At 73.3% G+C, this 115,343-nt stretch carries 97 protein-coding genes, 4 tRNA genes and 2 pseudogenes (1 of these 103 running past the window's edge); 50 read left to right on the forward strand and 53 right to left on the reverse strand.

All coding sequences use genetic code 11. The features are described 5' to 3' along the window. Positions 1 to 55: 55 nt before the first annotated feature. Entirely contained in the window at positions 56 to 778 is a 723-nt protein-coding gene (locus tag ACFVVL_RS19115) for a DedA family protein (protein WP_380298395.1), read from the reverse strand. 365 nt (positions 779 to 1,143) lie between these two features. Here ACFVVL_RS19115 and fbaA point away from each other — a divergent pair, with 365 nt between their 5' ends. From fbaA to ACFVVL_RS19130, 3 genes are all read left to right on the forward strand, one after another. Then, positions 1,144 to 2,166 (forward strand): class II fructose-bisphosphate aldolase, encoded by a 1,023-nt coding sequence (gene fbaA / locus ACFVVL_RS19120; protein WP_380298393.1) that lies wholly within the window; start codon positions 1,144 to 1,146, stop codon positions 2,164 to 2,166. Positions 2,167 to 2,223: 57 nt separating this feature from the next. After that, complete coding sequence (locus ACFVVL_RS19125) at positions 2,224 to 2,637, forward strand: DUF3151 domain-containing protein (RefSeq protein WP_350559147.1); 414 nt, start codon at positions 2,224 to 2,226, stop codon at positions 2,635 to 2,637. Between the two features lie 186 nt (positions 2,638 to 2,823). Then, positions 2,824 to 3,795, forward strand: coding sequence for a DUF3152 domain-containing protein (locus ACFVVL_RS19130; RefSeq protein ID WP_387676682.1), 972 nt, complete (start codon positions 2,824 to 2,826; stop codon positions 3,793 to 3,795). A gap of 51 nt (positions 3,796 to 3,846) precedes the next feature. Here ACFVVL_RS19130 and ACFVVL_RS19135 read toward each other — a convergent pair whose 3' ends face one another. From ACFVVL_RS19135 to purS, 4 genes are read right to left on the reverse strand one after another with little or no spacing between them, the layout of a single operon-like run. Then, positions 3,847 to 4,659: a sterol carrier family protein gene (locus tag ACFVVL_RS19135; RefSeq protein ID WP_387676685.1), complete on the reverse strand. Its 813-nt coding sequence runs from the start codon at positions 4,657 to 4,659 to the stop codon at positions 3,847 to 3,849. A gap of 38 nt (positions 4,660 to 4,697) precedes the next feature. Then, on the reverse strand, positions 4,698 to 6,953 hold the full coding sequence (gene purL / locus ACFVVL_RS19140) for a phosphoribosylformylglycinamidine synthase subunit PurL (protein WP_380295043.1): 2,256 nt from the start codon (positions 6,951 to 6,953) through the stop codon (positions 4,698 to 4,700). Then, a complete protein-coding gene (purQ, locus tag ACFVVL_RS19145) occupies positions 6,953 to 7,630 on the reverse strand; it encodes a phosphoribosylformylglycinamidine synthase subunit PurQ (RefSeq protein ID WP_380295045.1) in 678 nt (225 codons plus the stop codon). Before purQ ends, purL begins: the two co-directional genes overlap by 1 nt. Continuing rightward, complete coding sequence (gene purS / locus ACFVVL_RS19150) at positions 7,627 to 7,881, reverse strand: phosphoribosylformylglycinamidine synthase subunit PurS (protein ID WP_030304493.1); 255 nt, start codon at positions 7,879 to 7,881, stop codon at positions 7,627 to 7,629. The genes purQ and purS overlap by 4 nt, the downstream gene beginning before the upstream one ends. A gap of 468 nt (positions 7,882 to 8,349) precedes the next feature. On the opposite strand from purS, the gene ACFVVL_RS19155 reads away from it, so the two are divergent. The 7 genes from ACFVVL_RS19155 to ACFVVL_RS19185 all read left to right on the forward strand — a co-directional run bounded on the left by ACFVVL_RS19155 (position 8,350) and on the right by ACFVVL_RS19185 (position 12,965). Next, the gene (locus ACFVVL_RS19155) at positions 8,350 to 8,667 is read left to right on the forward strand and encodes an Lsr2 family protein (RefSeq protein ID WP_030304494.1); all 318 of its coding nucleotides are present in this window, start codon (positions 8,350 to 8,352) and stop codon (positions 8,665 to 8,667) included. 132 nt (positions 8,668 to 8,799) lie between these two features. Next, positions 8,800 to 8,872 (forward strand) — tRNA-Gly (locus ACFVVL_RS19160). 40 nt (positions 8,873 to 8,912) lie between these two features. Continuing rightward, positions 8,913 to 8,988 (forward strand) — tRNA-Gly (locus ACFVVL_RS19165). Positions 8,989 to 9,136: 148 nt separating this feature from the next. Beyond that, a complete protein-coding gene (locus ACFVVL_RS19170) occupies positions 9,137 to 10,141 on the forward strand; it encodes an ABC transporter ATP-binding protein (RefSeq protein ID WP_387676690.1) in 1,005 nt (334 codons plus the stop codon). After that, positions 10,138 to 10,971, forward strand: coding sequence for an ABC transporter permease (locus ACFVVL_RS19175; protein ID WP_387676693.1), 834 nt, complete (start codon positions 10,138 to 10,140; stop codon positions 10,969 to 10,971). The genes ACFVVL_RS19170 and ACFVVL_RS19175 overlap by 4 nt, the downstream gene beginning before the upstream one ends. 120 nt (positions 10,972 to 11,091) lie before the next feature. Further along, positions 11,092 to 12,318, forward strand: a complete 1,227-nt coding sequence (locus ACFVVL_RS19180) for a sensor histidine kinase (protein WP_387676696.1) — start codon at positions 11,092 to 11,094, stop codon at positions 12,316 to 12,318. Between the two features lie 26 nt (positions 12,319 to 12,344). Beyond that, complete coding sequence (locus ACFVVL_RS19185) at positions 12,345 to 12,965, forward strand: response regulator (RefSeq protein WP_380295053.1); 621 nt, start codon at positions 12,345 to 12,347, stop codon at positions 12,963 to 12,965. 31 nt (positions 12,966 to 12,996) lie between these two features. On the opposite strand, the gene ACFVVL_RS19190 is transcribed toward ACFVVL_RS19185, so the two are convergent. From ACFVVL_RS19190 to purD, 4 genes are all read right to left on the reverse strand, one after another. After that, complete coding sequence (locus ACFVVL_RS19190) at positions 12,997 to 13,896, reverse strand: phosphoribosylaminoimidazolesuccinocarboxamide synthase (protein ID WP_380295056.1); 900 nt, start codon at positions 13,894 to 13,896, stop codon at positions 12,997 to 12,999. Positions 13,897 to 14,003: 107 nt separating this feature from the next. Further along, positions 14,004 to 15,542: a N,N-dimethylformamidase beta subunit family domain-containing protein gene (locus ACFVVL_RS19195; RefSeq protein WP_380295058.1), complete on the reverse strand. Its 1,539-nt coding sequence runs from the start codon at positions 15,540 to 15,542 to the stop codon at positions 14,004 to 14,006. Between the two features lie 228 nt (positions 15,543 to 15,770). Continuing rightward, a complete protein-coding gene (locus ACFVVL_RS19200) occupies positions 15,771 to 17,345 on the reverse strand; it encodes a hypothetical protein (RefSeq protein ID WP_387676702.1) in 1,575 nt (524 codons plus the stop codon). A gap of 625 nt (positions 17,346 to 17,970) precedes the next feature. Beyond that, on the reverse strand, positions 17,971 to 19,218 hold the full coding sequence (gene purD / locus ACFVVL_RS19205; protein WP_380295061.1) for a phosphoribosylamine--glycine ligase: 1,248 nt from the start codon (positions 19,216 to 19,218) through the stop codon (positions 17,971 to 17,973). Positions 19,219 to 19,688: 470 nt separating this feature from the next. On the opposite strand from purD, the gene ACFVVL_RS19210 reads away from it, so the two are divergent. After that, positions 19,689 to 20,474: an SLATT domain-containing protein gene (locus tag ACFVVL_RS19210; protein ID WP_380295063.1), complete on the forward strand. Its 786-nt coding sequence runs from the start codon at positions 19,689 to 19,691 to the stop codon at positions 20,472 to 20,474. 68 nt (positions 20,475 to 20,542) lie between these two features. Here the strand turns inward: ACFVVL_RS19210 and ACFVVL_RS19215 are convergent, their stop codons facing one another. The 3 genes from ACFVVL_RS19215 to ACFVVL_RS19225 form a co-directional block, all read right to left on the reverse strand. Beyond that, positions 20,543 to 21,190, reverse strand: a complete 648-nt coding sequence (locus ACFVVL_RS19215; RefSeq protein ID WP_380295065.1) for a hypothetical protein — start codon at positions 21,188 to 21,190, stop codon at positions 20,543 to 20,545. 117 nt (positions 21,191 to 21,307) lie between these two features. Further along, positions 21,308 to 22,381 (reverse strand): GntR family transcriptional regulator, encoded by a 1,074-nt coding sequence (locus tag ACFVVL_RS19220; RefSeq protein ID WP_387676706.1) that lies wholly within the window; start codon positions 22,379 to 22,381, stop codon positions 21,308 to 21,310. Between the two features lie 202 nt (positions 22,382 to 22,583). Beyond that, positions 22,584 to 23,381, reverse strand: coding sequence for a carbon-nitrogen family hydrolase (locus ACFVVL_RS19225; protein ID WP_380295069.1), 798 nt, complete (start codon positions 23,379 to 23,381; stop codon positions 22,584 to 22,586). A 173-nt stretch (positions 23,382 to 23,554) separates the two neighbouring features. On the opposite strand from ACFVVL_RS19225, the gene ACFVVL_RS19230 reads away from it, so the two are divergent. Next, the gene (locus tag ACFVVL_RS19230; RefSeq protein WP_380295070.1) at positions 23,555 to 24,376 is read left to right on the forward strand and encodes a maleylpyruvate isomerase family mycothiol-dependent enzyme; all 822 of its coding nucleotides are present in this window, start codon (positions 23,555 to 23,557) and stop codon (positions 24,374 to 24,376) included. Positions 24,377 to 24,427: 51 nt separating this feature from the next. Here ACFVVL_RS19230 and ACFVVL_RS19235 read toward each other — a convergent pair whose 3' ends face one another. From ACFVVL_RS19235 to pdhA, 5 genes are all read right to left on the reverse strand, one after another. Further along, positions 24,428 to 25,804, reverse strand: a complete 1,377-nt coding sequence (locus ACFVVL_RS19235; protein WP_387676711.1) for a nitrate/nitrite transporter — start codon at positions 25,802 to 25,804, stop codon at positions 24,428 to 24,430. Between the two features lie 129 nt (positions 25,805 to 25,933). Beyond that, complete coding sequence (locus ACFVVL_RS19240; protein ID WP_387676714.1) at positions 25,934 to 27,121, reverse strand: M64 family metallopeptidase; 1,188 nt, start codon at positions 27,119 to 27,121, stop codon at positions 25,934 to 25,936. Between the two features lie 286 nt (positions 27,122 to 27,407). After that, positions 27,408 to 28,844: a dihydrolipoamide acetyltransferase family protein gene (locus tag ACFVVL_RS19245; RefSeq protein WP_387676717.1), complete on the reverse strand. Its 1,437-nt coding sequence runs from the start codon at positions 28,842 to 28,844 to the stop codon at positions 27,408 to 27,410. Positions 28,845 to 28,859: 15 nt separating this feature from the next. Next, positions 28,860 to 29,834: an alpha-ketoacid dehydrogenase subunit beta gene (locus ACFVVL_RS19250; protein WP_387676720.1), complete on the reverse strand. Its 975-nt coding sequence runs from the start codon at positions 29,832 to 29,834 to the stop codon at positions 28,860 to 28,862. After that, positions 29,834 to 30,988 (reverse strand): pyruvate dehydrogenase (acetyl-transferring) E1 component subunit alpha, encoded by a 1,155-nt coding sequence (gene pdhA / locus ACFVVL_RS19255; RefSeq protein ID WP_380294418.1) that lies wholly within the window; start codon positions 30,986 to 30,988, stop codon positions 29,834 to 29,836. Before pdhA ends, ACFVVL_RS19250 begins: the two co-directional genes overlap by 1 nt. A gap of 380 nt (positions 30,989 to 31,368) precedes the next feature. Here pdhA and ACFVVL_RS19260 point away from each other — a divergent pair, with 380 nt between their 5' ends. Both ACFVVL_RS19260 and ACFVVL_RS19265 read left to right on the forward strand, forming a co-directional pair. Next, positions 31,369 to 32,031, forward strand: coding sequence for a response regulator (locus tag ACFVVL_RS19260; protein WP_380294417.1), 663 nt, complete (start codon positions 31,369 to 31,371; stop codon positions 32,029 to 32,031). Positions 32,032 to 32,093: 62 nt separating this feature from the next. Continuing rightward, the gene (locus tag ACFVVL_RS19265) at positions 32,094 to 33,182 is read left to right on the forward strand and encodes a phosphotransferase enzyme family protein (RefSeq protein WP_380294416.1); all 1,089 of its coding nucleotides are present in this window, start codon (positions 32,094 to 32,096) and stop codon (positions 33,180 to 33,182) included. Positions 33,183 to 33,191: 9 nt separating this feature from the next. Here the strand turns inward: ACFVVL_RS19265 and ACFVVL_RS19270 are convergent, their stop codons facing one another. The 12 genes and pseudogenes from ACFVVL_RS19270 to ACFVVL_RS19325 all read right to left on the reverse strand — a co-directional run bounded on the left by ACFVVL_RS19270 (position 33,192) and on the right by ACFVVL_RS19325 (position 45,538). After that, positions 33,192 to 35,018, reverse strand: a complete 1,827-nt coding sequence (locus ACFVVL_RS19270) for a protein kinase (RefSeq protein ID WP_380294415.1) — start codon at positions 35,016 to 35,018, stop codon at positions 33,192 to 33,194. 110 nt (positions 35,019 to 35,128) lie between these two features. After that, on the reverse strand, positions 35,129 to 36,529 hold the full coding sequence (locus ACFVVL_RS19275; protein WP_380294414.1) for a protein kinase: 1,401 nt from the start codon (positions 36,527 to 36,529) through the stop codon (positions 35,129 to 35,131). A gap of 288 nt (positions 36,530 to 36,817) precedes the next feature. Next, on the reverse strand, positions 36,818 to 37,378 hold the full coding sequence (locus ACFVVL_RS19280; protein ID WP_380294424.1) for a bacterial proteasome activator family protein: 561 nt from the start codon (positions 37,376 to 37,378) through the stop codon (positions 36,818 to 36,820). 198 nt (positions 37,379 to 37,576) lie between these two features. After that, complete coding sequence (locus ACFVVL_RS19285; protein WP_387676725.1) at positions 37,577 to 38,617, reverse strand: hypothetical protein; 1,041 nt, start codon at positions 38,615 to 38,617, stop codon at positions 37,577 to 37,579. Between the two features lie 161 nt (positions 38,618 to 38,778). Next, positions 38,779 to 39,756: an NAD(P)H-quinone oxidoreductase gene (locus tag ACFVVL_RS19290; protein ID WP_380294412.1), complete on the reverse strand. Its 978-nt coding sequence runs from the start codon at positions 39,754 to 39,756 to the stop codon at positions 38,779 to 38,781. 51 nt (positions 39,757 to 39,807) lie between these two features. Further along, on the reverse strand, positions 39,808 to 40,371 hold the full coding sequence (locus tag ACFVVL_RS19295; RefSeq protein ID WP_387676728.1) for a YbaK/EbsC family protein: 564 nt from the start codon (positions 40,369 to 40,371) through the stop codon (positions 39,808 to 39,810). Positions 40,372 to 40,381: 10 nt separating this feature from the next. Then, the gene (locus tag ACFVVL_RS19300; protein WP_380294423.1) at positions 40,382 to 41,425 is read right to left on the reverse strand and encodes a potassium channel family protein; all 1,044 of its coding nucleotides are present in this window, start codon (positions 41,423 to 41,425) and stop codon (positions 40,382 to 40,384) included. A gap of 23 nt (positions 41,426 to 41,448) precedes the next feature. Beyond that, positions 41,449 to 42,639, reverse strand: a complete 1,191-nt coding sequence (locus ACFVVL_RS19305; RefSeq protein WP_387676942.1) for a molybdopterin molybdotransferase MoeA — start codon at positions 42,637 to 42,639, stop codon at positions 41,449 to 41,451. A gap of 5 nt (positions 42,640 to 42,644) precedes the next feature. Then, positions 42,645 to 42,902 (reverse strand): annotated as a pseudogene (locus ACFVVL_RS19310) (DUF6457 domain-containing protein); the annotation flags it as partial. A 127-nt stretch (positions 42,903 to 43,029) separates the two neighbouring features. Further along, on the reverse strand, positions 43,030 to 43,617 hold the full coding sequence (locus tag ACFVVL_RS19315; RefSeq protein WP_387676731.1) for a molybdenum cofactor guanylyltransferase: 588 nt from the start codon (positions 43,615 to 43,617) through the stop codon (positions 43,030 to 43,032). Positions 43,618 to 43,640: 23 nt separating this feature from the next. Then, positions 43,641 to 44,645, reverse strand: coding sequence for an MBL fold metallo-hydrolase (locus ACFVVL_RS19320; RefSeq protein ID WP_387676734.1), 1,005 nt, complete (start codon positions 44,643 to 44,645; stop codon positions 43,641 to 43,643). Between the two features lie 134 nt (positions 44,646 to 44,779). Beyond that, positions 44,780 to 45,538, reverse strand: a complete 759-nt coding sequence (locus ACFVVL_RS19325) for a polyprenol monophosphomannose synthase (protein ID WP_380294408.1) — start codon at positions 45,536 to 45,538, stop codon at positions 44,780 to 44,782. 324 nt (positions 45,539 to 45,862) lie between these two features. On the opposite strand from ACFVVL_RS19325, the gene manA reads away from it, so the two are divergent. Continuing rightward, positions 45,863 to 47,062, forward strand: coding sequence for a mannose-6-phosphate isomerase, class I (gene manA / locus ACFVVL_RS19330; RefSeq protein ID WP_380294407.1), 1,200 nt, complete (start codon positions 45,863 to 45,865; stop codon positions 47,060 to 47,062). Between the two features lie 41 nt (positions 47,063 to 47,103). On the opposite strand, the gene dnaB is transcribed toward manA, so the two are convergent. Then, positions 47,104 to 48,585, reverse strand: coding sequence for a replicative DNA helicase (dnaB, locus tag ACFVVL_RS19335; RefSeq protein ID WP_380294421.1), 1,482 nt, complete (start codon positions 48,583 to 48,585; stop codon positions 47,104 to 47,106). A 591-nt stretch (positions 48,586 to 49,176) separates the two neighbouring features. On the opposite strand from dnaB, the gene ACFVVL_RS19340 reads away from it, so the two are divergent. After that, the gene (locus tag ACFVVL_RS19340; RefSeq protein ID WP_380294406.1) at positions 49,177 to 50,502 is read left to right on the forward strand and encodes an MATE family efflux transporter; all 1,326 of its coding nucleotides are present in this window, start codon (positions 49,177 to 49,179) and stop codon (positions 50,500 to 50,502) included. A 130-nt stretch (positions 50,503 to 50,632) separates the two neighbouring features. Here ACFVVL_RS19340 and rplI read toward each other — a convergent pair whose 3' ends face one another. From rplI to rpsF, 4 genes are all read right to left on the reverse strand, one after another. Next, a complete protein-coding gene (gene rplI, locus ACFVVL_RS19345) occupies positions 50,633 to 51,079 on the reverse strand; it encodes a 50S ribosomal protein L9 (protein WP_380294405.1) in 447 nt (148 codons plus the stop codon). 17 nt (positions 51,080 to 51,096) lie between these two features. Further along, positions 51,097 to 51,333, reverse strand: coding sequence for a 30S ribosomal protein S18 (gene rpsR, locus ACFVVL_RS19350; RefSeq protein ID WP_030304537.1), 237 nt, complete (start codon positions 51,331 to 51,333; stop codon positions 51,097 to 51,099). A 73-nt stretch (positions 51,334 to 51,406) separates the two neighbouring features. Further along, positions 51,407 to 52,015: a single-stranded DNA-binding protein gene (locus tag ACFVVL_RS19355; protein WP_380294404.1), complete on the reverse strand. Its 609-nt coding sequence runs from the start codon at positions 52,013 to 52,015 to the stop codon at positions 51,407 to 51,409. Positions 52,016 to 52,111: 96 nt separating this feature from the next. Continuing rightward, complete coding sequence (rpsF, locus tag ACFVVL_RS19360; RefSeq protein ID WP_350570360.1) at positions 52,112 to 52,402, reverse strand: 30S ribosomal protein S6; 291 nt, start codon at positions 52,400 to 52,402, stop codon at positions 52,112 to 52,114. A 297-nt stretch (positions 52,403 to 52,699) separates the two neighbouring features. On the opposite strand from rpsF, the gene ACFVVL_RS19365 reads away from it, so the two are divergent. The 3 genes from ACFVVL_RS19365 (at position 52,700) to ACFVVL_RS19375 (ending at position 55,377) form a co-directional block, all read left to right on the forward strand. After that, on the forward strand, positions 52,700 to 52,999 hold the full coding sequence (locus ACFVVL_RS19365; protein WP_350543136.1) for a hypothetical protein: 300 nt from the start codon (positions 52,700 to 52,702) through the stop codon (positions 52,997 to 52,999). 167 nt (positions 53,000 to 53,166) lie between these two features. Then, positions 53,167 to 54,285: a peptidoglycan bridge formation glycyltransferase FemA/FemB family protein gene (locus ACFVVL_RS19370; RefSeq protein WP_344329973.1), complete on the forward strand. Its 1,119-nt coding sequence runs from the start codon at positions 53,167 to 53,169 to the stop codon at positions 54,283 to 54,285. Between the two features lie 57 nt (positions 54,286 to 54,342). After that, a complete protein-coding gene (locus ACFVVL_RS19375) occupies positions 54,343 to 55,377 on the forward strand; it encodes an alanine racemase (RefSeq protein WP_380294403.1) in 1,035 nt (344 codons plus the stop codon). 19 nt (positions 55,378 to 55,396) lie between these two features. Here ACFVVL_RS19375 and ACFVVL_RS19380 read toward each other — a convergent pair whose 3' ends face one another. Together ACFVVL_RS19380 and ACFVVL_RS19385 are read right to left on the reverse strand one after the other, a co-directional pair. Further along, positions 55,397 to 57,025, reverse strand: a complete 1,629-nt coding sequence (locus ACFVVL_RS19380) for a glycosyltransferase family 87 protein (protein WP_387676742.1) — start codon at positions 57,023 to 57,025, stop codon at positions 55,397 to 55,399. 180 nt (positions 57,026 to 57,205) lie between these two features. Further along, positions 57,206 to 59,815, reverse strand: a complete 2,610-nt coding sequence (locus tag ACFVVL_RS19385) for a transglycosylase domain-containing protein (RefSeq protein ID WP_387676745.1) — start codon at positions 59,813 to 59,815, stop codon at positions 57,206 to 57,208. A gap of 508 nt (positions 59,816 to 60,323) precedes the next feature. On the opposite strand from ACFVVL_RS19385, the gene ACFVVL_RS19390 reads away from it, so the two are divergent. The 5 genes from ACFVVL_RS19390 to ACFVVL_RS19410 all read left to right on the forward strand — a co-directional run bounded on the left by ACFVVL_RS19390 (position 60,324) and on the right by ACFVVL_RS19410 (position 65,537). Beyond that, complete coding sequence (locus tag ACFVVL_RS19390) at positions 60,324 to 61,022, forward strand: helix-turn-helix transcriptional regulator (RefSeq protein WP_380295973.1); 699 nt, start codon at positions 60,324 to 60,326, stop codon at positions 61,020 to 61,022. Positions 61,023 to 61,149: 127 nt separating this feature from the next. Next, positions 61,150 to 62,232, forward strand: a complete 1,083-nt coding sequence (locus ACFVVL_RS19395) for an inositol-3-phosphate synthase (RefSeq protein ID WP_380295975.1) — start codon at positions 61,150 to 61,152, stop codon at positions 62,230 to 62,232. A 174-nt stretch (positions 62,233 to 62,406) separates the two neighbouring features. After that, complete coding sequence (locus ACFVVL_RS19400) at positions 62,407 to 63,750, forward strand: MFS transporter (RefSeq protein WP_380295977.1); 1,344 nt, start codon at positions 62,407 to 62,409, stop codon at positions 63,748 to 63,750. A 51-nt stretch (positions 63,751 to 63,801) separates the two neighbouring features. Continuing rightward, on the forward strand, positions 63,802 to 64,443 hold the full coding sequence (locus ACFVVL_RS19405; protein WP_387676750.1) for a hypothetical protein: 642 nt from the start codon (positions 63,802 to 63,804) through the stop codon (positions 64,441 to 64,443). 35 nt (positions 64,444 to 64,478) lie between these two features. Further along, positions 64,479 to 65,537 (forward strand): hypothetical protein, encoded by a 1,059-nt coding sequence (locus ACFVVL_RS19410; RefSeq protein WP_380295981.1) that lies wholly within the window; start codon positions 64,479 to 64,481, stop codon positions 65,535 to 65,537. Positions 65,538 to 65,615: 78 nt separating this feature from the next. Here the strand turns inward: ACFVVL_RS19410 and ACFVVL_RS19415 are convergent, their stop codons facing one another. Then, a complete protein-coding gene (locus tag ACFVVL_RS19415) occupies positions 65,616 to 67,037 on the reverse strand; it encodes a CCA tRNA nucleotidyltransferase (RefSeq protein WP_387676945.1) in 1,422 nt (473 codons plus the stop codon). 382 nt (positions 67,038 to 67,419) lie between these two features. On the opposite strand from ACFVVL_RS19415, the gene ACFVVL_RS19420 reads away from it, so the two are divergent. The 7 genes from ACFVVL_RS19420 (at position 67,420) to trxA (ending at position 78,097) form a co-directional block, all read left to right on the forward strand. Next, on the forward strand, positions 67,420 to 69,882 hold the full coding sequence (locus tag ACFVVL_RS19420; RefSeq protein ID WP_387676753.1) for a DUF6049 family protein: 2,463 nt from the start codon (positions 67,420 to 67,422) through the stop codon (positions 69,880 to 69,882). Between the two features lie 57 nt (positions 69,883 to 69,939). Then, positions 69,940 to 72,474: a murein biosynthesis integral membrane protein MurJ gene (gene murJ, locus ACFVVL_RS19425; RefSeq protein WP_387676756.1), complete on the forward strand. Its 2,535-nt coding sequence runs from the start codon at positions 69,940 to 69,942 to the stop codon at positions 72,472 to 72,474. Positions 72,475 to 72,705: 231 nt separating this feature from the next. Continuing rightward, complete coding sequence (locus ACFVVL_RS19430) at positions 72,706 to 74,733, forward strand: serine/threonine protein kinase (protein WP_387676759.1); 2,028 nt, start codon at positions 72,706 to 72,708, stop codon at positions 74,731 to 74,733. A 43-nt stretch (positions 74,734 to 74,776) separates the two neighbouring features. Next, entirely contained in the window at positions 74,777 to 75,505 is a 729-nt protein-coding gene (gene sigM / locus ACFVVL_RS19435) for an RNA polymerase sigma factor SigM (RefSeq protein ID WP_387676762.1), read from the forward strand. Next, positions 75,502 to 76,494 carry a zf-HC2 domain-containing protein gene (locus ACFVVL_RS19440; RefSeq protein WP_387676765.1) on the forward strand — a complete coding sequence of 331 codons (993 nt, stop codon included), beginning with the start codon at positions 75,502 to 75,504 and terminating at the stop codon, positions 76,492 to 76,494. The genes sigM and ACFVVL_RS19440 overlap by 4 nt, the downstream gene beginning before the upstream one ends. 173 nt (positions 76,495 to 76,667) lie before the next feature. Then, a complete protein-coding gene (gene trxB / locus ACFVVL_RS19445; RefSeq protein WP_380287927.1) occupies positions 76,668 to 77,633 on the forward strand; it encodes a thioredoxin-disulfide reductase in 966 nt (321 codons plus the stop codon). 137 nt (positions 77,634 to 77,770) lie between these two features. Further along, on the forward strand, positions 77,771 to 78,097 hold the full coding sequence (gene trxA, locus ACFVVL_RS19450) for a thioredoxin (RefSeq protein WP_376086399.1): 327 nt from the start codon (positions 77,771 to 77,773) through the stop codon (positions 78,095 to 78,097). Positions 78,098 to 78,172: 75 nt separating this feature from the next. On the opposite strand, the gene ACFVVL_RS19455 is transcribed toward trxA, so the two are convergent. The 9 genes from ACFVVL_RS19455 to rpmH all read right to left on the reverse strand — a co-directional run bounded on the left by ACFVVL_RS19455 (position 78,173) and on the right by rpmH (position 85,053). Next, positions 78,173 to 78,790, reverse strand: coding sequence for a GNAT family N-acetyltransferase (locus ACFVVL_RS19455; protein ID WP_380287930.1), 618 nt, complete (start codon positions 78,788 to 78,790; stop codon positions 78,173 to 78,175). Between the two features lie 124 nt (positions 78,791 to 78,914). Then, positions 78,915 to 79,994 (reverse strand): ParB/RepB/Spo0J family partition protein, encoded by a 1,080-nt coding sequence (locus ACFVVL_RS19460; RefSeq protein WP_380287932.1) that lies wholly within the window; start codon positions 79,992 to 79,994, stop codon positions 78,915 to 78,917. Continuing rightward, on the reverse strand, positions 79,991 to 80,965 hold the full coding sequence (locus ACFVVL_RS19465; protein ID WP_380287934.1) for a ParA family protein: 975 nt from the start codon (positions 80,963 to 80,965) through the stop codon (positions 79,991 to 79,993). Before ACFVVL_RS19465 ends, ACFVVL_RS19460 begins: the two co-directional genes overlap by 4 nt. 291 nt (positions 80,966 to 81,256) lie before the next feature. Beyond that, a complete protein-coding gene (gene rsmG, locus ACFVVL_RS19470) occupies positions 81,257 to 82,099 on the reverse strand; it encodes a 16S rRNA (guanine(527)-N(7))-methyltransferase RsmG (RefSeq protein WP_380287936.1) in 843 nt (280 codons plus the stop codon). A 174-nt stretch (positions 82,100 to 82,273) separates the two neighbouring features. Continuing rightward, complete coding sequence (locus ACFVVL_RS19475; RefSeq protein WP_380287938.1) at positions 82,274 to 82,804, reverse strand: protein jag; 531 nt, start codon at positions 82,802 to 82,804, stop codon at positions 82,274 to 82,276. An 85-nt stretch (positions 82,805 to 82,889) separates the two neighbouring features. Next, positions 82,890 to 84,104 (reverse strand): membrane protein insertase YidC, encoded by a 1,215-nt coding sequence (gene yidC / locus ACFVVL_RS19480; protein ID WP_380287940.1) that lies wholly within the window; start codon positions 84,102 to 84,104, stop codon positions 82,890 to 82,892. Continuing rightward, positions 84,101 to 84,472, reverse strand: a complete 372-nt coding sequence (gene yidD / locus ACFVVL_RS19485; RefSeq protein ID WP_387676772.1) for a membrane protein insertion efficiency factor YidD — start codon at positions 84,470 to 84,472, stop codon at positions 84,101 to 84,103. The genes yidC and yidD overlap by 4 nt, the downstream gene beginning before the upstream one ends. After that, entirely contained in the window at positions 84,469 to 84,897 is a 429-nt protein-coding gene (gene rnpA, locus ACFVVL_RS19490) for a ribonuclease P protein component (RefSeq protein ID WP_380287944.1), read from the reverse strand. The genes yidD and rnpA overlap by 4 nt, the downstream gene beginning before the upstream one ends. 18 nt (positions 84,898 to 84,915) lie before the next feature. Further along, a complete protein-coding gene (gene rpmH, locus ACFVVL_RS19495) occupies positions 84,916 to 85,053 on the reverse strand; it encodes a 50S ribosomal protein L34 (protein ID WP_030059672.1) in 138 nt (45 codons plus the stop codon). A gap of 354 nt (positions 85,054 to 85,407) precedes the next feature. On the opposite strand from rpmH, the gene dnaA reads away from it, so the two are divergent. The 13 genes and pseudogenes from dnaA (at position 85,408) to ACFVVL_RS19560 (ending at position 101,011) form a co-directional block, all read left to right on the forward strand. After that, positions 85,408 to 87,234, forward strand: coding sequence for a chromosomal replication initiator protein DnaA (gene dnaA / locus ACFVVL_RS19500; RefSeq protein ID WP_380287946.1), 1,827 nt, complete (start codon positions 85,408 to 85,410; stop codon positions 87,232 to 87,234). Positions 87,235 to 88,185: 951 nt separating this feature from the next. Continuing rightward, the gene (dnaN, locus tag ACFVVL_RS19505) at positions 88,186 to 89,316 is read left to right on the forward strand and encodes a DNA polymerase III subunit beta (protein WP_380287948.1); all 1,131 of its coding nucleotides are present in this window, start codon (positions 88,186 to 88,188) and stop codon (positions 89,314 to 89,316) included. Between the two features lie 188 nt (positions 89,317 to 89,504). Beyond that, a pseudogene (gene gnd, locus ACFVVL_RS19510) lies at positions 89,505 to 90,401 on the forward strand (phosphogluconate dehydrogenase (NAD(+)-dependent, decarboxylating)); the annotation flags it as partial. 43 nt (positions 90,402 to 90,444) lie between these two features. Continuing rightward, entirely contained in the window at positions 90,445 to 91,578 is a 1,134-nt protein-coding gene (recF, locus tag ACFVVL_RS19515; protein ID WP_380287950.1) for a DNA replication/repair protein RecF, read from the forward strand. A 154-nt stretch (positions 91,579 to 91,732) separates the two neighbouring features. Further along, positions 91,733 to 92,254, forward strand: coding sequence for a DciA family protein (locus ACFVVL_RS19520; RefSeq protein WP_350543082.1), 522 nt, complete (start codon positions 91,733 to 91,735; stop codon positions 92,252 to 92,254). Between the two features lie 283 nt (positions 92,255 to 92,537). Next, entirely contained in the window at positions 92,538 to 94,568 is a 2,031-nt protein-coding gene (gene gyrB / locus ACFVVL_RS19525; RefSeq protein WP_380287953.1) for a DNA topoisomerase (ATP-hydrolyzing) subunit B, read from the forward strand. 121 nt (positions 94,569 to 94,689) lie between these two features. After that, on the forward strand, positions 94,690 to 97,230 hold the full coding sequence (gene gyrA, locus ACFVVL_RS19530) for a DNA gyrase subunit A (RefSeq protein ID WP_387676948.1): 2,541 nt from the start codon (positions 94,690 to 94,692) through the stop codon (positions 97,228 to 97,230). A gap of 235 nt (positions 97,231 to 97,465) precedes the next feature. Further along, complete coding sequence (locus ACFVVL_RS19535) at positions 97,466 to 98,122, forward strand: DUF3566 domain-containing protein (RefSeq protein ID WP_387676779.1); 657 nt, start codon at positions 97,466 to 97,468, stop codon at positions 98,120 to 98,122. A 275-nt stretch (positions 98,123 to 98,397) separates the two neighbouring features. Then, positions 98,398 to 99,792: a class I SAM-dependent methyltransferase gene (locus ACFVVL_RS19540; protein ID WP_387676782.1), complete on the forward strand. Its 1,395-nt coding sequence runs from the start codon at positions 98,398 to 98,400 to the stop codon at positions 99,790 to 99,792. 16 nt (positions 99,793 to 99,808) lie between these two features. Continuing rightward, positions 99,809 to 99,885: transfer RNA gene (locus ACFVVL_RS19545), tRNA-Ile, on the forward strand. Between the two features lie 140 nt (positions 99,886 to 100,025). Beyond that, positions 100,026 to 100,361: a DUF6191 domain-containing protein gene (locus tag ACFVVL_RS19550; protein ID WP_380287959.1), complete on the forward strand. Its 336-nt coding sequence runs from the start codon at positions 100,026 to 100,028 to the stop codon at positions 100,359 to 100,361. 257 nt (positions 100,362 to 100,618) lie between these two features. Then, positions 100,619 to 100,747 (forward strand): DLW-39 family protein, encoded by a 129-nt coding sequence (locus ACFVVL_RS19555; RefSeq protein ID WP_014137031.1) that lies wholly within the window; start codon positions 100,619 to 100,621, stop codon positions 100,745 to 100,747. A 191-nt stretch (positions 100,748 to 100,938) separates the two neighbouring features. Beyond that, positions 100,939 to 101,011: transfer RNA gene (locus tag ACFVVL_RS19560), tRNA-Ala, on the forward strand. A gap of 71 nt (positions 101,012 to 101,082) precedes the next feature. Here the strand turns inward: ACFVVL_RS19560 and ACFVVL_RS19565 are convergent. Next, complete coding sequence (locus ACFVVL_RS19565; RefSeq protein WP_387676785.1) at positions 101,083 to 101,850, reverse strand: DUF5324 family protein; 768 nt, start codon at positions 101,848 to 101,850, stop codon at positions 101,083 to 101,085. Positions 101,851 to 102,062: 212 nt separating this feature from the next. On the opposite strand from ACFVVL_RS19565, the gene ACFVVL_RS19570 reads away from it, so the two are divergent. Beyond that, positions 102,063 to 102,986, forward strand: coding sequence for a rhomboid family intramembrane serine protease (locus tag ACFVVL_RS19570; protein ID WP_387676788.1), 924 nt, complete (start codon positions 102,063 to 102,065; stop codon positions 102,984 to 102,986). A gap of 355 nt (positions 102,987 to 103,341) precedes the next feature. Here the strand turns inward: ACFVVL_RS19570 and crgA are convergent, their stop codons facing one another. Beyond that, the gene (gene crgA / locus ACFVVL_RS19575; protein ID WP_350560558.1) at positions 103,342 to 103,590 is read right to left on the reverse strand and encodes a cell division protein CrgA; all 249 of its coding nucleotides are present in this window, start codon (positions 103,588 to 103,590) and stop codon (positions 103,342 to 103,344) included. A 114-nt stretch (positions 103,591 to 103,704) separates the two neighbouring features. On the opposite strand from crgA, the gene ACFVVL_RS19580 reads away from it, so the two are divergent. The 5 genes from ACFVVL_RS19580 (at position 103,705) to ACFVVL_RS19600 (ending at position 107,775) form a co-directional block, all read left to right on the forward strand. After that, positions 103,705 to 104,466, forward strand: coding sequence for a DUF881 domain-containing protein (locus ACFVVL_RS19580; protein WP_380288064.1), 762 nt, complete (start codon positions 103,705 to 103,707; stop codon positions 104,464 to 104,466). 74 nt (positions 104,467 to 104,540) lie between these two features. Continuing rightward, positions 104,541 to 104,723 carry a hypothetical protein gene (locus ACFVVL_RS19585; protein ID WP_350560556.1) on the forward strand — a complete coding sequence of 61 codons (183 nt, stop codon included), beginning with the start codon at positions 104,541 to 104,543 and terminating at the stop codon, positions 104,721 to 104,723. A 55-nt stretch (positions 104,724 to 104,778) separates the two neighbouring features. Then, positions 104,779 to 105,441, forward strand: coding sequence for an aminodeoxychorismate/anthranilate synthase component II (locus ACFVVL_RS19590; protein ID WP_380288066.1), 663 nt, complete (start codon positions 104,779 to 104,781; stop codon positions 105,439 to 105,441). 5 nt (positions 105,442 to 105,446) lie between these two features. After that, positions 105,447 to 106,838: a class E sortase gene (locus ACFVVL_RS19595; protein ID WP_387676794.1), complete on the forward strand. Its 1,392-nt coding sequence runs from the start codon at positions 105,447 to 105,449 to the stop codon at positions 106,836 to 106,838. 52 nt (positions 106,839 to 106,890) lie between these two features. Beyond that, a complete protein-coding gene (locus tag ACFVVL_RS19600; protein ID WP_380288089.1) occupies positions 106,891 to 107,775 on the forward strand; it encodes a class E sortase in 885 nt (294 codons plus the stop codon). A 232-nt stretch (positions 107,776 to 108,007) separates the two neighbouring features. Here ACFVVL_RS19600 and pknB read toward each other — a convergent pair whose 3' ends face one another. The 5 genes from pknB to ACFVVL_RS19625 form a co-directional block, all read right to left on the reverse strand. After that, entirely contained in the window at positions 108,008 to 110,179 is a 2,172-nt protein-coding gene (gene pknB, locus ACFVVL_RS19605) for a Stk1 family PASTA domain-containing Ser/Thr kinase (protein WP_380288070.1), read from the reverse strand. A 263-nt stretch (positions 110,180 to 110,442) separates the two neighbouring features. Continuing rightward, positions 110,443 to 111,900, reverse strand: a complete 1,458-nt coding sequence (locus ACFVVL_RS19610; protein WP_387676797.1) for a peptidoglycan D,D-transpeptidase FtsI family protein — start codon at positions 111,898 to 111,900, stop codon at positions 110,443 to 110,445. Then, on the reverse strand, positions 111,897 to 113,318 hold the full coding sequence (locus tag ACFVVL_RS19615) for an FtsW/RodA/SpoVE family cell cycle protein (RefSeq protein WP_380288091.1): 1,422 nt from the start codon (positions 113,316 to 113,318) through the stop codon (positions 111,897 to 111,899). The genes ACFVVL_RS19610 and ACFVVL_RS19615 overlap by 4 nt, the downstream gene beginning before the upstream one ends. A 112-nt stretch (positions 113,319 to 113,430) precedes the next feature. Further along, positions 113,431 to 115,107, reverse strand: coding sequence for a PP2C family protein-serine/threonine phosphatase (locus tag ACFVVL_RS19620; protein WP_387676800.1), 1,677 nt, complete (start codon positions 115,105 to 115,107; stop codon positions 113,431 to 113,433). Positions 115,108 to 115,160: 53 nt separating this feature from the next. Next, positions 115,161 to 115,343 carry the 3' portion of an FHA domain-containing protein gene (locus ACFVVL_RS19625; protein ID WP_387676803.1) on the reverse strand. It continues 348 nt past the right edge of the window, so the window shows 183 of its 531 coding nt (coding positions 349-531); its start codon lies off the right edge, out of view; its stop codon occupies positions 115,161 to 115,163.

A 115,343-nucleotide genomic window follows, 5' to 3' on the forward strand; every position in this document is an offset into this window, starting at 1 on the left:
GCCCGGTGTGTTTCACGTGAAACACACCGGGCCCCGGCCGTTCGCGGGAGCGGGCTCAGTCGCGCCGGTGCCGGCCACCGCCGGCCTGGACGGCCTCGCCGCCTTCGGCGGCCTGGGCGCCGCCGGCCTTCTTCTTCTTGCGCTCGCGCAGCACCTCGAAGATCATCGGCGAGATCGAGAGCAGCACGATCAGCAGCACCGCCGGGATCAGGTACTTGTCGATCACCGGGGCGAGCGCGTCGCCGAAGAAGTAGCCGATCAGCAGCATCGACTCGGTCCACAGCACGCCGCCGACCACGTTCCAGAGGAAGAAGGTCTTGGCCGGCATCTCCAGGGTGCCCGCGACCGGGTTCAGGAAGGTCCGGACGATCGGCATGAAGCGGGCGAGCACGACGGCCTTGCCGGGGCCGAAGCGGTTGAAGTACTCCTCGGCCTTCAGCACGTACTCGCGCTTGAAGATCTTCGACTCCGGCTTGTCGAACATCCTCGGTCCGACCTTCACACCGATCTGGTGCCCGAGCTGGGCGCCGGCGATCGCCGCGATCGGGGCCCCGATCAGCAGGGCCGCGATCGGCAGCCGCGCGTTGTCGCCGAGCACCGACGAGGCGGCGCTGGAGGAGGCCACGCCCGCGATGATGAGCAGCGAGTCACCCGGGAAGAAGAACCCGACCAGGAGGCCGGTCTCCGCGAAGATGATCGCGATCAGCCCGATGGCACCGAGGGACGAGATCAGTGATTTGGCGTCGAGCAGATTGACGGCCAGCTGGTTGTAGTCCACACGGCGCAGGATAGCGGGCCCGTCTTCACGAGGGCTTCGCCCCCGGGGCCGAGCGGGCGCTCATCCTTTCGTCGCACCCCTTCGTCCCACCCCGCTCCCACCTCCGCGGAGCGCCGTGCGCCCGCCGTCCCGACAGGCGGGCCGCATGGTGGAGCCGGTGGGCATTCTGGGAAGATGGCACCGGCGTCCGGCCCGCAGTGGCGAACACCCTCATCGCCGCACCGCGGCCGCTGCCTCGAACCTTGGTACCGGTCCGCCGCACCGCAGAGCCGCGCACCGGCCCCGGTACCCCGGAGTCGTCACAAGGCGTACACAGCGTCGGACAGCACCGTCCGTACGCCGCAACCCGACAGGAGCGGATTCGCATGCCCATCGCAACTCCCGAGGTCTACAACGAGATGCTGGACCGGGCCAAGGCGGGCAAGTTCGCCTACCCGGCGATCAACGTGACCTCGTCGCAGACCCTGCACGCCGCGCTCCGCGGCTTCGCCGAGGCCGAGAGTGACGGCATCATCCAGATCTCGACCGGCGGCGCGGAGTTCCTGGGCGGCCAGCACAACAAGGACATGGTGACCGGCGCCGTCGCGCTCGCCGAGTTCGCGCACATCGTCGCCGCCAAGTACGACGTCACCGTCGCGCTGCACACCGACCACTGCCCCAAGGACAAGCTGGACGGCTACGTCCGCCCGCTGCTGGCGGTCTCCGCCGAGCGCGTGGCCAAGGGCCGGAACCCGCTCTTCCAGTCGCACATGTGGGACGGCTCCGCCGAGACCCTGAGCGACAACCTGGCGATCGCCCAGGAGCTGCTCGCCCAGGCCGCCGCCGCCAAGATCATCCTTGAGGTCGAGATCACCCCGACCGGCGGCGAGGAGGACGGTGTCACGCACGAGATCAACGACGAGCTGTACACCACCGTCAACGACGCCGTCCGCACCGCCGAGGCGCTGGGCCTGGGCGAGAAGGGCCGCTACCTGCTGGCCGCCTCCTTCGGCAACGTGCACGGCGTGTACAAGCCCGGCAACGTCGTGCTGAAGCCGGAGCTGCTGCGCGAGCTGCAGGACGCGATCGGCAAGCAGTACGGCAAGACCGACCCGTTCGACTTCGTCTTCCACGGCGGCTCCGGCTCCACCACCGAGGAGATCGCCACCGCGCTGGAGAACGGCGTCGTGAAGATGAACCTGGACACCGACACCCAGTACGCGTTCACCCGCCCGGTCGCCGGCCACATGTTCGCCAACTACGACGGCGTGCTGAAGGTCGACGGCGAGGTCGGCAAGAAGAACACCTACGACCCCCGCACCTGGGGCAAGCTGGCCGAGGCCGGCATGGCCACCCGCGTGGCCGAGGCCGCGCAGCAGCTGCGCTCGGCCGGCAACCGCCTGAAGTAAGGCCCGCGCCCCGCGCGAGGTCCTGGGTCCGTGCCCCCCGGTGGTTCACTGGGGGGCATGACCATTCACGAGAACCTCCTCGGGGGTCCGCCCCCGACGCACCTGCCCGCCGAGCCCGCTCCGCTGGAGCTGCTGGCCGGCGGCGCCTCCCCGGCCGAGGTCGCGGCGAAGTTCCCGACCTCCTCGCTGGCCTGGGCCCAGCTCGCCGACGACGCCTTCGCGGCCGGCCGCGTCGTGGAGTCCTACGCCTACGCGCGCACCGGCTACCACCGCGGTCTGGACGCGCTGCGGCGCAGCGGCTGGAAGGGCCACGGCCCGGTGCCGTGGGAGCACGAGCCGAACCGCGGCTTCCTGCGGGCGCTGCACGCGCTCGGCCGGGCCGCCGCCGCGATCGAGGAGAAGGAGGAGGCGGAGCGCTGCACGCAGTTCCTGCGCGACAGCTCGCCGACCGCCGCCGCCACTCTGGGCTGACCCCCGGACCACCCGCTGACACCGCCCCCGGGGCCCGAACACGGGCATCGGGGGCGGTTTCTGTGCGTTCCGTGCATACCGGGTACGTGGACATTCACCACTCCGCCATGTCAGGGTGGGCCCGCGAGGGGGAGCGCACGTCAGTTCGAGGGTTCGCGGCCCCACCGGTCGACAGAGAGCCCCAGCGTGCCCGCACCCAGCCCCGCCCGCAGATCCCGCACCGCCGCCGGCCCCGCACGCCGGGCGACGGCCGCGACGCGCCCCCGGGCGGCGGCCTCCCGCCGCCGGCGTCCGCCGCGCCGCCGGATCGGGCCCGGCATGCTCGCCGCCCTGGTCACCTCGGTGGCGATCCTCGGCGGCACCGTCTTCGTGCTGAACCGCCCCGACGCGCTGCCCGGCGGCGACCGGACCGCCCAAGCCCGGGTCGCCCAGCCCGGGGGCGCCACCACGCCGCCGCCCGCCACCGCGACGCCGTCCGCGACCCCGCCGCCCCCGCCGCCGGCGGCGCCCGCCCCGGCCCCGACCCCGGCCTCCGCCGCCCCGACGTCCGCGCCCCCCTCCGCCACCCCGTCGCCGGGCGGCGCGGAGGGCGCCCCCGTCAAGGGGGCCGGCACCTTCACCGTCGCCCCGGGCTCCGCCGACCCGGTCGGCAAGGGCCGGATCCGGCGCTACCGGGTCGAGGTCGAGGACGGCATCGGCATCGACCCGGCGGCCTCCGCCCAGCAGATCCAGGGCATCCTGGCCGACCGGCGCGGCTGGACCAACGACCGGAAGAACGGCTTCCAGCGGGTCGCCGACGGCGCTTACGACTTCACCGTGAAGATCGCCTCCCCCGCCACCGTGGACCGGATCTGCGGCGCCGCCGGGCTCGACACCCACGGCGAGGTGAACTGCAACGTCGGCAGCCAGGTGCTGGTCAACGTCAAGCGCTGGACCACCGGCTCACCCCAGTTCGACGGCCCGATCGACGAGTACCGGGCCCTGGTGATCAACCACGAGGTCGGCCACCGGATCGGCCACGGCCACGAGACCTGCCCCGGCCCCGGCAAGCCCGCGCCCGCGATGATGCAGCAGATCTACGGGCTCAAGGGCTGCGCGCCCAACGCCTGGCCGTACGGCACCGACGGCGGCTACCTCAGCGGCCCCGCGGTCCCCTGAGCCGTCCCGCGCCGGGCCGGTGACCGGAACACACCCGCGACGCCTCCCCGGTCAGCCGAGCAGCGGCAGGTACGCCCGCAGGTCGCTGCGCTCGCCGCTCGCGGACACCGTCACGGCCTCGACCGCCGCCTCCCAGCCGGCCCGCCCGGTGGCCAGCCGGATCCAGGTCAGCGGGTCGGTCTCGACCACGTTCGGCGGGGTGCCCCGGGTGTGCCGGGGCCCCTCGACGGCCTGCACCACCGCGTACGGCGGCACCCGCAGCTCGACCGCGCCGCCGGGCACCCGCTCCGCGAAGGCGTCGGCGAGCATCCTGGTGACGGCGGCCACCGCCTGCCGGTCGTGCGGGAACGGCTCCGGGCCGAGCGCGTCGGCCAGGTCGTCGGCGTGCACCACCGTCTCGACCAGCCGGGTCACCAGGAACTCGGTGAGCGGCATCGGGCCGAAGCGCATCGCCACCGGCCGCACCGGGGCGGCGTCCGCCACGGCGGCCAGGGCGGCCAGGGCGGCGGCCACCGCGCGCTCGAAGCGGGCGGCCACCTGCCCGGGCGGGCCGGTGAACTCCTGTGCGGCGTACCCGGTCACATCGGTGTCGACCGCCTCGGCGACCGTCCCGGTCAGCTCGGTGAACCGGGACAGGGTGATCGGCGGCGCCGGCGGCACCGGGGCGTCCAGGTGCCCGGGCAGCCGCTCCAGCAGCAGGCCCAGATGGGCCACCAGCTCCCGCACCCGCCACTGCCCCAGCCGGGTCGGCCGTTCCAGTTCGGCGGCGGTCAGCCGGTGGACGGCCGCGCGCAGGGCCTCGATCTGCGCCACCAGCGCGGCGTGCACCGTGGCGGGCCGGTAGGTACGGGACTTGGCAGGCATGGCCCCCAACATACGCCCGGGGGCCGTCGGACGGCGGATCAGCCGAGCAGGGCCTCGATGACGCCGGTGTGGGCGTCCTTCAGCTCCGCCAGCGAGACGGTGAACTGGCCCTGGACGTCCAGGGCGTCACCGTCGACCACACCGATCCGGGTGGCCGGCAGGCCCCGCGCGGTGCACATGTCGTTGAACCGGAGCTCCTCGCTGCGCGGCACGGCCACCACGGCGCGGCCGGCCGACTCGGAGAACAGGAACACGAAGGGGTCCATGCCCTCGGGCACGACGATCCGCGCGCCCCGGCCGCCCTTGAGGCAGCTCTCCACCAGGGCCTGGCCCAGGCCGCCGTCGGACAGGTCGTGCGCGGCGTCGATCATGCCGTCGCGCGAACCGGAGATCAGGATCTCGCCGAGCAGCCGCTCGCGCTCCAGGTCGACCTCGGGCGGCAGGCCGCCCAGGTGCTCGTGGACCGCCTGCGACCAGGCCGAGCCGCCCAGCTCGTCCGCGGTGTCGCCGAGCAGGTAGAGCAGCTGCCCCTCCTCGGCGAAGGCCACCGGGGTGCGGCGGGTGACGTCGTCGATGACGCCGAGCACCGCGACCACCGGGGTCGGGTGGATGGCGACCTCGCCGGTCTGGTTGTACAGCGAGACGTTTCCGCCGGTCACCGGGGTGCCCAGGGTCAGGCAGGCGTCGGCCAGACCGCGGGTCGCCTCGGCGAACTGCCACATCACGTCCGGGTCCTCGGGGGAGCCGAAGTTGAGGCAGTCCGAGACGGCGAGCGGCTTGGCACCGCCGGCCGCGACGTTGCGGTACGCCTCGGCGAGGGCCAGCTGGGCACCGGTGTACGGGTCCAGCTTGGTGTAGCGGCCATTGCCGTCGGTGGCGACCGAGACGCCGAGGTTGGTCTCGTCGTCGATCCGGATCATGCCCGAGTCCTCGCCGTGCGAGAGCACGGTGTTGCCGAGCACGTACCGGTCGTACTGGTCGGTGATCCAGGACTTGGAGGCCTGGTTCGGGTGCGAGGCGACCTTCAGCAGGTCGGCCTTCAGGCCCTCACCGGTGGCCGGGCGGGCCAGCCGCTCGGCGGTCGGGGCGTCGGCCTGCAGCGCGTCCTGCCAGCTCGGGCGGGCGAACGGGCGCTGGTAGGTCGGGCCCTCGTGGGCGACGGTGCGCGGCGGCACGTCCACGACGAGGTCGCCGTGCCAGTAGATCTCCAGCCGCTCGCCGTCGGTGACCTCACCGATGACGTTCGCGATGACGTCCCACTTCTCGCAGATCTCCAGGAAGCGGGCGACCTTCTCCGGCTCGACGATGGCGCACATGCGCTCCTGCGACTCGCTCATGAGGATCTCCTCCGGCGAGAGCGTGTGGTCGCGCAGGTGCACGGTGTCGAGGTCGATCCGCATGCCGCCGGAGCCGGCCGAGGCCAGCTCGGAGGTGGCGCAGGAGAGCCCGGCGCCGCCGAGGTCCTGGATGCCCTTGACGAGCTTCTCGCGGAAGATCTCCAGGGTGCACTCGATGAGGAGCTTCTCCTGGAACGGGTCGCCGACCTGGACCGCCGGGCGCTTGGCCGGCTTGCTGTCGTCGAAGGTCTCGGAGGCGAGCACCGAGACGCCGCCGATGCCGTCGCCGCCGGTGCGGGCACCGTAGAGGATGACCTTGTTGCCGGCGCCGGAGGCCTGCGCGAGGTGGATGTCCTCATGCTTCATGACGCCCACGCACAGCGCGTTGACCAGCGGGTTGCCCTGGTAGCAGGAGTCGAAGACGACCTCGCCGCCGATGTTCGGCAGGCCCAGGCAGTTGCCGTAGCCGCCGATGCCCGCGACGATCCCGGGCAGCACGCGCCGGGTGTCGGGGTGGTCGGCCGCCCCGAACCGCAGCGGGTCCATCACGGCGACCGGGCGGGCGCCCATCGCCAGGATGTCGCGGACGATGCCGCCGATGCCGGTGGCCGCGCCCTGGTAGGGCTCGATGTACGACGGGTGGTTGTGCGACTCGACCTTGAAGGTGACCGCGTAACCCTGGCCGACGTCGACCACACCGGCGTTCTCGCCGATGCCGACGAGCATCGCGTCCGTCTCGGGCTTCTTCTCGCCGAACTGCTTCAGGTGGACCTTGGAGCTCTTGTACGAACAGTGCTCCGACCACATGACCGAGTACATCGCGAGTTCCGCGCCGGTCGGGCGGCGGCCGAGAATCTCCCGGATGCGCGCGTACTCGTCCTGCTTGAGGCCGAGTTCGGCCCACGGCTGGGCGGCGTCCGGGGTCTGCTCGGCGTTCTTGACGGTGTCGAGGCTCATCAGGCGTTCACCAGCTGCTTCAGGACGGACGTGAAGAAGCCCAGGCCCTCGGTGGTGGGACCGGTGAGCGGCTCCACGGCGTGCTCGGGGTGCGGCATCAGGCCGACGACATTGCCGGCGGCGTTGGTGATGCCGGCGATGTCGCGGTACGAACCGTTGGGGTTGACGTCGAGGTAACGGGCGACCACCCGGCCCTCGGCCTCCAGCTCGTCGAGGACGTGCTCGTCGGCGACGAAGCGGCCCTCACCGTTCTTCAGCGGGACGACGATTTCCTGGCCGGCCGCGTAATCGCGGGTCCAGGCGGTGCCACTGTTCTCGATCCGCAGCTTCTGGTCGCGGCAGACGAAGTGCAGCGAGTCGTTGCGGGTGAGCGCGCCGGGCAGCAGGTGCGATTCGCACAGCACCTGGAAGCCGTTGCAGATACCGAGAACCGGCATTCCCGCCCTGGCCTGCTCGATGACGGTCTCCATCACCGGCGAGAAGCGGGAGATCGCGCCGCAGCGCAGATAGTCGCCGTAACTGAATCCGCCCGGCAGGACGACCGCGTCGACCTGGTGGAGATCCTTGTCACGGTGCCACAGCGCGACCGGCTCGGCGCCGGCGAGGCGGACCGCGCGCTGGGCGTCGCGGTCGTCGAGGGAGCCGGGGAAAGTGACGACGCCGACGCGGGTGGTCACTTGCCCTCCTCCTCGACGCGGACCGTGAAGTCCTCGATCACGGTGTTGGCGAGAAAGGTCTCGGCGGCTTCGCGGATACGGGCGAGCGCGGCGTCATCGACCGGGCCCTCCAGCTCCAGCTCGAAACGCTTGCCCTGGCGGACGTCGGCGATCCCGGTGAATCCGAGACGGGGCAGTGCGCGCTGCACCGCCTGTCCCTGGGGGTCGAGGATCTCCGGCTTGAGCATGACGTCGACTACGACGCGTGCCACTGGCACTCCCGGTGGTGTCTTCGTGAGGCGGGGGAACTCCAGACTACCGGGGGTTTCGGGCAGGATTGCTGGCCGGGCGTAGTGACGCGCGTAGACCCACGACCCTTACGCCGCAAGGCCCGCGTCCCCCCGGGACCCCCCGCCGTACGCCCCTTTTCGCCGGATTCCGCGGCCCCCGCGGGAACGGCCGAAGAGCACCCGAATACCGGCACTCCGGACAGATCGGCCAGCCGGGTGCACCCGGTATCCGGCGCCCCGGCGAAGACACGTGAATATCCGGAAAAGAAAGCCGGACTCTTCGATTTCTCCCCGCTTCGGGTGCAGAATAGGGCCACCTGCCGCGGCGAGTGCTGCGTATCCGGCACGGCCATCCGGCCTGCCCGTATGCACCCGCGCGATAGGTGCACATCAGGCCCGGGGGCGCGCCCGCGTCCTTGTCGGCCGAATTGCCCGAGAGGATTGACACCCATGGCTCAGCGTGTAGTTGTCACGCTCTCCGACGACCTGGACGGCGGCGCCGCCGCGGAAACGGTCCACTTCGGCGTGGACGGGAAGTCGTACGAGATCGATTTGTCCGTGGACAACGCGGAAAAGCTGCGGGAGGCCCTCGCCCCGTTCGTCGCCGCCGGCCGCCGCCAGAGCCGCACCGGGAAGTCCTTCCGGCGCACCGCCCTCACCCCGGACCCGGCCGCCGTGCGCGCCTGGGCCCAGTCCCGCGGCATGGAGCTGCCGGCCCGCGGCCGGATCCCGAAGCACGTGTACGAGGCGTTCGCCGAGGCGAACTGAACACCCGCGGGCACCGGTCGTCCCGCCCGCGCCCGAGCGGCGGGACGACCACCCCTTCGGATGCTGTAGAGTATTCCTCGTCGCCGCAACGGAGAGATCCGGGAAGGCGGCCGGTGCCCCACCAGGCACCGTGCGGACGTGGCTCAGTTGGTAGAGCATCACCTTGCCAAGGTGAGGGTCGCGAGTTCGAATCTCGTCGTCCGCTCGCAGTGCGCGAGCACAGCACAATTGCATAGTTCCACCCTGCGGACGTGGCTCAGTTGGTAGAGCATCACCTTGCCAAGGTGAGGGTCGCGAGTTCGAATCTCGTCGTCCGCTCCAGTACGAAGGGCCCTCTCGATCGAGAGGGCCCTTCGGCGTTTTCCCCTCCCGCCCCATGACATTTGTCATCGCGGACCCGTGGATCCGCACCGGGTTCTCATGAGGCCGCGCACTGCCCCCGGCCGCCCGGCGACGGGAGGCTTGAGGCATGGAAACGAGCCAGCCCCACCGCACCGGCGACGACGTGATCGAGGTCACCGGCCTGCACCGCCACTACGGCACCGGCAGCAGCCGCTACCACGCCGTCCGCGGCGTCGACCTGACCGTCGGCCGCGGTGAGCTCTTCGCCCTGCTGGGCACCAACGGGGCCGGCAAGACCTCCACCATGGAGCTGATCGAGGGCCTCGCCGCCCCGACCGACGGCCGGGTCCGGGTGCTCGGCCGCGACCCGTACCGCGAGCGCGCCGCCGTCCGCTCCCGGATCGGCATCATGCTCCAGGAGGGCGGCTTCCCCGGCGACCTCACCGTCGCCGAGACCGGCCGGGCCTGGGCCGGCGCCACCAGCCACGCCCGCCCGCTGGACGAGGCCCTGGAGCTGGTCGACCTCGGCCACCGCCGCGACGTCCGGGTCAAGCAGCTCTCCGGCGGCGAGCGCCGCCGCCTCGACCTCGCGATGGCCCTGCTCGGCCGGCCCGAGGTGCTGTTCCTGGACGAGCCGAGCACCGGCCTCGACCCGGAGGCCCGCGCCGCCGTCTGGCGGCTGGTCCGCGAGCTGCGCGCCCAGGGCACCACGGTGCTGCTCACCACGCACTACCTGGAGGAGGCCGAGGAGCTCGCCGACCGGCTGGCGATCATGCACGGCGGCCGGATCGTCGCCGCCGGCACGGTGGCCGAGGTGATCGCCGGGCGGCCGTCGCAGATCTCCTTCGAGCTGCCCGAGTTCACCGGCGTCTCGATCCCGCCGCTGGCCGGGGCCACCGTCACCGCCGACGGCCGCAAGGTCACCGTCCGCACGCCGCACCTCCAGGCGACGCTGACCGACCTGCTCGGCTGGGCCGGCCACCACGGCATCGCCCTCGGCGCCCTCGACGCCCGCAGCGCCTCGCTGGAGCAGGCCTTCCTGGCCATCGCCGCCGAGGCCGCCCACCAGCCCCCGGCCGACTCCCCCGCCGCTCCCCCCGCCCGCCGCAAGCTGATCGGACTCGCCCGATGACCACCGCCACCGCCACCGCCACCACCACCGGGCCGAAGAGCACCACCGTCCGCCGGCTGCTCGCCCTGGGCCGGGCCGAGGGCATCCTGCTGCTGCGCAACCGGACCGCCCTGTTCACCGCCGTGCTGCTGCCGCTCCTCCTGATCTTCGGCCTGCAGAACGTGCTCACCCAGCAGGCCGAGGGCAACCCCGGCCTCGACGTCGACTCGCTGCTGGTCAACGGCGCGGTCGGGATGGTGCTGGCGTTCGTCGTCTACTACAACCTCACCGCCGCCTACGTGGCCCGCCGCGGCGAGCTGGTGCTCAAGCGGCTGCGCACCGGCGAGGCCCGGGACCTGGAGATCCTGGCCGGCACCGCCGTCCCCTCGGTCGGCCTGGCCCTGGTGATGTGCACCGTGATCGGCGTCGTCGGCGCCACCGCCCTGGACCTCACCGCCCCGGCCAACCCGGTCCTGCTGGCCGTCGGCCTGGCCCTGGTCGTCGCGACCCTGATGGCGCTGGCCGCCGTCTCCAGCGCCTTCACCCGCACCGTGGAGAGCTCCGGCATCACCACCATGCCGGTCCTGCTGCTCACCCAGTTCGGCTCCGGCCTGTTCATCCCGCTGGAGGTCATGCCCGACCGGCTCGCCGACATCTGCCGGCTGCTGCCCACCACCCCGGCCTTCCAGCTGGTCCGGGTCGGCTGGTTCGGCACCGACGGTTCCGCCGCCCCGACCGGCTTCGCCGGCACCTGGGCCACCGCCGCCCCGCACCTGGTCACCGGCTCCATCTGGCTCGCCCTCGCGGTCTGGGGCGCCGTCCGCTACTTCCGCTGGGAGCCGCGCCGCTGACCCGGCCCCGGGCCGCCCGCACGGGCGGCCCGGTTCTTTTCGAACCTAAGGTCCACACCCCTGCTCCACCTCTGATAGGAAGGCAGCAGCACGATCATGATCGAACGGGGAGCAGGACAGATGGGCGTCGCGAATCCGGTGCGCGCGTGGAAGAGCTCCTCCAAGCCCCAGCGCTCGGAGCTCTACCTCCGCTGGTCGCTCTACCTGATGGCGCTCGCCCCGCTGCCGATCGGACTGCTGATCAACCTGTCCGACCCGGACTACCGGACCCACCCGGCCGCCCGGGTCGCCCTGCTGCTCGGATTCGCGCAGACCCTGGTCACCCTGCGGGCCTACCGCACCTCGCTGGACCACTACCTGAAGCGGCCCACCGACCACCTGCGCTGGCTCGCCCTCGCCGGCGGCGTCGCGGTGGCCGGCAGCTGGGCGGTGCTGCTGCTCGGCCCCCGGGTCGGCGCGGCCTCCGGCACGGAGTCCGTGGTCTTCACCCTCCCGGTCACCACCACCATCCTGTTCTCCGCCTTCGGTCCGGCCTCGGTCGGGCTGCCCCCGCGCCGGGCCGCCCTCGCCGGGGCCGCCGGCCTGCTGGCCGTCCTCCCCGCGATGCTGCTGACCGGCGCCACCCCGGGGACGTGCCTGGGGCTCCTGACCGGCTGCGCGCTGGTGATGTTCTTCATCGGGTGCAGCTGCCGCAGCTTCGCCTGGCTCCAGTCGGTGGTCTGGGAGCTGGACGCCGCCCGCGAGGCGCAGTCCCGGCTGGCCGTCGCCGAGGAGCGGCTGCGGTTCTCCCGCGACCTGCACGACGTGATGGGCCGCAACCTCACCACCATCGCCCTGAAGAGCGAGCTGGCCGTCCAGCTGGCCCGGCGCGGCCGTCCGGAGGCCGCCGACCAGATGGCCGAGGTGCAGCAGATCGCCCAGGAGTCCCAGCGCGAGGTCCGCGACGTGGTCCGCGGCTACCGCACGGCGGACCTCCACGCGGAGGCGATCGGCGCCCGCGCGGTGCTCCGCTCCGCGGACGTGGCCTGCGAGATCGACCTCGGCGAGGACGCCGACCGGCTGCCGGCGCAGGTCCAGTCGGTGCTCGGCTGGGTGATCCGCGAGGCCACCACCAACGTCCTGCGGCACAGCGAGGCGGCCCGCTGCGCGATCCGGCTGCGCAAGGAGGACGGCCGGGCGGTGCTGGAGCTGGAGAATGACGGGGTGCCGGCCGTGCCGCTGCCCTCCCAGGGCAGCGGCACCGGCCTGCGCGGACTGCGCGAGCGGCTCGCCGCCCACGACGGCGAGCTGACCCTCCCGCAGGCCGCACCCGGCAGCTTCCGGCTGCTCGCCAGCGTCCCGCTCTGAGAACCGCCGTACGGAAGGCCCCGCCGATGACCGACACCGCGCCCGTCCGCGTCCTGCTCGCCGACGACGAGCACCTGATCCGCGGCGCGCTGGCCGCGCTGCTCGCGCTGGAGGAGGACATCGCGGTGGTCGCCCAGGCCGCCTCCGGCCCGGAGGCGGTGGCGATGGCCCAGGCGCACCGGCCGGACATCGCGGTGCTCGACCTGCAGATGCCCGGCCTGGACGGCATCGAGGTGGCCACCAGCCTGCGCGCGCTGCTGCCGGACTGCCGCTGCATGATCGTCACCGGCCACGGCCGCCCGGGGTACCTGAAGCGGGCGCTGGAGGTGGGCGTCCGGGGCTTCCTGCCGAAGACCGTCTCGGCGGCCGACCTCGCCGGGATCATCCGGACCGTGCGGGCCGGCGGCCGGTACGTGGACCCGGAGCTGGCGGCGGACGCGATCGCCGCCGGGGAGAGCCCGCTGACCCCGCGTGAGACGGACGTGCTGGAGCTCGCCGCGGACGGCACCTCGGTCGCCGAGATCGCCGAGCGGGCCGCGCTCTCCCAGGGCACCGTCCGCAACTACCTGTCCGCGGCCGCGGCCAAGCTGGGCGCGGAGAACCGGCACGCGGCGGTGCGGATCGCCCGCGAACACGGCTGGATCTGACCGCCGGGTCCGCGGGCGCTCCGCCGGGGCCTCAGGCCCAGCTGAGGCCGGTCAGCCGCTCGTAGGCCTCGACGTACTTGGCGCGGACCCGCTCGGTCACCTCGGCGGGCAGCTGCGGCGGCGGCTGCTCGCTGCGGCGGTCCCAGCCGGAGGCCGGGGAGGTCAGCCAGTCGCGGACGATCTGCTTGTCGAAGGACGGCTGCGGACGGCCCGGCTCCCAGGCGTCGGCCGGCCAGAAGCGCGAGGAGTCCGGGGTCAGCACCTCGTCGCCGATCACCAGCTCGCCGTCCAGCAGACCGAACTCGAACTTGGTGTCGGCCAGGATGATGCCGCGCTCGCGGGCGATGTCCCGGGCCCGGGAGTAGACGGCCAGGGTGGTCTGGCGCAGCTGGGCGGCCAGCTCCGCGCCGATCCGGCGGGCGGTCTCCTCGTAGGGGACGTTCTCGTCGTGCTCGCCGACCTCGGCCTTGAGCGCCGGGGTGTAGATCGGGGCGGGCAGCTCGGAGCCGTCGTCCAGGCCCTCGGGCAGGGCGATCCCGCAGACGGTGCGGGAGGCGCGGTACTCCTCCAGGCCGGAGCCGGCGAGGTAACCGCGGGCCACGCACTCCACCGGGACCATGTCCAGGCTGCGGCAGACCAGGGTGCGGCCCTTCCAGTCGGCCGGGGCGCCGGCCGGGACCTCGGTGGAGATCACGTGGTTGGGCACGATGTCCGCGATCCGCTCGAACCACCACAGCGAGAGCTGGGTGAGGATCCGGCCCTTGTCCGGGATCTCGTTGGGCAGCACCCAGTCGTAGGCGGAGGTGCGGTCGCTGGCGACCATCACGAGGTCACCCGACTCGGTGCGGTACAGGTCGCGCACCTTGCCGGTGTGCAGGTGGACCAGGCCGGGCACCTGGACCGGCTCGGGCTTGGTGACAAATCCGCTCAAGGTCGTCTCAGTCCTCAGGGGTCGTTCGCGGGCGGTGCGGCGCGAAAGGGGAGGTCACTGGGGTCGAGTCTGTCATGACCACCCGCGCGCGCCGGTCCGAGGGCCGTTCAGCCGTTCTTGCAGAGGCGGTCCAGCAGGTTGGCGGTGGCGCGCTGGATCCGCTCGTCGGTGTGGCCGGGGCGGTCCAGCGCGGGCGACCAGGCGAAGGTGCCGGCGGCGAACACGTGGGCGCCGCTGGGCGCCCGGTAGAGCGAGGTCTCCTGGTAGCGGGTGCGCCCGGCCGGGTCCTGGTACGGGGAGTGGGCGAGCAGCACCCGCTCGGTGTGCCCGGGCAGGGCGACCTTGGGGAAGTAGCGGTCCGCCTCGCCGGCCACCAGTCCGGGCAGGCCGTCGCCCTCCTGGAGGCCGGTGCCGGCCCAGAACCAGTGCGCGGTGTGCCGGGCGACCAGCGGGACGGCGGTGGCGACCCGGCCGGAGTACTGGAGGCCGAGCAGGTGCTGCTCCGGCTCGCCCGCGTCGCGCCACAGCGCGCTGGCGGCGCCGGGCGCCCCGGCGGCCGGGTTGTCGGGACGGACCTTCTGGCGCTTGCGGCAGTTGAGCATCCGGTTGGGCTCGCCGGACGGTCCCGGGCTCAGTTCGACCCGCCAGTACATGGTGTTGGCGGAGAGGAAGACCAGCGAGGTGCCGCCGTCCCTGGCCCCCTCGACGGCGCGGCGCATCGGCTCGGACCAGTACTCGTCGTGGCCGGGGAAGACCAGTGCCCGGTGCCGGGAGGCGTCGACCAGTCCGGCGTGCAGGTCGGTGGCGGTGGCGTAGGAGAGGTCGTAGCCGTAGCGCTCGGCCCAGCGGATGAAGTCGTAGGCGTGGCCGACGTGCAGCGGGAGCCCGGCGGTGGCGTGCGGGCGGTCGAAGGAGACGGTGACGGCCGCCTCGGTCTCGCCGACCAGCAGGCCGCCGTCCCAGGCGTGGTAGAGGCTGGCGCCGCTGCGGCCGTCCTCGGGGAAGAGGTTGTACGCCTGCCAGGTGACGTCGGGGACCACCAGCAGCAGTTCGGCGGCGCGGGCGTGGTCGTCGAGGTCGCGGACGGTGAAGGGGATGTGGCTGCGGTGCAGCATGTCGGCGGTGGTGAGCACGGCGACGTACGCGCCGGGCCGCCAGTGCCGGGGGATCTGCAGCCGCCAGGTGTGCCACCAGTGGTGGCAGGAGACGGTCCGGCCGGCCACCATCGGGGCGGGCTGGACCATGCCGGCGATCAGCGGGCTCGACGTCATGTGGTGGGCGCCGTCACCCGCGTAGTGGCCGATCCGGTAGACGTCGACGGTGAACTCGCGGGGCGGGTTGACGGTGACCCGCAGGTCCACCGAGCCGCCGGGGCGCACCACGCCGGCCGAGGCGAAGCCCTTGATCTGCTGTTCCTCGTCGTTGGCGCTCAGCGGGGTGCCGACCGGGGGCTTGCCGCGCACCCCGGCGGCGAGCGGGCGCTGCCCGGGGGCGTCCACCGAGACGTACCAGGGGACGTCGCCCTCGGTACCGGCGAGGTACTGGTCCGGGCTGCGCAGCCAGGGCAGCGGGCCCTGGCCGAAGGGGTCGGAGACGCTGTGCGCGTGCGTCCCGGACTCCCAGCGGCGGTTGACTTCGGTCCCCACGCGCGCCCCTCCCAGGTGCACCTCCGCCGGGCCGGCATGTGCCTCCCGCATGTGCGTGCGGACAAATACACCACACCGTGCTGGCGCTGCGTCACCCTACGGTAGCAACTAGTGGCGGGAATCTTGCGGCCCGCCGGGGGGAGGGCCTCCGGCCTGCGAAGACCCGGGGCGGCCGGTCCGGCCGGGGGCGCTCGCGGAGGGGGTTCGCGCCCCTCCCGGGGGCGCCGGTCAGAGCCGGACGGGCTTCTCCAGCCGGACGTCGGCGGCGTCCAGCCACGCCCGCAGCGGCCCGTCCTGGCCCTGCTCCACGGCCTGGGCGACCGGTTCGGCGAGGTCGGTGCGGCGGACCCCGCCGAGCAGCAGCACCGGTCCGTCCAGCCAGTCCAGCCCGGGGACGGCGCCCGCGGTGTCCACGGCGGCGCAGCAGACCATCGCGGTGACGTGCTCGACCAGCACGTCCCGCCCGGTGCGGACCGGTTCGAGCAGCGGGGCGGGCGCGGCGGTGCGGGCCGGCCGGGCGGCGAGCGCGGCGGCCAGCCGCTCGCCGTCGCCGTCGGCGAGCCGGCCCAGCAGCCGGGTCAGCGTCGGGGCGCCGGGGCGGGACTGCGGGGCGAGCAGGTCCAGGGCGGACTGCAGGGCGGCGGCGCGGGCCCGCCAGCCGGCGTCCACCACCTCGGCCGGGTAGTCGGTCCACTCCAGCTCGCGCCAGCCGCCGGAGGCGGGCGCGCCGAAGAAGAGCTCGGCGGCGAGCCGGGAGACCGCGGCGTCCACCGCGCCGGGCTCCTCCAGCAGGTCGCAGGCCGGGCGGTCGCCGAGCCGGCTGCCGTAGCCGTCGGCCAGCCGGTCGCGCCGGGAGAGTTCGGTGAGCGCGGCGGCCACGCCCGCGTTGAGGTGCGCGGGGTGCCGGCCGAGCCGCCAGGCGGGCAGCGCGACCCGGGTGAGCAGCCGGTCCCAGCCCGCGTAGGCGAGGCCGACCTGCTCCTGGGCGGCGATCCGCAGGCCGTAGTCGACGCCGCGGGCCTGTTCGGAGGCCCAGCCTGCGACGGACCGCTCCAGCTCGGCGGCGTGCTCGCGGCAGACGCCGAGCAGCCGGCGGGTGATCCGGTCGGTGATCCGGTCCGTCAGCGCGGCCGGGCCGCGCCGGGACGGGCGCGGGCCGCCGGGGGCACCGGCCGGGGCGGGGACCGGGCCGTCGTCCAGGCTGGCGTCCAGGGCCCGCAGGAAGCGGCGGGCGGCGGCGATGTCGGGGTCGGCGGCGGGCGCGGTCCCGGCCACCACCGGGGCGAGCAGGGCGCGCAGCTCGCCGGCCCGCATCCACCACAGGAAGGGCGAGCCGATCACCAGGACCGGCGCGGGCGGCTCCCCGCCGTCGCCGCGGGCCCGGCGGCGGGGCCGGGGCGCGGGGACGTCCTCCAGCCAGCTGTCGCAGTCCGGGGTGAGCGCCACGGCGGACGGCGCGGGGACCTCCAGCCGGTCGGCCAGGTCGTCGATCAGCCGGTACAGCTCGGGGGCCTGGGTGCGGCCGAGCGGGACGGCCGGGGTCTGCGGCGGGACGGCCCGGCGGTACCGGCGGGCGGCCGCTCCGGCCACCAGCAGGGTGAGCGCGGCCACCGCGCAGACCGTCCAGCGGGCGGCGTCCCAGCCGGCGGCGTCGGGGGAGCCGGGGGCGCCGAGCCGGCCGGTGAACCGGCCGGCGAGCAGCACCACCGCGGCGGCGGCGGGCAGTGCGGCGGCGGCCAGGGCGAGTCCCCGGATGCGCAGGACCGCCTGGGCGTGAGCGCGCGCGGTGTCGACAGCGGCCATACGGTGCGGCACCCCCTTCGGAGCCCTCGGGCGCCCGGCGACGGGCCCCTGAGCCGATTCGAAACGATCAGTTCCGACCGGGAAACGGCGGCGGCCGAGCCCCGGTCGTCCATGCTGCGTGGCGCTTCTGACATTTTCGACGCCCGTGTCCGGGTGGGTGTTCCGGATCGCCCCGGTACCACTCGTCCCGGTGACGCCGCCCGGATTCCGGACGACCCCCCGGGGCGGTGTCGGACGGCCCGGGCGTGTCCGGTCCGGCCGGACGCCGTCCAGCATCCCCCCGCGCGACCGCCGCTACCCGGCGGCGGGCGGTAGCGGCCCGACCTGTGGTGCCGTGGTCCAGCGCACCATAAGGCCGGGCACCCGGTTACGTCAGCCGGATGCGGCCGCTGTCACTCGATGGGCTGGATTCCGGCCGCCGAACGGTGTGCCTGCGCCCTGAGCTGCTCCGGCCCGCCCGGCCCCCGAAACGCCGGGCGGGGCTGCGTCCATGGGGGTTGTCCGCGGCGCTCGCGGGGGTGCGCGGGGTGCGCCGGGGGTCGCACCCGGGCCGGGAACGCCCGGGCCCCCGGCGCGCGGATCGCTCGCCGGGGGCCCGGAGGGGGATGAGGGGGGTGCGCGGCCGCTACTGCGCGGCCTTCAGCGCGATGTCGCCGCGGTGCTGGCCGCCCGGCAGCGAGATCCGCTCGACCGCCCGGTAGGCCCGCTCGCGCGCCTCGGCGAGCCCGGCACCGGTCGCGGTGACCGACAGCACCCGGCCGCCCGCGCTGAGCACCCGGCCGTCCTCGGCCGCCCTGGTCCCGGCGTGCAGCACGTAGGCGGTGCCGTCGGCGGCCTCCGCCTCGGCCAGGCCCTCGATCGGGTCGCCGGTGCGCGGCGCCGCCGGGTAGCCCTCGGCGGCGATCACCACGGTGACCGCGGCGCCCTCGTCCCAGCGCAGCGGCTCCAGCTGGTCCAGCGTGCCGGTCGCCGAGGCGTGCAGGACGCCGGCCAGCGGGGTGCGCAGCCGGGCCAGCACGACCTGGGTCTCCGGGTCGCCGAAGCGGGCGTTGAACTCGATGACCCGGGTGCCGCGCGAGGTCAGCGCCAGGCCCGCGTAGAGCAGGCCGGAGAACGGGGTGCCGCGGCGGCGCAGCTCGTCCACGGTCGGCTGCAGGACGGTCTCCAGGACCTCCTCGACCAGGCCCTCGGGCGCCCAAGGCAGCGGCGAGTAGGCACCCATGCCGCCGGTGTTGGGGCCCTGGTCGCCGTCCAGGGCGCGCTTGAAGTCCTGGGCCGGCTGGAGCGGCAGGACGGTGGTGCCGTCGGTGATCGCGAACAGCGAGACCTCGGGGCCGTCCAGGTACTCCTCGATCACCACCTGGCCGCAGGCGGCGGCGTGGGCCAGCGCCTCGTCGCGGTCGGAGGTGACCACGACGCCCTTGCCGGCGGCCAGGCCGTCGTCCTTGACCACGTACGGGGCGCCGAAGGCGTCCAGCGCCTCGGCGGCCTCGGCGGGCGTGGTGCAGACGTAGGAGCGGGCGGTGGGCACCCCGGCGGCGGCCATGACGTCCTTGGCGAACGCCTTGGAGCCCTCCAGCCGGGCGGCCTCGGCGGACGGGCCGAACACCGCGACGCCGGCCGCGCGCAGGGCGTCGGCGACGCCCGCGACCAGCGGGGCCTCCGGGCCGACCACGACCAGTTCGGCGCCGAGCCCGCCGGCGAGCGCGGTGACCTGCGCGCCGTCCAGCTGGTCGACCGGGTGGACCGTCGCCACCTGTGCGATCCCGGCGTTGCCCGGGGCACAGTGCAGCTCGGTCACGGCGGGATCTTGGGACAGAGAGCGGCACAGGGCGTGTTCGCGGGCGCCGCCGCCGATGACGAGGACCTTCACGCTGGGCAAGGGTAGCCGGTGGCCGGTTCCGGCCGCTCTCCGGTCCCGTAGGAAGAGACAGCCGCGGGGGTCCGGTACACGCACGGCCTCGGAGGAACCTCCAGCTCCGGGAGCCGATGATCGCCGTGCGGTGTCCGGGTCAGGACAGCGGGTCACCGAACCCTCGCTCGGACGGGTGAAATCCCGCCGACCGCCGCAACCCTCCCACCTCGGGATCCATTGGCCGAATCCGGTAACGATCATTGGCGAAGCGCCCACACGGTAAGCCATTTGGCGGTAAGAAGTGCTGTTGGACCACCACCGGCAGCCGTCGGTGACGCCGCCCCGGGCACCCGCGGAACGCCCCGGAACGGCGGTGTGGCCGCCGCGTTGTCCGTCGTTCCACGAGCCGTCAGGCCGTGGACACGTCGGTCCGCGCAGAGTCGGAACCAGCCAGACCAGCAGTCCGCCCGCCACAGGGAGCCCCACAGGTGAGCCAGCCGGAAATGCAGCCCGAGGAGAGTGCCTGGGGCAAGGAGATCGGCGAGGAGGACCAGCCCGCCACGACCGTGGCGCGCCGGGCCTCCACCCGTCGCCGGTCCGATCTGAGCACCAGACAGTTCCCCCTGGGGGACTGGGGCGAGCCCGCCGAGCGGCTGGAGGAGCTGTACCGCTGGTCCGAGGAGCGGGCGGTCGAGGCCATCGAGTGGTACCGCAGGGACCGGGTCTGGAAGCGCCGCTGGGCCCGGCTGCTGCGGTTCGGTTCGGCCGGCTTCGCGGCCGGCGGGGTCACCGCGCCGCTGGTCGGCCTCACCGGGACCGTCTCCCACGCCACCGACTGGGGCTTCGTGGGGCTGGCGCTGGCCGCCGGCTGCTACGGCGCGGACCGGGTGTTCGGGCTGACCTCCGGCTGGATGCGCGACGTCTCCACCGGGCAGGCGCTGCAGCGCCGGCTGGAGGCCTTCCAGTTCGACTGGGCCTCGGAGTGCGTCCGGGAGGTGCTCGGCCCCACCGAGGGCACCGCGGGCGAGGCCGCCGAGCGGTGCCTCGGGGTGCTGCGGCGGTTCTGCGAGGACGTCTCGGACATGGTCCGCACCGAGACCTCGGAGTGGATGCTGGAGTTCCGGGCCGGGATGACCCGGCTGCCCACCCAGGCCGCCGGCAGCTGGGGCGGGCGCAGCGAGCCGGGCGTCGGTGCCCAGGTGCGGGTGCTGCCGCCGCCGGGGACCAGGCCCACCATGCCGCGCCAGCGGCCGCCGGAGGGCCCGCTGCGGTAGGGAGGGGCGCGGCGGGCCCGGGAACGGGCGGCCCGGGGGCTCCGGAGGGCCACGGGGGCCCGGGAGGCTCAGGCGAAGACGATCATGGAGCCCTGGTGCAGGCTCCGGGTCGCCGCCGCGTACAGGCCCGCCCAGGCGTGCCGCTCCCGGGCGAACGGGTGCAGGTCGTCCAGCGGCGGGCCGAACGGCTGCTCCAGGCCGGTCGGGCCGAGCGGCCTGGTCGGCGCCGGCGGGGCGAGCGGGTCGATGCCCAGCGCCGGGGCGACGGCCTGCAGCTCGCGCAGCAGCCCGTGGCTGGAGCCGAGCGGGCCGCCCGCGGCGAGCAGCGACTCCTCCACCAGCGGGGCGGCGAACTCGATCGGCACGTAGGCGCCGGCGTGGTCGAAGTGCCAGACCAGGTGCGACTGCTCGGCGCTGCTCTCGAACATCTCCAGCAGCTGCTCGTAGTCGCCGCCGAGCGCGTCCACCGGCGTGATGTCCAGGCCGGTCAGGCCCAGCAGGTAGGCCCGGCGCAGGAAGTGCAGCGAGTCGTAGTCGAACGCGGCTATCGGCTCGACCGCCCCGCTGAGCCCCGGCACGTACCGGTACACCGGCATCTCGGGCAGCCCGCGGGAGGCCAGCACCTGGTTGTAGAGCGCGAGGTCGTCCCGGAAGGGGTTGTCGGGGCTGTGGCTCAGAACGTCCACCAGCGGGACGAGCCAGAGGTCGCAGGCCATGGCCGGCTCTTCCTCTCCGGACGCGGGGGACCGGCCGCGCGGCGGCGGACGGCGGATGGGCGGGTCGGTGCCCGGACGGCCGGTACGACGGGCGGCCGGGACGGACGACCGCCCACCCTACCGGCCCGGCGAGCGATGCGGATCGGGCCGTCCCCCGGGCAGTTGGTCCGGCGGCGAGCCGGCCGGCCGGCGGCCGAACCGCCCGTACGGCACCGCGCGCGGCTGCGGCACCAGGCCGAGCCCCAGGCCCAGTTCGCGGCCCAGCTCGCGGCCGATCTCGCGGTCCCGCCCCCGGGCGCCGCCGCCCGCGCGGCCCGGTTCCGCCGGTCGGGCGGGCTCCCCCGGACCGGGCGCCTCGGCGGCGCCGGGACCGGTGCCCGCCCCGGTCTTCCCCGGCGCGGCGTCCCCCGGGGCGTCGGGCGGCGCGGCCGCGGCGTCCTGGCCGCCCGGCGCGGCGGACGCGTGCCCGGTCAGCAGCGGCAGCACCCCCACCGACTCGACCGGCTGGCCGGCCAGCTCGGCCAGCAGCCCGGCGGTGAAGAGGTCGTACTCGCAGATGATCCGGTGGGCGCGCGGCACGTCGCGCGCCTCGATCGCGTCCACCAGGTCGAGGTGGCCGTCCCAGCAGACCCCGGCCAGCTCGGGCAGCGTCCGCAGGTAGCGCGCGGCGAACATCCACGACTGCACCCGCAGCCAGTCCAGGTACTCGGCGATCCGGCGGTTGCCGAGCAGCCCGCCGACCTCCTGCCAGAACCGGCGGTCGCAGCCCACCATGACGTCCAGGTTCCCCGCCCGGGACGCCCGCAGCGCCGCGTCCGCCCGGCGGCGCAGCGAGCTCATCCGGCTGTCGTCGTGCCGGCCGGCCTCGACGGCCAGCCGCCGGAAGTAGCTGTCGGTGATCAGCACCCGGGACTCGAAGATCTCCCGGAAGTCGTCCCAGCCGAACTCGGGAACGGTGAAGCCGCGGTGGTGCTCGGCCCGGAGCAGCCCCTGCGCCGAGAGGTCGACCAGGGCCTCCCGGGCCGGGGTCGCCGAGACGCCGTACAGCTCGGCGATCTCCTTGACGGTGAAGTTCCGCCCGGCCGCCAGCCGGCCGGCCATCATCTCCTCGCGCAGCGCGCCGGCTATCTGCTCGCGCAGGCTGTTGCGCTGGATGACGGGGCGGGGGTCGCCCGCGTCGGTGCCGAACATGCGCGCGACCTCCTCGGGCGGGCTGGACGGCCTGACGGGGACAGACCGGCGACGTACGGGCTGGTAACACGACGGGGGCTCATCTTCTCAAAAAGGACACCGACGTGTACAAGCCCCCCATACGTCCCGGCGCGCCCCCTCGTCCCGCCCCCTCGTCCCGGCCCTCCCGACCGCCCTCCCGACCGCTCTCCGAACCGCCCCGTCAGCGCTGGACCGGCGCCGGGATCCCCAGCAGGCGGTCCCGGTGCACCGGGAACTCGGCACGCGCCTTCGCGACCTCCGCCGGGTCGAACTCCACGGTCAGCACCTCCTCCCCCGCCCCCGCCTCGGCCAGCACCCGGCCCCACGGGTCCACCGCGATGCTGTGGCCGGCCTGCTCGACCCCGCCGTGCGTCCCCGCCGTGTTGCAGGCCAGCACGTAGGCCTGCTCCTCCACCGCGCGCGCCCGGTTCAGCAGCGTCCAGTGCTCCCGCCGCCGCTCCGGCCAGGCCGCCGGCACCACCAGCACCTGCGCGCCCGCGTCCAGCAGCGCCCGGAACAGCTCCGGGAACCGCAGGTCGTAGCAGGTCGCCAGGCCCAGCGTGCCGACGTCGGTGGCCGCGGTGACGATCTCCTGCCCGGCGCCCATCACCACCGCCTCGCCGCTGTCGAAGCCGAAGCGGTGGATCTTGCGGTAGGTGTGCACCAGCTCGCCGTCCGGGGCGAACAGCAGCGAGGTGTTGTAGATCGGCCCGTCCGGATCGCGCTCGACGATCGAACCGGCGTGCAGCCAGACCCCCGCCGCGCGGGCGGCCGCCGCCATCGCGTCCGAGGTCGGCCCGTCCAGGGCCTCCGCACCGTCCGACCAGAGGTCGTGGGCGAACCCCCCGAGCGGCCACAGCTCCGGGAGGACGACCAGGTCGGCCCCCCGCTGCGCCCGCACCAGGGCGGCCGCACGGGCCCGCCGCTCGGCCGGGGGCTCGGCGTCGGAGACCACGAGTTGGATCAATGAAGCGCGCACAGTACCACCGTCCACGGCAAGAGTCCTACGATCGTCACCCGAAAGCGCTGCCCTGCTCTCTCCCGGCAGCGTAACGTGCGGTTAGCGTGTGCGCCGGGAAGCCGGACAACCCGGCCGCCCAGGAACCCGCGGGCACGCGTGGCAAGGCAGCTGACGGAGGGCCGGAGATTCCCGTGACGGACAACCAGACCGTGCAGGCTTACACCGAGGCGTGGACCCGGTCCATCGAGGCGATATCCGAACTGGTGACCCCGCTGCCCGAGGGTTCCTGGAACCGGGCCACCGAGTGCCCCGGCTGGTCCGTCCGCGACATCGTCTCGCACGTGATCGCCGTCGAGTCCGAGCTCCTCGGCGACCCGCGCCCGATCCACTCCCTCCCCCGCGACCTGCGCCACGTCACCACCGAGGCCGCCCGCTACCTCGAACTGCCCGTCGACAAGCGCCGCTGCCACACCGCGCTGGAGATGACCAGCGAGCTGGAGTACACGATCATCCGCCGCTCCCGCGCGCTGCGGAACGCCAAGCAGATGCCCAACGAGCCGGTCCGCCGGCCGGGCGGCCCGCAGGGCGGCGAGATCAAGTACTACGAACTGCTGCGCCAGCGCGCCTTCGACGTCTGGGTGCACGAGCAGGACCTCCGCCGCGCCCTGGGCGCCCCCGGCAACCTCGACTCCCCCGGGGCCCTGGTCGCCCGCGACGTCCTGCTGCAGGCCCTGCCGAAGGCCGTCGCCCACCAGGCCGGCGCCCCGGCGGGCACCGCGCTGGTCGTCGACGTCACCGGCCCCGTCGAGTTCCTGCGCACCGTGCGGGTGGACTCCGCCGGGCGCGGCACCGTCGACGAATCCGTCAGCATCGCGCCCGACGTCCAGCTCACCCTCGACTGGGAGACCTACGTCCGCCTCGCCTGCGGCCGCGGCCGCCCGGGCCCGGTGACCGTCGAGGGGGACCGGGAGCTGGCCGACCGCGTCCTGGCCAACTTCTCCGTCACCCCGTGACGGACCCGGCCGGCGCCGACGGCGCGCGGTGACCACCGGCCTCACCGGTGGTCACCGCGCGTCCGCGGGCCGGCAGCCCCGTGCCGGGGCCGCCGCGAGCTTCTTCCGGAGCCGGAGGATCATCAGGGTGCCCACCACCAGCGGGACGTACTGCCAGCAGAACGCCCAGCGGAAGGCGCTCGCCGCGTAGCTGCCGGTGCCGTCCGGGGTGAGGGCGTCCAGGAGGACGCCGATGCCGAAGAGGGTGATCATCGTGCCGATGAAGCCGCCCATGTTGACGATGCCGGAGGCGGTGCCGAGGCGTTCGACGGGGTTGCGGGCGCGGGCGTAGTCGAGGCCGACGAGCGAGGCGGGGCCGTTGCTGCCCATCACCAGGACGACCGCGACCAGCAGCCACAGCGGCGGGTGGCCGCCGGGCCAGGCGAGCGCCACCGCCCACAGCAGCGCGGTGGCGCCGATGACGGTGAGCACGATGGGCATCCGGGCCCGGGCGGTGCGGGACAGGACGCGGCCGAAGAGGAAGCCGAAGCTCATGTTGGAGAGCACCAGCAGGGTCAGCAGCCCGCCGGCCGCGGCGCGGGTCATGCCCTGGGCCTCGACGAGGTAGGGCAGGCCCCAGAGCAGGCCGAAGGCGTTGCCCGGGAACTGGGTGGTGAAGTGGATCCACAGGCCCAGCCGGGTGCCCGGCTCCCGCCAGGTCTCCCGGACCTGCCGGCCGATGCCGGGCCGGGGCCGCCCGGCGGGTGCCACCGCCTCGGCCGGCCCGTCCGGCGCCTCCCGCAGGAAGAGCGCGACGAGGGCGAACACCGCGACGCCCAGCAGGGCGATGGCGGTGAAGGTGGGCGTCCAGCCCTCGCTGTGCAGGGCCTGGGCGAGGACGACGGTGGTGACCAGGTTGCCGCTCATCCCGGCGAGGCCGGTCAGCTGGGCGACCAGCGGGTTCTTGGCGGCGGGGAACCAGCGGGCGGCGATCCGCAGCACGCTGATGAAGGTCATCGCGTCACCGCAGCCGAGCACGGCCCGGGAGGCGAGCGCGGGGCCGAAGGAGCCGGAGAAGGCGAAGGCGAGCTGGCCGGCGCTGAGCAGGACGACGCCGAGCAGCAGCACCCGGCGCGGTCCGAACCGGTCGACCAGCAGGCCGACGGGTATCTGCATGGCCGCGTAGACGAGGACCTGGAGGATCGAGAAGGTGGAGAGCGCGGAGGCGCCGATGCCGAAGCGGTCGGCGGCGTCCAGCCCGGCGACGCCGAGGCTGGTGCGGTGGATGACGGCCAGGACGTAGACACTGACGCCGATGGACCAGGCGAGCCAGGCGGCCCGGCCACCCGGTGGGTGGTGGGCGGCGGAGGGGCCGGTGGCGGGGCCGGCGCCGGCACGGGGAGCGGGGGCGGACAGGGGGCGGACTGAACTGGCGGGCTCCACGGTCATAGTGGCCCCAGATTAGTCATCCCATCATTGGACGGACAGGGCAGGGTCAGGGGGACGGGTACGAACCATCCGGTCCGCCCGGGGGCCCGGAACGGACCCGGGGCGGACCGGAGCGCCGCCGTGCGGGGTTCAGCCGGTCACCGTCCAGGACACCGAACGCGTCATGTAGCGGTCCCGGAAGGCCTCGTCGCGGACCCAGTCCGTGGTGTCCCGGACGGTGGCCGTGACGGTCGCGCCGTGCCCGGGCCGCAGCGTCAGCGCCGCGGTGTCCAGCCGGTTGCGGTCCCCGCCCTGCGGCTCGACCGGGACGCCGTCCACCGTCCAGTCCACCCGCAGCTGCCGGGCACCGGCCAGCGGGAGCGGCCGGACCTCCAGCCGGGGCCGGCCGGTGACCTCGCCGGGCGCCGGCACCGGGTCGTCGGCGGGCCTGACCCGCCGGTAGATCTCCTCGATGATGGCCTCCCGGGAGGGCAGGTTGTAGGCCCCGCCGAGGGTGCGCATCACCGAGTCCCGGGTGGGCCGGTAGATGCCGTTGGCGCTGCGGTAGGCGCCGATCGTCCCGGCGCCGTCCGGGGACTCCGCGCCCAGCCAGCGCCACCACTTGGTCTGCTTGCGGCGCATCTCCTCGGCGTTGTCGGTGGCGAGGTTGGGGTAGTCGGCGTCGTCCGGCGCGCTGTCGTACTCGTCGCCGAGGTCCCCCACGGTGTGCCCTATCTCGTGCTGGATGATCCGCCCGGCGTCCGGGCTGCCGCCGGCCAGGGTGGTCACCCCGGTGCCGCCGGCGCCGCCGTACTCGGTGGAGTTGGCCAGCGCGATGAGGTACTGCGGGCCGTCGCCGTGGCCGGCGTAGCGGGCGGCCGCCTCCTCGTCGGCGCAGAGCAGCCGGGCGGTGCCCTCGCACCAGAAGTGCATGCCGAGCGGGGTGGCGGGCCGCCGGCCGCGGTTCTCGGTCTCGGCGATGCCGGAGACCGCGGAGGCCACCTCGACCCGCCTTATGTTGAAGAAGCCCTGGTAGCTGCGGAACGGCTCGATGTCCATCAGCGCGCGCCAGGCCCGGTCCGCCTGCGCCCGGAACAGGTCCTGCTCCCCGGCCGTGTAGCCGTCGCCGAGCAGGACGAGGGTGATCCGGTTGGCCGGGTCCCCGGTGCGCCGTATGTCGACGGTCGGGGCCTCTCCGGCGGTCTGCAGGTCGGCGTGCTGCACCGCGGTGTGCGGCGGCACCGCGCGGTCGGCGGGGGCGCCGGGTCCGATCGCCCCGAACGGCGGGGGCCCGGCCAGTTCGAGCGCGGCCGGGAGCACGGCGGTGGATACCAGCACGAGCGCGGCCAGACTCCGGACGATCCGGCCAGGGTTGCCAGGCGGCATACGGGTGCGTCCTCGACGTTCCGGTCACCCGGCGTCGCCCGGGTGGTGGACGCGAAGACGTACCCGGACCGGCGTGTCGTCCTCACCGAACGGCGAAAAAGTCACCGATCTGGACGAACCACAAGAATCTCACCAGTCATACCGACGATCTGATCGGATGCCCGGACGGCGGCACGAAGGGGCCCCGCCCCCGCACCTCGGTGCGCGGACGGGGCCCCTTCCTCGTGGCCGGGGCGGCTCAGCCCCAGGTGATCAGGCGCTTCGGCTGCTCCAGGATGCCCGCGATGTCCGCCAGCACCTTGGAGCCCAGCTCCCCGTCGACCAGCCGGTGGTCGAAGGACAGCGCCAGCGTGGTGACCTGGCGCGGGACGACCTTGCCCTTGTGCACCCACGGCAGCTCCCGGACCGCCCCGAAGGCGAGGATGGCCGCCTCGCCGGGGTTGAGGATCGGGGTGCCGCTGTCGACGCCGAAGACGCCGACGTTGGTGATCGTGATCGTGCCGCCCTGCATGTCGCCGGGCGCCGTCTTCCCCTGCCGGGCGGTGTCGATCAGCTCGCCGAGCGAGACCGCCAGTCCGGAGAGGTTCCTCGCGCCCGCGTCCTTGATGTTGGGGACGATCAGGCCGCGCGGGGTGGCCGCGGCGATGCCGAGGTTCACCTGGCCCTTGATGACGATCTCCTGGGCCGCCTCGTCCCACTGGGCGTTGATCCCGGGGTTGCGCTTGATCGCGGTGAGCAGCGCCTTGGCGACCAGCAGCAGCGGGCTGACCCGGACGTCCCGGCCCAGCTCGCCGCTCTCCTTGAGGCGGCGGACGAACTTCATCGTCCGGGTGACGTCGACCTGGACGAACTCGGTGACGTGCGGGGCGGTGAAGGCCGAGGCCACCATCGCCTGCGCGGTCGCCTTGCGGACGCCCTTGATCGGCACCCGGACGTCGCCCGCGCCGGGGACGGCCACCGGCTGCGCGGCCGGCTCGGCGGCCTGCTCGGCGGCCGGGGACGGGGCCGCGGCCGGGGCGGCGGCGGCCGCCGCGTGGGCGTGCAGGTCCTCGCGGGTGATCACGCCCTCCGGACCGGTCGGGGTGACGGCCCGCAGGTCGATCCCGAGGTCCTTGGCCAGCTTGCGCACCGGCGGCTTGGCGAGCGGCCGGTCGCCGCCCACCGCGACGGCCGGCGCGGGGGCCGGGGCCGGAACCGCGACCGGCGCGGGGGCCGGGGCGGGCACCGCGGCCGGAGCCGCGACCGGGGCGGCGACGGGCGCCGGCGCGGCCGCCGTGGTGCGGCGGGCCCGGCGCTGGCTGCCGCCGGTCCGCGGGCCGTAGCCGACCAGCACCTCGCGCCGCTCGGGCTCGGCGGCCTCCTCGGCGGCCGCGGCGGGCGCCGGGGCGGCCGGCGCGGCCGCGGGCGTCCCCGCCCCGCCGGCCACCGCGACCGAGATGATCACGGTGCCGACGTCGACCGTCGCACCCTCCGGGAAGAACAGCTGCTCGACGACCCCGGTGAACGGGATCGGCAGCTCCACGGCGGCCTTGGCGGTCTCCACCTCGCAGACGACCTGCCCGTCGGTGACGGTGTCACCGGGCTTGACGTACCAGCTGAGGATCTCGGCCTCGGTGAGGCCCTCGCCCACGTCGGGCATCTTGAACTCGCGGAGCGAGCGAACTTCGGTGGTCATCATCGCTCCCCTGGATCAGTACGCGAAGGCGCGGTCGACGGCGTCGAGCACGCGGTCCAGGTCGGGGAGGAAGGCCTCCTCGACCCGGGACGGCGGGTACGGCGCGTAGTAGCCGCCGACCCGCAGGATCGGCGCCTCCAGGTGGTAGAAGCAGCGTTCGGTGAGCCGGGCGGCCAGCTCGGCCCCCATGCCCAGGAACACCGGCGCCTCGTGCACGACGATGCCGCGTCCGGTCCGCTTCACCGACTCCTCCAGGGCGGCGAAGTCGACCGGGGTGAGCGAGCGCAGGTCGACGACCTCCAGCCGGCGGCCGTCCTCCTCGGCGGCCGCGGCGGCCTCCAGGCAGACCTTCACCATCGGGCCGTAGGCGATCAGCGTGGCATCGGCGCCGGAGCGCACGATCCGGGCGTCGTGCAGGCCGAGGTCGGCCGCGTCGCCGACCTCGCCCTTGTCCCAGTAGCGCCGCTTGGGCTCCAGGAAGATCACCGGGTCGTCCGACTCGATGGCCTGGCGCAGCATCCAGTGCGCGTCGTGCGCGTTGGACGGGCTGACCACCCGCAGACCGGCGGTGTGCGCGAAGTACGCCTCGTGCGACTCGCTGTGGTGCTCCACCGCGCCGATGCCGCCGGCGTAGGGGATGCGGACGGTGACCGGCATCTTGACGTGGCCGAGCGCCCGGGCGTGCATCTTGGCCAGCTGGGAGACGATCTGGTCGAAGGCCGGGTAGACGAAGCCGTCGAACTGGATCTCCACCACCGGGCGGTAGCCGCGCAGCGCGAGGCCGATCGCGGTGCCGACGATGCCGGACTCGGCGAGCGGGGTGTCGATCACCCGGCCCTCGCCGAAGTCCTTCTGCAGGCCGTCGGTGATCCGGAAGACGCCGCCGAGCTTGCCGATGTCCTCGCCCATCAGGACGGTCTTCGGGTCGCTCTCCAGCGACTTGCGCAGCGCCTCGTTGAGCGCCTTGGCGATGCTGAGCTGACCGGCCATCAGAGGTTCTCCCCCGCCTCGAAGGAGGCCGCGTACTCGACGTACCCGGCCCGTTCCTCATCGACCAGCGCGTGCGGCTCGGCGTAGACGTGGTCGAAGATCAGGGTGGGGTCCGGGTCCGGCATGCCGCGCACGCCCTCGCGCACCCGCAGGCCGAGCTGCTCGCTCTCGGCGTCGACCGAGGCGAAGAACGCCTCGTCGGCCAGCCCCTGCTTCTCCAGCAGGGCGCGCAGCCGGGTGATCGGGTCCTTGGCCTTCCAGGCCTCGGTCTCCTCGGCGAGCCGGTAGCGGGTGGGGTCGTCGGAGGTGGTGTGCGCGCCCATCCGGTAGGTGAACGCCTCGATCAGCACCGGGCCGTTGCCGCTGCGGGCGTGCTCCAGGGCCCAGCGGGTCACCGCGAGGCAGGCCAGCACGTCGTTGCCGTCGACCCGCACGCCCGGGAAGCCGAAGCCGGAGGCGCGGCGGTACAGCGGGATCCGGGTCTGGGTGGTGGTGGGCTCGGAGATCGCCCACTGGTTGTTCTGGCAGAAGAACACCACCGGGGCGTTGTAGACCGAGGCGAAGGTGAAGGCCTCGTTGACGTCGCCCTGGCTGGAGGCGCCGTCGCCGAAGTACGCGATCACCGCGTCGTCGGCGCCGTCCTTGGTGATGCCCATCGCGTAGCCGGTGGCGTGCAGGGTCTGCGCGCCGATCACGATGGTGTAGAGGTGGAAGTTCTTCTCGTTCGGGTCCCAGCCGCCGTGGTTCACGCCGCGGAACATGCCGAGCAGGTTCAGCGGGTCGACGTCGCGGCACCAGGCGACGCCGTGCTCGCGGTAGGTGGGGAAGGCGTAGTCGCCGGGCCGCAGCGCGCGGCCGGAGCCGACCTGCGCCGCCTCCTGGCCGAGCAGCGAGGCCCACAGGCCCAGCTCGCCCTGGCGCTGCAGGGAGGTGGCCTCCGCGTCGAACCGGCGCACCAGCACCAGGTCACGGTAGAGGGCTCGAAGCTCGTCCGGCTCCACGGTGAGCGGGAAGTCCGGGTGCTCGACCCGCTCGCCTTCCGGGGTGAGCAGCTGCACGAGCTCCGGCTGGGCGTCCTTACCCGTGGCGCGGAGGGTGTCAGGGACGCCGGGGGCCGCCTTCTTGCGGGCCCTCGCCGTGCTTTTGACGGTCACGTTCACTCCTCGGTCTGTCCGGCCGCCCGGGGTCGCCGGTGACCGGTCCGGTCACCGCCTCGCGGGGCGCGCGTGGGTGTGCGCTCCCAACTGCGGGGCAGGTGGTGATCCTGTTCCGACGGCGTCCCTCACGAGAACGTTACCCAGCGTCCGCCCTCGGCGCGTCTGCGCTAGGACGTCCTACTTGTTCGGGGTCTACAAACGCGCGTGTGGCGCAGCTCTCAATTCGGTCGCCTTCAGGACACCTGCGCACGTTATCCGGGCGGAGGCTCCTGCGTAAGGGGGTTACCGGCATCGGTTTCGACCGCTCTGGCCGGATCGTGACCCCGGTCCGGTGCGGGCGAGAGGTCTCTCGTAGGGTGATATGGGAGGCTTTGCGCGTGACTGATAAGGGACAGATCAGGGTATTCCTCCTCGACGACCACGAGGTGGTCCGCAGGGGGGTCCACGAACTCCTCTCGGTCGAGGACGACATCGAGGTGGTCGGCGAGGCCGGCACCGCCGCCGAGGCGCTGACCAGGATCCCGGCGGTCCACCCCGACGTCGCGGTCCTGGACGTCCGGCTGCCGGACGGCAACGGGGTCGAGGTCTGCCGGGAGATCCGCTCCCGGCTGCCGGAGATCAAGTGCCTGATGCTGACCTCGTTCTCCGACGACGAGGCGCTGTTCGACTCGATCATGGCGGGGGCCTCCGGCTACGTGCTGAAGGCGATCCGCGGCACCGACCTGATCACCGCCGTCCGGGACGTCGCGGCCGGCCGCTCGCTGCTCGACCCGGTCGCCACCAGCCGGGTGCTCGCCCGGCTGCGCGACGGCGGCGAGAAGGAGGACGAGCGGCTCTCCCAGCTCACCAAGCAGGAGCGCCGCATCCTGGACCTGATCGGCGAAGGGATGACCAATCGTCAGATCGGCAACGAGCTGCACCTCGCCGAAAAGACGGTGAAGAACTACGTCTCCAGTCTGCTCGCGAAGATGGGGATGGAGCGCCGGACCCAGGCGGCCGCCTTCGTGGCCCGGCACCAGGCGGACCACCAGCACGGATAGGGCAGATGCACAGAACTGACGAGCTGTCAAGGACCCCCGCCGAGAGGTCCTAACCTCTGGCTGTGACTTTCAGCCAGACCCTTGCCCTCGCACCAGCCCGTCCCGACCTCACCGCGCCCCCGATAGGAACCCTCAGCCCGCCCGTCCCCCGCGCCGCGCTCGCCGAGGTCCTGCGCCGCTACCGGGTGGGCCGCCTGCTCACCGCCGAACCCGTCGCCGAAGGCCTGCTGAACCGCGGCTACCGGGTCAGCACCGAGGCCGGCGACTACTTCCTGAAGTGCTACGTCGACGCCGCGACCGCCGGCCGGGAGGCCGTCGCCGCCCACCACCGCGCGATGGACGCGCTGGCCGCCCTCGGGCTGCCCGTCGCTCCCCCGCTGGCCCTCTCCGGCCGGACCGCCACGATCGCCGCGTTCGGCGGGCGGCTGTTCGCCCTCTTCCCCTGGGTGGACGGCGGGCACCGGCACGGCACCGAGCTGGCAGTTCCGCAGTGCGCCGAGCTGGGCGCGCTGCTCGGCCGGCTGCACGGCGCGCTCGACGAGGTCTGCGCTCCCCTCGCACAACCCTCCGGCTACCGCAGCGCGGACCCGCGCGACAGCTCCGGGCTCGCCCGCGAGCTGCGCCGCCGGGCCCGCGAGCACCAGCCGCACGGCGAGCTGGACGCCCTGGTGGAGCGCCGGCTGACCGAACGGCTGGAGCTGCTCACCGAGCACGCCCACCGCCGTCCGCTCCCGCAGGCCGCCCCGCCCACCGGCTGGACCCACGGCGACTTCCACGGGCTCAACCTGCTGCACAGCGGCGGGCGGATCGCCGCCGTCCTGGACTGGGACAAGCTCGGCCCGCAGCCGCGCGCCGAGGAGGCCGTCCGGGCGGCCACCCTGCTGTTCAACGACCGCGTCAGCGGGGTGCTGGACCTCGTCCGGGTCCGGCACTGGTCGCAGTCCTACCGGGCCACCGGCGCCGCCACCGCGGAGCACCTGGCGGCCGCGGCGCACCGGGTCTGGTGGGAGCGGCTGAACGACTTCTGGATGCTCCAGTGGCGCTACCAGCGGGCCGACCACCGGGCCGACCCGCTGTACCCCGCCTCCGCGGGCCAGTTGGCGTGGTGGTGCCAGGAGTACGAGCAGGTCCTGGACGCCTTCGCCAACTGACCCGACGGGTCAGCCGGTGGTGGCCGGCGGCTGGGTCGGGGGCTGCACCGGCGGCTTGGTGCTGCCGGCCCCGCCACTGCCGCCGCCCGCCGGCGGGGTCGTGCCGCCGCTGCCCCCGGTCGGGGGCGGGTTGGTCGCCGAAGGCGTGGCCGGAGCCGTCGCCCCGCCGCCCGTCCCGGTGGTCGGGGCGTTGGTCGGCGGGGCGGTGGCCGCGCCGGTCGGCGTCGTGGGCTCGGTCGTCGGCTTGGTGCCGGCCGTGGTCGGCGGCGCCGTCGGACTCGGCGTGTTGTGCTTGCCGGTCTGCTGGCTCGGCTGCTGCTGGTTCTGGTTGCCGCCGTTGTTGTTGCCGTTGTCGGTCGGCTGCTGCGGCTGTTGCGGACGCTTGGTGCTCTGGTTGGTCGGGCTGGAGGTCGCCGTCCCGCCGGAGCTGGGCGTGGTGGCCTCCGGCGCCGTCGACACCACCCCGGCGGACGGGCTGGTGCCGCCCGGCTTCCCGTCCGCGCCGTCGTCGCCGCCGCTGAGCGCCAGGGCGATGCCGGCACTGGCCGCGACCAGCACCGCCGCGATGCCGGCCACCCAGCGCCACGGTCCGCGCCGGCCGGAGCCGTGCCCGTGCCCGCCGCCGGAGTCGCCGCCGTCCCCGTACGAGCCGCCGGCCGCCGGGTAGGGCGAGGCCGGCGTGTGCGGGCCGCCCGGCACCTGGTAGGGCAGCACCGTCGTCGGGTCGCCCGGGACACCGGTCCCGAGCACCGCCGTCTCGTCCGCCGCCGGCAGCCCGCCGCGGCCCGGCACGCCGGCCGCCCCGGCCGCGGCGCCGACGGCCCAGCCGCCGGTGCCGCCGGTCAGCTCGCGCAGCGCGTGCTCGATGTGCGCGCGGAACTCGTCGGCGTCCTGGAACCGGTCGTCCGGGTCCTTGGCCAGCGAGCGCAGCACCAGCGGGTCGAGGCCGGGCGGCACCCGCGGATTGGCCTGCGAGGGCGGCACCGGCTGGTCCTGGACGTGCTGGTAGACCACCGACAGCGGGGTGTCGCCGGTGAACGGCGGGCGCAGCGTCAGCAGTTCGTAGAGCATGCAGCCGGCCGCGTACAGGTCGGAGCGGTGGTCGACCTGCTTGCCCAGCGCCTGTTCCGGCGAGAGGTACTGCGGGGTGCCCATGACCATGCCGGTCTGGGTCATCGTCGAGGCCGTGCCGGTGAGCGCCCGGGCGATGCCGAAGTCCATCACCTTGACCGCGCCGTTGGTCGTGATGATCACGTTGGCCGGCTTGATGTCACGATGCACGATGCCGTGCCGGTGGCTGTAGGACAGCGCCTCCAGCACCCCGGCGATGATGATCAGCGCCTGGTCGACCGGCGGCTCCGCCTCGTCCACCAGCAGTTCGCGGACGGTCCGGCCCTCGACCAGCTCCATCACGATGTAGGGCGTCGACTCCTCGCCGACGTACTCCTCGCCGGTGTCGTACACCGAGACGATCGCGTGGTGGTTGAGCGCCGCGACGGCGTGCGCCTCCCTGGTGAAGCGCAGCCGGGCGATCTCGTCCTGCGCCAGTTCGCCGCGGAGCAGCTTCACCGCGACGGTCCGGCCGAGCCGGACGTCCTGGGCGGCCAGCACCTCGGCCATGCCGCCCCGGCCGAGCCGGTGGGTCAGCCGGTAGCGGCCGTCGCCGACCGTGCCCAGCGGGGCCGCGGTGCCCCGGCCGGGGGTCTGCGGGCCGCCGCCGTACGGCGGGAGCGCGGTCGTGGCGGCGTCGCTACCGGGCCCGGGCCCCGGGGCCCCGCCGGCCGGACCGGTCGCCCAGGCCCCGTCGTCGTCGTCCGGATGCTGCGTCTGTGCCATCGCTCCTCGCCCCGGGCCTTCGCTCGGATCGCGGTGCCCTGTCGCTCGTATCCCCGAACGCTACCGCCTCCGGCCGACCCCTGTGGCACCCGGATTCCGGACGGAACGCGTCAGAGCAGGCCATTCCGGTCGGCCGGACCGTCCAGGTGCAGCACCGAGGCGGTGGGCCCCGAGACCCGCGAGCTGGGACCGGACTTCGTGTCCCGCTCGGCCCGGTTCACCACGATCGCGATGATGATGACCGCCAGCACGATCACGCCGACGATGATGCCGATGATCACCAGCGCGGTCGAGCAGCCGCCGCTGTTCGAGGCCGGGGCCGGCTGGAACGGCGGCGCCGGCATCGGGTGCGGCGGCGGGGTGTGCGCCTGCGGGGCCTGCGGGTGGAGGAACTGCGGCTGCGGGGTGTGCGGGGCCTGGAAGGCGGGCGGCGGCGTCTGGAACGGCTGCGGCTGCGGGAACGGCGTCGGCGTCTGCGGCGCCTGGTAGGCCGGCGGCGGGGTCTGGAACGGCTGCTGCGGCTGCGCGAACGGCTGCGGGGTGCTCGGGGCCTGCGGCGCCGCGTGCACCGAGCGCGGCCCGTCGGTGATCACCAGCGGGTTGCTGGCCGCCAGCGGGCTGCCGCCGCCCTTGGCCGCGCCCATCAGCCGCTCCGCCTCGTCGCGCATCGCCGCCGCGCTCGGGAACCGGTGCGCCGGGTCCTTGCGCAGCGCCCTGGCCACGAACTCGTCGACCGCCGGGCTGAGCCGCGGGTTGAGCGTGGACGGCGCCGGCGGCTCCTCCTGGACGTGCTTGTACGCGATGGAGAAGGCCGAGTCGCCGTCGAAGACCAGCTGGCCGGTGAGCATCTCGAAGAGCATCACGCCGACCGAGTAGAGGTCGGAGCGGGCGTCCACCGGCTTGCCCAGCGCCTGCTCGGGCGAGAGGTACTGCGGGGTGCCGACCACCATGCCGGTCTGGGTCATCGAGGTGACCCCGCTCTCCAGCGCGCGGGCGATGCCGAAGTCCATGACCTTGACGTTGCCCTTGCGGTCGAACATGACGTTGCCGGGCTTGATGTCACGATGCACCAGGCCCATGTCGTGCGAGGCCTCCAGCGCGTTCAGCACGCCGACGGTGACCCGCAGCGCCTCCTCGACCGCGATCGCGCCCTGCTGGGCGACCGCCTCGTTGATGGCGTCCCGCAGGCCCTTGCCGTCGATCAGCTGCATGACGATGTACGGGGTGCTGGAGCCGTCCGGGGCGATGTCCTCGCCGCTGTCGTACACCGTGACGATGTTGGGGTGTTCCAGCCGGGCCACCGCCTGCGCCTCGCGGCGGAAGCGCTCCTTGAACGAGTCGTCCCGGCCCAGCTCGGCGTGCATGCTCTTCAGCGCCACCGACCGGTCCAGCACGCTGTCGTACGCGAGGTGGACCGAGGCCATGCCGCCCTCGCCCAGCACCCGCTGCAGCACGTACCGCCCGTTTCCCAGGGAGTAGCCCTCGACCGCCGCGTTGCCGTGCTCGCTCATGGTCCTCTGCTCCCCCTCGGTGCGGCCCTGCCGCCGCGACCGTGACGTTCGGTCTCGTCCGTGCGTGTGCGGGCCCGGCCCGCTGGCCTGCCCTGCCCCTGTCGCGGCGCTCGCCCGGCCTGCGACAGGGGCCCAGGGTATCGGCTCGCGCCGACGCCGACCGGTCCAGGGCCGACACTGTGTCCAGGTCGCGACCGGGCACCGGCCGGTGGTCCTCCCGGCACCGGGGCGCCCTGCCGCGCCCGGTGCCGCACGGCCCCGGCGGGACCGTGGCGGTACGGATACGGCCTACAGGTACGGGCCGGAGCGGATGCCGCGGCCCTCGCCCGGCTCGTCGCCCTCCGGCTCCGCGCCGTGCAGACCGGGCGGCAGCGCCCGGCGCATCTGCTCCAGCTGCGCGCGCGCCGCCATCTGCTGGGCGAACAGCGCGGTCTGGATGCCGTGGAACAGCCCCTCCAGCCAGCCCACCAGCTGCGCCTGCGCGATCCGCAGCTCGGCCTCGGTCGGGATCGAGTCCTCGGTGAACGGCAGCGAGAGCCGCTCCAGCTCGGCGACCAGCTCGGGGGCCAGACCGAGCTCCAGCTCCTTGATCGAGCTGGCGTGGATGTCCTTCAGCCGGGCCCGGCTGGCCTCGTCGAGGGGAGCCGCCCGGACCTCCTCCAACAGCTGCTTGATCATGCTGCCGATCCGCATGACCTTCGCGGGCTGCTCGACCATCTCGGTCACCGGCAGCTCGCGCGGGCCGTCCCCCTCGTCGTCCCCGGTCATGCCCATCGCCCCCTGGCCCACCGGCATCCCGTCCGGTCCGACGATCAGCACCTTCTGGCCGTCCTGCGACTGCCCGCCCATGGCCTGGTGGAACTCGTGCGACGAGCGCTCGTTCATCGGATTCGTCATGAACCACATTCTCCCTCACTGGGATTGCCGGGGTGGAGGCCCCCGGCCACCCGGGCACGACGCTACGCCCCGGGCGCGGGGGGCGGTATCCGTACGGATACTCAGTCCGCCCGGGTACCCGGGCGCCCCGCGTCCGCCCCGGGGGTGCGGTCAGCCGCGCCGCAGCCGCAGGCCGATCAGCCCCAGTCCGCAGCCGATCAGGCCGAGACCGGCGCCGAGCGGGAGCTGGCGGGTGGAGGCGTCGTCCCACCGGGTCGGCAGCACGACCGGGCCGGCCACCGCGGTCCGCGGCCCGGGTCGGCCGAGCGCCAGCGTCCCGCTCCCGGTGTCCTCGGCGGGCCCGGCCGGGGCCGGGGAGTCCGCGCCGGGGTCCGCGGCGGGGCCGGCGGGCTGCTCCGGCTGCTGCTCCACCTGCTGTTCCACCGGGCGTTCCGCCGGCTTCTCCGGGCTCTGCCCGACGGCCCGCCCGGGCGCCCGGTCCGGTGCCTGCCCGGGCGCCTGCTCAGGTGCCTGCTCCGGTGCCTGCTCCGGTGCCTGCTCGGGCACCTGCTGGACGCGTTCGGGCGCCGAGGCGGGGCGGTGCCGCTGCCGGCGCTGCTCCCACGCGGCCCGGGGAAGACCGGGGCGCAGGCGCCCGGCCTGCACGACCGGGGTCGCGGCCGCGCCGACGGCGGTGCTCGCGGTGCTGGTCGCGGTGGTGCCGGCGGTCACGGACGCCTCGGCGGCCTCGGACGCCCCGGCCGCGACCGAGGAGGGCTCGGAGGCTGCGGTGGACTCCGCGACGGCGGACGGCTCCGGGGCGGACGGGGGCCCGGGCGGGGCGGACGCCTCCGCGGCGGGCAGCGCCTGCGTGGACGGCGGGGCGGACGGCAGGTCGGACGGCGGGGCGGACGGCCCGGGCGCCGGAACCGGGGGGATGGCCGGCGCCGGGGAGACCACCGGGACGGGAACGACGCCGGCCGGGCCGGCCGGCAGGGCCACCGCCACCGGGCCGACGGCCAGCGGAACGGCGAGACCGAGCACCGCCACCACCAGCAGCCGTCGCGCACGGCGCTCGGCACGGCGGGTGCCCGGACGCACCCGGAGGCGGACGCCCACCCGGACCAGGGCACGCCCGGCGGCACGGCGGGAGGCGGACGGCGGCGGTGCTGCGGGCAGCGGCCCGAGGAACGCGGACGAAGGTGCGTGCACGGTCGAGGTCCTTCCGCGACGGCCGACCGCGCGGGGCGGGGTCGGCGGCGGGACAGCTCCCGACCAGGGTCACACAGTCCGACATTCCGGGCATGTCGGACGGACCGGACCGGCGGAACGCGGGCCCCGGGGGTCCGGCGTCCCGCCGCCCACCACCGGGATCAGGCCCGCAGCACCACCTTGCCGACCTGCGCACCGGCCTCCAGCACCCGGTGCGCCTCGGCGGCCTCGGTCAGCGGCAGCACCCGGTCGACCACCGGCTTCACCACCCCGGAGGCGACCAGCGGCCAGACGTGCTCGCGCACCGCCGCCACGATCGCCGCCTTCTCCGCCAGCGGCCGCCCGCGCAGATTGGTCGCGATCACCGCGCCGCGCTTGCGCAGCAGGGTGCCGAGGTTCAGCTCGCCGGTCACCCCGCCCTGCAGCCCGATGATCACCAGCCGCCCGTTGACGGCCAGCGCGTCCACGTTCCGCTGCAGGTACTTGGCGCCCATGATGTCCAGGATCACGTCCGCCCCGGCGCCGCCGGTGGCCTCCCGGAGCACCTCGACGAAGTCCTGCGTGCGGTAGTCGATCAGCACGTCGGCGCCCAGCTCCGCGCAGCGGGCCAGCTTCTCCGGGCCGCCCGCCGTCACCACCACCCGGGCGCCGACCGCCTTGGCCAGCTGGATCGCCATCGTCCCGATGCCGCTGGCGCCGCCGTGCACCAGCACCGTCTCGCCCGGCCGCAGGTGCGCGGTGAGGAAGACGTTGGACCAGACCGTGCAGACCACCTCCGGCAGCGCGGCGGCCTGCTCCGGGCTCAGCCCCGGCGGCACCGGCAGCAGTTGGCCGACCGGCACCGCCACCCGCTCCGCGTAGCCGCCGCCGACCAGCAGCGCGCAGACCTCGTCGCCGACCGCCCAGCCGGACACCCCGGGGCCCAGCGCGGCGATCCGGCCCGCGCACTCCAGGCCGGGGTGGCGCGGGCTGCCGGGCGGCGGGTCGTAGAGGCCCTGCCGCTGGAGCAGGTCGGCGCGGTTGACCGCGGTGGCCGCCACCTCGACCAGGACCTCGCCCTCCCCGGGCACCGGGTCGGGCACCTCGGCCCAGACCAGTGCCTCGGGACCGCCGGGTTCAGGAATCGTCATCGCATGCATGGCCCGACGCTACTGCGCGCCGGCACCCCGGCGGGCGGGCGACCCGCGCCGTCAGCCGGCCAGCTCGGGGAGCAGCACGGCGCCGGGCAGCGCGGCCGCCACCCGGCCCGGGAGGATCAGCTTGCCCCGCCGCCGCCCGCTGCCGACCAGCACGAACGGGGCCGCCGCCACCGCGGCGTCGACCAGCAGCGGCCAGCCGGCCGGCAGCCCGACCGGGGTGATGCCGCCGTACTCCATGCCGGTCGCCTCGACGGCGGTGTCCATCGGCGCGAACGAGGCCTTGCGGGCCTCCAGGTGCTTGCGGACCGTACGGTTGACGTCGACCCGGGTGGTCGCCAGCGCCAGGCAGGCGGCCAGGGTGGTCTCCCCGCCGCGCTTGGCGGCGACCACCACGCAGTTCGCCGAGGCCTCCAGCGGCACGCCGTAGGTCTCGCAGAAGACCGCGGTGTCGGCCTTCTCCGGATCGGTCTCGACGTACAGCACGGAGCGGGCGGCCTCCCGGTCGTCCCAGTTCTTCAGCGCGTCGGCCACCGGGGCGACCAGCCGGTCGGCCACCTCCAGCGCGGGGGCGGAGAAGTCGAACGTACCGAACGGGAGCTGCGGTTGACCGGTCATGGTGCCGACCCTACGCCCCCTCGGCCGACTTGATGACGATCACCCGGTCGGTCAGCTGCAGCGTGCGCGCCTCCGCCTCGGTGTAGTTGATCACCCGCCGGCCGCGCACCACCGCCACCACCAGGTCGTCGAGCTCGCGCGGGTCGTGCCCGGCCTCGGCCCGGGTGACCGGGCGCTCGACCACGTCCAGGCCGTTGCCGTAGGTGAGCAGGTCCTCCATCACCGCGCCGGCGTGCGGGCTGAGCATCGACATGCCGAGCAGCCGGCCCGCCGAACTGGAGCTGGTGACCACCACGTCGGCGCCGCTCTGCCGCAGCAGCGGGGCGTTCTCGTCCTCCCGCACCGCCGCGACGATGGTCGCCGCGCGGGTCAGCTGGCGGGCGGTCAGGGTGATCAGCGCGGCGGTGTCGTCCCGCTCCGGCGCGACCACCACCCGGGCGGCGGTGGGCAGTCCGGCGCGCAGCAGGGTGTCGGTGCGGGTGGCGTCGCCGACCACGCCCACCAGGCCCTGCTGGGCGGCCTGGTCGACCGCCTTGCGCTGCGGGTCGACCACCACGATCTCGTCCTTGCGCACCCCCTGCCCGAGCAGGGTGTCGATGGCGCTGCGGCCCTTGGTGCCGAAGCCGATCACGACGGTGTGCTCGCGCACGGTGGACCTCCAGCGGTTCAACCGCCACTGCTGACGGGTGCGTTCGGTGAGCACTTCGAGGGTGGTGCCGACCAGGATGATCAGGAAGATCACCCGCAGCGGGGTGACCACGAAGATGTTGGTGAGCCGGGCGCTGTCGCTGAACGGGGTGATGTCGCCGTACCCGGTGGTGGAGAGCGTCACGGTGGCGTAGTACGCCGAGTCCAGGAAGCTCAGGCCCCCGCCGGCGTTGTCGTTGTAGCCGTCCCGGTCCAGCCAGACGATCACGGTGGTGGCGAGCAGGACGCCCAGCGCCAGCAGCAGCCGGGAGCCGACCTGCCGCACCGCCGGGGCGGTGCGCCGGGCGGGCAGCACGATGCCGGAGTCGGCCCAGGGCTCGGTGCCGGGAGCGGACGGCCCGGCCAGCCGCTCGCGGACACGTCGGACACTCACGGGGCCTCCAGCAGTTCGATCTCGTCGCCCGCCGCCGCGCCGCCCGGCGGGACCACCGCGAGCGCCTCGGCCCGGGCCAGGCCGCGGAGCATCGCCGGGCCGTCGTAGGGAAGGTGGACCACCCCGCGGGCGGTCCGGCGGACCGGCAGCAGCCGGGTGTCCGCCGGGTGGCCGGGCAGCGGCTGGTCGGCCGTGGCCAGGACCGGCGCGGCGGCGCCCCGGCCGGCCAGCGCGCGCAGCAGCGGCAGGGCGAGCGTCACCATGCCGGCCACCGCGGCCAGCGGGTTGCCGGGCAGCCCCACCAGGTGCCGCCCACCGGGGAGTTCGGCCAGCAGCATCGGGTGGCCGGGGCGGACGGCGACCCCGTCCACCAGCAGCCGGGCGCCGGAGCCGGCGAGCGCCCGGTGCAGGAAGTCCACCGGGCCGGCGGCCGTCCCGCCGGTGGTGACGACCACATCGGCGGTGGAGTGCCGCAGGGCGTCCCGGAGCAGGCCGAAGTCGTCCCGGACGGCGCGCGGTCCGCCGGTCTCGGCGCCGGCCGCGCGCAGCCAGGGCGGCAGCAGCGGGCCGAGCGCGTCGCGGACCAGGCCGGGCCGGGGCAGGCCGGAGCCGAGCAGTTCGTCGCCGAGCACCAGCAGCTCCACCACCGGGGCGCGGCGGACCGCCAGCCGGTCGTGGCCGCAGGCGGCGGCCAGGCCGAGCACCGCCGGGCCGACCGCGGTGCCGGCCGGCAGCAGCACCTCGCCGCGCCGGCACTCCTGGCCGCGCGGCCGGACGTCCTGGCCGGTGGTCAGCGCACCGGGGGTGCGCTCGGACAGCAGCGCCCCGCCCGGCTCGCCGTGCTCGCGGCGGAGCACGGCGGTCGCGCCGGGCGGCAGTTGGGCACCGGTGGCGATCTCGACGGCGGCGCCGTCGGCCAGCGGGCCGTCGGCGGGGCGTCCGGCGAGCAGCCGGCCGGTCACCCGCCAGGGGCCGGGACCGGCGACGGCCCAGCCGTCCATCGCCGCGGTGTCGAAGGCCGGCAGGTCGGTGAGCGCGGTGAGCGGCTCGGCGAGGGTGCGGCCGAGCGCACCGTCCAGCGGCAGGCTGAGCGGCGGCAGCGCGGTGCGGCCGGCCCGGCGGGCGGTCTCCCGGGCCGCCGCCCAGCGGACCGGGCGGACCGGGGCGGGGGCGGCGCGTTCCTCCATCACGCTCACGGCTGCCCCGGGTCGTCGGCCCGGGCCGCCGCCCAGCGCTCGGCGAGCGCGGCGGTGCGCCGGGACGCCTCGGCGACCGCCTCCGGGCCGCCGCCGCGGCGGGCGGCCGCGTAGCCGATCAGGAAGGCGGTCAGCGGGGCGGCGGGCCGGTCCACCCCGTGCGCGACCACCCGGGCCAGGTCGAGCAGGCCGCGGACGTCGACGTCCAGGTCGATGTCCAGCTCGGCACGGACCTCGGCGATCCAGTCATCCAGCGTGCGCTCCATGCGAACATGCTGCCCGATCGGCGGTTTCCCCGGGATGTTTGTCCGGTGAGCGGCGCGCGTCGTTTCGCTCACGTCCCGGCGCCGGCCCGGCGGGCCGGCCGCTGCGGCGGGGCGCTCAGCCGCCGGCGCCGTCGCGTTCGCGGGCCTGTTCCAGGGCCTCCCAGGTGTCGCAGTCGTAGGTGACGTCGTCGGTGTCGGCCAGCCGCAGGGTGGGCAGGGCGCCGGTCAGCCGGCGCAGCGGGAGCCCGGCGGGATCGCCGGCGGCGGCCAGGGCGGCGCGCAGGGCGGCGGTGCGGTAGGCGGCGGCGAGCGGCTGGTCGCGCCCGGCGGCGTCGACCAGGACGGCCGCCGCGGTGTCCGGACCGGCCGCGTCGAGCGCGGTGACCAGCCGTTCCACGGTCCGCCGGTCCAGGAAGGGCAGGTCGGCGGCGAACAGCAGCACCAGGTCGGCGGTCACCTCGGCGAGACCGGCGGCGACGGCGGCGACCGGGCCGCCGCCGGGCGGGTGCTCGCGGGTCCACCGGATCCCGGGGCGGGTGGTGGGCCGGACCGGGCCGACGACCACGGTGGTCCGGGCGTCCGTGCAGGCGGCGAGCACCCGGTCCAGCAGGGTGGCCGCGCCGACGGTCAGGGCGGGCTTGTCGGCCCCGCCGAGCCTCCGGGCGGCGCCCCCGGCCGGGACGATCACGTCGTACGGCGTCATGCCGCCAGTATCCGCCGGAGGGCTCAGACGGTGTCCCGGCCGGCCCCGGGCCCGCCGTCGGCGTCCGGCCCGTCGGTCGCGTCCGGCTCCTCGTGCTCCTCCGGCTCCCCGGGCCCGTCCGTCTCGTCCGCCTCGTCGGCGGTGGCGGCGGTGTCGGCAACGGCGGTGTTGGCCGCGGCGCTCAGCTCCAGCAGTGCCGGCAGGGTCAGCTCCCCGTACCGCTCGTTCACCGCCGCCACCAGCGCCTCCGCGTCGTGCGGGTGCGCGGCCAGCAGCCGGTCGAAGTCCTGGAGGTACTCCCCGGTGAACGCCAGCACCCGCTCCGCGTCGTCGCCCTGGTCGGGAGCCCGGTGCCCGGCGATCACCCGCTCCGCGCCGAGCTCGGCGATCCGCCCCAGGTTGCGGACCCACTCGGTGCGCTGCTCCGGCGTGGTGTCGGCGGTCCAGACGTGGGTGCCGTTGTACGCGAAGTCGCCCGCCACCACGGTACGGACGCTCGGCACGTGCACCACCGTGGAGCCGCCGCAGTCGCCCTGCCCGAGCAGCAGGACCGGGATCACCTGCCGGTCGATCATCAGCGGCTGGGGCAGCAGCGGCGCCGGGACCAGCGGGTGGTCCGGGATGTCGTCGCCGAACACCGGCTTCCACTGGGCGACCTTCGCGGCGGCGGTGCGCAGGATGCCGTCCACGACCGACGGCGAGGCCAGCAGCTGCGCCTCGGGGAAGAGCCGCAGCACCTCCTCGGCGCCGAAGTAGTGGTCGGGGTGCTGGTGGGTGATCACGATGGCGAGCAGTCGGCGGCCCTTGCCCGCCACCCACTCGGCCAGCTCGCGGCCGGCACTGCGGGTGAGCTGGGCGTCGACCAGAATCGCCGTGTGCTCGCCGAGGACCAGCGTGGAGGTGGCGAAGAAGGCCGACTCCGGGCCGGTGAAGACCTCGACCTCCAGCGGCCGGACCGGCGCCCCGGCGGCGGGCGTCGCGTCGACCGGGTCCGCGCCGGCGTTCTCCTCGGACGGGGACGACGTCACTGGGTGCTCCCTCTGGTTGGGCGGTTCGCGCCCTACAGCATGGGAGCACGGCGCGCGGAAAACGCGGAAGGCGCGCCCGGCGGGGGCGCGCCTTCCCGATCACGTGTCCGGGCGGTGACCCTTCGCCGCCGGGGTCAGCCCCTGGGGCCGGTCAGCTTGGCGACGCGGTCGGTGACACCCCAGGAGGTGACCCGCCAGAGCGCCTCGGCGACGATGTTCTTGCTCATCTTGGACGCGCCCAGCTCCCGCTCGACGAAGGTGATCGGCACCTCGGCGACCTTGAAGCCGGCCTTCACCGTCCGCCAGGCCAGGTCGACCTGGAAGCAGTACCCGGCCGAGGCGACCTGGTCCATGCCGAGGCCGAGCAGGGTCTCCTTGCGGAACGCCCGGTAGCCGCCGGTGACGTCCCGGATCGGCACGCCCAGCATCAGCCGCGAGTAGGTCGAGCCGGCGCGCGAGAGCAGCAGCCGGGACTTCGGCCAGTTCACCACCCGGCCGCCGGGGACCCACCGGGAGCCCAGCACCAGGTCGGCGCCGCGCAGCGCGGTGAGCAGCCGGTGCAGTTCCTCGGGGCGGTGGGAGCCGTCGGCGTCCATCTCGACGAGCACGTCGTAGCCCTCGTCGATGCCCCAGCGGAAGCCCGCCAGGTAGGCGGCGCCGAGCCCCTCCTTGCCCCGGCGGTGCATGACGTGCACCTGGGAGTCCTCGGCGGCCAGCTTGTCGGCCAGCTCGCCGGTTCCGTCCGGGCTGTTGTCGTCGGCGACGAGGACGTGCACCTCGGGAACGGCGGCGCGCACCCGGCCGACGATGAGCTCGACGTTCTCGGCCTCGTTGTAGGTGGGGATGATCACCAGCACCCGGCCGAGATCGGCAAAACCCTGCTGGACGGTCACGTACTAACCTCTCGGCCGGTGGCGGGACGTGCCGGTCACCATTGCCCGCACTCATCGGAAGACACAGTCCCGGCCGGCACCCCGCCGGCCCGGACGACACCGTGGAAAACACTGGGTCCTGGCATCCTACTACCGAGCCCTCGGACGGACCTTCCCGCCGAGGCACTCCCGGCCGGCGCCCGCCGTTTCCCCGGCGGGGGTACGGGTCGGCTAGGGTCGATGCCCGGCCTTTGCCCGGATGCCCGAACCCGTCCGCCCCCGCCTGCGGCCGCCTGACGGCGGCGAGGCCCACCAGCCACTGCAGCAAGGAGCAGGACCACGCCCATGGACAAGCTCGTCAACACCGTCCGCCCCTACGCCTGGGGCTCGGTCACCGCGCTCCCCGGGCTGCTCGGGCAGGAGCCGACCGGCGAACCGCAGGCCGAGCTGTGGATGGGCGCCCACCCCGGGGACCCCTCGCGGGCGGACCGGGGCGAGGGTCCGCGCCGGCTGGACGAGCTGATCGCCGCGGACCCGCAGGGCGAGCTGGGCGCCGCCTCGGTGGCCCGGTTCGGCCCCACCCTGCCGTTCCTGCTGAAGGTCCTCGCCCCGGGCATCCCGATCTCCATCCAGGCCCACCCCTCGCTCGACCAGGCCCGGGCCGGCTACGCCGCCGAGAACGCCCTGGGGATCCCGCTGGACGCCCCGCACCGGAACTACCGGGACGCCAACCACAAGCCCGAACTCATCTGCGCGCTCGGCGACTTCGACGGCCTCTGCGGCTTCCGCCGGCCCGCCGACGCGGCCGCGCTGCTGGCCGCCCTCGACGTGCCCGCGCTGGAGCCGGTGATCGCCCTGCTGGGCGCCGGGGACGAGTCCGAGGCGCTCAGCCGCGCGCTGGCCGCCGCCCTCACGCTCTCCGGCCCCGAGGCCGCGGCGGCCGTCCGGGACACCGCCGAGGCGGTCGGCAAGGCCGCCGCCGACGAGCCGGACGGGCCGTACGCGCCGTACACCCGGATCGCCCGGGACTTCCCGGGGGACGTCGGGCTGATCGCGGGTCTGCTGCTCAACCACGTCCGGCTGCGCGCCGGCGAGGCGCTGTACCTGGGCGCCGGCGTCCCGCACGCGTACCTGCACGGCCTCTGCGTCGAGCTCCAGGCCAACTCGGACAACGTGCTGCGGGCCGGGCTCACCCCCAAGCACATCGACGTGCCGGAGCTGCTCCGGGTGGTCGAGTTCGCCTCCTGCGCGCCGGAGCCGCTGCGGCCGGTCGCGGTCGACGGGACGCCCGGCGAGGAGCTGTACCCCGTGCCGATCGACGAGTTCCGGCTCTCCCGGTTCGTCCTGGACGGCCGGGAGCGGACGGTCGGCGGCGAGGCGCCGCAGATCCTGCTCTGCACCGCCGGCGGTGTCCGGCTGACCGCGGCGGACGGCGCCGTGCTGGAGCTGGCCCGCGGCGAGTCCGCCTTCCTGCCCGCCACCGGGACGGCGACCCGCCTGGACGGCGCCGCCGCCACCGTCTTCCGCGCGACCGTCACCCTCTGACCGCCGCCGGGCCCGGCCGCCCCGGCCCGGGCCGCCGCGGGCTAGTCCCGGGTCATGTCGACGAAGCGCGAGTAGTGGCCCTGGAAGGCCACCGTGATGGTGGCGGTCGGGCCGTTACGGTGCTTGGCGACGATGAGGTCGGCCTCGCCCGCGCGGGGCGACTCCTTCTCGTAGGCGTCCTCGCGGTGCAGCAGGATGACCATGTCGGCGTCCTGCTCGATCGAGCCGGACTCACGCAGGTCGGAGACCATCGGACGCTTGTCGGTGCGCTGTTCGGGACCACGGTTCAGCTGGGAGAGCGCGATCACCGGCACCTCCAGCTCCTTGGCCAGCAGCTTCAGGTTCCGCGACATGTCGGAGACCTCCTGCTGGCGGTTCTCGGCCCGGCGGGAGCCGCCGGACTGCATCAGCTGGAGGTAGTCGATGACGATCAGCTTGATGTCGTTGCGCTGCTTGAGCCGGCGGCACTTGGCGCGGATCTCCATCATCGACAGGTTCGGCGAGTCGTCGATGAACAGCGGCGCCTCGCTGACGTCCGGCATCCGGCGGGCGACCCGGGTCCAGTCGTCGTCCGTCATGGAGCCGGAGCGCATGTGGTGCAGCGCCACCCGGGCCTCGGCGGAGAGCAGGCGCATGGCGATCTCGTTGCGGCCCATTTCGAGCGAGAAGATCACGCTCGGCAGCTTGTTGTGGATCGAGCAGGCCCGGGCGAAGTCCAGCGCCAGGGTGGACTTGCCCATCGCGGGCCGGGCCGCGATGACGATCATCTGGCCGGGGTGGAGCCCGTTGGTGAGCGCGTCGAAGTCGGCGAAGCCGGTCGGGACGCCGGACATCTGGCCGTTGCGGGAGCCGATCGACTCGATCTCGTCGAGCGCGCCCTCCATGATGTCGGCGAGCGGCGCGTAGTCCTCGTTGGTGCGCTGCTCGGTGACGGCGTAGATCTCCGCCTGGGCGGCGTTGACGATCTCGTCGACGTCGCCCTCGGCGGCGTAGCCCATGCCGGCGATCCGGGTGCCGGCCTCGACCAGCCGGCGCAGCACCGCGCGCTCGTGCACGATCTGCGCGTAGTACTCGGCGTTGGCGGCGGTCGGGACGGAGTTGACCAGGGTGTGCAGGTAGCCGGGGCCGCCGACCCGCTGGAGCTCGCCGCGCTTGGTCAGCTCGCCGGCCACCGTGATCGGGTCGGCCGGCTCGCCGCGCGCGTAGAGGTCGAGAATCGCGCCGTGCACCAGCTCGTGGGCGGGCCGGTAGTAGTCGGCCGGCTTGAGCACCTCGACCACGTCGGCGATGGCGTCCTTGGAGAGCAGCATGCCGCCGAGGACGGACTGCTCGGCCGCGAGGTCCTGCGGGGGGACGCGCTCGAAGCCGTCCAGGCCGCCGCCCTCGCCGCCCTCGTCCTCGCCGCCCTTGCGGCGCTTGCCGCCGTCGCGCTGGAAGCCGCCGGAACCGCCGGGGCCGCCCTTGCCGCCCTTCTGGAAGCCGCCGCCCTGGCCCTGGCCGCCGCGGCCGCGCGAGACCGGCAGCCGGTCGCCGGGACCGTCCGGGAAGGGGGCGTCGGCGAAGGCGCCGACCGGGAAGGGGTCGTCGCCGCCCTGCCAGTCGTCCTCCGGCGGCGGGGCGTCGTGGTCGTCGTACTGGGGGCCGGTCACGCGTGTTCCCCGATCAGCGAGTGGTGCGAGTTGGAGCGGGTCTTGCCGGTGGCTGGGATGGTGCGGAACCCGACTCCGCGCCACCGCATTTTCTACGCCACCGCTCCGACAAATCGGACGCCGGGGCGGATGGGAGTGTCGGGCGGAGGGCCCACGCTAAGGCGCCGGACGGCCTTCAGCCAAGACGGTTATCCACAGGGGGTGTGGACGAGCGGCCCTCTGCTGTGGAGAAGTGCCGCAAACCTGTGGACGCCCCTGTGGAAAGCCCTGTGGATAACCAGACCATCGATCCACCGTCAACCCGCTGACCTGCGCTTCCCCCGTCCCGGGCCTGTGCATGAGAAATTCTTCACACGGAGTCGGGTGGCGGTGGACACACACACGGACGGCCCGCTCGTTCGCTCGTACGAGTAAGTGACGCAAGCGCATGGCGTCACTTACCTGTGGATGAGTAGCCTGGTTCCCATGACCCTCACCACCGACCGCCGCCGGCACGACCGGGAGATCCTCGCCCTCGCCGTCCCCGCCTTCGGCGCCCTGGTCGCCGAGCCGCTCTTCCTGATGGCCGACTCGGCGATCGTCGGCCACCTCGGCACCGCCCAGCTGGCCGGCGTCGGCGTGGCCTCGGCCGCGCTCACCACCGCCACCGGGGTCTTCGTCTTCCTGGCCTACGCCACCACCGCCGCGGTCGCCCGCCGGATCGGCGCCGGGGACCGCCGGGCCGCGATCCAGCAGGGCATCGACGGCATCTGGCTGGCGCTGGCGCTCTCCGCCGGCGTGGTCGCGCTGACCCTGCTGCTCGCCCCGCAGGTGGCCGACGCGCTCGGCGCCTCCCCGACGGCCGCCCCGTACGCCGTGACGTACCTGCGGATCAGCGCGCTGGGCATCCCGGCGATCCTCATGGTGATGGCCTCCACCGGCGTGCTGCGCGGCCTCCAGGACACCCGGACGCCGCTGTACGTGGCCGTCGCGGGGTTCGCCGCCAACCTCGGGCTGAACGCCGGCCTGGTGTACGGCGCCGGGCTCGGGGTGGCCGGCTCGGCCTGGGGCACGGTGATCGCCCAGACCGGCATGGCCGCCGTCTACGTGGTCGTGGTGGTCCGCGGCGCCCGCCGGGAACGGGCCTCGCTGCGGCCGGACGCGGCCGGGATACGGGCGAGCGCCCGGGCCGGCGGACCGCTGATGGTCCGCACCCTGAGCCTGCGCGCCATCCTCATGATCGCCACCGCGGTGGCCGCCGGGCTCGGCGACGACGAGATCGCCGCGCACCAGATCGCCATGACGGTCTTCCTGTTCATCGCCTTCGCGCTGGACGCCATCGCGATCGCCGGCCAGGCCATCATCGGCCGCTACCTGGGCGCCGGGGACGTCCCGGGCACCAGGGCCGCCACCCGCCGGATGATCGAGTGGGGCATCGGCTCCGGCGTGGTGCTGGGCCTGCTGGTGGTGGTCGCCCGGCCGCTGTACGTCCCGCTGTTCACCCCGGACCCGGCGGTGCAGCACCAGCTGAACACCGTCCTGCTGCTGCTCGCGCTCTGCCAGCCGGTCTCCGGCCTGGTCTACGTCCTGGACGGCGTGCTGATGGGCGCCGGGGACGGCCCGTTCCTGGCCTGGGCGATGCTCGCCACGCTGGCGGTCTTCGCACCCGCCGCGCTGGCGGTGCCGGCCAGCGGCACCGGGCTCGCCGGGCTCTGGTGGGCGATGAACCTCTTCATGCTGGTCCGCGGCGGCTTCCTGGCCTGGCGGGCCCGGGGCGGCCGGTGGCTGGTCACCGGCGCCGTGCGGAGCTGAGCCGCCCCGGCGGCGCCGGGCGGCCCCGCCGGGGCGGCCCGGGAACGACCGAGGGCCGGTCCCCCCGCGAAGGGGGACCGGCCCTCGGACCACTGCCGCGGAGCTGACGCTACCGGCGTGTGGTCGTGGCTCAGGCGGCGACGACGGCGACGTCCAGGTTGGCCTGGACGTCCGAGTGCAGCTTGACCGAGACCTTGTGGGTGCCCACGGTCTTGATCGGCGAGGCGATCGCGACGGCGCGCTTGTCGACCGCCGGGCCGCCGGCGGCCTTGATGGCCTCGACGACGTCGGCCTGGGTCACCGAGCCGAACAGACGGCCGGCCTCGCCGGAACGAACGGCCAGCTTGACCTGGACGCCCTCCAGCTTGCCCTTGACCTCGTTGGCGGCCTCAAGGGTCTGGATCTCGTGGATCTTCCGGGCGCGACGGATGGCGTCGACGTCCTTCTGACCGCCCTTGGTCCAGCGGATGGCGTAGCCGCGCGGGACCAGGTAGTTGCGGGCGTAGCCGTCCTTGACCTCGACGACCTCGCCGGCCGAGCCCAGGCCCGGCACCTCGTGGGTGAGGATGATCTTCATTGTTCGGTCACCCTCTCTTAGCGCGCGGTGCTGGTGTAGGGCAGCAGCGCCATCTCACGGCTGTTCTTCACGGCCGTGGCGACGTCACGCTGGTGCTGGGTGCAGTTGCCGGTGACCCGGCGGGCACGGATCTTGCCGCGGTCGGAGATGAACTTCCGCAGCAGGTTCGTGTCCTTGTAGTCAACGTAGTTGACCTTGTCCTTGCAGAAGACGCAAACCTTCTTCTTCGGCTTGCGAGCAGGCGGCTTCGCCATTGTGTGCTCCATTGGGGTTCACGGCCGGGCGGGCGTCTCGCGACGCCCGCGGCCGCACGAAATCTGTCAGCTCTTAGAACGGGGGCTCTTCCGAGAAGCCGCCACCGGACGGGGCACCCCAGCCGCCGCCACCCTGGTTGCCACCAGAGGGAGCGCTGGACGCCCAGGGGTCGTCGGAGGGGCCGGACTGGCCGCCGGAGTTTCCACCCCAGCCGCCGCCCTGCTGGCCGCCACCGCCCTGGCCGCCGCCCCAGCCACCGCCCTGGCCGCCGCCCTGCGGGCCGCCGCCGAAGCCGCCGCCCTGGGGGCCGCCGGACCGGTTGGCCCGGGTGACCTTCGCGGTCGCCGAGCGCAGGCTCGGACCGACCTCGTCGACCTCGACCTCGAAGACCGTCCGCTTCTCGCCTTCCTTGGTCTCGTAAGACCGCTGGCGCAGTCGGCCCTGCACGATGACGCGCATGCCGCGCTGGAGCGATTCGGCCACGTTCTCCGCAGGCTGCCGCCAGACGTTGCACGTGAGGAAGAGGCTCTCGCCGTCCTTCCACTCGTTGGTCTGACGGTCGAAGGTGCGGGGAGTGGACGCGATGCGGAACTTCGCGACCGCCGCACCCGACGGGGTGAAGCGCAGCTCGGGGTCGTCGACGAGATTGCCGACGAGGGTGATGACGGTCTCGCCTGCCATGGTGGTGATGACCTCTCGGGAAGATGTCCGTTCACCGCTGTTTCACGTGAAACAGCGGTCGCGAGCTACCCGAGACCCGAAGGCCTCAGAGGTGGCTCAGTGGGTGTCCGGGCGCAGGACCTTGGTCCGCAGAACCGACTCGCTCAGGCCCAGCTGGCGGTCGAGCTCCTTGACGACCTCAGGCGTGGCCTGGAGGTCGATGACCGAGTAGATGCCCTCGGACTGCTTGTTGATCTCGTAGGCCAGACGGCGGCGACCCCAGGTGTCGATCTTCTCGACCTTGCCACCCGCGTTGCGGACGACAGCCATGAAGCTCTCGATCAGGGGGGAAACGGCGCGCTCCTCGACCGAGGGGTCGAGGATCACCATCACCTCGTAGTGACGCATGAGTAACCCACCTCCTTTGGACTCAGCGGCCACGGTCTCTCCGTGGCAGGAGGGTTGTGCAGCGTCGGCACCGGAGCAGTGACGACACGGCCACCGTAGCGGCCGGGTCCGACAGTGCCTCCTCGTTCACCCGGAAGAGGGCAGAGGAGGGCACAACTACACCAGTGCAGACGACACACCCTACCCGCACCCGGACGGACGAACAAAACGCATAGGGGTTGTGAGACCCGCCCAACCGCCGCAATCTGGACGGAACGGGTTTCCCGCCCGTTCGTCTCCACGCAGGAGGTGGGACTCATGGCCCAGACCGTCCACCGCATGCCCGCCCTGACCCTGAACACCGACGGACACCCGCACCCGCGGGAGAACACCCTGGTCGGCCTCACCGCCGTGCTGGGCGCGATCTCCTTCATCACGTCGTTCTTCCACAACCTGCACCTGCTGACCTCGTGGACCGGCCTGTTCGGGATCGTCACCGGTCTGCTGGGGATGTACGTCTCCGTCACCACGGCCGAGCGCTTCGTGCTGATGATCACACTCGGCGCCTCGGCGATCGGCTTCTACCTCGGCATCGCACGCGGCGGTCTGTGGGGTTAGTCCCGCTCCCCCGAGGAACCCCGGGCGCCCCCGTGGCGTACTTGTCTTCAGACGGACGGGTACGCGGCGGGGGCGCCGCCGTGCCCGCGGCCGACGGGACCCCGGACGATAGGGTCACCCCGAGAAGACGGGGCCCACCGCAGCCCGACCGACGAGGAGCACCGAGCATGAGCCTGCGCCTGAGGACGATCACCCGCGAGGAGCACCTCGCCTTCATCAGGAGCCGCGCCTCGGCGAGCCACATGCAGGTGCCGTCCTGGGGCGATGTGAAGGCCGAGTGGCGCTCGGAGTCGATCGGCTGGTTCGACGAGGCCAACCAGCTCGTCGGCGCCGGCCTGGTGCTCTACCGGCAGCTGCCCAAGCTCAAGCGCTACCTCGCCTACCTGCCCGAGGGCCCGGTCATCGACTGGTTCGACCGCGACCTCGACCGCTGGCTGCAGCCGATGCTGGCGCACCTGAAGTCCCAGGGCGCCTTCTCGGTGAAGATGGGCCCGCCGGTGGTCATCCGCCGCTGGAACGCCCCGACCATCAAGGAGGCCATCGCCGCCAAGCAGGCCAAGCGCCTGCGCGACGTCGAGGCCGACTGGTACGAGCCGCGCGCCTTCGAGGTGGCCGACCGGCTGCGCAAGGCCGGCTGGCTCCAGGGCGAGGACGGCGGCGCCGGCTTCGGCGACGTCCAGCCGCGCTACGTCTTCCAGGTGCCGCTGGCCAACCGCTCGCTGGACGACATCCAGAAGGGCTTCAACCAGCTCTGGCGCCGCAACATCAAGAAGGCCGAGAAGAGCGGCGTCGAGGTCGTCCAGGGCGGCTACGACGAGCTGCCGGTCTTCCACCAGCTCTACCTGGTGACCGCCGAGCGCGACAAGTTCACCCCGCGCCCGCTGGCCTACTTCCAGCGCATGTGGAAGGCCCTCACCGCCGAGGACCCGAACCGGATGCGGCTGTACATCGCCTACCACGAGGGCGAGCCGCTGGCCGCGACCACGATGCTGGTCGTCGGCGAGCACGTCTGGTACTCCTACGGCGCCTCGGCCAACCACAAGCGCGAGGTCAAGCCGTCGAACGCGATCCAGTGGCGGATGATGCGCGACTCCTACGCCCTGGGCGGCGGGGTGTACGACCTGCGCGGCATCTCCGACACCCTGGACGAGAACGACCACCTGTTCGGCCTGATCCAGTTCAAGGTCGGCACCGGCGGCCAGGCCGCCGAGTACCTCGGCGAGTGGGACTTCCCGCTCAACAAGCTGCTGCACAAGGCCCTCGACCTCTACATGTCGCGCCGCTGAGCAGCCCGCTCCGAGCCACCGAGCAGCCGTGCCCAACACCCCCTGGGAGATGACCCGATGACGCTGTCGCTCTACCTCGACACCGAACGCTGGCGCACCCACCAGCGCTCCGTCCTGGCCGAGTTCCCCGGCCTGGTGCCGGTGGCGAAGGGCAACGGCTACGGATTGGGCAACCACCGCCTGGCCGAGGAGGCGACCCTCCTCGGCACCGGGGTGCTGGCGGTGGGCACCGCCTACGAGGCCGCCGACGCGGCCGAGTGGTACGGCGGCGAGCTGCTGGTGCTCACCCCCTACCGGGTGGGCGAGGAGGCGCTGCCGCTGCCGCACGCCCGGGTGATCCGGACGGTGGCGAGCCTGCCGGGCCTGCGGGCGCTGCACGGCGCCCGGGTGGTGGTGGAGTGCATGACCACCATGCGCCGGCACGGCGTCTCGGCGGCCGACCTCCCGGCCGTCGCCGCCGAGCTGGAGGGCGTCTCGTTCGAGGGCCTCGCGCTGCACCTGCCGATGGACCGGCCGGACGGCTCCAGCCCGGTCGAGGAGGTCGCGTACTGGGTGGAGACCGCCCGGGCCGCCGGCATCCCGGTGCACACCGTGTTCGTCAGCCACCTCGGCGCGGCGGGCATGGAGCAGCTGGCCCAGCGCTTCCCCGACACCGTCTTCCGGGCCCGGATCGGCACCCGGCTCTGGCTGGGCGACCACGGGGCGCTGGAGGTCCGGGCGACGGTGCTGGACGTCACCCCGGTGCGCAAGGGCGACCGCTACGGCTACCGCCAGCACCCGGCGCCGTCCGACGGCCACCTGCTGGTGGTCGCCGGCGGCACCGCGCACGGCATCGGGCTGGAGGCGCCCAAGTACGTGCAGGGCATGTCCTCGCGCGCCAAGGGCATCGCCCGGGCCGGACTGGCGACCGTCAACAAGACCAAGTCGCCGTACCACTGGGCCGGCAAGCAACTCTGGTTCGCCGAGCCGCCGCACATGCAGGTCTCGCTGCTGCTGCTGGACGGCGAGGCCGAGCCGCCGGCGGTCGGCGACGAGCTCGGCCTGCAGGTGCGGCACACCACCACGCACTTCGACCGCGTGGTGGACCGCTGAGTCCCGGCGGTCGCGCCGGTCAGTCCTTCACCGGCGGTTCCGCGGCGGCCGGCTCCACCGGGGCCGCGTCCCCGCCCGCCGGCTTCACGGCGGCCGCGTCCACGACCAGCGGTTCCGCGCCGGCCGGTACCACGGCGGGCGGCTCGTCGAGCCACGCCTCGGGGCCGGCCGGCGCGAACCCGGCGTAGCTCTCCTCCTCGCGCAGCCGGCGGGCGGCGCCGAGCACGAAGACGTCCGGGGCGCCGTCGAGCACCCCGCCGGACGGGTCGTCGCTGCCGTCCCAGCGCACCGGGTCGCGGTCCGGCAGCAGGATGTCCCGGACCACCATGCCGACCAGGTAGAGCGTGCCGAGCAGGTGCAGCACGATCGCGAAGTGGTACCAGGACTCGCCGATGCCGTGCTGCTTGGGCCCGGTGACGAAGCCCAGGTGGGACCAGATGCCCAGGGTGTAGAGCACCTCGCAGGCCTGCCAGACCAGGAAGTCCCGCCAGCGCGGCCGGGCCAGCACCGCGAGCGGCAGCAGCCAGAGCACGTACTGCGGCGAGTACACCTTGTTGAACACCACGAACGCGGCCACCACCAGGAAGGCCAGCTGGGCCACCCGCGGCCGGCGGGGCGCCGCGAGGCCGAGCCACGCTATCCCCGCGCAGCTCAGCAGCATCAGGACGGCGATGAAGGTGTCGAGGTTCGCCAGCCCCACGCCCCGGCTCTGCATGAGGATCAGCCAGAGCGAGCCGTAGTCCTCGGTGCGGTGCTTGCTGAAGACGTAGAAGGTCGACCAGCCCTGCCAGTTGGCGATCATGATCGGCAGGTTGACCAGCAGCCAGGCGCCGACGGCCCCGCCGAGCAGCGCCCGCAGGTCCCGCTTCCGGCCGGCCCGCCAGCAGAGCACCAGCAGCGGCCCGAGCAGCAGCACCGGGTAGAGCTTGGCGGCGGTGGCCAGGCCGATGAACACCCCGGCCCAGGCCGGCCGCGAGCCGGACCACCAGGCCAGCGCGACGGCGGCCAGCGCGACGGCCAGCAGGTCCCAGTTGACGGTGGCGTTGAGCAGCAGGGTCGGCGCCAGGGCGAACATCAGCGCGTCCCAGGGGCGGCGCCGGTGGGTGCGGGAGAGCGCGACCACGGCGACCACCGCGCAGGCCATCAGCAGGCCGGCGTTGATCGTCCAGAACCAGCGCTCCTGGTCCTGCAGGGCGCCGCCGCCGGGCGTCAGCCAGGCCGCGATCTGCATGAACAGTCCGGTCAGCACCGGGTACTCCAGGAACTGGAGGTCACCGGTGGTGCCCGGGATCCGGTCCACGTACGGGTGCAGGCCGGCCGCGAAGCCGCGCCCGGAGAACAGGTGCGGGATGTCGCTGTAGCAGGCGTGCACGTACTGCGGCGAACCGGGCTGGAACCAGGCGGCGTCGTAGCAGGGCAGCTTCTGCGCCATGCCCAGCACCGAGACCACGATCACCACCAGCGCCAGGAAGCGCGCCGGGATCCACCAGGAGACGCCGAGCAGCGCGCGCCGTCCGGGCGGGCCGCCGATCACCTCGCTGCCCGCCGCCGCGACCGGATCCTCGTCCGCCGGCACCACCACGGTGTTGGCCTGCGGGCCGGACGCCGGTGCGGGCGGGGCCTCTTCGTCACGAACGCTGGACGTCATGGCGGACATCCTGCCGCACCCCGGCCGTCCGTACGAGGAGGCCCCTGCCCCTTTTCCCCGGCCCGGCGGCACCCGCCCGGCCGCCCGCCGCCGGGGTACCGGCACGAATCGCTCCGAATACGGCGAAACGGCGGCGGGAGGCCCCGTGGAGCCTCCCACCGCCGTTCCGGTCACCCGTTCCTAGGGAGCCGCCACCCCGTTGCCGCCGGTCGTCGCCGAGGGCGAGGTGCTGGGCTTCGGCGGTCTGGTGGTCGGGCCGCCGGTCCCGCCGCCGGCTCCGCCACCCGGTTCGGTGGTCGCCGGCGGCGGGGTCTGCGTGGCGCAGCCGATCGGGAGCAGGCAGCTGGGTGACGGGCTGGTCCCGCCGCCACCGCTGCCGCCGCCGTTGGTCCCGCCGCCGGAGCCGCCGGTGGTCCCGCCGCCGCCGGTGCCGCCGCCGGGGTCACCGCCGCCGGTGCCTCCACCGGTGCCGCCACCGCCGCCGGGGTTCGGGTTGGTCTTGGTCGGGACCGGCTGGGTGGGCACGGTGCCCGGGCAGTCGACGCCGGGGACGCAGGCCGGCTGGGTGGCCACGGGCTCGGTCGGCTGCCCGGCGTTCGGGTCCGCCGGGGCGGTGGGCGCGGTCTCGGTCGCGGTCGGCGTCGGCACGGCGCTCGCCGTGCTGGGCGCGCCCGAGGAGTCGACCTGGGAGCCGACCGGCTGCGGGGTCGGGAAGTCCATCTTCTTCTCGTTGGCCAGCGCGGCCTTCATGTACCGGGTGAAGACGTCCGCCGGGACGTCACCACCGTGGACCGAGTCCTTGCCGCCGGTGCCGTTCAGCGAGAGCCGCCCGGGGTGGGCGGAGTCCTCGCGCCACATCGCCACGCTGGTGGACAGCTGCGGGGTGTAGCCGACCCACCAGGCCGACTTGTTCTCGTCGGTGGTACCGGTCTTGCCGGCCACCGGGCGGCCCAGGGTGTTGGTCTTCTTGCCGGTACCGTTCTTCGCCACGTTCACCAGCACGTCGGTGACGTTGTCGGCGACGGCGGGCTCCAGCGCCTGCTTGGTCTCGTGCTTGCCGAAGCCGGGCCGCTCCTTGCCGTCCATCAGCACCTTGGTGACCGAGTACGGCTCGGCCTGCTTGCCGCTGGCGGCGAAGGTCGCGTAGGCGTCGGCCATCCGGATCGGGCTGATGGTGGAGACGCCGAGCGGGAAGGTCGCGGTCTTCGACTCCTTCTCGATGCTCTCCTTGCGGATGCCCATCGCCTCGGCGATCTGCATGACGTTCTGGCCGCCGACGTCCTGGTTCAGCTGGACGAAGGGCACGTTGTAGGAGTACTGCATGGCCATCCGCAGCGAGACGTAGCCGCGCCGGCCCTTCTCCTCGTTCTTCTGCCGGTAGGGCTTGCCGTCGTCCCCCATCACCAGCGAGCCGTCCGGCTTGCGGATCTCCGACATGTCGTCGGAGAGGTAGCGGCTGTCGGCGTTGATCCGCTTCGGCTTGCCCTTGTCGTCGGTCGCGGTCTGCACGCCGGTCTGCATGGCGGTGGCCAGCACGAAGGGCTTGAAGGTCGAGCCGACCTGGACGCCCTGGGCGTCGGCGTTGTTGTCGTGGTGGCCGTTCTCCACGCCGTCACCGCCGTAGATGGCGACGATCGCCCCGTCGTTGGGCACCACGCTGGCCGCGCCGAACTGGACGAAGTTGTCGTTGTCCGGGCGCTTCTGCGGGTTGAGGGTCTCGGTCCGGACGTCGTCCACGGCCTTCTTCAGGGCGTCGACCTTGTCCTTCTGGAAGGTCGTGTAGATCTTGAAGCCGCCCTTGTCGATCGCCCGCTGGTCGATCGTCGGGTCCTTGGCCATGACGTACTTGTTGGCGGTCTCGACCAGGTAGCTGATCTGGCCGTTCATGTTGGCCGGCGGGACCTGCTTGATCGGCTGGGGGAAGGTGGTGCACTTCGCCCGTTCCTCGGGGGTGGTGTTCTTGGTCTCCACCATCCGGTCGAGGATCCACGCCCAGCGCTCCTCGGCGCGGGCCTGGTTGGCCTTGATCGTCGGGTCGTAGTACGACGCGCCCTTGAGCAGGCCGGCCAGCATGGCGCTCTGGCACAGATCGAGGTCCTTGGCGTTGACGCCGTAGTACGCCTGGGCGGCGGCCTGGGCGCCGGTCGCGCCGCGGCCGAACCAGCTGGTGTTCAGGTAGCCCTTGAGGATCTCGTCCTTCTTGAACTCCTGGTTGACCTTCAGGGTGATGAAGAACTCCTTCACCTTGCGGGAGAGCGTCTGCTCCTGCGTCAGGTAGGCGTTCTTCACGTACTGCTGGGTGATCGTCGAGGCGCCCTGGGTCTCGCCGCCCTTGGCCATGTTGACGACCGCGCGCATCATGCCCTTGGGGTCGATGCCGCTGTCGGTGCGGAAGGTCGCGTTCTCCGCCGAGATGACCGCGTTCTGCAGGTTGGGCGAGATGTCGGCGAGCTCGACGATCTGCCGGTTGGTCTCGCCCTTGCGGACCATCTCGGTGCCGTCGGCCCAGAAGTAGATGTTGTTCTGGTCGTCCACCATGGCGTTGAGCTTGGGGATCTCGGTCGTCTGGTAGACGAAGAAGATCCCGCCGACGCAGGCCGCGACGACGAGCAGGACGGCGCTCAGCCACTGCCGCCAGGACGGCAGCCAGCGGCGGACGCCCTGCTTGCCGAAGCGCGGGTAGTCGATGAACCGCTTCTTGCCGGGACCGGCCGCCGCCGCACCGCCGGCCGCGGCGCCGCCGCGCCGGCCGCCCTTCTGGGCCGCCTTGCGCATCTCGGCGCGGGTCATCCGGGGCTGCTGCGCGGTGTCCCGACCGCCCTGGGGTCTGCGCCGGCGGAGGCCCTCCGAGCCGAGTTCGTCACGCCCGGCGCCCTCCGGACGCCCGTTGTCTCCGCCCGGGGGACGACCGTCGCCACCTGGCGACCTGCGCCGTCGTTCGCTCATGTTCCAGCTACTCCTCGCCAGGCCGGTCGAGCCTGAAGGCAGGGTCCACGTCCGATGCCCGCAACCGACCTAACCCCGGAGGTGGTCCTCGTGCACACGCGACAGCGTACGCAGCCCGGAAACCGAACCAATCGGGCATCAACTGCCAATCACCGCAAAACGGCAGCAGATCATTACACGCCCGTTGCCAAGCACACCCGCGCGTCGCCTTGTGATCACATTCACGCGCGCCCCTCTTGCCGGTTCGGGGACCCAGGCTTAGTGTTCTCGATATATCGAGCCGATACATCGGAACGGCATACCGCCGGACGAGGCGGGTCGCGGACCGACCGGGGAAGGGAGGACGACGGCAGTGGGCAGGCGCTCAGGAGTGCTGGAGTTCGCCGTTCTCGGACTGCTCCACGACGCCCCGATGCACGGGTACGAGCTGCGCAAGCGGCTCAACGTCCTGCTCGGCTCGTTCCGCGCGTTCTCCTACGGGACGCTCTACCCCTGTCTGAAGAACCTGGTGGCCCAGGGCTTCCTGGTCGAGGACAACCCGGAGGCCGAGTACGTCCCGGCCACCGCGCTCAACGGCAAGCGGTCCAAGATCGTCTACCGGCTCTCCGCCGAGGGGAAGCAGCGGTTCGAGGAACTGCTCGCCGACTCCGGCCCGGACGCCTGGGAGGACGAGCACTTCGGCGTGCACTTCGCCTTCTTCGGCCAGACCGACCGGGCCGTGCGGATGCGCGTGCTGGAGGGCCGCCGCAGCCGGCTGGAGGAGCGCCTGGAGCGGATGCGCAACTCGCTCGCCCGGGCCCGCGAGCGGTTCGACGACTACACCGTCGAACTTCAGCGGCACGGACTGGAGTCGGTGGAGCGCGAGGTCCGCTGGCTCAACGAGCTGATCGAGACCGAACGCGCCAACCGCACCGGCCGGACCGGCCCGGCGGCCGGCGCGACCGGCCCCGCAGTACCCAAGACTTCGGACGGCCGAGGCCAGGAGGGCGGGTCCGCGGACCCGCCCGAGCCACCGTACGACCGCCCGGGGCGCTCCTCCCAGGAGCGCTGACACCGCGTCAGCCCTGTGCCGCGCGGCAGGAGTGGGCGCGTCACGCGCCCGTCAGCAGTCATCGAAGAAGCAGGACGAGTCCCGCCGACCCCCGGCGGCGCTCATGAGATCACAGGGAGCAACCGGAATGGGTTCGGTTCGCGTAGCCATCGTGGGTGTGGGCAACTGCGCCACGTCGCTGGTGCAGGGTGTCGAGTACTACAAGGACGCCGACCCGGCCGGCAAGGTCCCCGGGCTGATGCACGTCCAGTTCGGTGACTACCACGTCCGTGACGTGGAGTTCGTCGCCGCCTTCGACGTCGACGCCAAGAAGGTCGGCCAGGACCTCGCGCACGCCATCACGGCGTCCGAGAACAACACCATCAAGATCTGCGACGTGCCGCCGACCGGCATCACCGTCCAGCGCGGCCACACCCTCGACGGTCTGGGCAAGTACTACCGCGAGACCATCGCGGAGTCCGACGAGGCCCCGGTCGACGTCGTCCAGGCCCTGAAGGACGCCCAGGTCGACGTCCTGGTCTGCTACCTGCCGGTCGGCTCCGAGCAGGCCGCCAAGTTCTACGCCCAGTGCGCCATCGACGCCAAGGTCGCCTTCGTGAACGCCCTCCCGGTGTTCATCGCCGGCACCAAGGAGTGGGCGGACAAGTTCACCGAGGCCGGTGTGCCGATCGTCGGTGACGACATCAAGTCCCAGGTCGGCGCCACCATCACGCACCGCGTGATGGCCAAGCTGTTCGAGGACCGCGGTGTCATCCTTGAGCGCACCATGCAGCTGAACGTCGGCGGCAACATGGACTTCAAGAACATGCTGGAGCGCGAGCGCCTGGAGTCCAAGAAGATCTCCAAGACCCAGGCCGTCACCTCGCAGATCCGTGACCGCGAGCTGGGCTCCAACAACGTCCACATCGGTCCCTCGGACTACGTGGCCTGGCTGGACGACCGCAAGTGGGCCTACGTCCGCCTGGAGGGCCGCGCGTTCGGCGACGTCCCGCTGAACCTGGAGTACAAGCTGGAGGTCTGGGACTCCCCGAACTCCGCCGGTGTCATCATCGACGCCGTGCGCGCCGCGAAGATCGCCAAGGACCGCGGCATCGGCGGCCCGATCCTCTCCGCCTCCTCGTACTTCATGAAGTCCCCGCCGGTCCAGTACTTCGACGACGAGGCCCGCGAGAACGTCGAGAAGTTCATCCGCGGCGAGGTCGAGCGCTGAACCGAGCGCTGAACCGAGCGCCGGAGCGGACGCTGAGCCCGGGCACCCCGGGGCACTGAGTCCGGTCCGCCCGGGCACCGGACGGGCCCACGGTCATCGACCGTGGGCCCGTTCACCTCTTCCCGGTGGATGTTTCACGTGAAACACCAGCCCCTTCCATGGCACTCTGGGCAGGTGGCGATCACCGAGAACGGCAGTACCCACCGGGCCGCGCACCGCGCCACGCTCCTCGACCTGCTCCGCGGCCGCGACTTCCGCCGGCTGCTGACCGCCCGGGTGCTGTCCCAGCTCTCCGACGGCGTCTTCCAGGTCTCCCTCGCCGCCTACGTCGTCTTCTCCCCCGAGAAGCAGTCCTCGCCCGCCGACATCGCCTCGGTGCTGGCCGTGATGCTGCTGCCGTTCTCGGTGATCGGCCCCTTCGCCGGTGTCCTGCTGGACCGCTGGCGCCGCCGTCAGGTGCTCTACCTGGGCAACCTGGGCCGCTTCGGACTCGGCCTGGTGACCGGCGGGCTCCTCGTGGCCCAGGCGCCGACCTGGATGTTCTTCGCCTCCGCGCTGCTGGTCACCGCGCTCAACCGGTTCATCCTGGCCGGACTGTCGGCGGCCCTGCCCCGGGTGGTCCGCGGCGAGCAGCTGGTCACCGCCAACGCCCTCTCCCCCACCCTGGGCACCGTCGCCGCCGCCTGCGGCGGCGGGCTGGGCTTCCTGCTGCACCAGCTGATGCCGCCCGGGCCCAGGGCCGACGCCGCCCTGGTCTCGATCGCCGCGTTCCTCTACCTCTCCGCCGCGCTGGCGGCGCTGCGGATGGACCGTGACCTGCTCGGCCCCGAGCACCACCCGGGCCGCCCGGCGCTCGGGCAGGCGCTGGCCCAGGCCGCCCGCGAACTGCACGCCGCCGTCACCCACCTGGTGCGCGACCGTCGCCCGGCGGCCCACGCGCTGGCCGCCGTGACCGCGGCCCGGTTCTGCTACGGCGTGCTGATCGTGGTCGTGGTGATGCTCGCCCGGTACACCTTCAACGACCCCGCCGACAGCGCGGCCGGCCTCGCCACCCTGGGGCAGGCGGTCGGCCTCTCCGCCGCCGGGTTCTTCATCGCCGCCGTGATCAGCCCCTGGTGCAGCCGACGGCTCGGGCTGGCCGGCTGGATGACGCTCTGCCTGGCCGCGCCGGTGCTCTTCGTGCCCGCGCTGGGGCTGCACTTCCGCCTGGTGCCCTCGCTGATCGCGGCGCTGCTGCTCGGCGTGGTCACCCAGGGCACCAAGATCTGCGCCGACACCGTGGTGCAGGAATCGGTCGAGGACGACTACCGCGGCCGGGTCTTCGCCATCTACGACGTGCTCTTCAACGTCGCCTTCGTGGCCGCCGCCCTGGTGACCGCCCTGGTGCTGCCGCTCTCCGGCCGCTCGGTGACGGTCGTCCTGGGCGTGGCGGCGGTGTACGCGGCCTCGGCCGTGCTCTACCTGCGCGCCGCCCGCCGGACCGGCCCGATCCCCGGGGACGTCGGCGCGAGTCGCTAAGGTACGTCAGATCTGTCGCAGCGACAGCAGTCTGTCTCGGGGGACAATCTGATGAGCACACCGCCAAGTCCGTACGGACCACCACCGGCGTACGGCCCCGCACCCCAGGCCTACGGGCCACCGCAGCCGTACGGAGCGCCGCCGCCGTACGGCGCACCCCAGCCGTACGGAGCGCCCCAGCCCGCGCCCGCCGGGTACGGCCACCCGGCCGCCCAGGCCGCGCCGCAGGCGGCTCCTCCGTACCCGCACCAGCCGTACCCGCCGCAGCCGCATCCCCAGGCCCCCTACGGCCGGCCCTCGCCGCACGGCTACCCGCCGGCCCCGCCGCCGGACGGCGCACCGGCCGCGAAGGGCCGCGGCAAGGCCCGGTTGAAGGCGGCCGGTCTGGTCCTGGGCGTGATCGCCCTGATCACCGGCTACTTCGTCAGCGGTCCGAGCGTCAGCAGCGCCAAGGCCGGCGACTGCGTCAAGGCCTCCGGCTCGCGCGACGTCTCGGTGGTCAAGTGCACCGACAGCAAGGCGAACTACAAGGTGCTCGCCACCTTCGACTCCACCACCGACACCACCCGGTGCCGGAGCACCGCGGGCACCACCAGCACCGTCTCGGGCAAGAGCGGCCGCCGCTGGAACAAGAAGCGGTACGTGCTCTGCCTCGGCCCGCTCACCGGCGTCCCGCCGGTCAAGAAGTCCTGACCGACCGCCACCCGACCTGTTTCCGGGGGATTCCCTTGTCCGTTCCGCCGCCCCAGATGCCGTACGGCTCGACGCCGCCCGCCGACGGCGCCAACCCGTACGCCACCGGCACCCCGTACGGCGCGCCGGCCCCGCCGCCGCCGGCCGGCTACGGCTACCCGGCCGCCCCGCCGCCGGCCGCGCCGCCCGGGTACGGCGTGCCCGCCCAGGCCCCGCCCGGGGGCTACGCCTACCCGCCGCAGGCCGGGGGCTACCCGGCGCCGGCCGGCTACGCCCACCCGGGCGGACCGGTCTGCCGGTTCTGCGGCGGCTTCCCGGCCGTCGACACGACCGTCCGGGGCCACCAGGGCATCATCATCATCATGCGGTTCCTGAAGCAGCCGGGACCGTTCTGCCGCACCTGCGGCACCGCCGTGGTCCGCGACATGTCGGCCCGCACCCTGGTCCAGGGCTGGTGGGGCTACCTGTCCGGGATCTTCACCGTGGTCACCCTGCTGCGGAACCTCGCCGCCCACAACCGGATCAAGGACCTGCCGCCGCCGGCGCCCGGCACCCACGGACCGCAGCTCGACCCGGGCGTGCCGCTCACCAAGCGCCCGCACATCTTCATGCTGCTGCTGCCGGTGCTCGGGATCGGCTCGACGATCGTCCTGATCGCCACCGGCGCCTTCCTCGGCGCCCGGCAGCACGACGACCCGTACCGGCCGCTGGTGCTGCCCACGCCGACCACGGTGACCATCCCGGTGCCGACGTACTCGCCGAGCTTCTCGCTGCCCCCGGCGCCGGCGCCGGCCCCGACGATCACCCTGCCGACGCCGTCCGCCACCCCCACGGTGCCCGGCGACATCGACTACGCCAAGGCGGGCGACTGCCTGCGCAACGAGAACGGCACCACCGCCACCCACGACGCCCACCCGCGGATCACCATGCTGCCCTGCACCGACCCGCGGGCCCAGTACAAGGTGCTCAAGAAGGTCTACGCGACCAGCGACGACGACAAGGCCTGCGAGAACGTGGCGGGCACCGAGAGCACCTACACCCGGGACTCCAGCACCGAGGCGCTCAGCTTCGTCCTCTGCCTGAAGAAGATCTGAGCCCGGCGCACGGGGCAGGGCGGGGCGGGGCGGGGCGGTCCCGGGGAGCACCCGGGACCGCCCCGCCCGCCGCGCGTCCTACTGCTGGGCGTCCCACCAGGAGCGCAGCGCGGCCACCGCGGCGTCGTGCTCCAGCGGGCCCTGCTCCAGCCGCAGTTCCAGCATGTGCTTGTACGCCTTGCCGACCATCGGGCCGGGCTTGAGGCCGAGCAGCTCCATGATCTGGTTGCCGTCCAGCGCCGGACGGATGGCGTCCAGCTCCTCCTGCGCCTTGAGCTCGCCGATCCGCTCCTCCAGACCGTCGTAGGTGCGGGAGAGCGCGGCCGCCTTCTTCTTGTTGCGGGTGGTGCAGTCCGAACGGGTCAGCTTGTGCAGCCGCTCCAGCAGCGGGCCGGCGTCGGTGACGTAGCGGCGCACCGCCGAGTCGGTCCACTCGCCGCCGCCGTAGCCGTGGAAGCGCAGGTGCAGCTCGACGAGCCGCGAGACGTCCTCGGTGAGCTCCTTGGAGTACTTCAGCTCGCGCATCCGCTTGCGGGTCATCTTGGCGCCGACCACCTCGTGGTGGTGGAAGGAGACCCGGCCGTCCGGCTCGAAGCGGCGGGTGCGCGGCTTGCCGATGTCGTGCAGCAGCGCGGCCAGCCGCAGGGTGAGGTCCGGGCCGTCCCGCTCCAGGTCGACGGCCTGCTCCAGGACGGTCAGCGAGTGCTCGTAGACGTCCTTGTGCCGGTGGTGCTCGTCGCGCTCCAGGCGCAGCGCGGGCAGCTCGGGCAGCACGTGGTCGGCCAGTCCGGTGTCGACCAGCAGCCGCAGGCCCTTCACCGGGTGCTCGGCCACCAGCAGCTTGTTGAGCTCGGCCTGGACCCGCTCGGCGGAGACGATGGCGATCCGGTCGGCCATCGCGGTCATCGCCGCGACCACCTCGGGGGCCGGCTCGAAGTCCAGCTGGGCGGCGAACCGGGCGGCCCGCATCATCCGCAGCGGGTCGTCGGAGAAGGACTCCTCGGGCGTGGCGGGGGTGCGCAGCACCCGGGCTTCGAGGTCCTCCAGGCCCTGGTGCGGGTCGACGAAGCCGCGGCCCGGCAGGTCGACGGCCATCGCGTTGACCGTGAAGTCGCGGCGGACCAGGTCCTCCTCGATGGTGTCGCCGTAGGTCACCTCGGGCTTGCGGGAGGTGCGGTCGTACGCCTCGGAGCGGTAGGTGGTGATCTCGATCAGGAAGGAGCCCTGCGGGGTGTCCTTGCGCGCGCCGACCGTGCCGAAGGCGATGCCGACGTCCCAGACCGCGTCGGCCCATCCGCGCACGAGCTTGAGCACCTGCTCCGGACGGGCGTCGGTGGTGAAGTCCAGGTCGTTGCCGAGCCGGCCCAGCAGGGCGTCCCGTACCGAGCCGCCGACCAGCGCGAGCCGGTGACCGGCCGCCTGGAAGCGGCGGGCGATCTCGTCGGCGACCGGGGACACCCGCAGCAGTTCCTGCAGGCCCCGGGTCTGGGCCTCGCTCAGGCCGGGGGCGGCCTGGACGGCGGAACTGGAATGATGGGCGCCGGTCGGGTGGGCGGTGGGCTCATTGGCAGTGGACACGGCTCACAAGGGTACGTGGCCCGGCGGCCCCGCCGCCCGCGCGTTTCCACCCGCTCACCCCCCGGCCCGCAACACCGAGGCCCTCGCCACATCGTTACCATGCCGGTGGGACGACTCCGGGACACCGACGGCGGGTCGCGGTGCCGGGCGCCGTCATGGCCGCCCTGGCGACGGGCGGCCCCATGTTCTTCCACGGCTGATCCTCACGGCACCCCCCACGGCCGGCGGAACATCCGCAGCAGCACGGCACCAGCAGCAGCGATCGAGAACGGCGAGGGCGAACCCGTGAGTGAGGGCGAACCGCGTGAGTGAGCCGGCACGGCACCCCGGACAGCAGGCGGACGGTCGCCCCGGCCGGGTCCTGCGACGAACCGCCCGGCGGCTGGCCGGCGCGCTCGGCGCGGCACTGGTGCTCGCCTCGGCCCTGCCCGGCCTCCCGGCGGCCGCGGCCCCCGCGGCCGGGACCGGCGAGGCGCGCCCGGCCGCCGACGCGACGGTCACCGCCGAGTACCCGGTGACGCTGACGATCGAGTCGGTGAACAAGCCGGTGGCCGTGCCGAACGGCACCGTGACCGTCTCCGGGCACGTCACCAACGGCGGGAAGTCCGTCCTCAAGTCCGCGCACGCGACGGTCCGCAAGCCCTGGGCGGGCAAGCCGCTCACCACCCGCAGCGAGGTCGCCGGGGTGCTTACCCGGACCACCCCGCAGGGGTCGGACGGCATCTCGCTGGACAGTCCGCAGTACGCGCTGAACGAGCTCGGCCCCGGCCAGAGCCAGCCGTACACGCTGAGCGTCGCCGTCGCCGACCTGCAGCTCACCACCGAGGGCGTGTACGAGCTGGCGGTGGACGTCTGGGGGTCGACGGTCGACAACGCCCGTGACCGCCCGCTGGGCATCGCCCGCACCTTCCTGCCGTACAACCCGACCCCGACCGAGGCGCAGCCGTCCAAGGTCACCACCCTGTGGCCGCTGGTGCACGCCCCCGTGCTCGCCGCGCAGACCCTCTCCGACAACGACCAGACCGTCCCGGTGCTGCGCGACGACAGCCTGGCCGCCGAGTTCGCGCCCGGCGGGCGGCTGTACGCGCTGGTCGAGACGGGCTCCTCGCTGACCGGGCTGACCTGGGTGGTCGACCCGGACCTGCTGGACACCGCGTTCGCGATGACCAGGGACTACCGGGTGCAGAAGCCCGGCACCGCGGGCAACGCGGCCAAGGAGGAGAACACCGTCCGCGGCACCGGCACGGCCGCCGCCACGGCCTGGCTGGAGAAGCTGCGGGCCGCGGTCGCCAAGCCGGGCAGCCAGGTGGTGGCGCTGCCCTACGCCGACCCGGACCTCGCCTCGATCGCGCACAACGCCCCCGAGCTGGAGGGCATCGACGCGGCGCTCGGCAAGGCGGCCACCGCCGGCCGGCTGACCGTCGAGGGCCGGCTCTCGGTGGACACCCGCTCGGACGTCGCCTGGCCCTACCGGGGCTACCTGGACCAGCGGATCGCCTCGGTCGCCCAGCGGGCCGGCGCCGGCCTGGTGCTGGTCGACGGTGGCAGCATGCCCGAGTCGGACGCGCTGAAGTACACCCCCTCGGCCGCCCGGCCGATCGGCAACGGCCAGACCGCGGTGGTCGCCGACCAGGTGGTCTCCTCGCTGTTCGAGGGGGACCTGGCGACCCCGCAGGACCAGACCCTGGCGGTGCAGCGCTTCCTCGCCGAGACCTTCGTGATCTCCCGGCAGGAGCCGCAGAACCCGCGCGGCCTGCTGGTCATGCCGCCGCGCGACCTCACCGCCGCCACCGCCAAGGTGCTGGCCGGCGCGCTCCAGGCGGCCCAGGACGGCAAGTGGGTGGAGCCGGTCAAGCTGGACGTGCTCGCCCAGGCCGCGCCCGATCCCAAGGCCAACACGGCCGTCCCGGCGCCCACCGACTACCCGGCCCGGGTCCGCGACTCGGAGCTGCCCGCCGCCGACCTGACCGCCACCACCCGGATCCAGGCCGACCTGGACACCCTGATGCAGGTGCTGACCCTGCCGCAGCGGGTGCGCGGGCCGTTCAGCGCGGCCATGGTCCGCTCGCTGTCCACCGAGTGGCGCACCCGGGCCCCGGAGGGCGGCGTCTACCGCGAGGGCGTGCAGAGCTACCTCAACGAGCTCACCAGGGCGGTGAAGGTGCCGCCGAAGCGGGTCATCACCTTCGCCGGTGACACCGGGGTGCTCCAGGTCAGCGTGCGCAACGACCTGACCCAGACGGTCACCAACCTCAAACTGGTGCTGAGCCCGAGCCAGCCCAACCGGCTGCGGGTCGAGCTGCCGGCGGAGGAGCTGGTGCTGCCCGCCTCGCAGAGCGTCACCCTGCGCTTCCCGGCCGAGGCGAAGAACAACGGGACGGTCTTCATGACCGCCCAGCTGTACACCACCGGGCCCGACCCGAAGCCGTACGGTGCGCCGGTGGTCTTCAGGGTCGAGGTCACCTCGGTCACCAACGGCGTGCTGTACGTCTTCGGCGGCGGCCTGGTGCTGCTGCTGCTCGCGGCCCTGCGCTTCCTGCGCCAGCGCAAGCGGCGGGTGGTGCACGACGACGAGGGCGACGCGCCGCTCGCCCCGGCGGACGGCCCCGCGGACGACCCGGCGGGCGACCGGGCCGACGGTCCGCGGGAGGGTCCCGAGGACGGACCGGGCGACCGGGACGGCGCCGGCGGTGCCACGGGGACACCGCACGACAGCAGCGCGGATGGCCGGGATCGGGCCACCAGTGATGAGAAGGTTGGTCCTTGACACCGCCGACACCGCCCGATCCCGTGGCGGCCTCCCCCACGACAGCGAAGAGGTGACATGACCGGGCGCAGCGAGGAGCGGCCTCCGGGCCGCGGAGAGGTCCGTCCGGGTGCCGAGTCGCCGTCCGGCGACTGGTACGTGGCCGACACCTACGCCCAGGACCCGTACGCGGCCGACGCGTACCAGGGCGGTCCGGGCGAGCAGGACCCGTACGGCCTGCTGGCCGGCCGGCCGGCCGCGCCGCAGCAGCCGGCGGCCGCGTACGACGTGCCTCCGCAGCTGCCGCCGCAGGGCGGCGACTACCCGGCGCCGGTGCCGCCGACGCCGTTCTCGCCGCCGGTGCCGCCGGTGCAGCCCGGCTGGGACACCCCGGCGCGGGACCTCCGGCACGAGGAGCTGCCGCCGCAGGCCGCCGCCCCGGCCGGTCCGCCCGCTCCGGGGGGCCGGCCCGCCCCGGCCCCGGGCTGGGGCGGCCAGCAGCAGCCGTGGCAGCCCGGCCCGGCGCACTCCGCCTGGGACTCCGAGTCCACCGAGTACGTCGGGGTGGACGCCCTGTTCGGCGGCCAGCAGGTGACCGCCGAGGCGCCCCGCCCGCCGGCCCAGCAGCCCCCCGTCCAGCAGCCCCCCGCGCCGCAGCCGGCGGCCGCACCGTTCCCGCCCGCCCCGCCCGCGCCGTTCCCCCCGGCCGGCGCGTACCCGGGGCAGCACGGGCCGCAGGCCCCGTACGCACCCGGCCCCGGCGGACACCCCGGCGGCCACGGCCCGGAGGGGCACCGTCCCTTCGTCCCGCCGATCGAGTTCGACCCGCCGCTCGCCGAGGACGAGGCCACCCTCCAGGTGGCCGCGGTGCAGCTGCCGCCCGCGGTGGAGCCGCTCGCCGACCTCACGGCCGAGGAGCGCACCGCCCCCGCGGCCCCGCCGGAGGACGGCGGCAGGACGTCCGGCGGCGGCAAGGTCGCCTCGCTGCTGAACTCCAGTGCGATCATGGCGGCCGGCACCCTGGTCTCCCGGGGCACCGGCTTCCTGCGCACCATGGTGATCGCCGGCGCGATCGGCATCGCCGTGATGGGTGACTCCTACAACGCGGCCAACACCCTGCCGACCCTGCTCTACATCCTGATCGGCGGCGGCGCCCTGAACGCCGTCTTCGTGCCGCAGCTGGTCCGCAGCATGAAGAACGACGCGGACGGCGGCACCGCCTACGCCAACCGGCTGCTCACCCTGGTGATGGTCGGTCTGGCCGGCGTGGTCTTCCTGGCCGTGCTCGGGGCACCGCTGCTCGTCCAGCTGATCGCCCACAAGATGATGGAGACCCCGGCCCGCGCGGACACCACCGTGGCGCTGGCCCGGTACTGCCTGCCGACCATCTTCTTCATGGGCATCCACGTGGTGATGGGCCAGATCCTCAACGCCCGCGGCCGCTTCGGCGCGATGATGTGGACCCCGGTCCTCAACAACATCGTGGTGATCTTCACCTTCGGCGCCTACATCTGGGTGTACGGCGGCTTCGACGGCACCCACGTCACCCCGGAGACCATCACCCCCGAGGGCGTCCGGCTGCTCGGCATCGGCACCCTGGTGGGCCTCGCCGTGCAGTCCCTGGCGATGATCCCGTACCTGCGGGCGGCCGGCTTCTCCTACCGCCCGCGCTTCGACTGGCGCGGCCACGGCCTGGGCAAGGCGGCCCGGCTGGCCAAGTGGACGTTCTTCTTCGTGCTCGCCAACCAGGCCGGCTTCCTGGTCATCACCCAGCTGGCCACCGCCGCCGGCAGCGACGCCGAGGCGGGCGGCCACGGCGGTGTCGGCCTCGCGGCCTTCTCCAACGCCCTGCTGATCTGGCAGCTCCCGCAGGCCGTCATCACCGTCTCGATCATGAGCGCGGTGCTGCCCCGGCTCTCCCGCGCGGCCGCCGACGAGGACGCCGGCGCGGTCCGCGACGACCTCTCCCACGGGCTGCGCACCACGGCCGTCGCGGTCGTCCCGGCGGCGTTCCTCTTCCTCGCGCTCGGCCCGGCCATCGGCCAGTCCATCTACGCGGTGGGCGGCGGCGACCTCGCCCTGGACAACGCCCGCAACGTGGGCCTGATGCTCTCCGCCTTCGCGCTGGGCCTGATCCCCTACTCGGCGCAGTACGTGATGCTCCGCGGCTTCTACGCCTACGAGGACACCCGCACGCCGTTCTCCAACACCGTCTGGGTGGCCGCCTGCCAGGCCGGCTTCTCGCTGCTCTGCTGGGTGCTGCTGCCCGCCGAGTGGACGGTCATCGGCATGGCGTTCGGCTACGGTCTGGCGTACGCCGTCGGAGTGACGGTCGCGGTGCCCAAGCTGAAGAAGAAGATCGGCGGCCTGGACACCAAGCGGATCGGCCGGACCTACTCCCGGCTCGCCACGGCCTCCGTGCCCGCCGCCCTGGTGGGCCTGGGCACCAGCCTGGCGATCACCCGGGTGGTCGGCGGCTGGGCCGGGGCCGTGCTGACCGTCCTGGTGGCGGGCGGACTCCAGCTGGCCGTCTTCGTGCTCATCGCGAAGCGGCTGCGGATCGAGGAACTGAACGCCATGCTGGGTATGGTGCGCGGCCGACTGGGCCGCTGATCCGGCTTCGGGCCGCCGCGCTCCCCGGACCCGTCCCGGGCCGGGGCCCGGCGGCCCGAAGCCGATCTGCACCACATCTCTCCACCATCAGGCAACCGCTCGGACCTTTCGGCGGTCGTACCCGGTGGAGAACAGTGGGCACAATTGTCCTGGAGCACCGGGGCCACCGGCCGAAGCGCTCCAACGACTCTCTCTCAGGCCCGGGGCGACACAAGGGGAGGCTGGACCACGGTGGCTGATGGCACCAAGGCGGTCGTCGACACGTCAGCAGCTGACGGAGCGGCGGACGAGGCCGCGCTGGCCGCGGCGATCGACGAACTCGCCGACGGCACGGCGCGGGCCGGCGCGGCCACCGGGAAGGACGCCCGCCCCGACGGGGACGGCGCCGACGACGCCGGGGCCGGCCGGGACCACGCGGACGGCGCGGGCGCCGAGACCGCCGAGGACGGCGGGACCACCGAGGACGGCGACGACGGCGAGGACGCCGACGACGAGGCCGTCGCCCCGGCCGGGAGCGAGGAGACCTCGGAGATCACCGCCCCGCTGTCCGCCTCCGAGATCGCCGCCGAACTGGCCGCCGGCGACGCCGCCCGCCGGGCCGCCGCGGCGCCCGCCGCCGACCGCCCCGCCGCCAAGCGCCCGCCCCGGGACCCGCAGCCCACCCACGACCCCCGGGACACCGCCACCCTGCCGCAGACCCTGCCCGCCCCGCTGCGGCACAGCGGCGACCTGATCGGCCACCGCTACCGGCTGGAGGAGTGCATCTCCTCCAGCGAGACCTTCAGCAGCTGGCGCGCGGTCGACGAGAAGCTGCGCCGCGCCGTCGGCGTGCACCTGATGGCCGCCGGCCACCAGCGCGCCCGCAAGGTGCTGGCCGCCGCCAAGTCGGCCGCCCTGCTCGGCGACCCGCGCTTCGTGCAGGTCCTGGACGCCGTCCAGGAGGGCGAGCTGGTCTACGTCGTGCGGGAGTGGCTGCCGCACGCCTCCGACCTCGCCAAGCTGCTCGCCGACGGCCCGATGGAGCCCCACGAGGCGTACCAGATGGTCCGTCAGGTCACCGACGCGGTGGCCGCCGCCCACCGGCGCGACCAGGCCCATCTGCGGCTCACCCCGCGCTGCGTGCTGCGCACCGACAGCGGGCAGTACCGGATCAACGGCATCGCGGTGGACGCCGCCCTGCGCGGACTGCCCGCCGAGGGCACCGACGAGGACGCCGAGCGCACCGACACCCGGGCCATCGGCGCCCTGCTGTTCGCCGCGCTCACCCACCGCTGGCCCTTCCCCGAGGACCGCTACGACCTCAAGGGCCTGCCCAGGAACCTCGGCGAGGTGGCCCCCGACCAGGTCCGCGCCGGGGTCCACAAGGGCCTGTCCGAACTGGCCGCCCGGGCGCTGTTCGACCACCCGCCGCACCACGCCGAGCCGATCACCACCCCCGAGGCACTCGCCCGGGCGATCGCCCTGATGCCGCGCATCCGCCAGCCCGAGCCCGAGCTGCCGGTCTTCACCAACCCGCCGCGCCACAACACCCACGCCCTGCCGACCGCGCCCAACCCGACCCGGGTGGTCGCCGCCCCCGGCACCGGCCCCACCCCCGTGACGGCCCCGGTGCGACGTGCCGGACGGCGGCTGCGCCGGGTGGTCAAGGTGACCGCCTGGACGGTCGCCCTGGGCGCCATCGGCGCGGCCTCCTGGCAGCTGGTCGACTACCTGCGCCCGGAGAGCACCGCCATCGCGGCCCCCCAGCCGAGCAGCACCAGCGCCACCCCGACCGCCCATGCGGCCACCCACGACCCGGTGGCGATCCCGGTCGCGCAGGCGATCTCCTACAACCCGCTGGGCGGCGGACCGGAGGGCACGTCCGCCCTGGACAAGGCCACCGACGGCGACCCGAACAGCGAGTGGACCACCAGCTGGTACGTCGACCCCTTCGGTCCGAAGACCAAGGAGGGCACCGGCCTGCTGCTCGACCTCGGCTCGGTGCAGTCGGTCTCCAGCGTCAACCTCAAGCTCGGCACCCCCGCCACGGCCGAGCTGCGGATGCCCGCGAAGGGCGTCGGCAACCCTCCGGCCGCCAAGCCGAAGGACTACAACGTCATCGGCAAGGAGTCCGGCACGGCCCTCTCCTACAAGCTGGACAGCCCGGTGACCACCCGCTACCTCTTGATCTGGCTGACCAGCCTGACCAAGAATCCGGACGGCATGCAGTACGCGGGGCAGTACCAGGGCCACATCGCCGACGTGAAGGTCTTCGGCTGACCGGCGGGCTGCGGCGGCGGGGCGCGGACGGCGAGGGGTGGACGTGGCGGAGGACGGACCGCAGCGCGGCGACGACGACGCGGCGCTCCTCGCCCGGCACGTCGCGGGCGACCGGGAGGCCTTCGGCCGGCTGGTGAACCGCCACCGCGACCGGCTCTGGGCGGTCGCCCTGCGGACCCTCGGCGACCGCGAGGAGGCCGCCGACGCCCTCCAGGACGCCCTGGTCTCCGCCTTCCGCTCCGCCCACACCTTCCAGGGCCGCGCGGCCGTCACCACCTGGCTGCACCGGATCGTGGTCAACGCCTGCCTGGACCGCGCCCGGCGCACCGCCACCCGGCGCACCAAACCGCTCGACGAGGACCCGCAGCGGCTGGACGCCCTGCTGGGCTCCGCCGAGCCGGCCGACTCCCCGGTGGTCCGCGCCGAGGTGCACCGCGAGCTGGCCGCCGCGCTCGCCGAGCTGCCCGCCGAGCAGCGGGCGGCGCTGGTCCTGGTCGACATGCAGGGCTACCCCGTCGCCGAGGCCGCCGAGCTGCTGGGGGTGCCGGTCGGCACGGTGAAGAGCCGCTGCGCCCGGGGCCGCGCCCGGCTGCTGCCGCTCGTCCGGCACCTGCGCGAGGAGGCCCCCGCGGCGGGCGGTGTTTCACGTGAAACACCGCCCGCCCCCGGAGCCCACCGCCCGTCGGGGAACCCACCGGGGCCCCGTACCGTCACAGGGACAGCCCCGGATCCAGCCCGGCCGATTCTGGAAGGAGACGCGAGCACGCGATGACGACGCCCCTCTCCTCCCCCGACCCCACCGCGGGCGCGCATCCCGGAGCCGACGAGCTGGCCGACCTCGCCGAGGACCTGCTGCCGACGGACGAGGCCGACGCACTGCGCCGGCACCTGAGCGGCTGCGCCGAGTGCCGGGAGACCGCCGACGCCCTCGCCGAGGTGCGGCTGCTGCTCGCCGGGGCCGGACCGGCGGCCATGCCGGCCGACGTCGCCGCCCGGATCGACGCCGCCCTCGCGGCGGCGGCCGAGGACGCCCCGGCGCCCGCTCCGGCTGCTTCCCCGTCGGTCCCCTCCCCGTCCGTCCCCGCGCCGTCGGTCCCCGCGCCGTCCCCCCGGCCGGTCCCCGCGCCGGCCGCTCCGCCGGCCCGGCCCGCCGCCGCCACCGGACCGGGCCGGGCCGCCCGGCCCCGCCGCCGCCGGGCCCTGCTGCTCGGCTCGGCCGCCGCGCTGCTCGCCGTCGGCCTCGGCGGCGTCCTCCTCGCACGGCCCTCCGCCCCCGAGCGGCAGGGCCTCGGCGTCGCCGCCGACGCCCCCGCCAACGCCCCCGCAGCCGCCTCCGCGGCCCCGGGAACCTCACAGGGCTCCACCGCCGACGGCAAGGCCGACCACGGCCCCGGCGCCACCGTCTACCGGGAGGAGCAGCTCGCCGCCCAGGTCCGGGAGCTGCTCGCCGGTACCGCCCCCACCCGGCCCGAGCGACCCGTCGGGCCCTCCACCGGCGACGGCGCCGCCCCCTCGGACGGCTCCGGGGCGACCGCCGTCCCGCCCGCCGAGGGCGGCCAGGGCCTGACCGGCGGCCGCTCCGCCCCGGCCTGCCCGCCGCCCAGCACCGCCGCCCCGCTGGCCGGCGACCTCGGCAGCTACGCCGGGGCCCCCGCCGAACTGCTCGTCTACGCCCTGCCCGGCCGCCCCGACCAGCTCGACGTCTACCTCCGCTCCCCCGGCTGCGCCATCCTGCTCCACCGCACGATCCCGGCCGGCTGACCGGTGGTTCCCGTGCGATCCATGCCACCGACCGCGCGACACTCCCAGAGTCCGGGCGCCTGGTACTGATCCTCCTGGGAATGCGAGACACTGGTCAGTCGTTGTCCCGGGCGGCGGAGCAGGACCGCCCTCCCCGCAGCAAACGCGGGTCGCGATGCGAACCAGGAGATGCAGTGAGCGACGTCCGTAACGTGATCATCATCGGTTCCGGCCCGGCCGGCTACACGGCTGCGCTCTACACGGCCCGTGCCTCCCTCAAGCCGCTGGTCTTCGAGGGAGCCGTCACCGCCGGTGGTGCGCTGATGAACACCACCGAGGTCGAGAACTTCCCGGGCTTCCGGGACGGCATCATGGGCCCCGAGCTGATGGACAACATGCGGGCGCAGGCCGAGCGCTTCGGCGCCGAGCTGGTCCCGGACGACATCGTCGCCGTCGACCTCACGGGCGACGTCAAGACCGTCACCGACTCCGAGGGCAACGTCCACAAGGCCCGCGCCGTGATCGTCACCACCGGCTCCCAGCACCGCAAGCTGGGCCTTCCCAACGAGGACAAGCTGTCCGGCCGCGGCGTCTCCTGGTGCGCGACCTGCGACGGCTTCTTCTTCCGCGACCAGGACATCGCGGTGGTCGGCGGCGGTGACACCGCCCTGGAGGAGGCGACCTTCCTGTCCCGCTTCGCCCGCAGCGTCAAGGTCATCCACCGCCGGGACACCCTGCGCGCCTCCAAGGCGATGCAGGAGCGCGCCTTCGCCGACGAGAAGATCAGCTTCGAGTGGGACAGCGCGGTCGAGGCCATCCACGGCGACCCCAAGCTGTCCGGCGTCACCCTGCGCGACACCACCACCGGCGAGACCCGTGAGCTCCCGGTCACCGGCCTGTTCATCGCCATCGGCCACGACCCGCGCACCGAGCTCTTCAAGGGCCAGCTGGAGCTCGACGCCGAGGGCTACCTCAAGGTCGAGGCGCCCTCCACCCGCACCAACATCCCGGGTGTCTTCGCCGCCGGCGACGTCGTCGACCACACCTACCGCCAGGCCATCACCGCCTCCGGCACCGGCTGCTCCGCCGCCCTGGACGCCGAGCGCTACCTGGCCTCGCTGGCCGACCTGGAGGCCCAGGCCGCCACCGTCGCGGTCTGACCCCACCGACCCCACCGTCCGGGTGGGCGTGTTCCACGTGAAACACGCCCACCCCCGCCGGGCCGAAACAGAACCGCCCCGCGCGGTGTTGTAGACCTGGCAGAGCCCCCCTCCCGCTTGACCCCTTAGGAGTGATCGTGGCCGGCGCCACCACCACCGTGACCGACGCGACGTTCGATGCCGACGTCATCAAGAGCGACAAGCCCGTCCTCGTCGACTTCTGGGCCGAATGGTGCGGCCCGTGCCGCCAGGTGGCCCCGGTCCTGGAGGAGATCGCGGCCGACGAGAGCGACAAGCTCACCATCGCCAAGCTCGACGTCGACGCCAACCAGCAGACCGCCGCGGCGTACAACGTCATCTCCATCCCGACCCTGATCCTCTTCAAGAACGGCGAGCCGGTGAAGCAGATCACCGGTGCCCGTCCGAAGGCCGCGCTGCTGCGCGAGCTGGACGGCCTGATCTGAGGCGGCTCCCCCGCAACGCCACGAGGGCGGGACTCCCGGTGGGGAGTCCCGCCCTCGTGGCGTTGCCGGCCGCGTTCAGAACGGCCGCAGCGCCGGTTCCTTCCGCCCGCCGCCCAGCAGCCGCTCCAGCGCCCCTTCGACGTCCCCCCGCCAGGAGAGGGTGGTCCGCGCCTCCAGCCGCAGCCGCGGGTAGCGGTGGTGCGGACGGACCGTCTTGAAGCCGACCGCCAGCAGGTGCTCGGCCGGCAGCACACAGCTGACCGGCTGCCGGGCCACCGACCCGAACGCCTCGATCGCCCGGAACCCCCGCCCCAGGAGGTCCTTGGCCACCGTCTGCACCAGCACCCGCCCGATCCCCTGCCGCTGGAAGCCCGGCAGCACCCGGCTGACCATCAGCTGGACCGCGTCCGAGGAGACCGGACTGGTCGGGAAGGACTGCGCCCGCGGCACGTACGCGGGCGGGGCGTAGAGCACGAAGCCGGCCGGCCGGTCGTCCACGTAGACCACCCGGCCGCAGGAGCCCCACTCCAGCAGCACCGCGGAGATCCACCCCTCCTTCTCCAGCTCGGGCTTGCCGGACTCGACCGCCGCCCGGCCGCTGACCGGGTCCAGCTCCCAGAACACGCAGGAACGGCAGGTCGACGGCAGGTCCGCGAGGTTGTCCAGCGTCAGCGGAACGATCCGGCGTCCCATGCCCCGCACCTCCTCGTCCACTCCACAGTCGAGCATTCCCCCCGAACGCCGACGGGTGCATGTTTCACGTGAAACAGCGCTCACGCGGAACATGCACCCGTCTCCACCGCACGGTCGACCGGCCTCAGCCCTGCGACAGCCGCAGCCCGTCGTCGCCGGGCGCCATGCTGTCCAGGATCCGGTTGAGGTCCTCCACCGAGCCGAACTCCAGGACCACCTTGCCCTTGCCGAGCTTGCCGCCCCGCTGCGAGACCTCGACCTTGACCCGGGTCTCGAAGCGGTCGGAGAGCCGGCTCGCCAGGTCGTTGAAGGCCGGCGACAGGATCTTGCCCGCCTTGGGCGAGGGCCGCCTGGGCTTCTCCTCGCGCTCCATCAGCGCGACGATCTCCTCGGTGGTCCGCACCGAGAGCCCCTCCGTGACGATCCGCTTGGCCAGCTCCTCCTGCCGCTCGACGTCCGGAGCACCGAGCAGGGCCCGGGCGTGGCCGGCCGTCAGCACCCCTGCGGCCACCCGCCGCTGCACCGCCGGCGACAGCTTCAGCAGCCGCAGGGTGTTGGACACGTGCGAGCGCGAGCGCCCGATCCGGTCCGCCAGCTCGTCATGGGTGCAGGAGAAGTCCCGCAGCAGCTGGTCGTAGGCGGCCGCCTCCTCCAGCGGGTTGAGCTCGGCCCGGTGCAGGTTCTCCAGCAGGGCGTCCAGCAGCAGCTTGTCGTCCTCGGTGGCCCGGACGATCGCCGGGATCTGCTCCAGCCCGGCCTCCCGGGAGGCCCGCCAGCGCCGCTCGCCCATGATGAGCTCGAAGCGTCCCGGCGCCGCCTGGCGCACCACCACCGGCTGGAGCAGGCCCACCTCCTTGATCGAGGCGACCAGCTCGGCCAGCTTGTCCTCGTCGAACACCTCGCGCGGCTGGCGCGGGTTCGGGGTGATCGCGTCCAGCGGCAGCTCGGCGAAGTAGGCGCCGGCCACCCGCGCGAGCTCCGCCTCGGCGGCCTGCTCCCGCAGGCTCTCCGCGGCTGCCTTGGCCGCCAGCGTCCCCCGGCCGGACGGCAGCACCGGCACCGCGGTCGGCGAGACCGCTCCGGGCGAGGCCACCGGGGCCGCCGCCGGCTGCGCCGCGGCGCCGGTCCCGGCTCCACCGCCCGCCGGGGCGGCGGGGCCGATCAGCGCCCCCAGCCCTCGTCCCAGACCCCTGCGACCACTCACCGATTGCCCTCCGTCGTACCGTGCTGTGCTCCCGGGGCGCCCTGCCCCGAACCGTCCCGCTGCTGCCCCACCAACGAGCCGCCGGCCCCCGCGGACACCGCCCGCAGCGCCAGCTCCCGGGCGGCCTCCAGGTAGGAGAGCGCACCGGTGGAGCCCGGGTCGTAGGTGAGCACCGTCTGACCGTAGCTGGGCGCCTCCGAGATGCGGACCGAACGCGGGATCGCGGTGCTCAGCACCTCCTGGTGGAAGTGCGTCCGGACCTCCTCCGCCACCTGGGCGGCCAGCCTGGTCCGGGCGTCGTACATGGTGAGCAGGATGGTGGAGACGTGCAGCACCGGGTTGAGGTGCGCCCGGACCAGCTCGACGTTGCGCAGCAGCTGGCCGAGGCCCTCCAGCGCGTAGTACTCGCACTGGATCGGGATCAGCACCTCCTGGCCGGCGACCAGGGCGTTGACCGTCAGCAGGCCCAGCGAGGGCGGACAGTCGATCAGGATGTAGTCCAGCGGCTGCTCGTAGGCGGCGATGGCCCGCTGCAGCCGGCTCTCCCGGGCCACCAGCGACACCAGCTCGATCTCGGCGCCCGCCAGGTCGATGGTGGCGGGGACGCAGAACAGCCCCTCGACCTCGACCACCGGCTGCACCACGTCGGCCAGCGGCTTGCCCTCCACCAGGACGTCGTAGATCGACGGCACCTCGGCGTGGTGGTCGATGCCGAGCGCGGTCGAGGCGTTGCCCTGCGGGTCGAGGTCGATCACCAGGACGCGCAGGCCGTGCATGGCGAGCGAGGCGGCGAGGTTGACGGTGGTGGTGGTCTTGCCCACCCCGCCCTTCTGGTTGGCCACCACCATCACCCGGGTGGCAGCGGGGCGGGGAAGTCCTTCGCCCGCTCGGCCGATGGCCTGGACCGCAGCCTGGGCAGCACGCGCGATGGGCGTGTCATCGATCTGGTCGATGGTCTCCGAGTCCTGCATGGGGCTCAGTGTTTCACGTGAAACCGGAGCGGCAACAGTCGCCGCCCGGCTGCGCGAGAGGATTCCCGAGAGGAGAGAGCGACGTTTCACGTGAAACACCATGCCCGCAATGTCGGAATTCTGACGATGCGACACTCCGGTGGTCCGATGTCGACCTCTCGGCCTTCCCCCCGTCACCCGGATGCGGGAGAACCCACCACCACCCCGGGCCGGAGGACCGCGCCGGTGCCGGAACGAACGGGCGGGGAGGTCCCGAGGACCTCCCCGCCCGTGGCGGTCGTCACGTCCGGCTCAGCGGCCGCGCCGCCGGGGGCTGCGGCCCCGGTCGCCCCCGCGCACGGGGCCGCCACCGGCCCGGCCGGCCTTGGCCGCGGCCCTGGCCCGGCGGGTCGCCGCCTTCACACCGCCCGGGCTCTCCCCCACCTTGACCTGGACCACCCGGGTCGAGGTCTCCAGGGTGCCCTCGCCGACCGCGATCACCGACCACTCCACCGCACCGAGCTTCGCCAGCCCGGCCCGGGAGTCGGCCAGCTCCTGCTCCGCGCTGTCGCCCTTGAGCGCCAGCATCTGGCCGTGCGGCCGCAGCAGCGGCAGCCCCCAGCCGGCCAGCCGCTCCATCGGGGCCACCGCCCGCGCGGTCACCACGTCCACCGCCAGCTTGCCGACCATCTCCTCGGCCCGGCCGCGGAGCACGGTGACGTTCTCCAGCCCCAGCTCGCGGACCACCTCCTCCAGGAAGGTGGTGCGCCGCAGCAGCGGCTCCAGCAGCGTCACCGAGACGTCCGGCCTCGCCAGCGCCACCGGGATGCCGGGCAGACCGGCGCCGGAGCCGACGTCGCAGAGCGTCGTCCCGCCCGGCAGCAGCTCGGCGAGGACGGCGCAGTTCAGCACGTGGCGGTCCCAGAGCCGGGGCACCTCGCGCGGCCCGATCAGCCCCCGGGTCACCCCCGAGGTGGCCAGCAGCTCGGTGTAGCGGACCGCGGCGTCGAACCGCTCGCCGAAGACCTCCCGGGCCACGGCCGGCGGTGCGGGCGGCGGCTCGACCGCCGGACGCCCGCCGACGGCCGCGCCCTCGGCACCCGGACCCCCGGCGCCCGTCTCCGGCCCGCCGGCAGGCGCGCTCTCCGTGTCCATCTCGAACTCTCCGCTCCCCGGATCCACCGACCCGCTCCTGCACCGTTTCACGTGAAACATCTCTCGCCGGGCCACCGCCCGCGAAGGGACGACGACCCCGTCCGCGCGGGGCGGACGGGGTCGGGTCCTCGTGTCGCATACCGACCGCCAAAGCCGCCGGCGGTCACCCTGCCGTCAGGCCGGGAGCACGACCACGCACCGCTGGGGCTCCTCGCCCTCCGACTCACTGCGCAGACCGGCCGCGGCCACCGCGTCGTGGACGACCTTGCGCTCGAACGGGGTCATCGGGCGCAGCTTGACCTGCTCCCCCGAGCTCTTCACCTGGTCGGCGGCCTCGGCCCCGAGGGTCGCCAGCTCCGAGCGCTTGCGGGCCCGGAAGCCGGCGATGTCCAGCATGAGGCGGCTGCGCTCGCCGGTCTCCCGGTGGACGGCCAACCGGGTCAGCTCCTGCAGCGCCTCCAGCACCTCGCCGTCCTGGCCGACCAGCCGCTGCAGGGAGCGGTCGTTGCCGTCGCTGACGATGGAGACCAGGGCGCGGTCGCCCTCGACGTCCATGTCGATGTCACCGTCGAGGTCGGCGATGTCGAGCAGACCCTCCAGGTAGTCCGCCGCGATGTCGCCCTCCTGCTCCAGGCGGGCGACGAGGCTCTCGTCGGCGCTGTCGGCGGCCTCGGCCTCGACGGCGGAGGTGGTGCCTTCCGTCACTGATGGACTCCTTCGGAGATGGGGCCCGGGTGGTGGGCCGGTAACGAGGTTCAGGGGGCCGTGGGAGCGGTCCGGTGCGGACCGGTCACTTCTTCTTCGGCCGCTGACCGCCGCCGCGCTTGGGCTGCTGCCGGCCACCGCCCTGCTGACGGGCCGGGCCCGACTTGGCACCGGCCGGGCGCGCCGCGGTCTGCTTGGCCGCACCCGTGGCACCGGCCGCACCGGTGCCGGAGGTGCCGCCGGAGGTGCCGGTGCCGGAGGTCCCGGTGCCCGCGGAGTCCGCCGGGGCGGCGTCGGCGGGCTGCTCGTCCGGGGCGTCCTTGGTCAGGCTGGTGGTCTGGCCGCCGGTGTGCTGGCGCTGCGACTTCGTCTGCTTCCGCGGCTGCTGCCGGCGCACCTGCACCGACTCCTCGACCACGGCCTCGGCGGTGACGGCGGACTTCTTCGCGGGGAGCAGGCCGAAGAGCGGGCCCTTGATGACCGAGCCGTCCGGGTTCAGCCGGCCGGCCTTCTTCAGGCGGGCCTGACGCTCGTCCCAGGCCTTGCTGCCCGGTGTCGGGTTGTTGCGGATGACGATCAGCTGCTGGCCCATCGACCAGACGTTGGTGGTCAGCCAGTAGACCAGGACACCGACCGGGAAGTTGATGCCCATCACGGCGAACATGATCGGGAAGACGTACATCAGCATCTTCTGCTGCTGCATGAACGGCGTCTTCACCGTGAGGTCGACGTTCTTGGTCATCAGCTGGCGCTGGGTGACGAACTGCGACGCCGACATCAGGATGATCATCACTGCGACGACGATCTTGACGCTGACCTCGCTGCTGCCCACGAAGGTGGCCGAGAGCGGGGCACCGAAGATGTGCGCCTTGCCGGCGCTCACCAGCAGGTCGCCGTCGATCACGCCGATGGCCTTGCCCTTGGCGACCGAGGCCAGCACGCCGTAGAGCGCGGTGAAGAACGGCGCCTGCACGAGGATGGGAAGGCAGCTGGAGAACGGGTTGGTACCCGCCTCCTTGTACAGCTTCATCATCTCTTCGGACTGGCGCTGGCGGTCGTTCTTGTACCGCTCCTGGATGGCCTTCATCTTCGGCTGGATCGCCTGCATGGCCCGGGTCGCCTTGATCTGCTTCACGAAGAGCGGGATCAGGCAGATCCGGATGACGACCACCATCGAGGCGATGGCCAGACCCCAGGCCCAGCCACCATCCGGGTCGAAGACGTGGCTGTACAGCGAGTGGAACTGGACGATGATCCAGGACACCGCTGTGTACAGGGGGTTGAGGAAGGAGAACGTCACCGGTCAGGCTCCTTGGACATTGGGATTGGCCCCATGGGGCCAATGGTCGCCGGGCCCTCTGGGTCCGGACCGGCGGGGGGCGTGATCACCGGCTGTTCGGCGGCGGCCCGGCCGTTCAGCCGGTCCCGCAGCCGGCGGTGCCACACCGGATGCTTGCGCGGCGGGACATGATCGACCCCGCCGGGAGTCCACGGATTGCAGCGCAGGATGCGCCACACGGTCAGGGCGCCGCCCTTCACCGCCCCGTGCGTCTTCACGGCCTCGAAACCGTAGTGCGAGCAGGACGGGTAGTAACGGCACACCGGACCGAGCAGTGGGCTGATGGTCCACTGGTACACCCTGATCAGACCCATCAGCAGGTACTTCATCGCCCTGCTCCCGTCGGCGCCGAGGCGGCGTGCTCGACCTTGAGCAGCCGTTTGAGCGCCGCGTCCAGGTCGCGTTCGAGTTCCTGGTACGAGGCGGACGCGGCCGGGGGCAGCGCACGCACCACTATCAGGCTACCGGCGGGCAGCCGGGACAGACGATCACGCACGAGGTGACGCAACCGGCGCTTGACCAGGTTGCGGGTGACCGCCGGGCCGACGGCCTTGCTCACGACGAAACCCGCACGCGCCGAAGGAGTCCCCTCGGCGACGTGCGGGCGGATGTCGCTGGTCCGGTCGGTGCGGCCCCCGGGGGCGTCCTCTCTGGCGAGGTGGACGACCAGCAGGGGCCTACCGGCCCGGCGACCGCGTTTGACCGCGGTCGCGAAGTCCTGGCGCCGCCGCAGCCGATTCTCGGAGGGCAGCACAACAGACTCTGGTGCGGATCAGGCGGACAGGCTGGCGCGGCCCTTGCCACGGCGGGCGGCCAGGATGGCGCGGCCGGCGCGGGTACGCATACGCAGCCGGAAGCCGTGGGTCTTCGCGCGACGACGGTTGTTCGGCTGGAAGGTGCGCTTGCTCACTCGGGGGCTCCTGAGGTGAATCGTAGGATGACGGGGAGTCGCTTGGCCGTCACCGTGCGTCCGCGTGATCTCCCCATGTATCGGAAATCCGGCCCATCGCCCCAGTTCGGCTGGGGTTGGAGGCAATCCACGGCGCCCGTGCTGCGCGCCTTATGGAGCGGGTGGACCCGCGGACATGCGGCAGCGGCCATCGACAACTCGACCTGGTTACGGTACGCGGGACGGGGCGCGAGGGTCAAACCAGCCGTCCGGAGGCCGCTTACCCACAGCCTGTGGACAACGACTTGATCCGGCTCTGTTCGCTGACTACCGTTGCAGGACTTGTCTGGTTTGTTCATCGGAAAGCGTGCACCAGTGGCTGATGTCAACAGCGACCTCGTCCCGGTCTGGGCGAGGGTCGTCGAGCGGCTGGTCGGCGACCCGGACATCGGGGAGATGGACAAGCAGTGGGTGCAGCGCACCCAGCCCATGTGGATGATGCACGACACCGCCCTGCTGGCGGCCCCCAACGAGCGGGCCAAGCAGGTGCTGGAAGGGCGGCTGCTGCCGCAGCTGACCGAGGCGCTCTCCCGCGAGCTGGCCCGCCCGGTGCGGATCGCCGTGATGGTCGACGCCAACGCCGTGCCCACCGCCCCCGCGTCGCAGGCCCCCGCCGAGCCGTACCCGAACCCGTCCGAGCAGGACGCCGGCGGCTACGGCGGCCAGGGCTACCCGCAGCAGTCCTACGACCAGGACTACGAGCAGGGCTACGACCAGGGCTACGAGCGGCCCCGCTACGACGACGGCGGCTACCAGCAGCACCCCGCCCCGTACGGCGGCCCGGCGGGCGGCGCCCAGGCCTGGCCCGGCTACCAGGAGCAGCCGCCGGCCTACCGCGAGCCCGAGGAGCCGGCCCCCCGGCCCGCGCCGCGGCACGTCCCCGCGCCGCCCTCGACCACCCAGGGCGACCTCTTCGGCGGCGCCTACGGCCCGGGCCCGGGCGAGCACCCGCGGACCGCCTCCGGCCGCCGCTCCCCCGGGGCCCGCCCGGCCGCCGCCCGCGGCGCGGACAAGGCCCCGGCGGAGCGCGCCACCGACCGCCCCGCGGTCCCCGGCGTGCCCGCCCCGCCCGGCGCGCCCCCGGCCGGCGGCTCCCGCAAGGACGAGCCGGCCGCCAGGCTGAACCCCAAGTACCTGTTCGACACCTTCGTCATCGGCGCGAGCAACCGCTTCGCGCACGCGGCGGCGGTGGCGGTCGCCGAGGCCCCGGCCAAGGCGTACAACCCGCTCTTCATCTACGGCGAGTCCGGGCTGGGCAAGACCCACCTGCTGCACGCCATCGGGCACTACTCGCGCAGCCTCTTCCCGGGCACCCGGGTGCGGTACGTGTCCTCCGAGGAGTTCACCAACGAGTTCATCAACTCCATCCGGGACGGCAAGGCGGACACCTTCCGCAAGCGCTACCGGGACATGGACATCCTGCTCGTGGACGACGTGCAGTTCCTGGCGAGCAAGGAGTCCACGCAGGAGGAGTTCTTCCACACCTTCAACACCCTGCACAACGCCAACAAGCAGATCGTGCTCTCCTCCGACCGGCCGCCCAAGCTGCTGACCACGCTGGAGGACCGGCTGCGCAACCGCTTCGAGTGGGGACTGATCACCGACGTCACCCCGCCGGAGCTGGAGACCCGGATCGCGATCCTGCGCAAGAAGGCGATCCAGGAGCAACTCAACGCCCCCGCCGACGTGCTGGAGTTCATCGCGTCCCGGATCACCCGGAACATCCGGGAGCTGGAGGGGGCCCTGATCCGGGTCACCGCCTTCGCCAACCTCAACCGGGCCCCGGTGGACCTGGAGCTGGCCGGGATCGTCCTCAAGGACCTCATCCCGGGCGGCGACGAGGACGCCGGGCCGGAGATCACCGCCCAGGTGATCATGCAGCAGACCGCCGCCTACTTCGGGCTCGGGGTGGACGACCTCTGCGGATCCTCGCGCAGCCGCGTGCTGGTGACCGCGCGTCAGATCGCCATGTACCTCTGCCGGGAGCTCACCGACCTCTCGCTGCCGAAGATCGGCGCGCAGTTCGGCGGCCGCGACCACACCACGGTGATGCACGCCGACCGCAAGATCCGGTCACTCATGGCCGAGCGGCGCTCGATCTACAACCAGGTCACCGAGCTGACCAACCGCATCAAGAGCTAGCGGGCCGGCCCCCGCGGGGCCGGCCCGGCGTGGCCGGAAAAGGGCGTCAGGAGCGATCCTGACGCCCTTTCGGCATATCCACAGGTGTGCACGGCGGTCCGCCGGGGCAGGGATGCGGGTGACGGACGCTCCGCCAGTCCACAGCCCGCGCCGAACATCTGACCAGGGATTCGAACACCCCCGGTGCGCGAGGCGGAAATCCACAGGCCGGACGGGTTCTCCGTCGTCCACAGGCCCGGGCGCCGTGAGTTATCCAGAATTCCTCCACAGGGCGCCCGCCGCTACGCTCTTCCGCGCAGGTCAGGTGCCTGTGGACTTGTGCACAACCGTTGTCCACAGGGTGTGGACAAGTGCCGGCCCGTCAGTGGGCCGTTCGGGTTGTCCACCGGTTGTCCCCAGGCCGGGCGGGGTTATCCCCAGGTTGTCCACAGCTGCGTCCACAGTTCGACAAGCTTCTGCCCTCGTTCATGCCCAGGTGTGAAAGCCGTCACGAAAAGTTGACCGGAGCCCGTGGATAACCGGGTCCGGATCTGGGGACGGTGCTGGGGATAACCTGTGGATACCCAGCGTGCCCTGTGGGTAACGCTCCGCCGTCCACAGCGGGCCGTGTTCGTCCACAGCCTCGGTCCACAGCTCCTGTGGACAAAAAACCGGGCCTGACCTGCGCAAACAGGGTTATCCACGGTTTCCACAGGCCCTACTACTACCACTACACCTATAGACCGTTCGCCTCGTTCAAAAGCGGGTGGGGGCCAAATCTGTGGACAACCGCTGCCCGACATCCGTTCGAGTTGCTTCCGCCCGTCTGCCCCGTCTGTCGGTGGAGTACGTCAGACTGTCCTCGGCGACTGGAAGCGGAGCGGCGGAGCTCGGTGGACAGCCGCGGCGAAGACCAAGATCAGAAGAACCAGACGTGCGAGCGGGAGCGCTCGATCCAGGAGGCGGTTACCGGTGAAGTTCCGGGTGGAGCGTGACGTCCTCGCGGAGGCGGTGGCCTGGGCTGCCCGCAGCCTCCCGGCACGGCCGCCGGTGCCGGTGCTGGCCGGCCTGCTGCTGACGGCCCAGGACGGCAGCCTGGCGCTGTCCGGCTTCGACTACGAGGTCTCGGCCCGGGTCGAGCTGGAGGCCGACATCGAGGAGGCCGGCACCGTGCTGGTCTCCGGCCGGCTGCTCAACGACATCTCGCGCAACCTTCCCAACAGGCCTGTGGAGATCTCCACCGACGGCCAGCGGGTCAGCGTGGTCTGCGGCAGCTCCCGGTTCACCCTGCCGACCCTGCCGGTGGACGAGTACCCGGCGCTGCCCCAGATGCCGACCGCGACCGGCACCGTGCCCGGCGACGTGTTCGCCTCCGCGGTCAGCCAGGCCGCCGTGGCCGCCGGCCGCGACGACACCCTGCCGGTGCTCACCGGCGTGCGGGTCGAGATCGAGGGCGACCGGATCACCCTGGCCGCCACCGACCGTTACCGCTTCGCCGTCCGCGAGCTGCTGTGGAAGCCCGAGCAGTCCGACATCTCGGCGGTCGCGCTCGTCCCGGCCAAGACCCTCCAGGACATCGCCAAGTCCCTGGGCAGCGGCGACAACGTGTCCATCGCGCTCTCCTCGGGCGGCGCGGGCGAGGGCCTGATCGGCTTCGAGGGCGCCGGCCGGCGGACCACCACCCGTCTGCTGGAGGGCGAGTTCCCGAAGTACCGCAGCCTCTTCCCGACCGAGTTCAACGCGATCGCGGCGATCCAGACCCAGCCCTTCCTGGAGGCCCTCAAGCGCGTCTCCTTGGTCGCCGAGCGCAACACCCCGGTCCGGCTGAACTTCGAGGAGGGCGTGCTCACCCTGGAGGCCGGCTCCGGCGACGACGCCCAGGCCACCGAGCGGATCGACGCCTCCCTGGAGGGGGACGCCATCTCGATCGCGTTCAACCCGGGCTACCTGGAGGAGGGCCTCAAGGCCATCGACTCCGCCTACGCCCAGCTGAGCTTCACCACCCCGACCAAGCCCGCGCTGCTCAGCGGCAAGGCCGCGGTGGACGCCGAGGCGGACGAGGCCTACCAGTACCTGATCATGCCGGTCCGCCTCTCCGGCTGAGCCCGCCGCGCCCCGGGCAGGTCCGGCCGCCACCGGACCTGCCCGGAGCCGTTCGCCCACGGCTCCGTCCACAGCCCTGTGAACAAACCTGTGGAACCTCCCCCGGTCGGCCCGACCACGAGGAGGCCCTTCCGCTCCAGCACGTAGGCTCAAGGAGGCGCGGCAACGGCGCCGCCCGCAGGGACGTCACCACAGGTAAGGATTTGGCTATGGAGCTCGGCCTCATCGGTCTCGGCAAGATGGGCGGCAACATGCGCGAGCGGATCCGCCGCGCCGGCCACACCGTCATCGGCTACGACCGCAACCCCGACATCTCCGACGTCGAGAGCCTCCAGGAGCTGGTCACCAAGCTGCAGGGCCCGCGCGTCGTCTGGGTCATGGTCCCGGCCGGCGCCGCCACCCAGGCCACCGTGGACGAGCTGGCCGAGCTGCTCTCGCCCGGCGACGTGGTCGTCGACGGCGGCAACTCCCGCTGGACCGACGACATCAAGCACGCCGAGGCGCTGGCCGCCAAGGGCATCGGCTTCGTCGACTGCGGCGTCTCGGGCGGCGTCTGGGGCCTGGAGAACGGCTACGCGCTGATGTACGGCGGCGACGCCGAGCACGTGGCCAAGGTCCAGCCGGTCTTCGACGCGCTCAAGCCCGAGGGCGACTTCGGCTCGGTGCACGCGGGCGCGGTCGGCGCCGGCCACTTCGCCAAGATGGTCCACAACGGCATCGAGTACGCGATGATGCAGGCCTTCGCCGAGGGCTGGGAGCTGCTGGAGGCCGCCCCCGAGGTGACCGACGTCCGCGAGGTCTTCCGCAGCTGGCAGGAGGGCACCGTGATCCGCTCCTGGCTGCTCGACCTGGCCGTGCGCGCCCTGGACGAGGACGAGCACCTGGGCAAGCTCAAGGGCTGGGCCGCCGACTCCGGCGAGGGCCGCTGGACCGTCGAGGCCGCGATCGACCACGCTGTCCCGCTGCCGGCCATCACCGCCTCGCTGTTCGCCCGCTTCGCCTCCCGCCAGGACGACTCGCCGCAGATGAAGATGATCGCCGCGCTGCGCAACCAGTTCGGCGGCCACGCGGTCGAGTCGAAGTAGTCCCCGCAGGTCCCTCCACAGAAGGCGAGCGCAGTCCACCGCCATGCACGTCGCGCACCTGTCGCTCGCCGACTTCCGTTCCTACGCCCGGGCCGAGGTCCCCCTCGACCCGGGCGTGACGGCGTTCGTCGGCCCCAACGGCCAGGGCAAGACCAATCTGGTCGAGGCGGTCGGCTACGTCGCCACCCTGGGCAGCCACCGGGTCGCCACCGACGCCCCGCTGATCCGGCTGGGCGCCGAGCGCGCGGTGATCCGCACCTCGGTGGTGGACCGCGGCCGCTCCACCCTGGTCGAGCTGGAGATCACCCCCGGCAAGGCCAACCGGGCCCGGATCAACCGCTCCGACAACGTCCGCCCGCGCGACGTGCTGGGCCTGCTGCGCACCGTGCTGTTCGCCCCCGAGGACCTCGCCCTGGTCAAGGGCGACCCGGGGGAGCGCCGGCGCTTCCTGGACGAGCTGCTGACCGCCCGCGCGCCCCGGCTGGCCGGGGTCCGGCAGGACTACGAGCGGGTGCTCAAGCAGCGCAACGCCCTGCTGAAGACCGCCGCGATGGCCCGCCGGGCCGGCGGCGGCAAGGGCGCCGACCTGTCCACCCTGGAGGTCTGGGACGGCCACCTGGCCCGGGCCGGCGCCGAACTCACCGCCTTCCGGCTCCAGCTGGTGGCCGCCCTCCAGCCGCTGGTCACGGCCGCCTACGGGCAGCTCGCGCCCGGCGGCGGCGACACCGCCCTGGAGTACCGCAGCTCCTTCGAGGGCGAGCTGCCGACCAGCCGCGAGCAGGCCGAGGAGCAGCTGCTGGAGGCGCTGCGGACGGTCCGCAAGCAGGAGGTCGAGCGCGGGGTCACCCTGGTCGGCCCGCACCGCGACGAGCTGCTGCTCAAGCTCGGCCCGCTGCCCGCCAAGGGCTACGCCAGCCACGGCGAGTCCTGGTCCTTCGCGCTGGCGCTGCGGCTGGCCTCCTACGAGCTGCTGCGGGCGGACGGCGGCGAGCCGGTGCTGGTCCTGGACGACGTCTTCGCCGAGCTGGACGCCGCCCGCCGCGACCGGCTGGCCGAGCTGGTGGCCGGCGGCGAGCAGGTGCTGGTGACCGCGGCGGTGGCCGAGGACGTGCCGAAGGCGCTGGCCGGCGCCCGGTACGCGGTCGCCGACGGCGCCGTCCGGCGCGTCACCGGCTGATCGCGCCGCACCGCGCTCCACGGACCGCCGTCGGCGGTCGCACACCCCGCACCCGTACCCCCGGGGACGCCCACCCGTGCCGTCGCGCGCCCTCCCGGCTCCCGTACGCTGGACGGCTCACCGTTGTCCACAGGGTGGGGATAAGGAGATCGCCGTGAGCGATTCGGCGGAGCACCCCGGGCCGACCGGTGCCGACCTGGCGCGCTCGGCGCTGCGGGCGGCCCGGGCTCAGGCCCGCCAGCGCGGTGAGCAGGTGCGCGAGAAGCGCGAGGCGAAGCGGCACGGTCTGCGCAGCGGGGCCCGCTCGGACGGCCGTGACCCGGTGCCGCTGGGGGCGGCGCTGACCCGGCTGCTGACCGAACGGGGCTGGGAGTCCTCGGCCGCGGTCGGCGGGGTGATGGGCCGTTGGCCGCAGATCGTCGGACCGGACATCGCGGCGCACTGCACCCCCACCGCCTACGACGACGAGGCCGCGGTGCTCACGGTGCAGTGCGACTCCACCGCGTGGGCCACTCAACTCCGCTGGCTGGCAAGGCAGTTGGTGGCCCGTCTGAACCACGAGCTGGGCCACGGCACGGTCCGCACCATCAAGGTGCTCGGCCCCGCGGCCCCGGTGCGCGGCTACGGCCGGCTGCGCGCCCCCGGCAGCAAGGGCCCCGGCGACACCTGGGGATAGCCGCCCGCCCGCCCGCCCGCCTCCGCCCGGCCCGGGGCGGTCGGTCCGGGAGCGGAGCGGACCGTGATCCTCCGGAACCCCTGACGGCCCTGCCAGGCGGCCTGAGCCCCCCGAGCGAGTATCGGGACATGTCCCGAGGGGATTCAGGGCGCCATTTCTGCCCTCAGAGGCTGCCAAACGCCCATCGATGTCAGTCGTACCGGTAGACTGGGGGCCAAACACTGTTGCTAGTGGCAACCGAGTCGAAACGCCGTGGTCGCACGCCCGCCCGTAGGAGGCGGGGATGCGGCCCGCGCTGTGCCAGAGAGGGCGCTTCGTGGCCGATTCCGGCAACCCCAGCCAGATCCCAGACCAGACCGACCAGTCCGACAGGTCGTACGACGCCAGTGCCATCCAGGTGCTGGAGGGCCTCGACGCCGTCCGCAAGCGCCCCGGCATGTACATCGGCTCGACCGGTGAGCGCGGCCTGCACCACCTGGTGCAGGAGATCGTGGACAACTCCGTCGACGAGGCGATGGCCGGGCACGCGGACACCATCGACGTGACCCTCCTCGCCGACGGCGGCGTGCGCGTGGTCGACAACGGCCGCGGCATCCCGGTCGGCATCATGCCGGGCCAGGGCAAGCCGGCCGTCGAGGTCGTGCTGACGGTTCTGCACGCGGGCGGCAAGTTCGGCAACGGCGGCTACGCGGTCTCCGGCGGTCTGCACGGCGTCGGCGTCTCCGTCGTGAACGCGCTCTCCACCCGCCTCGCGGTGGAGATCCACACCGACGGCCACCGCTGGACGCAGGAGTACAAGGCCGGCACCCCGACCGCCCCGCTGTCCCAGCACGAGGCCGCCGAGCGCACCGGCACCAGCGTCACCTTCTGGGCCGACCCGGAGATCTTCGAGACCACGGTCTACTCCTTCGAGACGCTCTCCCGCCGCTTCCAGGAGATGGCGTTCCTCAACAAGGGCCTGACCATCGCCCTGACCGACGAGCGCCCCGAGCACGTCGACGAGGAGGGCAAGCCGCTCTCCGTCACCTACAAGTACGACGGCGGCATCGCCGACTTCGTCGCCCACCTCAACTCCCGCAAGGGCGAGGTCGTCCACCCCTCGGTGATCGACTTCGAGGCGGAGGACAAGGACAAGGCGATCTCGGTGGAGATCGCCATGCAGTGGAACTCCTCGTACACCGAGGGGGTCTACTCCTTCGCCAACACCATCCACACCCACGGCGGCGGTACCCACGAGGAGGGCTTCCGCGCCGCGCTGACCGGCCTGGTCAACCGCTACGCGCGGGACAAGAAGCTGCTCCGCGAGAAGGACGACAACCTCTCCGGCGAGGACATCCGCGAGGGCCTGACCGCGATCATCTCGGTCAAGCTCGGCGAGCCGCAGTTCGAGGGCCAGACCAAGGACAAGCTCGGCAACACCGAGGCGAAGACCTTCGTCCAGAAGGTCGTCCACGAGCACTTCGGGGACTGGCTGGACCGCAACCCCAACGAGGCCGCGGACATCATCCGCAAGTCCATCCAGGCCGCCACCGCGCGCGTCGCCGCCCGCAAGGCCCGCGACCTCACCCGCCGCAAGGGCCTGCTGGAGTCCGCCTCGCTGCCCGGCAAGCTCAGCGACTGCCAGTCCAAGGACCCGGCCGAGTGCGAGATCTTCATCGTCGAGGGTGACTCCGCCGGCGGCTCGGCCAAGCAGGGCCGCGACCCCCGCACCCAGGCCATCCTCCCGATCCGCGGCAAGATCCTGAACGTCGAGAAGGCCCGGATCGACAAGGTGCTGCAGAACACCGAGGTCCAGGCGCTGATCTCGGCCTTCGGCTGCGGCATCCAGGAGGACTACGACGAGTCCAAGCTGCGCTACCACAAGATCGTGCTGATGGCCGACGCCGACGTCGACGGCCAGCACATCCGCACCCTGCTGCTGACCCTGCTGTTCCGCTTCATGCGGCCGCTGGTCGAGTCCGGCTACGTCTACCTGGCGATGCCGCCGCTGTACAAGATCAAGTGGGGCAAGGACGACTTCGAGTACGCCTACTCCGACCGCGAGCGCGACGCGCTGATCGCCGCCGGGGTCGAGGCGGGGCGCCGCCTTCCGAAGGACGACGCGATCCAGCGGTTCAAGGGTCTCGGCGAGATGAACGCCGAGGAGCTCCGGGTCACCACCATGGACGCCGAGCACCGCCTGCTCCTCCAGGTCACCCTGGAGGACGCCGCCCGCGCCGACGAGCTGTTCTCGGTCCTCATGGGCGAGGACGTCGAGGCCCGCCGCTCCTTCATCCAGCGCAACGCCAAGGACGTCCGCTTCCTGGACGTGTGACGCCTGCCCGCAGGCCCCGCACGTACCAGTCCGCGTGAAAGGAAACTGACCACCAGTGGTCGACGACAACCGTCCCGAAGGCGAGCAGCCCGAGACCCCCGAGGCCGCCGCCACGGTGACCATGCGCATCGAGCCGGTCGAGCTCGAAACCGAGATGCAGCGCTCGTACCTCGACTACGCGATGAGCGTCATCGTCAGCCGGGCGCTGCCCGAGGTGCGCGACGGCCTGAAGCCGGTGCACCGCCGCGTGCTGTACGCGATGTACGACGGCGGCTACCGCCCCGAGAAGGGGTACTACAAGTGCGCCCGCGTCGTCGGCGACGTCATGGGCAACTACCACCCGCACGGTGACACCTCGATCTACGACACCGTGGTCCGCCTGGCCCAGCCGTGGTCGATGCGGATGCCGCTGGTGGACGGCAACGGCAACTTCGGCTCCCCGGGCAACGACCCGGCCGCGGCCATGCGCTACACCGAGTGCAAGATGGCGCCGCTGGCCATGGAGATGATGCGCGACATCGACGAGGAGACCGTCGACTTCGCGCCCAACTACGACGGCCGCTCGCAGGAGCCCACCGTCCTGCCCGCGCGCTTCCCCAACCTGCTGGTCAACGGTGCCACCGGCATCGCGGTCGGCATGGCCACCAACATCCCGCCGCACAACCTGCGCGAGGTCGCCTCCGGCGCGCTCTGGTACCTGGAGAACCCGGAGGCCTCCGCCGAGGACCTGCTGGACGCCCTGATCGAGCGGATCAAGGGCCCGGACTTCCCCACCGGCGCGCTGATCGTCGGCCGCCGCGGCATCGACGACTACTACCGCACCGGCCGCGGCTCGGTCACCATGCGCGCCGTGGTCGAGGTCGAGGAGATCCAGGGCCGGCAGTGCCTGGTGATCACCGAGCTGCCCTACCAGGTCAACCCGGACAACCTCGCGCTGAAGATCGCCGACCTGGTCAAGGACGGCAAGATCGCCGGCATCGCCGACGTCCGCGACGAGTCCTCGGCCCGCACCGGCACCCGCCTGGTGGTCGTGCTCAAGCGCGACGCGGTCGCCAAGGTCGTGCTGAACAACCTCTACAAGCACACCGACCTGCAGACCAACTTCGGCGCCAACATGCTGGCCCTGGTCGACGGCGTGCCGCGCACCCTGTCGCTGGACGCCTTCATCCGGCACTGGGTCAACCACCAGGTCGAGGTCATCGTCCGGCGCACCACCTTCCGGCTGCGCAAGGCCGAGGAGCGCGCCCACATCCTGCGCGCGCTGCTGCGCGCCCTGGACATGATCGACGAGGTCATCGCGCTGATCCGGGCCTCGGCGAGCGCCGACGCCGCCCGCACCGGCCTGATGGAGCTGCTCTCGATCGACGAGCTCCAGGCCAACGCGATCCTGGAGATGCAGCTGCGCCGGCTGGCCGCCCTGGAGCGCCAGCGGATCACCGACGAGCACGACGAGCTGCAGCGCAAGATCGACGAGTACAACGCGATCCTGGCCTCGCCGACCCGCCAGCGCGGGATCATCTCCGAGGAGCTCACCGCGATCGTCGAGAAGTACGGCGACGAGCGGCGCTCCACCCTCATCCCCTCCGACGGCGACCTCTCCATCGAGGACCTCATCGCCGAGGAGGACATCGTCGTCACCATCACCCGCGGCGGCTACGTCAAGCGCACCCGCTCCGACCTCTACCGCTCGCAGAAGCGCGGCGGCAAGGGCGTGCGCGGCGCCCAGCTCAAGCAGGACGACATCGTCGACCACTTCTTCGTGACGACGACCCACAACTGGATCCTGTTCTTCACCAACAAGGGCCGGGTCTACCGCGCCAAGGGCTACGAGCTGCCGGACGCCGGCCGCGACGCCCGCGGCCAGCACGTGGCCAACCTGCTGGCCTTCCAGCCGGACGAGCACATCGCCCAGGTGAAGGCGATCCGCACCTACGAGGACAAGCCCTACCTCGTCCTCGCCACCCGGGCCGGCCTGGTGAAGAAGTCCCCGCTGAAGGACTACGACTCCCCGCGCTCCGGCGGCCTGATCGCGATCAACCTGCGCCAGGACGACGAGGGCCGGGACGACGAGCTGATCGGCGCCGAACTGGTCTCCGCCGAGGACGACCTGCTGCTCGTCTCCAAGAAGGCGCAGTCGATCCGCTTCACCGCCACCGACGAGGCGCTGCGCTCCACCGGCCGCGCCACCTCCGGCGTCAAGGGCATGGCCTTCCGCGAGAACGACGAACTGCTCTCGATGAACGTGGTCCGTCCGGGCACCTTCGTCTTCACCGCGACCGACGGCGGCTACGCCAAGCGCACCGGTGTGGACGAGTACCGTGTCCAGGGACGCGGCGGCTACGGCACCAAGGCGGCGAAGATCGTCGAGGGCCGGGGCTCGCTGGTCGGCGCGCTCGTCGTCGACGAGACCGACGAGATCATGGCGATCACCCTCTCCGGAGGAGTGATCCGCACGAGGGTTTCCGAGGTTCGTGAAACCGGACGTGACACCATGGGCGTCCAACTGATCAACCTGGGCAAGCGCGATGCGGTCGTGGGCATGGCCCGCAACGCGGAGGCCGAGGACGAGGAGTCGGCGGAGGACGAGGTGGCGGGTACCGAGTCCACCGAGGTGGCCGAGGGTACGGAGACGGCGCCGGGCGGCGGGACCGCCCAGGCCTGACCTCGTACCGCGTCGGCCGGTACCGTCACGTCCGTACATCCGTACACGACGTGGCGGTACCGGCCGCCGACCAGTTCCGGGCAATCCCGCCGGGCGCTGGATGACGAGTGACGAAGCAGGGCGGTGCGCCGTCCTGGCGGGAAGTGCGGGAGGACCAGTGAGTGGAGCCACGGGTGCTGGGGGAGGCGCCGCCGGCGGCCGTCCGGGCGCAGCACAGGGCGGCGGGGCGTACGGCGTGCCGCAGCCGCCGGCCGAGCACCCGGCCGCGTCCACCTCGCTGATGCCGCCGGTCGGCGGGGCGGGCCAGGGCGGGACGTACGGCGGCCAGCCGACGCCCCCGCCGGGTGCCCCGGCGGCGGGCGGCAACGGCTTCTCCCAGCCGACCACCTACGCCAAGGGGCAGCCGACCCCGCCCCGGGGCACCCGGGTCGGCGGCGGCAACACCCCGCCCGGCGGGACGCCCGCCGCGGGCGTGCGGCGTCCGGCCGCGCCGCCGGCCGCCGGCGGTGGCCTGGGCCGGACCAGGAAGGCCCGGCTGCGGGTGACCAAGGCCGACCCGTGGTCGGTCATGAAGGTCAGCTTCCTGCTGTCGCTGGCGGTCGGGATCATCATCATCGTGGCGGCCGCGGTGCTGTGGATGACGCTGGACTCGCTCGGCGTCTTCGACTCGCTCGGCAAGACCCTGAAGGACGTCACCGGCTCGGACACCAACGGCGGCGGCCTGAACATCATGGACTACGTGGGCTTCGGAAAGGTGATGACCTTCACCTCGCTGATCGCCGTGGTCGACGTGGTGCTGCTGACCGCGCTCTCCACGCTCTCGGCGTTCATCTACAACGCGGCGGCCGGCTTCACCGGCGGCATCGAGCTCACCCTGGCCGAGGAGGACTGATCCCCCGGGCCTGACCCGGGATCAGTTCCCCTCCCCCTCGGGGATTTTCCGTCCGTGGACGGAATCAGCGGGCCCCACCGGCTGTTGCAGCCGGTGGGGCCCGTCGGCATTCGGGTGACAGCCGCACGGCGCGGCGTGCCGCCCGGACGGGCCGGGGGAGCGGTGGGCTTAGCTTGGTCCGCTCGTTCCGCGTCACCCGGCCGCCGCAGGCCTCCCCGGTTCCCACCGGACGGGTCCGGGACGGCTGCTCAGGCACGGCAGGACGGAGACGCGCGATGGCGGAGCTCGCAAAGCGGCTGGTCGAGGCCCTGGACGGGCTGCTGGGGGTCCCGGTGCCACTGCGGGTGCAGGCCTGGGACGGCAGTGCGGCCGGGCCGCCGGGGGCGCCCACGGTGGTGCTGCGCAACCGCCGGGCGCTGCGCCGGCTGCTCTGGCGGCCGGACGAGCTGGGCCTGGCCCGGGCCTACGTCTCGGGGGACCTGGAGGTCGCCCCGGGCTCCGACCTGTACGAGGTGCTGCGGGCCGTCGCGCACTTCGCCGAGCTTCCCGAGATCCGCCGGCTGCGGCTCGGCCCGGGCGACGTGCTGGGCGTCCGGGGGCGCCGGGCGGTGGGCGCGCTGCTGCGGGCCGGGGCGCTCGGGCCCGATCCCGCCCCGCCGCCGGAGGAGGCCCCGGTGGGCCGGGGGCGGCTGCACAGCCGCGGCCGGGACCGGGCGGCGATCCACCACCACTACGACGTCGGCAACGACTTCTACGGCCTGGTGCTGGGCCCGTCGATGGTCTACTCGTGCGCCTACTGGGAGCCCGCCGCGAAGAGCCTGGAGGCGGCGCAGGAGGCCAAGCTGGACCTCATCTGCCGCAAGCTCGGCCTGCGGCCCGGGATGCGGCTGCTGGACGTCGGCTGCGGCTGGGGCTCGCTGGTGCTGCACGCGGCCCGGCACTACGGGGTGACGGCGGTGGGCGTCTCGATCTCCGAGGAGCAGGTCGCGCTGGCCCGCCGACGGGTCGAGGAGGCCGGCCTGGCGGACCGGGTGGAGATCCGGCTGCAGGACTACCGGGAGATCCCGGACGGCCCGTTCGACGCGATCTCCAGCGTGGGCATGGCGGAGCACGTCGGCGAGGCCCAGTACCGGGTGTACGCGGAGGGCCTGTACGGGCTGCTGGTCCCGGGCGGCCGGCTGCTCAACCACCAGATCGCCCGCCGTCCCGGCCACCCCGGTGAGCCGTACCGCCCCAGCCCGTTCATCAACCGCTACGTCTTCCCGGACGGCGAACTGTCCCCGGTCGGTTCCACGGTCTCCCGGCTGGAGGAGGCCGGCTTCGAGGTGCGCGACGTCGAGTCGCTCCGCGAGCACTACGGGCTGACCCTGCGTGAGTGGGTGGCCAACCTGGAGGCGCACTGGACGGAGGCGGTCGGGCTGGTGGGGCGCGGCCGGGCGCGGGTCTGGCGGCTCTACATGGCGGCCTCGGCGCTGGCCTTCGAGGAGAACCGGATCGGGGTCAACCAGATCCTCGCGGTGCGCACCACCGCCGAGGGCGCCGCGCACCTCCCGGCGACCCGCGCGGAGTGGCTGACCGCCGTCGGCACCGCCTCCGACCTGCCCGTCCCGGAGGGCCCCGCCGCAGGCCCGGCCGTAACGGATTTGGGGGATCGGGGATCGGTCCGCTAATCTTTCAGTGCGGCAAGGGGCTATAGCTCAGACGGTTAGAGCGCTTCCCTGATAAGGAAGAGGCCACAGGTTCAAGTCCTGTTAGCCCCACCACCGCGAAGGGCCCGGAGCACTGCTCCGGGCCCTTCGGCGTTCCGCCGCCGGTTCCGGGGAACCCCCGGCTGCGGCCGGGTGTTCTACCGGTGGAGGCCGGGGTCCGCCCCGGCGGCGTCCGACGGTGAGGCGGTGGCGCAATGGGTCTGGTCTTCGCGATGACCATCCCCGGCCTGGTCTGCGTCCTGGTGGTGCTGGCCTTCGTCGATCAGCTGGCGCTCCGGGCGCGCCGCTCGCGGCTGGTGCCGTGGCGGGGGACCGGCCGGGAGGGGCAGATCTCGGCGACCGGTTTCGAGCAGCTGCACGCGCAGTTCGCGGCTGGGAAGCAGCACCAGCTCGACGAGCGGCAGAGCTCGCTGATGCTGCGCGACGAGGAGGACGACGGGGCGCCGCCGCGCACCCGGGTGGACCTGGCGTCGGGGGTCGTGGTGCTGGTGCGGCCGCCCGGCGGGGCGGCCGATGGGCGGGAACGGTGAGGGCTCCGCGCGGGCTCCGTGCCGGGCCGACCGTACGACAGGAGGTGTGGCGTCAATCCTCCGGCCGGACGGGTCGGTTGGAGGCAGCGGTGGCTGGTCACGATTGGGACACCGGTGTGTATCATCGGCCGCAAGGGCAGTCCGGCATCCCGACCGCCCGTTCGTGCTCGTAACACAACCACGGACTCGTCGGCCCGATCGGATCGATCGGCGCACGGCTGCTGAGTCCGTCAACGCAAGAAGGACGAGGTCCCGCGGTGAAGAAGCTTCTCCTGGTCGCCCTGGTCGCCCTCGGCGGCTTCTTTGTCTACCGTCAGGTCCAGGCGGACCGCGCCGAGCAGGACCTGTGGACCGAGGCCACCGACCCGGTTCCGGCCGGTCGCTGAGGCCCCCGGCGATCTGACGATCGACAGTCTTCGGGAGGCGCCGCAGGTGCCTCCAGGGCCGGTCGGCCCGGTCGGGTGACCGGGTCGGCCGGAGTTTCCCGGCCCCGCACGGCAGGAGTGCCGGGAGGGGGCACCGGATCGGTGCCGGGACCGGGTACCCTGGTGTCCGGCGGCGCGCCCGGTGCCGCCCCGGGGCTTTAGCTCAGTTGGTAGAGCGCTGCCTTTGCAAGGCAGATGTCAGGAGTTCGAGTCTCCTAAGCTCCACAGTCCTCCCACCGCGTGTGGACGGCGATCGGCCGCTGACCTGAAGGCAGGTCAGCGGCCGGTCCGCGTTCTCAGCGGGGCCTGCCCGGGTCCTGCGGCTCGGAGCGGTCCCCGGCGGGTCCGCCGGGCCCGGCGGCCGGGGCGGGGCCGGCGGCGTCCGGCGAGCCGTTCACGGAGGCGTCCGGGCCGATCGCGGTGCCCGGGTCCGCATCCGCGTCGGACGGCGTGGCCGGACGGGCTGCGGACGGGGGCTCCACCAGCCACTCCGGGTTGCTGCGGTGGCGCCACCACTGCCAGGTGGCGATGCCGCCGGCGATCGCGATCACCCCGGCCACGGCCAGTCCGGTCGCCCAGCCGGTCCGGCACGAGCGGCGGGCGTTGCGGGCCGCGAGATCGCTGATCTCGGCCGAGGTGACGTTGCCGCGCATGGCGGTCAGTGCGGCCGCGCCGCGGGTCTGCGCCTCGTGGGCGACCGGGACGACGGCGGCGCGGGCCTCCTCGACGGCGTGCACGACCTTGGGCGTGACGGTGGACCGCGCCTGGTCGGCGGCCCGGGCCGCGGAGTGGCGGGCGGCCAGGGCGGCCTCCTGGGTGCGGTGCAGGGCCTTCAGGGCGTTCTGCTGGGCCTCCGGCGGCAGGCTGGCGAAGGCGTGACCGACCTGGGGGGCGATGTGCCGGTCGTACTGGACGCGGACGGTGTGGGCGGCCTGGGTGGCCTGCTGCCGGGCGTTGTCCGCGAGGTTGCCGGCCGTCGCTCGGGCCGAGTCCAAACGGGTCACGAGTCTCTCCTCCTGGTGGCGTCCTTTATGCACATATCCACCTGAATGCTGATCATGCATCCGTATTTGTCCGACGGCATGCCGGAGTGGGCCGTACGCGGGGCGTGCTGGGCCGGTGGGAGGCGGGCGGGGACCGGTGGGAGCCGGTGCGGGGCGGGGCGAGCGGGCCGTCCGGCCGGGGGTGCGGCCGCAGTAGGCTGGCGGTTCCGGCGGGTCCCCGCCGGGAGCGCGCACGTGTCGTTGCAGCAAGTCGTGGCAGAAGGGGATAGCCGATGCTCCCGGACGAGCCGAGGCCGCCGATCGACCCGACCCCCGGGGCGCCGGGCGGCGGGAACGGGCTGTCCCGCTGCTACCGCCACCCCGAGCAGGAGACCGGCATCGGCTGCACGCGCTGCGGCCGGCCGATCTGCCCGCAGTGCATGGTGAACGCCTCGGTGGGCTTCCACTGCCCGGACTGCGTCGCCGAGGGCGGCCGCCAGGTCCGGCGGGCGACCACCCGCTTCGGCGGGCGCCCGGCCACCGACGGCGCGCTGGTCACCAAGGCGCTGATCGGCGTCAACCTGGTGGTCTTCGTGCTGGCCGCCTACGTACTCACGCCCTGGCTGGCCCTCGACCTCGAACTGCGCAGCTTCGCCCCCGACCTCTCCCCGGCCCACTACTACCCGTTCCCCACCGGCGTCGCCGAGGGCCCGGGGCAGTGGTACCGGCTGCTGACCGCCGTCTTCCTGCACACCGCGCCCTGGCACATCGCCACCAACATGCTGGTGCTCTGGGTCCTCGGCCCGCAGCTGGAGGCGGCCCTGGGCCGGGTCCGCTTCCTGGCGCTCTACCTGCTCTCCGGCCTGGCCGGCAGCGCCTTCGCCTTCCTGCTGGCCGGTGACGGCATGCGCTCGCTGGGGGCCTCGGGGGCGGTCTTCGGCCTGCTGGGCGCGACCGTGGTGCTCTACCGCCGGGTCCGGGCGCCGCTCGGGCCGGTCGTCGCGCTGCTGGTGTTCAACCTGATCGTCACCTTCTCGGTGCCGAACATCGACTGGCGCGCGCACCTCGGCGGCCTGATCGCCGGGATGCTGACCGCGGCCGGCCTGATGTACGCCCCGCGGGCCCGCCGGGCGGCGGTGCAGGGGCTGACCCTGGCGGGCGTGGCCGGCCTGGTGGTGGTGATGGTGCTCGTCGGGACCGCCGCCTACGGCGGGTGATCCGCCGGCGCCGGACGGCGTGAACGGCCGTCCGGCACCCGCACGGTTGTCCACAGCCTGTGCGGAGTTGTGCACAGGCCGTGCGAACAAAGGGGCCCGGACGGCTGTTCTACGCGTGTCCTGCTGTGCGGATCCCTGGACCGGAGGTGGGGCGCGCGGCGGTGTGGAAAGCGCCCCCGGCGCAAGTTATCCACAGGCCGGTGCGACTTTTCCCCAGTGTGGATAACCATGTGGATAAACGCGACAAGCGGATAACCGGAGAACGGCGCACCCCCCGTGCGGGCACGCCGGAACGCCGCCCCGGCTCGAACCGTCCGGGGCGGCGGTGAAGGAACTCAGGGCAGCAGCCCCGGCGTCACTTCCACTGGGTGGAGACGCCGAAACCCGCCGCGATGAAGCCGAAGCCCACCAGGATGTTCCAGTTCCGCCAGCTCTCCACCGGCCAGCTGCCGCTGGTCACGTAGTAGGTGACGATCCAGACCAGGCCGACCAGGAACAGTGCCAGCATCAGCGGTGCAACCCAACCGCGGCCCGAACTGATCTTCACCGTGGCCGTGGTCGGCGGGGTGTAGTCGGACTTCTTGCGGAGTCGAGACTTCGGCACGAGGAGCTCTCCTGTCGATGCGCTGTGACCGCGCAGGGGTTCACGGTGGTGTGGCGGCGTCCGTTAGCGTAGTGGTTCGGCGGGTCCGAAGGAGATAAGGGTACGGTGCCTAATTTGTCGATTCCCCCTCGGCCGGCCCGTACCCGCGCCTCCGGCACCCGAATTGTCGGACGTGCCCTGACCTGCGCCGTCTTCGCGCTCGCCGGTCTGCTCTTCTACATCAGCGCGCAGACCGCGCGCGGCACCGACCTGCGCACCGACAACTCGCTGCTCAGCCTCTCCGACGTGATACGGCAGCGCAGCGCGCAGAACCAGCAGTCCCAGGCGCAGCTCGCCGACCTCCAGGAACGGGCCCAGCGGCTCACCGACCAGCAGGGCAGCCCGGCCGACGCCGCGCAGCTCACCGCCCTGGAGCAGGCCGCCGCCCTGGACCCGCTGCAGGGCCCCGGCCTCACCGTCACCCTCAACGACGCCCCGCCGAACGCGACCGCGCGCATCCCCGGCGTGCGCGAGCCGGACGTCAACGACCTGGTCATCCACCAGCAGGACATCCAGGCCGTGGTGAACGCGCTCTGGCGCGGCGGCGCCGAGGGCGTCCAGGTGATGGACCAGCGGCTGATCTCCACCAGCGCCGTCCGCTGCGTCGGCAACACCCTGCTGCTCCAGGGCCGGGTCTACTCCCCGCCCTACGTGGTCAAGGCCGTCGGCAGGACCGACGCGCTGCGCACCGCGGTCGAGGCGGACCCGACGGTGCGCAACTACCTGCAGTACGTACAGGCGTACGGACTGGGCTGGAAGGTGCAGGAGAGCGGTGACCTCGCGCTGCCGGGCTACTCGGGGACGGCGGACCTCCGCGCGGCGACCGGGCAGCAGTAGACCGGCGGGACGGGCCGGCCGTCACGGGGGGAGGGCCTAGTCTTGAGTCCAGTCCGCTGCGTCGAGGGAGCACCATGTACGGCTGGATCTGGCGTCACCTCCCGGGGAACACCCTGGTCAAGGCCGTGGTCTCGGTGCTCCTCGTGCTGGGGATCGTCTACCTGCTCTTCACCTACGTCTTCCCGTGGGCGGAACCGCTCCTCCCCTTCGGTGACGTCACAGTGGACGGAGACGGCGGCGACGGCGCCGTCGGCTGACCCGGCGGCCCCGCCCCCGCCCCCAGTCCCCGCACACCCCGGAGAACGCGCGCCCATGACCTCCCGGCCGACCCCGCCCCGCATCCTGGTCGTCGACAACTACGACAGCTTCGTCTTCAACCTGGTCCAGTACCTCTACCAGCTCGGCGCCACCTGCGAGGTGGTCCGCAACGACGAGGTGACGGTCGAGCACGCGGTGCGCCGCGACGGCGACGGCGGCTTCGACGGGGTGCTGCTCTCCCCCGGCCCCGGTGCCCCCGAGGAGGCCGGCGTCTGCATCGAGATGGTGCACCACTGCGCGCGGATCGGACTGCCGGTGTTCGGCGTCTGCCTGGGCCTGCAGTCGATCGCGGTGGCCTACGGCGCCGTGGTCGGCCGGGCGCCCGAGCTGCTGCACGGCAAGACCTCGCCGGTCGAGCACGAGGACGGCGGGGTGTTCGCCGGCCTGCCGTCGCCGCTCACCGCGACCCGCTACCACTCGCTGGCGGTCGAGCCCGCCACGGTGCCGGCCGAGCTGGTGGTGACCGCGCGCACCGGGAGCGGCGTGATCATGGGGCTGCGCCACCGCGACCTCGCGGTGGAGGGCGTGCAGTTCCACCCGGAGTCGGTGCTCACCGAGGGCGGCCACCGGATGCTCGCCAACTGGCTGGCCGAGTGCGGTGACCCGCGGGCCGTCGACCGGTCGGCCGGGCTCGCCCCGGTGATCGGCCGGGGCTGAGGGGCGTGACCGCGGTGCGTCCGGAGGGGCGCCACCAACCGGAGGCGGACCCGCAGGGCGGCGGTGCCCACCCGGGCGGCGGCCCGTACCCGCAGCAGTACCCCCCGGGCGGCCCGTACCCGCAGGACCCGGACCGGCACGCGTACCCGCAGGGCCAGTACGGGCCGCAGGGCCAGTACGTCCAGCAGACGCCGTACGGGCAGCAGACGCCGTACGAGCAGCAGGCGCCGTACGGGCCGCAGTCCCCGTACGAGCAGCAGGCGCCGTACGGCCGGCAGGAGCAGTACGGCCAGTACGGCCAGCAGTACCCGCAGGGCCAGTACCAGGGCTACGACCCCTACCAGGAGCAGCAGCTCCGGCAGGGCGGCCGGATCCCCGCCCAGCCGGGCCCGGACCAGGGCTGGGCGGACCGGCAGGGGGCCGAGGACGGCTGGGGCGTCTACGAGCAGGCCGCGCCCCCCGTGGCGCCCGGGCGGGCCGAGGAGACGCTCCGCCTGCACCTGGAGAGCCCCGACGCGCCCGCGGCCGGGCAGGCGGTGCTGGCCGCCGCCGAGACGGTCACCATGGACGCGGTGGCCGACGGTCCGCCGCCGCCCGCCCCCGGCGGGCGGGCCGAGCGCCGCAGGGCCGCGCAGGGGCGCGGCCGGCGCCGCCCGGACGGCCGGACCCGGGCCGCCGCCGACCGGCCCCGGCCGAAGGAGCCGGTTGCGGTGGTCCTCGCCCGGTTCCTCGGCGAGCTGTGCATCACCCTCGGCCTGGTGATGCTGCTGTTCGTCTCCTACCAGCTGTGGTGGACCAACGTGCAGGCCGACGCGGCCGCCGACGGGGCCCGCAGCCAGCTGGAGGAGCAGTTCGACGCGGCCGCCCCGGCCCCGGCGGCCGGACAGCCGGCCCCGGACCCGGCCAAACCGGAGACGTTCGAGCCCGGCAAGGGCTTCGCGATCATCCATCTGCCGAAGCTCGGCCAGAAGTTCCCGATCGCCGAGGGCACCGCCAAGGGCCCGGTGCTCGACAAGGGACTGGTGGGGCACTACACCGGGACCGGCATGCCGGCCGACAAGGCGGGCAACTTCGCGCTGGCCGCGCACCGCAACACCCACGGCGAGCCGTTCCGGCGGATCAACCAGCTGGGCAAGGGCGACAAGATCGTGGTGGAGACCGCGACCGCGTACTACACCTACGAGGTCAGCGGCGGCATCCCGGAGACCCCGCCGTCCAACGTGAGCGTGATCAAGCCGGTGCCGAACGGCGCCGGGTACAGCGGGCCGGGCCGCTACATCACGCTGACCACGTGCACGCCGGAGTTCAGTTCCAAGTACCGGCTGATCGTCTTTGGCAAGATGATCGAGGAACGGCCGCGCAGCCAGGGCAAGCCGGCCGCCCTCACGGGAGGCTGACCGCGGGCGGGCGAGTAGCAAGGGGAGAGACGTGACGCAGGAGACCGAAGCGGTGGCCGAGGAAGCCTTCCCGGGGCCCGGGCCGCAGTCCGGGGACGGCCGCGGCCCGCAGCGGCGCGGACGCGGCCGCGGGCGGGCGCTGGCCGCGCTGGGGGTCTTCGGCGAGCTGCTGATCACCCTGGGCCTGGTGCTCGGCCTCTTCGTCAGCTACTCGCTCTGGTGGACCGACGTGCTGGCGGACCGGTCCGCCGCCGCGGCCTCCGACCAGCTGCGCGACTCCTGGGCGGCCGGCGGACCGGCCGCGCCGCCCGGCTCCGGGCCCGGCTCGGCGACCGACGCCCCGGGCGCCCCCGGGACCCCGGACGCGCCGGACGCCTCCGGGGCCCCGCTGCCCGGCGGCGCGGCCGGCACGAGCGGCGCGGGCGGCTCCGGGGCGGCACCCGCGCAGGGCCAGGGGCTCGGCTTCCTGCACGTCCCCGCGATGGGCCGGAACTACCAGGTGCTGATCCGGATGGGCACCGACACGGACACCCTGGCCGACGGCGTCGCCGGCGTCTACGAGCAGCCGTACCGCGCGGCGATGCCGTGGGACGCGTCCGGCAACTTCGCGCTGGCCGCCCACCGGGACGGGCACGGGGCGAAGTTCCACAACCTGGACGCCCTGCGCAAGGGCGACCCGATCGTCGTCGAGACCCGCGACAAGTGGTACGTCTACCGGGTCGACAGCACCCTTCCGGAGACCTCCAAGTTCGACACCGGCATCGTCGCCCCGGTGCCGAAGGGCTCGGGCTACACCGAGCCCGGCCGGTACATCACGCTGACCACCTGCACCCCGGTCTACACCTCGCGCTACCGGATGGCGGTGTGGGGGAGCCTGGTGCGGGTGGACGACATGGACGCCAAGCGCACCCCGCCCGCCGAGCTGCGGCGCGGCTGAGGCCGCCGGGGGGCCCTTCCGGGCCCCGGGCGCGGTCGGACGGCCCGGGAGCGCCCCGGAGGCCGGCCGACCGCCGGGGAGGGCCGGGGAGCGCCCAGGAGCGCCGGAGAACGCCCGAGGGCCCGTCGACACGGTGTCGACGGGCCCTCGTTCGCTGTCGCGCGGGGAACAAGCAACTCGCCCGGCCGGTCCGGCCCCCGGGGAGGGGGCTCAGAACCAGGGGAACCAGGGCTTAGTTGTTGTTGGGTCCCCCTTTGGTGTTCGTGGGGGTGGGGAAGCCGGGGATCCCGGGGAGTGTGGGGGGTGTGTCGTTCCCTTTCGGCGGGTCGACCGGCTTGGTCGTCAGCCCCACCGAGGTGTTCGGGTCCACCTGGGTCCCGGCCGGCGGGTTCGAGGAGAGCACGATCGCGTTCGGGTCCTGCGGGCCCGAGGTGACGCTGTACTGCAGACCCATCGCCAGGAGGGTCTTGGAGGCCTCCTTGAGCGGCTGGTTCACCATCGGCGGGACGGTGACCTTGTCCTGCGCCTTGAAGATGGTCAGGACGATCTTGGTGTTGGCCGGCTGCTTGCCGCCCGCCGGGCTCTGCGAGGCCACCGTGTTGACCTTGGACGGGTCGTTGGTCTGCGTCGTCTTCGAGGCGTCCACCTGGAAGCCCGCGCCCTCCAGCGCGGCCTGCGCGGCCTCCTTCTGCTGGCCGACCACGCTCGGCACGTTGATCTTGGCCTTGCCCTGGGAGACGGTCAGCTTGACCGGGGCGGTCGGGTCGGCGCCGCCGGTGGCCGGGTCCTGCGCGACGACCTGGTCCAGCGGGGCGTTGTCGTCGTCCTTGTAGTCGGTCGTGACGTTGGCGAAGCCGGCGTCGGCGAGCGCCTTGATGGCCTGGTCCTTGGTCTTGCCGACCACGCTCGGCACAGTGGCCTTGGCCGGGCCGGAGGACAGCTGCACGGTGATCGTGGCGGCCTCGGCGACCTGGGTGCCGGCCACCGGGGTCTGGGTGCAGACCTGGTCCTTCTTGACGTTGGTGTCCGGGCAGGCGATCTTCTCGCCCTCGGTGACCACCAGCTTGGGACCGACCTGGGCGACGGCCGTCTTCGCCTCGGCCAGGGTCTTGCCGACCACGTTGGGCGCGGTGATCTTCGGGGCGTCCTTCTTCTCGTCGCCCTTCTTGTTGCTGAACATCGCCTGGGCGACGAAGAAGGTGCCGACCAGGACCAGCACGGCGGCGACCGCCAGCACGATCCAGGAGGTGTTGCTCTTCTTCGGCTGCCCCTCGCCGCGCCGGCCGCCGCGGCCGTAGCCGTCGTCGTAGCCGTCGTTGCCGCCGCCCGGGGCGCCGGCGTAGCTCTGGCCGTAGCCGTCGTCGTAGCCGCCGGCCTGGGGCTGGGCGGGGTAGCCGGCCGGGGCCGCCTGCGGCAGCACGGTGGTCGGACCGCCGGGGGCCTGCTGCGGCAGCACGTTGGTCTGGCCGTACGGGTCGTGCTGCTGCGGGTAGCCGTTCTGGTCGTAGCCGTACCCGGCGGCGCCCATGCCGTAGGCGGCGGCCTGCTGGGCGGCGGCCACCGGCAGGCCGTCGAGGAAGCGCTCGATGTCGTCGCGCATCTCGTCGGCGGTCTGGTAGCGGTAGTCGCGGTCCTTGGCGAGCGCCTTGAGCACGATCGCGTCGACCTCGGGGCGCACCTCGGGGTCGAAGACGGACGGCGGCTGGGCCTCCTCCCGGACGTGCTGGTAGGCGACCGCCACGGGGGAGTCGCCGACGAACGGCGGGCGGACGGTGAGCAGCTCGTAGAGCAGGCAACCGGTGGAGTAGAGGTCGGAGCGGGCGTCCACCTGCTCGCCCTTGGCCTGCTCCGGGGAGAGGTACTGGGCGGTGCCGATGACGGCGGAGGTCTGCGTCATCGTCATGCCGGCGTCGCCCATCGCCCGGGCGATGCCGAAGTCCATGACCTTGACGTTGCCCTGCCGGGTGAGCATGACGTTGGCGGGCTTGATGTCGCGATGCACGATGCCGGCCCGGTGCGAGTACTCCAGGGCCTGGAGGATGCCGATGGTCATCTCCAGCGCCCGCTCCGGCAGCAGCCGGCGGCCGGAGTGCAGCAGCTCGCGCAGGGTGGAGCCCTCGACGTACTCCATCACGATGTACGGGATGGAGATGCCGTCGATGTAGTCCTCGCCGGTGTCGTACACGGCGACGATCGCGGGGTGGTTCAACGACGCCGCGGACTGTGCCTCGCGGCGGAAACGGGCCTGGAACGACGGATCACGGGCCATGTCGGCCCGGAGCGTCTTCACGGCGACGGAGCGGCCGAGCCGGGTGTCATGGGCGAGGTACACCTCGGCCATGCCGCCGCGTCCGAGGACGCCGCCGAGCTCGTACCTGCCGCCGAGGCGACGAGGCTCTTCCATAGTTCCGACCCTCTCCCTCACCACGCCGGTGAGGTTGTGACGTAGGTGTCCCCGCACGCTCCGTGTGACGCCGTCCGGGCCCCGGGTGGTTCTGCGGTCAGGACCGTCCGGCACCGCGCGGAACGGCAACGGGTACACCCGTTGCTGCGGATACGCTACCGGTCGGACCGCGCGGGACCCGAGTCGGCCGCAGGCCGATACCAGACCGGTATCCGGACAGGGCTGCCGATCGTGACATTTCCCTCACCCGCGGACGCATCCGGTCAGCCGCCGAGGACGGCCTGCATCACCGACTTGGCGATCGGTGCGGCGAGGCGGCCGCCGCTGATGCCGTCGCGGTTGTTGGAGCCATCCTCGACGACCACCGCGACCGCGACCGAGCGGCCGTCGGAGGCCTTGGCGTAGGACGTGAACCAGGCGAACGGCAGGCCCGCGTTGCCCTCGCCGTGCTGGGCGGTGCCGGTCTTGCCGCCGACCGTGAGGCCGGGGATCCGGGCGTTCTTGCCGGTGCCGTTCTCGACCACCGAGACCATGAGGTCCTGCAGCTTCTGCGCGGTGGCCGGGCTGACCGGCTGGGAGAACTGCTTGTCGGTGTGCTTGGAGATGGTGGTCAGCGAGGCGGAGCGCTCCTCGGCGACCAGGTACGGCTGCATCAGGGTGCCGTTGTTGGCGATCGCCGCGGAGACCATCGCCATCTGCAGCGGGGTGGCCTGGGTGTCGTGCTGGCCGATCGAGTCCTGGGCGGTGCCGTCCGGGGTGGAGTTGGACGGGAAGACGCTCTTCTCGGAGCGGACCGGGGTGTCCACGGTGCTGTTGAAGCCGAACTTCTCGGCCTGCACCCGCATCTTGTCCTTGCCGAGGTCGGCGCCCATCTTGGCGAAGACGGTGTTGCAGGACTGGTCCATGCCGGACTTGATGGTGGCGTTGCCGCAGACCTCCCTGTCGGACTCGTTCTTCAGCACGAAGTTGGTGCCCGGCAGGGTGTACGGGTCCGGCGTCTGGGTCTGGTCGTCGATGTTCTGGTAGAGGCCGTTCTCGAACGCCGCCGCCGCGGTGACCAGCTTGAAGGTCGAGCCGGGCGGGTAGGTCTCGCGCAGCGCCCGGTTGAGCATCGGCTTGTTCGGGTCGGCGTTGAGGTCGGTCCAGGCCTTGGAGTCCGAGGACTCGTTGCCGGCGAAGCTGGCCGGGTCGTAGGACGGCGTGGAGACCAGGGCGAGGATCGCGCCGGTCTTCGGGTCGAGGGCGACCGCCGCGCCCTTCTTGTTGCCGAGCCCCTCGAAGGCGGCCTTCTGGGCCTTGGCATTGATCGTGGTGACGACGTCGCCGCCGCGCTTCTGCTCGCCGGTCAGCATGTCCAGGGTGTTGCGGAAGAACAGCCGGTCGTCGCTGCCGGAGAGGATGCCGTCCTCCAGCTGCTCCAGCTGGCTGGAGCCGAAGGCCTGCGAGGAGTAGCCGGTGACCGGGGCGTACATCTGGGGGTCGGTCCAGGACCGCTTGTACTTGTAGCGCAGGCCGTTCACGAAGGTGGACTGGGTGATCGGCTGGCCGTCGACGATGATGTTGCCGCGCGGGTAGGCGTAGCGGTCGTAGACCTGGCGCTTGTTGTACTTGTTGCTCGCCCAGGCCTCGGCCTGCACGCCCTGGATCCAGTTGGTGCGCACCATGAGGGCCAGGATCAGCACGAGGCAGAAGATCGAGACCCGGCGGATCGGCTTGTTCACGAGGCGGTGCCCCCCTGGATCTCGGGTGTGGGGGTGGGTTCCACCCCGGGACGGCGGGCGTTGTCGCTGATCTTCAGCAGGATCGCGACCAGGGCCCAGTTGGCGACCACCGAGGATCCGCCCTGGGCGAGGAACGGCATGGTCATACCGGTCAGCGGGATCAGTCCGGTGACACCGCCGGCGACCACGAAGACCTGCAGCGCCATCGCCGAGGAGAGGCCGACGGCGAAGAGCTTGCCGAACGGGTCGCGGGCGGCGACCGCGGTGCGCAGGCCGCGCTGGATCAGCAGGGCGTACAGCATGAAGATCGCCATCATGCCGGTGAGGCCGAGCTCCTCGCCGAAGGAGCCGAGGATGAAGTCGCTCTTGGCGGCGAAGTCGATCAGCCAGGACCGGCCCTGGCCCAGGCCCGAGCCGGTCACCCCGCCGGAGCCGAAGGACATCAGCGCCTGGCCGATCTGTTCGGTGGCGAGCGGCGGGTGGTTGGGCTCGAAGGCGGCCATCGGGTCGAGCCAGGCGTCGATGCGGGTCTTCACGTGGCTGGTGGTGGAGGCCACCGCGACCGCGCCGCCGACCGACATCAGCAGACCGAAGACGATCCAGCTGGTCCGTTCGGTGGCGACGTAGAGCATCACCACGAAGAGGCCGAAGTAGAGGAAGGACGAGCCGAGGTCGTTCTCGAAGATCAGGATGAGCAGGCTGAGCAGCCAGATCACGATGATCGGGCCGAGGTCGCGCCCGCGCGGCAGGTACAGGCCCATGAAGCGGCGGCTGGCCAGCGCCAGGGCGTCCCGCTTGACCATCAGGTAGCCGGCGAAGAACACGGTGAGGATGATCTTGGCGAACTCGCCGGGCTGGATCGAGAAGGCGCCCATCCGGATCCAGATCTTGGCGCCGAAGTCCTCCTTGCGCTCCGGGAAGAACGCCGGGGCGGCGAGCAGCACCAGGGCCACCGCCATCGAGATGTAGGTGTAGCGCTGGAGGACCCGGTGGTCCTTCAGGAAGACGATCACCACGATGAAGAACGCGATGCCCAGGCCCGACCACATCAGCTGGTTGGGGGCGGCCGCGAAGTTGTTGTGCAGCAGCGGGCCGGCCTTGTCGAGCCGCCAGATCATCACCAGGCCGAGCCCGTTCAGCAGGGTGGCGATGGGCAGCATCAGCGGGTCCGCGTACGGCGCGAACTTCCGCATCAGCAGATGGGCGATCAGTGCGAGCGCGCCCATGCCGAGGCCGTAGCCGAGCATGCCGGCCGGCAGCTTGCCGTCCATCGCGAGGCCCACGTTGGCGTACGCCAGCACCGGCAGCACCACCGCGAAGGCGAGCATCGCCAGCTCGGTGTTGCGCCGGTTCGGCGTCGCCTGCGGCGAAATGGTGGTGTTGCGGCGCCGGCGCGAGGACGCGCGGTCGTTCGGCACGCCGGTGTCCCGGCGGCCGGCGTCGCTGCTCACATCAAAAGTGCTCACGAGTGGGCCGCTCCCTGACGGCCGGCGGGTCCGCGCCGGGCGGGCCTATGTCGGGTCGCGTCCATCACGGCTTCGGGCAGGAGTCGGCGCGCTGCCGCTCCTCGTCGGTCAGGCCGGGCAGGTCGCCCTGCGGCGCCACCGGGGCCACCGGGGCGGCGGCCGGGGCGGTGGCGCTCGGGGTCGGGGTCTGGGTGGCCGTGGGGACGCCCGCGGCCGGGGCGCGGCCGGTGGCCGACGGGCTGGGCGGCGTGGTGGCCGTCACGAACCCGGCGTGCGTCGCCACCGTTCCGGCGGCCTGCTGGACCGGCTGCTGGACCGGCTGCTGGACCGGCTGCTGGCCGGGCGCCGGAACGGTGCCCGGGGCCTGCGGGTTGGCGGCCGCGGCCCGGACGTCGGCGACCTTCCGGCAGAACGCGGCCTGCTCGCCCAGCTTCTTCACCTTCTCGTCGGCGTCGCCGAGGCTGGTCGCCGAGATGGTGTTGGTGACGTGGGTGCGCTGGTCCTGCGGGAGGTACTTGAGTTCGATGTCCTTGTACGGGGTGTGCACCGAGGACAGGCTCAGTCCGGCCAGGCTCTGGTTGACGCCCTGGTAGACGGCGACGTGGTCGCCGTCGGCGCCGACGTAGTACTGGCTCTGGGTCCACTGGTAGCCGAAGAAGCCGCCCGCGCCGAGCAGGCCCAGGGTGACCAGGCCGACCAGCGAGAAGGTCAGCGCCCGGTTCTTGCGCTTCTTGCGGGGCGCCTCGTCGTCGAAGTCCTCGGTCCCGTAGACCGCGGGTTCGCCGCCCTCCGGGTAGCCCTCGGCCGGCCCGAAGCCGCCCTGGCCGTCGGGGTGGCCGGCACCGTAGCCCTCGGCGGGGCCGAAGGCGCCCTGCGGGCCGCGGCCGAGTCCGGCGGCACGGCCGGCCGGGGTGTCCGCGATCGAGCGGTCGGCGGCGGTCGAGGACGGCGGGGTCTCGGCGACCGCGCCGACCACCACCGGCACGTCGTTGAACTGGCCGCTCAGGGTGTCCGTGGCGCCGACGTCGAGGACGTCCGCCACGATGCAGGTGATGTTGTCCGGGCCGCCGCCGCGCAGGGCGAGCTGGATCAGCTCCTGCACGGTCTGCTCGGGCGAGTAGAAGCTGCCCAGGGTGTCCTGGAGGGTCTGGTGGCTGACCGGGCCGGAGAGGCCGTCGGAGCAGATCAGGTAGCGGTCACCGGCCCGGACCTCGCGGATCGACAGGTCGGGCTCGACCTGGCCGCGGCCGTCCAGGGCGCGCATCAGCAGCGAGCGCTGCGGGTGGGTCTCGGCCTCCTCGGGCGTGATCCGGCCCTCGTCGACCAGCCGCTGCACCCAGGTGTGGTCCTGGGTGATCTGCACCAGCGCGCCGTCGCGCAGCAGGTAGGCGCGGGAGTCGCCGACGTGCACCAGGCCCATCCGCTGGCCGGTCCAGAGCATCGCGGTGAGGGTGCAGCCCATGCCCTCCAGCTGCGGGTCCTCCTCGACCATCTGGCGGAGGCGGTCGTTGGCGCCCTGGACCGCGTCGCCGAGCAGGGTCAGCAGGTCGGCGCCGGGCACGTCCTCGTCCAGCCGGACGATCGAGCCCAGCACCTCGGAGGACGCGACCTCACCGGCCGCCGCGCCGCCCATGCCGTCGGCCACGGCCAGCAGCCGCGGACCGGCATAGCCGGAGTCCTCGTTCCCCTCCCGGATCAGTCCCTTGTGGGAGCCGGCGGCGAAGCGCAGCACCAGGGTCATGCGACCTGTGCCCCCCTCTGGGTCATGGACGGGATGCTGTCCCTCATGCGCTACTACTTCCGCAGTTCGATGACGGTCCTGCCGATACGGATCGGCATGCCCGGCTGGAGCGGGGTCGGCGCGGTCAGGCGCTGACGGTCCAGATAGGTGCCGTTGGTGGAGCCTAGATCCTCCACCGTCCACTGCCCAGTCTGGTCGGGATAGATCCTGGCATGCCGGGAGGACGCGTAGTCGTC

Origin of the sequence: Kitasatospora sp. NPDC058115 (assembly GCF_042884635.1) — a bacterium.
In the GTDB taxonomy this organism is placed as follows: Bacteria; Actinomycetota; Actinomycetes; order Streptomycetales; family Streptomycetaceae; genus Kitasatospora.

Coding starts and splice junctions, on each gene's coding strand:
- fbaA (WP_380298393.1), top strand. CDS start 1,144: ATGCCCATCGCAACTCCCGAGGTCTACAACGAGATGCTGGACCGGGCC.
- ACFVVL_RS19125 (WP_350559147.1), top strand. CDS start 2,224: ATGACCATTCACGAGAACCTCCTCGGGGGTCCGCCCCCGACGCACCTG.
- ACFVVL_RS19135 (WP_387676685.1), bottom strand. CDS start 4,659: ATGCCTGCCAAGTCCCGTACCTACCGGCCCGCCACGGTGCACGCCGCG.
- purL (WP_380295043.1), bottom strand. CDS start 6,953: ATGAGCCTCGACACCGTCAAGAACGCCGAGCAGACCCCGGACGCCGCC.
- ACFVVL_RS19155 (WP_030304494.1), top strand. CDS start 8,350: ATGGCTCAGCGTGTAGTTGTCACGCTCTCCGACGACCTGGACGGCGGC.
- ACFVVL_RS19170 (WP_387676690.1), top strand. CDS start 9,137: ATGGAAACGAGCCAGCCCCACCGCACCGGCGACGACGTGATCGAGGTC.
- ACFVVL_RS19175 (WP_387676693.1), top strand. CDS start 10,138: ATGACCACCGCCACCGCCACCGCCACCACCACCGGGCCGAAGAGCACC.
- ACFVVL_RS19180 (WP_387676696.1), top strand. CDS start 11,092: ATGGGCGTCGCGAATCCGGTGCGCGCGTGGAAGAGCTCCTCCAAGCCC.
- ACFVVL_RS19185 (WP_380295053.1), top strand. CDS start 12,345: ATGACCGACACCGCGCCCGTCCGCGTCCTGCTCGCCGACGACGAGCAC.
- ACFVVL_RS19200 (WP_387676702.1), bottom strand. CDS start 17,345: ATGGCCGCTGTCGACACCGCGCGCGCTCACGCCCAGGCGGTCCTGCGC.
- ACFVVL_RS19215 (WP_380295065.1), bottom strand. CDS start 21,190: ATGGCCTGCGACCTCTGGCTCGTCCCGCTGGTGGACGTTCTGAGCCAC.
- ACFVVL_RS19220 (WP_387676706.1), bottom strand. CDS start 22,381: ATGTTCGGCACCGACGCGGGCGACCCCCGCCCCGTCATCCAGCGCAAC.
- ACFVVL_RS19235 (WP_387676711.1), bottom strand. CDS start 25,804: ATGACCGTGGAGCCCGCCAGTTCAGTCCGCCCCCTGTCCGCCCCCGCT.
- ACFVVL_RS19245 (WP_387676717.1), bottom strand. CDS start 28,844: ATGACCACCGAAGTTCGCTCGCTCCGCGAGTTCAAGATGCCCGACGTG.
- ACFVVL_RS19250 (WP_387676720.1), bottom strand. CDS start 29,834: ATGGCCGGTCAGCTCAGCATCGCCAAGGCGCTCAACGAGGCGCTGCGC.
- ACFVVL_RS19270 (WP_380294415.1), bottom strand. CDS start 35,018: ATGGCACAGACGCAGCATCCGGACGACGACGACGGGGCCTGGGCGACC.
- ACFVVL_RS19275 (WP_380294414.1), bottom strand. CDS start 36,529: ATGAGCGAGCACGGCAACGCGGCGGTCGAGGGCTACTCCCTGGGAAAC.
- ACFVVL_RS19280 (WP_380294424.1), bottom strand. CDS start 37,378: ATGGGCGGGCAGTCGCAGGACGGCCAGAAGGTGCTGATCGTCGGACCG.
- ACFVVL_RS19290 (WP_380294412.1), bottom strand. CDS start 39,756: ATGCATGCGATGACGATTCCTGAACCCGGCGGTCCCGAGGCACTGGTC.
- ACFVVL_RS19295 (WP_387676728.1), bottom strand. CDS start 40,371: ATGACCGGTCAACCGCAGCTCCCGTTCGGTACGTTCGACTTCTCCGCC.
- ACFVVL_RS19305 (WP_387676942.1), bottom strand. CDS start 42,639: ATGGAGGAACGCGCCGCCCCCGCCCCGGTCCGCCCGGTCCGCTGGGCG.
- ACFVVL_RS19315 (WP_387676731.1), bottom strand. CDS start 43,617: ATGACGCCGTACGACGTGATCGTCCCGGCCGGGGGCGCCGCCCGGAGG.
- manA (WP_380294407.1), top strand. CDS start 45,863: ATGGACAAGCTCGTCAACACCGTCCGCCCCTACGCCTGGGGCTCGGTC.
- ACFVVL_RS19340 (WP_380294406.1), top strand. CDS start 49,177: ATGACCCTCACCACCGACCGCCGCCGGCACGACCGGGAGATCCTCGCC.
- rplI (WP_380294405.1), bottom strand. CDS start 51,079: ATGAAGATCATCCTCACCCACGAGGTGCCGGGCCTGGGCTCGGCCGGC.
- rpsR (WP_030304537.1), bottom strand. CDS start 51,333: ATGGCGAAGCCGCCTGCTCGCAAGCCGAAGAAGAAGGTTTGCGTCTTC.
- ACFVVL_RS19355 (WP_380294404.1), bottom strand. CDS start 52,015: ATGGCAGGCGAGACCGTCATCACCCTCGTCGGCAATCTCGTCGACGAC.
- rpsF (WP_350570360.1), bottom strand. CDS start 52,402: ATGCGTCACTACGAGGTGATGGTGATCCTCGACCCCTCGGTCGAGGAG.
- ACFVVL_RS19365 (WP_350543136.1), top strand. CDS start 52,700: ATGGCCCAGACCGTCCACCGCATGCCCGCCCTGACCCTGAACACCGAC.
- ACFVVL_RS19370 (WP_344329973.1), top strand. CDS start 53,167: ATGAGCCTGCGCCTGAGGACGATCACCCGCGAGGAGCACCTCGCCTTC.
- ACFVVL_RS19375 (WP_380294403.1), top strand. CDS start 54,343: ATGACGCTGTCGCTCTACCTCGACACCGAACGCTGGCGCACCCACCAG.
- ACFVVL_RS19380 (WP_387676742.1), bottom strand. CDS start 57,025: ATGACGTCCAGCGTTCGTGACGAAGAGGCCCCGCCCGCACCGGCGTCC.
- ACFVVL_RS19385 (WP_387676745.1), bottom strand. CDS start 59,815: ATGACCCGCGCCGAGATGCGCAAGGCGGCCCAGAAGGGCGGCCGGCGC.
- ACFVVL_RS19395 (WP_380295975.1), top strand. CDS start 61,150: ATGGGTTCGGTTCGCGTAGCCATCGTGGGTGTGGGCAACTGCGCCACG.
- ACFVVL_RS19405 (WP_387676750.1), top strand. CDS start 63,802: ATGAGCACACCGCCAAGTCCGTACGGACCACCACCGGCGTACGGCCCC.
- murJ (WP_387676756.1), top strand. CDS start 69,940: ATGACCGGGCGCAGCGAGGAGCGGCCTCCGGGCCGCGGAGAGGTCCGT.
- ACFVVL_RS19440 (WP_387676765.1), top strand. CDS start 75,502: ATGACGACGCCCCTCTCCTCCCCCGACCCCACCGCGGGCGCGCATCCC.
- ACFVVL_RS19455 (WP_380287930.1), bottom strand. CDS start 78,790: ATGGGACGCCGGATCGTTCCGCTGACGCTGGACAACCTCGCGGACCTG.
- ACFVVL_RS19465 (WP_380287934.1), bottom strand. CDS start 80,965: ATGCAGGACTCGGAGACCATCGACCAGATCGATGACACGCCCATCGCG.
- rsmG (WP_380287936.1), bottom strand. CDS start 82,099: ATGGACACGGAGAGCGCGCCTGCCGGCGGGCCGGAGACGGGCGCCGGG.
- yidD (WP_387676772.1), bottom strand. CDS start 84,472: ATGAAGTACCTGCTGATGGGTCTGATCAGGGTGTACCAGTGGACCATC.
- recF (WP_380287950.1), top strand. CDS start 90,445: ATGCACGTCGCGCACCTGTCGCTCGCCGACTTCCGTTCCTACGCCCGG.
- gyrB (WP_380287953.1), top strand. CDS start 92,538: ATGCGGCCCGCGCTGTGCCAGAGAGGGCGCTTCGTGGCCGATTCCGGC.
- gyrA (WP_387676948.1), top strand. CDS start 94,690: ATGCGCATCGAGCCGGTCGAGCTCGAAACCGAGATGCAGCGCTCGTAC.
- ACFVVL_RS19540 (WP_387676782.1), top strand. CDS start 98,398: ATGGCGGAGCTCGCAAAGCGGCTGGTCGAGGCCCTGGACGGGCTGCTG.
- ACFVVL_RS19550 (WP_380287959.1), top strand. CDS start 100,026: ATGGGTCTGGTCTTCGCGATGACCATCCCCGGCCTGGTCTGCGTCCTG.
- ACFVVL_RS19565 (WP_387676785.1), bottom strand. CDS start 101,850: ATGCATGATCAGCATTCAGGTGGATATGTGCATAAAGGACGCCACCAG.
- ACFVVL_RS19570 (WP_387676788.1), top strand. CDS start 102,063: ATGCTCCCGGACGAGCCGAGGCCGCCGATCGACCCGACCCCCGGGGCG.
- ACFVVL_RS19585 (WP_350560556.1), top strand. CDS start 104,541: ATGTACGGCTGGATCTGGCGTCACCTCCCGGGGAACACCCTGGTCAAG.
- ACFVVL_RS19590 (WP_380288066.1), top strand. CDS start 104,779: ATGACCTCCCGGCCGACCCCGCCCCGCATCCTGGTCGTCGACAACTAC.
- pknB (WP_380288070.1), bottom strand. CDS start 110,179: ATGGAAGAGCCTCGTCGCCTCGGCGGCAGGTACGAGCTCGGCGGCGTC.
- ACFVVL_RS19620 (WP_387676800.1), bottom strand. CDS start 115,107: ATGACCCTGGTGCTGCGCTTCGCCGCCGGCTCCCACAAGGGACTGATC.